At 69.4% G+C, this 115,343-nt stretch carries 98 protein-coding genes, 4 pseudogenes and 1 riboswitch (1 of these 103 cut by a window edge); of the genes and pseudogenes, 51 read left to right on the forward strand and 51 right to left on the reverse strand.

What is annotated here, in order from left to right:
• Nucleotides 1-1,391, reverse strand: the 5' portion of a protein-coding gene (locus OZ403_RS34115; protein WP_268782717.1) for a hypothetical protein. Its footprint begins 883 nt before the window's first position; 1,391 of the gene's 2,274 nt are visible here — the first part of the coding sequence; its start codon is at nt 1,389-1,391; its stop codon lies beyond the left edge, outside the window.
• A 68-nt stretch (nt 1,392-1,459) separates the two neighbouring features.
• On the reverse strand, nt 1,460-2,080 hold the full coding sequence (locus OZ403_RS34120; RefSeq protein WP_140795399.1) for a DedA family protein: 621 nt from the start codon (nt 2,078-2,080) through the stop codon (nt 1,460-1,462).
• A 314-nt stretch (nt 2,081-2,394) separates the two neighbouring features.
• Here OZ403_RS34120 and OZ403_RS34125 point away from each other — a divergent pair, with 314 nt between their 5' ends.
• Nucleotides 2,395-2,781, forward strand: coding sequence for a type II toxin-antitoxin system RelE family toxin (locus OZ403_RS34125; protein WP_268782718.1), 387 nt, complete (start codon nt 2,395-2,397; stop codon nt 2,779-2,781).
• 24 nt (nt 2,782-2,805) lie between these two features.
• Here OZ403_RS34125 and OZ403_RS34130 read toward each other — a convergent pair whose 3' ends face one another.
• The 4 genes from OZ403_RS34130 to OZ403_RS34145 are packed head-to-tail and all read right to left on the reverse strand — an operon-like array spanning nt 2,806 to nt 5,418.
• A complete protein-coding gene (locus OZ403_RS34130) occupies nt 2,806-3,882 on the reverse strand; it encodes a radical SAM protein (protein ID WP_268782719.1) in 1,077 nt (358 codons plus the stop codon).
• Entirely contained in the window at nt 3,879-4,187 is a 309-nt protein-coding gene (locus OZ403_RS34135; RefSeq protein ID WP_020478006.1) for an anti-sigma factor family protein, read from the reverse strand. The genes OZ403_RS34130 and OZ403_RS34135 overlap by 4 nt, the downstream gene beginning before the upstream one ends.
• Nucleotides 4,184-4,798: an RNA polymerase sigma factor gene (locus tag OZ403_RS34140; protein WP_268782720.1), complete on the reverse strand. Its 615-nt coding sequence runs from the start codon at nt 4,796-4,798 to the stop codon at nt 4,184-4,186. Before OZ403_RS34140 ends, OZ403_RS34135 begins: the two co-directional genes overlap by 4 nt.
• A gap of 35 nt (nt 4,799-4,833) precedes the next feature.
• Nucleotides 4,834-5,418 carry a DNA-3-methyladenine glycosylase gene (locus OZ403_RS34145; RefSeq protein ID WP_140800041.1) on the reverse strand — a complete coding sequence of 195 codons (585 nt, stop codon included), beginning with the start codon at nt 5,416-5,418 and terminating at the stop codon, nt 4,834-4,836.
• Between the two features lie 107 nt (nt 5,419-5,525).
• Between OZ403_RS34145 and OZ403_RS34150 the strand changes: the two genes are divergently transcribed.
• Nucleotides 5,526-7,076, forward strand: a complete 1,551-nt coding sequence (locus OZ403_RS34150) for a 4-alpha-glucanotransferase (RefSeq protein ID WP_268782721.1) — start codon at nt 5,526-5,528, stop codon at nt 7,074-7,076.
• Nucleotides 7,077-7,131: 55 nt separating this feature from the next.
• On the opposite strand, the gene OZ403_RS34155 is transcribed toward OZ403_RS34150, so the two are convergent.
• On the reverse strand, nt 7,132-7,443 hold the full coding sequence (locus tag OZ403_RS34155) for a hypothetical protein (protein WP_140795404.1): 312 nt from the start codon (nt 7,441-7,443) through the stop codon (nt 7,132-7,134).
• Nucleotides 7,444-7,599: 156 nt separating this feature from the next.
• On the opposite strand from OZ403_RS34155, the gene OZ403_RS34160 reads away from it, so the two are divergent.
• Nucleotides 7,600-9,747 carry a BamA/TamA family outer membrane protein gene (locus tag OZ403_RS34160; protein WP_140795405.1) on the forward strand — a complete coding sequence of 716 codons (2,148 nt, stop codon included), beginning with the start codon at nt 7,600-7,602 and terminating at the stop codon, nt 9,745-9,747.
• Nucleotides 9,744-14,480 carry a translocation/assembly module TamB domain-containing protein gene (locus OZ403_RS34165; RefSeq protein WP_268782722.1) on the forward strand — a complete coding sequence of 1,579 codons (4,737 nt, stop codon included), beginning with the start codon at nt 9,744-9,746 and terminating at the stop codon, nt 14,478-14,480. The genes OZ403_RS34160 and OZ403_RS34165 overlap by 4 nt, the downstream gene beginning before the upstream one ends.
• A gap of 58 nt (nt 14,481-14,538) precedes the next feature.
• On the opposite strand, the gene OZ403_RS34170 is transcribed toward OZ403_RS34165, so the two are convergent.
• On the reverse strand, nt 14,539-15,585 hold the full coding sequence (locus tag OZ403_RS34170) for a hypothetical protein (protein ID WP_140795407.1): 1,047 nt from the start codon (nt 15,583-15,585) through the stop codon (nt 14,539-14,541).
• A 207-nt stretch (nt 15,586-15,792) separates the two neighbouring features.
• Between OZ403_RS34170 and OZ403_RS34175 the strand changes: the two genes are divergently transcribed.
• The 3 genes from OZ403_RS34175 to trxA all read left to right on the forward strand — a co-directional run bounded on the left by OZ403_RS34175 (nt 15,793) and on the right by trxA (nt 18,539).
• Nucleotides 15,793-17,121, forward strand: coding sequence for a hypothetical protein (locus OZ403_RS34175; RefSeq protein ID WP_237079978.1), 1,329 nt, complete (start codon nt 15,793-15,795; stop codon nt 17,119-17,121).
• Between the two features lie 60 nt (nt 17,122-17,181).
• The gene (locus OZ403_RS34180; RefSeq protein ID WP_268782723.1) at nt 17,182-18,090 is read left to right on the forward strand and encodes a LysR family transcriptional regulator; all 909 of its coding nucleotides are present in this window, start codon (nt 17,182-17,184) and stop codon (nt 18,088-18,090) included.
• A 119-nt stretch (nt 18,091-18,209) separates the two neighbouring features.
• Complete coding sequence (gene trxA, locus OZ403_RS34185; protein WP_268782724.1) at nt 18,210-18,539, forward strand: thioredoxin; 330 nt, start codon at nt 18,210-18,212, stop codon at nt 18,537-18,539.
• 315 nt (nt 18,540-18,854) lie between these two features.
• On the opposite strand, the gene OZ403_RS34190 is transcribed toward trxA, so the two are convergent.
• From OZ403_RS34190 to OZ403_RS34235, 10 genes are all read right to left on the reverse strand, one after another.
• The gene (locus OZ403_RS34190) at nt 18,855-21,599 is read right to left on the reverse strand and encodes a VWA domain-containing protein (protein WP_268782725.1); all 2,745 of its coding nucleotides are present in this window, start codon (nt 21,597-21,599) and stop codon (nt 18,855-18,857) included.
• Between the two features lie 7 nt (nt 21,600-21,606).
• On the reverse strand, nt 21,607-21,912 hold the full coding sequence (locus tag OZ403_RS34195; RefSeq protein WP_225909555.1) for a hypothetical protein: 306 nt from the start codon (nt 21,910-21,912) through the stop codon (nt 21,607-21,609).
• 131 nt (nt 21,913-22,043) lie between these two features.
• Complete coding sequence (locus OZ403_RS34200; protein ID WP_268782726.1) at nt 22,044-22,724, reverse strand: hypothetical protein; 681 nt, start codon at nt 22,722-22,724, stop codon at nt 22,044-22,046.
• 53 nt (nt 22,725-22,777) lie between these two features.
• Nucleotides 22,778-24,562, reverse strand: coding sequence for a BatA domain-containing protein (locus OZ403_RS34205; RefSeq protein WP_268782727.1), 1,785 nt, complete (start codon nt 24,560-24,562; stop codon nt 22,778-22,780).
• A 58-nt stretch (nt 24,563-24,620) separates the two neighbouring features.
• The gene (locus OZ403_RS34210) at nt 24,621-25,469 is read right to left on the reverse strand and encodes a DUF58 domain-containing protein (RefSeq protein WP_268782728.1); all 849 of its coding nucleotides are present in this window, start codon (nt 25,467-25,469) and stop codon (nt 24,621-24,623) included.
• Between the two features lie 8 nt (nt 25,470-25,477).
• Nucleotides 25,478-27,007, reverse strand: a complete 1,530-nt coding sequence (locus tag OZ403_RS34215; protein WP_268782729.1) for an ABC transporter permease — start codon at nt 27,005-27,007, stop codon at nt 25,478-25,480.
• Nucleotides 27,004-27,990: an ABC transporter ATP-binding protein gene (locus tag OZ403_RS34220; RefSeq protein ID WP_140877434.1), complete on the reverse strand. Its 987-nt coding sequence runs from the start codon at nt 27,988-27,990 to the stop codon at nt 27,004-27,006. The genes OZ403_RS34215 and OZ403_RS34220 overlap by 4 nt, the downstream gene beginning before the upstream one ends.
• Nucleotides 27,987-29,741: a hypothetical protein gene (locus tag OZ403_RS34225; RefSeq protein ID WP_268782730.1), complete on the reverse strand. Its 1,755-nt coding sequence runs from the start codon at nt 29,739-29,741 to the stop codon at nt 27,987-27,989. The genes OZ403_RS34220 and OZ403_RS34225 overlap by 4 nt, the downstream gene beginning before the upstream one ends.
• Nucleotides 29,734-30,732 carry an AAA family ATPase gene (locus OZ403_RS34230; protein WP_174260607.1) on the reverse strand — a complete coding sequence of 333 codons (999 nt, stop codon included), beginning with the start codon at nt 30,730-30,732 and terminating at the stop codon, nt 29,734-29,736. Before OZ403_RS34230 ends, OZ403_RS34225 begins: the two co-directional genes overlap by 8 nt.
• Nucleotide 30,733: 1 nt before the next feature.
• Entirely contained in the window at nt 30,734-32,290 is a 1,557-nt protein-coding gene (locus tag OZ403_RS34235) for a hypothetical protein (RefSeq protein WP_268782731.1), read from the reverse strand.
• A gap of 208 nt (nt 32,291-32,498) precedes the next feature.
• Between OZ403_RS34235 and OZ403_RS34240 the strand changes: the two genes are divergently transcribed.
• The 7 genes from OZ403_RS34240 (at nt 32,499) to OZ403_RS34270 (ending at nt 37,409) form a co-directional block, all read left to right on the forward strand.
• Entirely contained in the window at nt 32,499-33,410 is a 912-nt protein-coding gene (locus OZ403_RS34240) for a helix-turn-helix domain-containing protein (RefSeq protein WP_268782732.1), read from the forward strand.
• An 80-nt stretch (nt 33,411-33,490) separates the two neighbouring features.
• Nucleotides 33,491-33,613: a hypothetical protein gene (locus tag OZ403_RS34245; RefSeq protein ID WP_257792127.1), complete on the forward strand. Its 123-nt coding sequence runs from the start codon at nt 33,491-33,493 to the stop codon at nt 33,611-33,613.
• A gap of 154 nt (nt 33,614-33,767) precedes the next feature.
• A complete protein-coding gene (locus tag OZ403_RS34250; RefSeq protein WP_140877443.1) occupies nt 33,768-34,250 on the forward strand; it encodes a DoxX family protein in 483 nt (160 codons plus the stop codon).
• 13 nt (nt 34,251-34,263) lie between these two features.
• Nucleotides 34,264-35,262, forward strand: a complete 999-nt coding sequence (locus OZ403_RS34255; RefSeq protein WP_140857289.1) for an aldo/keto reductase family protein — start codon at nt 34,264-34,266, stop codon at nt 35,260-35,262.
• A gap of 166 nt (nt 35,263-35,428) precedes the next feature.
• Nucleotides 35,429-36,151 (forward strand): MotA/TolQ/ExbB proton channel family protein, encoded by a 723-nt coding sequence (locus OZ403_RS34260; RefSeq protein ID WP_140795422.1) that lies wholly within the window; start codon nt 35,429-35,431, stop codon nt 36,149-36,151.
• A gap of 3 nt (nt 36,152-36,154) precedes the next feature.
• Entirely contained in the window at nt 36,155-36,589 is a 435-nt protein-coding gene (locus tag OZ403_RS34265; protein ID WP_140795423.1) for an ExbD/TolR family protein, read from the forward strand.
• Nucleotides 36,590-36,605: 16 nt separating this feature from the next.
• Nucleotides 36,606-37,409, forward strand: a complete 804-nt coding sequence (locus OZ403_RS34270; RefSeq protein ID WP_268782733.1) for an energy transducer TonB — start codon at nt 36,606-36,608, stop codon at nt 37,407-37,409.
• 10 nt (nt 37,410-37,419) lie between these two features.
• On the opposite strand, the gene OZ403_RS34275 is transcribed toward OZ403_RS34270, so the two are convergent.
• Nucleotides 37,420-37,911, reverse strand: coding sequence for a MarR family winged helix-turn-helix transcriptional regulator (locus tag OZ403_RS34275; RefSeq protein WP_140795425.1), 492 nt, complete (start codon nt 37,909-37,911; stop codon nt 37,420-37,422).
• Between the two features lie 184 nt (nt 37,912-38,095).
• On the opposite strand from OZ403_RS34275, the gene OZ403_RS34280 reads away from it, so the two are divergent.
• Together OZ403_RS34280 and OZ403_RS34285 are read left to right on the forward strand one after the other, a co-directional pair.
• Nucleotides 38,096-39,499 (forward strand): TolC family protein, encoded by a 1,404-nt coding sequence (locus tag OZ403_RS34280; protein WP_268782734.1) that lies wholly within the window; start codon nt 38,096-38,098, stop codon nt 39,497-39,499.
• Nucleotides 39,500-39,644: 145 nt separating this feature from the next.
• Complete coding sequence (locus OZ403_RS34285; protein ID WP_237079980.1) at nt 39,645-39,854, forward strand: hypothetical protein; 210 nt, start codon at nt 39,645-39,647, stop codon at nt 39,852-39,854.
• A gap of 23 nt (nt 39,855-39,877) precedes the next feature.
• Here OZ403_RS34285 and OZ403_RS34290 read toward each other — a convergent pair whose 3' ends face one another.
• Nucleotides 39,878-40,927, reverse strand: coding sequence for a Rieske 2Fe-2S domain-containing protein (locus tag OZ403_RS34290; protein ID WP_140800057.1), 1,050 nt, complete (start codon nt 40,925-40,927; stop codon nt 39,878-39,880).
• Between the two features lie 112 nt (nt 40,928-41,039).
• Between OZ403_RS34290 and OZ403_RS34295 the strand changes: the two genes are divergently transcribed.
• Complete coding sequence (locus OZ403_RS34295) at nt 41,040-41,936, forward strand: DUF547 domain-containing protein (protein WP_237077705.1); 897 nt, start codon at nt 41,040-41,042, stop codon at nt 41,934-41,936.
• Between the two features lie 6 nt (nt 41,937-41,942).
• Here OZ403_RS34295 and OZ403_RS34300 read toward each other — a convergent pair whose 3' ends face one another.
• Both OZ403_RS34300 and OZ403_RS34305 read right to left on the reverse strand, forming a co-directional pair.
• On the reverse strand, nt 41,943-44,768 hold the full coding sequence (locus tag OZ403_RS34300) for a cation-translocating P-type ATPase (protein WP_268782735.1): 2,826 nt from the start codon (nt 44,766-44,768) through the stop codon (nt 41,943-41,945).
• A gap of 324 nt (nt 44,769-45,092) precedes the next feature.
• On the reverse strand, nt 45,093-46,178 hold the full coding sequence (locus OZ403_RS34305) for a Gfo/Idh/MocA family protein (protein WP_268782736.1): 1,086 nt from the start codon (nt 46,176-46,178) through the stop codon (nt 45,093-45,095).
• 123 nt (nt 46,179-46,301) lie between these two features.
• Here OZ403_RS34305 and OZ403_RS34310 point away from each other — a divergent pair, with 123 nt between their 5' ends.
• From OZ403_RS34310 to OZ403_RS34320, 3 genes are read left to right on the forward strand one after another with little or no spacing between them, the layout of a single operon-like run.
• Nucleotides 46,302-47,465, forward strand: coding sequence for a HEAT repeat domain-containing protein (locus tag OZ403_RS34310; RefSeq protein ID WP_268782737.1), 1,164 nt, complete (start codon nt 46,302-46,304; stop codon nt 47,463-47,465).
• Nucleotides 47,465-48,451: a HEAT repeat domain-containing protein gene (locus OZ403_RS34315; protein WP_268782738.1), complete on the forward strand. Its 987-nt coding sequence runs from the start codon at nt 47,465-47,467 to the stop codon at nt 48,449-48,451. The genes OZ403_RS34310 and OZ403_RS34315 overlap by 1 nt, the downstream gene beginning before the upstream one ends.
• A gap of 50 nt (nt 48,452-48,501) precedes the next feature.
• A complete protein-coding gene (locus OZ403_RS34320; protein ID WP_268782739.1) occupies nt 48,502-49,050 on the forward strand; it encodes a peptidase M23 in 549 nt (182 codons plus the stop codon).
• Nucleotides 49,051-49,225: 175 nt separating this feature from the next.
• Here the strand turns inward: OZ403_RS34320 and OZ403_RS34325 are convergent.
• From OZ403_RS34325 to tnpA, 10 genes and pseudogenes are all read right to left on the reverse strand, one after another.
• Nucleotides 49,226-49,486 (reverse strand): annotated as a pseudogene (locus OZ403_RS34325) (integrase core domain-containing protein); the annotation flags it as partial.
• Nucleotides 49,487-49,542: 56 nt separating this feature from the next.
• The gene (locus tag OZ403_RS34330) at nt 49,543-50,061 is read right to left on the reverse strand and encodes an ATP-binding protein (protein ID WP_328285481.1); all 519 of its coding nucleotides are present in this window, start codon (nt 50,059-50,061) and stop codon (nt 49,543-49,545) included.
• A gap of 192 nt (nt 50,062-50,253) precedes the next feature.
• Complete coding sequence (istB, locus tag OZ403_RS34335; protein WP_268782740.1) at nt 50,254-51,015, reverse strand: IS21-like element helper ATPase IstB; 762 nt, start codon at nt 51,013-51,015, stop codon at nt 50,254-50,256.
• Complete coding sequence (istA, locus tag OZ403_RS34340) at nt 51,012-52,514, reverse strand: IS21 family transposase (protein ID WP_268781592.1); 1,503 nt, start codon at nt 52,512-52,514, stop codon at nt 51,012-51,014. Before istA (OZ403_RS34340) ends, istB begins: the two co-directional genes overlap by 4 nt.
• 602 nt (nt 52,515-53,116) lie before the next feature.
• On the reverse strand, nt 53,117-53,503 hold the full coding sequence (locus OZ403_RS34345) for an ATP-binding protein (RefSeq protein WP_268782741.1): 387 nt from the start codon (nt 53,501-53,503) through the stop codon (nt 53,117-53,119).
• A pseudogene (istA, locus tag OZ403_RS34350) lies at nt 53,500-55,117 on the reverse strand (IS21 family transposase). Before istA (OZ403_RS34350) ends, OZ403_RS34345 begins: the two are co-directional and overlap by 4 nt.
• 75 nt (nt 55,118-55,192) lie before the next feature.
• Nucleotides 55,193-55,438 carry a transposase gene (locus OZ403_RS34355; protein WP_268782742.1) on the reverse strand — a complete coding sequence of 82 codons (246 nt, stop codon included), beginning with the start codon at nt 55,436-55,438 and terminating at the stop codon, nt 55,193-55,195.
• Between the two features lie 242 nt (nt 55,439-55,680).
• Nucleotides 55,681-57,201 carry an IS66 family transposase gene (tnpC, locus tag OZ403_RS34360; protein WP_268782743.1) on the reverse strand — a complete coding sequence of 507 codons (1,521 nt, stop codon included), beginning with the start codon at nt 57,199-57,201 and terminating at the stop codon, nt 55,681-55,683.
• A 46-nt stretch (nt 57,202-57,247) separates the two neighbouring features.
• Nucleotides 57,248-57,613: an IS66 family insertion sequence element accessory protein TnpB gene (gene tnpB / locus OZ403_RS34365; RefSeq protein ID WP_140787624.1), complete on the reverse strand. Its 366-nt coding sequence runs from the start codon at nt 57,611-57,613 to the stop codon at nt 57,248-57,250.
• Nucleotides 57,614-57,617: 4 nt separating this feature from the next.
• The gene (gene tnpA / locus OZ403_RS34370; RefSeq protein ID WP_140787622.1) at nt 57,618-57,932 is read right to left on the reverse strand and encodes an IS66 family insertion sequence element accessory protein TnpA; all 315 of its coding nucleotides are present in this window, start codon (nt 57,930-57,932) and stop codon (nt 57,618-57,620) included.
• A gap of 1,059 nt (nt 57,933-58,991) precedes the next feature.
• Between tnpA and OZ403_RS34375 the strand changes: the two genes are divergently transcribed.
• The 3 genes from OZ403_RS34375 to OZ403_RS34385 all read left to right on the forward strand — a co-directional run bounded on the left by OZ403_RS34375 (nt 58,992) and on the right by OZ403_RS34385 (nt 63,183).
• A complete protein-coding gene (locus OZ403_RS34375) occupies nt 58,992-61,124 on the forward strand; it encodes a hypothetical protein (RefSeq protein WP_268782744.1) in 2,133 nt (710 codons plus the stop codon).
• Nucleotides 61,121-62,038 carry a hypothetical protein gene (locus OZ403_RS34380; RefSeq protein WP_268782745.1) on the forward strand — a complete coding sequence of 306 codons (918 nt, stop codon included), beginning with the start codon at nt 61,121-61,123 and terminating at the stop codon, nt 62,036-62,038. Before OZ403_RS34375 ends, OZ403_RS34380 begins: the two co-directional genes overlap by 4 nt.
• 608 nt (nt 62,039-62,646) lie before the next feature.
• Complete coding sequence (locus OZ403_RS34385) at nt 62,647-63,183, forward strand: VOC family protein (RefSeq protein ID WP_268782746.1); 537 nt, start codon at nt 62,647-62,649, stop codon at nt 63,181-63,183.
• Nucleotides 63,184-63,190: 7 nt separating this feature from the next.
• Here OZ403_RS34385 and tpx read toward each other — a convergent pair whose 3' ends face one another.
• The 6 genes from tpx to OZ403_RS34415 form a co-directional block, all read right to left on the reverse strand.
• Nucleotides 63,191-63,706 carry a thiol peroxidase gene (gene tpx / locus OZ403_RS34390; protein ID WP_011556427.1) on the reverse strand — a complete coding sequence of 172 codons (516 nt, stop codon included), beginning with the start codon at nt 63,704-63,706 and terminating at the stop codon, nt 63,191-63,193.
• A gap of 32 nt (nt 63,707-63,738) precedes the next feature.
• Nucleotides 63,739-64,671 (reverse strand): ROK family protein, encoded by a 933-nt coding sequence (locus OZ403_RS34395; protein ID WP_140795436.1) that lies wholly within the window; start codon nt 64,669-64,671, stop codon nt 63,739-63,741.
• 12 nt (nt 64,672-64,683) lie between these two features.
• On the reverse strand, nt 64,684-65,235 hold the full coding sequence (locus OZ403_RS34400) for an NADPH-dependent FMN reductase (protein ID WP_140795437.1): 552 nt from the start codon (nt 65,233-65,235) through the stop codon (nt 64,684-64,686).
• Between the two features lies 1 nt (nt 65,236).
• Nucleotides 65,237-66,607 (reverse strand): phosphomannomutase/phosphoglucomutase, encoded by a 1,371-nt coding sequence (locus tag OZ403_RS34405; protein ID WP_140795438.1) that lies wholly within the window; start codon nt 66,605-66,607, stop codon nt 65,237-65,239.
• Nucleotides 66,608-66,746: 139 nt separating this feature from the next.
• Entirely contained in the window at nt 66,747-68,735 is a 1,989-nt protein-coding gene (locus OZ403_RS34410) for a serine/threonine-protein kinase (RefSeq protein WP_268782747.1), read from the reverse strand.
• A gap of 272 nt (nt 68,736-69,007) precedes the next feature.
• Nucleotides 69,008-70,072 carry a mannose-1-phosphate guanylyltransferase gene (locus OZ403_RS34415; protein WP_268782748.1) on the reverse strand — a complete coding sequence of 355 codons (1,065 nt, stop codon included), beginning with the start codon at nt 70,070-70,072 and terminating at the stop codon, nt 69,008-69,010.
• A gap of 178 nt (nt 70,073-70,250) precedes the next feature.
• Between OZ403_RS34415 and OZ403_RS34420 the strand changes: the two genes are divergently transcribed.
• The 5 genes from OZ403_RS34420 to OZ403_RS34440 all read left to right on the forward strand — a co-directional run bounded on the left by OZ403_RS34420 (nt 70,251) and on the right by OZ403_RS34440 (nt 77,083).
• The gene (locus tag OZ403_RS34420) at nt 70,251-72,998 is read left to right on the forward strand and encodes a GDSL-type esterase/lipase family protein (RefSeq protein ID WP_268782749.1); all 2,748 of its coding nucleotides are present in this window, start codon (nt 70,251-70,253) and stop codon (nt 72,996-72,998) included.
• A 1-nt stretch (nt 72,999) separates the two neighbouring features.
• On the forward strand, nt 73,000-74,415 hold the full coding sequence (locus tag OZ403_RS34425; RefSeq protein WP_140857303.1) for an MBOAT family O-acyltransferase: 1,416 nt from the start codon (nt 73,000-73,002) through the stop codon (nt 74,413-74,415).
• A 193-nt stretch (nt 74,416-74,608) separates the two neighbouring features.
• Complete coding sequence (locus OZ403_RS34430) at nt 74,609-75,043, forward strand: YciI family protein (RefSeq protein WP_140795443.1); 435 nt, start codon at nt 74,609-74,611, stop codon at nt 75,041-75,043.
• A gap of 121 nt (nt 75,044-75,164) precedes the next feature.
• The gene (gene sitA5 / locus OZ403_RS34435) at nt 75,165-76,526 is read left to right on the forward strand and encodes a SitA5 family polymorphic toxin (RefSeq protein WP_174258964.1); all 1,362 of its coding nucleotides are present in this window, start codon (nt 75,165-75,167) and stop codon (nt 76,524-76,526) included.
• 101 nt (nt 76,527-76,627) lie between these two features.
• Complete coding sequence (locus OZ403_RS34440; protein WP_237080760.1) at nt 76,628-77,083, forward strand: hypothetical protein; 456 nt, start codon at nt 76,628-76,630, stop codon at nt 77,081-77,083.
• A 14-nt stretch (nt 77,084-77,097) separates the two neighbouring features.
• Here OZ403_RS34440 and OZ403_RS34445 read toward each other — a convergent pair whose 3' ends face one another.
• Nucleotides 77,098-77,691, reverse strand: a complete 594-nt coding sequence (locus OZ403_RS34445) for a CoA pyrophosphatase (protein ID WP_140795446.1) — start codon at nt 77,689-77,691, stop codon at nt 77,098-77,100.
• A gap of 18 nt (nt 77,692-77,709) precedes the next feature.
• A complete protein-coding gene (locus OZ403_RS34450) occupies nt 77,710-78,603 on the reverse strand; it encodes an undecaprenyl-diphosphate phosphatase (protein WP_140800071.1) in 894 nt (297 codons plus the stop codon).
• 114 nt (nt 78,604-78,717) lie between these two features.
• On the opposite strand from OZ403_RS34450, the pseudogene OZ403_RS34455 reads away from it, so the two are divergent.
• Nucleotides 78,718-79,187: pseudogene (locus OZ403_RS34455) on the forward strand (YchJ family protein).
• Between the two features lie 98 nt (nt 79,188-79,285).
• Nucleotides 79,286-79,359: riboswitch (S-adenosyl-L-homocysteine riboswitch) on the forward strand.
• Between the two features lie 91 nt (nt 79,360-79,450).
• Entirely contained in the window at nt 79,451-80,881 is a 1,431-nt protein-coding gene (gene ahcY, locus OZ403_RS34460; protein ID WP_140800073.1) for an adenosylhomocysteinase, read from the forward strand.
• A 208-nt stretch (nt 80,882-81,089) separates the two neighbouring features.
• Here ahcY and metK read toward each other — a convergent pair whose 3' ends face one another.
• Nucleotides 81,090-82,280, reverse strand: coding sequence for a methionine adenosyltransferase (metK, locus tag OZ403_RS34465; RefSeq protein WP_140795450.1), 1,191 nt, complete (start codon nt 82,278-82,280; stop codon nt 81,090-81,092).
• Between the two features lie 238 nt (nt 82,281-82,518).
• On the opposite strand from metK, the gene OZ403_RS34470 reads away from it, so the two are divergent.
• The 8 genes and pseudogenes from OZ403_RS34470 to rpsN all read left to right on the forward strand — a co-directional run.
• Entirely contained in the window at nt 82,519-83,094 is a 576-nt protein-coding gene (locus OZ403_RS34470) for a Tgt2/MlaC family protein (RefSeq protein ID WP_140795451.1), read from the forward strand.
• A gap of 103 nt (nt 83,095-83,197) precedes the next feature.
• On the forward strand, nt 83,198-85,336 hold the full coding sequence (locus OZ403_RS34475) for a site-specific recombinase (protein WP_268782750.1): 2,139 nt from the start codon (nt 83,198-83,200) through the stop codon (nt 85,334-85,336).
• Between the two features lie 112 nt (nt 85,337-85,448).
• Nucleotides 85,449-88,133, forward strand: coding sequence for an efflux RND transporter permease subunit (locus OZ403_RS34480; RefSeq protein ID WP_140795453.1), 2,685 nt, complete (start codon nt 85,449-85,451; stop codon nt 88,131-88,133).
• 69 nt (nt 88,134-88,202) lie between these two features.
• Nucleotides 88,203-88,799 carry an MXAN_6521/LA_1396 family lipoprotein gene (locus OZ403_RS34485; protein WP_140795454.1) on the forward strand — a complete coding sequence of 199 codons (597 nt, stop codon included), beginning with the start codon at nt 88,203-88,205 and terminating at the stop codon, nt 88,797-88,799.
• Between the two features lie 11 nt (nt 88,800-88,810).
• Nucleotides 88,811-89,305, forward strand: coding sequence for an MgtC/SapB family protein (locus OZ403_RS34490; RefSeq protein WP_140795455.1), 495 nt, complete (start codon nt 88,811-88,813; stop codon nt 89,303-89,305).
• 162 nt (nt 89,306-89,467) lie between these two features.
• Nucleotides 89,468-89,581, forward strand: a complete 114-nt coding sequence (gene rpmG / locus OZ403_RS34495; protein WP_268782751.1) for a 50S ribosomal protein L33 — start codon at nt 89,468-89,470, stop codon at nt 89,579-89,581.
• A complete protein-coding gene (gene zigA, locus OZ403_RS34500) occupies nt 89,578-90,825 on the forward strand; it encodes a zinc metallochaperone GTPase ZigA (protein ID WP_140795457.1) in 1,248 nt (415 codons plus the stop codon). The genes rpmG and zigA overlap by 4 nt, the downstream gene beginning before the upstream one ends.
• 77 nt (nt 90,826-90,902) lie before the next feature.
• A pseudogene (gene rpsN, locus OZ403_RS39540) lies at nt 90,903-91,138 on the forward strand (30S ribosomal protein S14); the annotation flags it as partial.
• A 19-nt stretch (nt 91,139-91,157) separates the two neighbouring features.
• Here rpsN and OZ403_RS34515 read toward each other — a convergent pair.
• The 7 genes from OZ403_RS34515 to OZ403_RS34545 all read right to left on the reverse strand — a co-directional run bounded on the left by OZ403_RS34515 (nt 91,158) and on the right by OZ403_RS34545 (nt 96,363).
• Entirely contained in the window at nt 91,158-91,607 is a 450-nt protein-coding gene (locus tag OZ403_RS34515) for a hypothetical protein (RefSeq protein ID WP_237077712.1), read from the reverse strand.
• A gap of 133 nt (nt 91,608-91,740) precedes the next feature.
• Complete coding sequence (ptsP, locus tag OZ403_RS34520) at nt 91,741-93,594, reverse strand: phosphoenolpyruvate--protein phosphotransferase (protein WP_140795459.1); 1,854 nt, start codon at nt 93,592-93,594, stop codon at nt 91,741-91,743.
• 46 nt (nt 93,595-93,640) lie between these two features.
• Nucleotides 93,641-93,919 carry an HPr family phosphocarrier protein gene (locus tag OZ403_RS34525; RefSeq protein ID WP_002633201.1) on the reverse strand — a complete coding sequence of 93 codons (279 nt, stop codon included), beginning with the start codon at nt 93,917-93,919 and terminating at the stop codon, nt 93,641-93,643.
• A 17-nt stretch (nt 93,920-93,936) separates the two neighbouring features.
• Nucleotides 93,937-94,707, reverse strand: coding sequence for a PTS system mannose/fructose/sorbose family transporter subunit IID (locus OZ403_RS34530; RefSeq protein WP_140795460.1), 771 nt, complete (start codon nt 94,705-94,707; stop codon nt 93,937-93,939).
• Entirely contained in the window at nt 94,704-95,420 is a 717-nt protein-coding gene (locus OZ403_RS34535; protein ID WP_140795461.1) for a PTS sugar transporter subunit IIC, read from the reverse strand. Before OZ403_RS34535 ends, OZ403_RS34530 begins: the two co-directional genes overlap by 4 nt.
• Before the next feature lie 4 nt (nt 95,421-95,424).
• Nucleotides 95,425-95,910 (reverse strand): PTS sugar transporter subunit IIB, encoded by a 486-nt coding sequence (locus tag OZ403_RS34540; protein ID WP_011556464.1) that lies wholly within the window; start codon nt 95,908-95,910, stop codon nt 95,425-95,427.
• A gap of 33 nt (nt 95,911-95,943) precedes the next feature.
• Entirely contained in the window at nt 95,944-96,363 is a 420-nt protein-coding gene (locus tag OZ403_RS34545) for a PTS sugar transporter subunit IIA (protein ID WP_140795462.1), read from the reverse strand.
• 429 nt (nt 96,364-96,792) lie between these two features.
• Here OZ403_RS34545 and OZ403_RS34550 point away from each other — a divergent pair, with 429 nt between their 5' ends.
• A complete protein-coding gene (locus OZ403_RS34550) occupies nt 96,793-97,296 on the forward strand; it encodes a peroxiredoxin (RefSeq protein WP_268782752.1) in 504 nt (167 codons plus the stop codon).
• A gap of 50 nt (nt 97,297-97,346) precedes the next feature.
• On the opposite strand, the gene OZ403_RS34555 is transcribed toward OZ403_RS34550, so the two are convergent.
• Entirely contained in the window at nt 97,347-98,306 is a 960-nt protein-coding gene (locus tag OZ403_RS34555) for a TPR end-of-group domain-containing protein (protein WP_237081580.1), read from the reverse strand.
• 373 nt (nt 98,307-98,679) lie between these two features.
• On the opposite strand from OZ403_RS34555, the gene OZ403_RS34560 reads away from it, so the two are divergent.
• Nucleotides 98,680-99,342, forward strand: coding sequence for a protease (locus OZ403_RS34560; protein WP_268782753.1), 663 nt, complete (start codon nt 98,680-98,682; stop codon nt 99,340-99,342).
• A 54-nt stretch (nt 99,343-99,396) separates the two neighbouring features.
• Here the strand turns inward: OZ403_RS34560 and OZ403_RS34565 are convergent, their stop codons facing one another.
• Both OZ403_RS34565 and OZ403_RS34570 read right to left on the reverse strand, forming a co-directional pair.
• Nucleotides 99,397-100,317, reverse strand: a complete 921-nt coding sequence (locus OZ403_RS34565; RefSeq protein WP_268782754.1) for an NAD+ kinase — start codon at nt 100,315-100,317, stop codon at nt 99,397-99,399.
• Nucleotides 100,318-100,333: 16 nt separating this feature from the next.
• A complete protein-coding gene (locus tag OZ403_RS34570; protein ID WP_268782755.1) occupies nt 100,334-101,299 on the reverse strand; it encodes an SPFH domain-containing protein in 966 nt (321 codons plus the stop codon).
• 344 nt (nt 101,300-101,643) lie between these two features.
• On the opposite strand from OZ403_RS34570, the gene OZ403_RS34575 reads away from it, so the two are divergent.
• The 11 genes from OZ403_RS34575 (at nt 101,644) to OZ403_RS34625 (ending at nt 115,274) form a co-directional block, all read left to right on the forward strand.
• Nucleotides 101,644-102,351: a metallophosphoesterase family protein gene (locus OZ403_RS34575; protein WP_140857325.1), complete on the forward strand. Its 708-nt coding sequence runs from the start codon at nt 101,644-101,646 to the stop codon at nt 102,349-102,351.
• Between the two features lie 184 nt (nt 102,352-102,535).
• Nucleotides 102,536-103,258, forward strand: a complete 723-nt coding sequence (locus OZ403_RS34580; protein WP_140795468.1) for an imm11 family protein — start codon at nt 102,536-102,538, stop codon at nt 103,256-103,258.
• A 117-nt stretch (nt 103,259-103,375) separates the two neighbouring features.
• Nucleotides 103,376-104,554 (forward strand): serine/threonine-protein kinase, encoded by a 1,179-nt coding sequence (locus OZ403_RS34585; protein ID WP_268782756.1) that lies wholly within the window; start codon nt 103,376-103,378, stop codon nt 104,552-104,554.
• A 42-nt stretch (nt 104,555-104,596) separates the two neighbouring features.
• Entirely contained in the window at nt 104,597-105,688 is a 1,092-nt protein-coding gene (locus tag OZ403_RS34590; protein ID WP_268782757.1) for a PEGA domain-containing protein, read from the forward strand.
• A gap of 53 nt (nt 105,689-105,741) precedes the next feature.
• A complete protein-coding gene (locus OZ403_RS34595) occupies nt 105,742-107,751 on the forward strand; it encodes a TonB-dependent receptor plug domain-containing protein (RefSeq protein WP_268782758.1) in 2,010 nt (669 codons plus the stop codon).
• 271 nt (nt 107,752-108,022) lie between these two features.
• Complete coding sequence (locus OZ403_RS34600; RefSeq protein WP_140857331.1) at nt 108,023-108,778, forward strand: hypothetical protein; 756 nt, start codon at nt 108,023-108,025, stop codon at nt 108,776-108,778.
• Nucleotides 108,779-108,818: 40 nt separating this feature from the next.
• Nucleotides 108,819-110,033, forward strand: coding sequence for an ROK family transcriptional regulator (locus tag OZ403_RS34605; RefSeq protein WP_268782759.1), 1,215 nt, complete (start codon nt 108,819-108,821; stop codon nt 110,031-110,033).
• Nucleotides 110,034-110,043: 10 nt separating this feature from the next.
• Nucleotides 110,044-110,898, forward strand: a complete 855-nt coding sequence (locus OZ403_RS34610; protein WP_140800087.1) for a glycoside hydrolase family 16 protein — start codon at nt 110,044-110,046, stop codon at nt 110,896-110,898.
• The gene (locus OZ403_RS34615; RefSeq protein ID WP_268782760.1) at nt 110,895-112,535 is read left to right on the forward strand and encodes an ABC transporter substrate-binding protein; all 1,641 of its coding nucleotides are present in this window, start codon (nt 110,895-110,897) and stop codon (nt 112,533-112,535) included. The genes OZ403_RS34610 and OZ403_RS34615 overlap by 4 nt, the downstream gene beginning before the upstream one ends.
• Nucleotides 112,536-112,540: 5 nt before the next feature.
• On the forward strand, nt 112,541-113,521 hold the full coding sequence (locus tag OZ403_RS34620; protein WP_140795476.1) for an ABC transporter permease: 981 nt from the start codon (nt 112,541-112,543) through the stop codon (nt 113,519-113,521).
• Nucleotides 113,514-115,274 (forward strand): dipeptide/oligopeptide/nickel ABC transporter permease/ATP-binding protein, encoded by a 1,761-nt coding sequence (locus tag OZ403_RS34625; RefSeq protein WP_268782761.1) that lies wholly within the window; start codon nt 113,514-113,516, stop codon nt 115,272-115,274. The genes OZ403_RS34620 and OZ403_RS34625 overlap by 8 nt, the downstream gene beginning before the upstream one ends.
• Nucleotides 115,275-115,343: the final 69 nt, after the last annotated feature.

The raw sequence follows: 115,343 nt of genomic DNA on the forward strand, positions 1-115,343 counted from the left end.
CCTCGCCAGGCTTCGACCTGTGACGCGCCCAGCAACGTGCCCGCGTCCTCGCGACCCGACAGCCAGACGAGCCTCGCGGATTCGGGCGAGGTGCCGCCCTCATCCACACCGCCGGCATCCGGCACGGCCCGCCACGCGACGTACGCGAGAACGTCCTCCTCGTGCGTGAGCGCGATGTGGCTCGCGGCGGCGCCTCCCGGCGGAAGGTCCCCGCCCGCCCCTAGCGACGCCCACGAGGCCTGCCACAGGCGCGCACCGGAGCCGCGCGGCGCATAGGCCTCGAGCCCCTCTGACGCATGGACCACCACGCCCGCGTCCGACACGGCCAGCAGCGTCCGCGCGCCCCCATCCGGATACGAAGACACGTACCGCAGCAGCCCCGAGCGCGTGTACGCGACCAACTGGCAGCCCGCGTCCCCGCCACACACGGAGGTGTAGAGAGAGTCCTCCGAGACGAGCAACACCGTCCCACCGTCCGCCTCCACCGGCACGCCTTCCAGCGCCAGGCTGAGCTCCGGCGCGAGTTCGACAGGGTCCGGCCGCTGGCACACGCCCCCCTGGCACGTCCCTTCTCCCTGGCAGGCGGTAGCGGGCGCGCAGACGAAGCCCTCGGGTGGCGTCACCTCCCGGCATGCGCCGCTGAAGCACAGACGCGCCGTCTGACAGTCCGCCGGGCCGCAAGGACTGAAGTCGTCGGCGTCCACCGCCGTGCAGCCCTCGTCCCGGTCGCACAACCCCACCTTGCAGGGGTTCTCCGGCGTGGGGCACGCCACCCGCGACGTCACACACCCCCGCGAGGGCGAACACGCATCCACCGTGCACGGGTTGTTGTCGTCACACGTCCTCGGGTGGCCCACGCAGACGCTCGCCTGGCAGCGGCCGTCCACCTGACAGCGGCTCTCCGGCGTGCACGCGGCGCCTTCCTCCAGCGGCGTTTCCACGCACGTCCCGGATGCCACGTCGAAGCGGGAGTCGAAGCAGGGGCGCTCCGGACACGGCGTGGGCCGGATGCCCAGGCCCGTGAGGCGGACGGACGCCGTCAGCCCCGCGCCTGACAGCAGCAGCATTCCCTCCGCCAGCCCATGCCCCGCGGTGAAGACGACCTCCACTTCAGTCGCGCCGCCGCCGGGTACGCTCACCTCGGACGTCACCACGGCGAAGGGCGCCGCTACGGATGCCGCCACCGTCAGGCCCGCTCGGCCCGTGGCCAGCACCGTCACCGCGCGGCGCGCCTGTGTCCCCTCCAGCACACGGCCGAAGTCCACCACCGCATCCCGGGGCCGGAACCCCTGACGCGAGCCTCCCGTCCCGGAGTCCCCCGACTGGCACCCACCCACGACGAGCATGAGCGCCACCAACAACGGACTCCAGGAACGCGCCTGCGGATGCATGCCCGCGACTCAAGCGCGGGGCCGCGCGCCCCTGCAATGCAACACCAAGGCGCCGTCCTGAGACGAACTCAAGGCCCCGGCGCGGGGGCACGGCGCCGGGCCAACATCCGGATGCCCACGCCAATGGCGCCAATGACGACCAGCCCCACCACCGCGTACTGGTACCGGGTGACGAGCGCCGTCAGCCGCTCCAGATTGCCGCCCACCGCCGTGCCCAGCCCCAGCACCAGCCCGGTATGTGCCATGGCGGACACCGCGCCCAGCGCCAGCGCGTTGAAGCGCGGCATGCGCGAGGCCCCCGCGGCGACGAAGATGAGGCCCCGGATGCCCGGCAGGAAACGATTCACCAGCAGCAGCCACGGCCCATTCACGCGCATGCGCGCTTGAACCTGTTCCAGCCGCGCATGGGTGATGCCGAAGAAGCTGCGCTCGGGGTGGGCGTCGAAGCGCTTCGCCAGCCAGTGCCCCACCGCGTAGTTGATGGCCGCGCCCGCCACGCTGCCCACCGTCACCACGAGGAAGACGAGCAGCCACGGTTGCGAGCCACGCACCGCGTACACGCCCCCCAGCAGGGTGATGGTGTCCCCGGGAAAGGGCGGCACGACGTACTCCAGCATCGCCGCCAGCCCCAGCACGAGCAGGCCCAGTGGCCCCAGGGCCGAGATGAGCTGGTCGATGAATTCCACCATCCGCGCGTGTGACCTCCAGCGAGCCGAGCACCGTCGGATTTAAGTCGGACGCCGCCGATGCGAAAGCGGCATCCACTCCGCCCCGCCCGGGGTGAACATCACCGGAGCGCGCGCCCGGCGTGAACCGCCGCCCCAGGCGCTGTCGCCTGAAGGAATACCGGCATCCGTGCGGCAGGTCCGCGAGCGGGGGCTCAGCCCGGCCACGGCAGGGCGCGGCCACCATGACTACCCTTCAGTTGCGCCCTTCAAACACGTGGACCTTCCGGGCGGAACGCATCCATGGCGGGCCCATCCCCTCACCGAGGTCTCTCGCCATGTCCTACCGCGTCACCATCACCCCCGAGCTCACGGAGGCCTACCAGCAGCTGCCTCCTTCCGAGCGCCAACCCATCCAGGAGCGGCTGGACATGCTCGCCGCGGCCGCCGAGGACGCCGCCTACTCCCCGTCCAGGATGAGCCGACCCCATGCGAGCGAGCTCGCGGTCGTCTCCCCCGGTGCACACCGAATCTTCCTGGGCGACCAGTGGATTGCGTACCGCGTCCAGGCCGAGGACCGCACCCTCCAGTTGCTGGACTTTGGCAGTTGGAGCAAGAGCCCGCTGACACGACAGGCGCCCCCCGCGGCGGAATGGCACGGCTCGGGTCACAGGGAGGATGGCTGGGACAACGAGGGCGGCGGCAGTCCCCCGTACACGCCCTAGGCCGTCCCCCCTTCCGCGCGCACGTCACGGCGTCGTGGACGTGGGCGCCTCGGCGGGCTGCGGCATCACCGTGCCGCCGTACTGCGTGGCCGCCAGCGTGCCACACGCCGCGCCAATCTCCTTGCCACCAGAGTACCGACGCGCCACCGGTGACTTGAGAATCTGGAGGTGGTCGCGGAACGCGCTCAGCTCCTCGGGCGTGGGCGGCAGGTACTTCCCGGTGGGGTCCGTCACGTCGATGAGGTCCACCTTGATGCGGATGCCCTCGAAGGCGGCCTTCAGCGCCTCGGCGTCCTCGCGGCCCAGGTTGAAGCCGCTGATGGCGACATAGGCGATCATCGCCCGCTCGCGCCGCACCTCGCTGTACTCGCGGATGGCGGCGATGAGCTCCGGCAGCGGGTGCGTCTTCTCAATCGGCAGCACCTTCGCGCGCTTCTCCGCGATGGCGCTCGTCACCGAGAAGGCCAGCCGGTACGGATGCCCTTCACGCACGTAGCGGCGGATGGCCGGCACATGGCCCGCCGTGGAGAAGGTAATCGCCTCCCCTGCGATGGAGAACCCCGCCGGGTGCCGCAGGATGTCCGCGGCTCGCAGCGTCTCCTTGTAGTTGAGGAGCGGCTCCCCCATCCCCATGAAGACGACGCCGCGCACCGGCCGGTCCGCTTCCTCCCGGACCTGGAGCACCTGGTCCAATATCTCCCAGGTCTGCAGATTCCTTTTGAAGCCCAACTTCCCCGTCATGCAGAAGTCGCACGCCAGCGCACAGCCCACCTGGCTGGAGACGCAGATGACGTACTTCTCATCGAAGATGGGGATGCGGACCGCTTCAATACGTCCGCCCAGCGGCGAGTCGAAGAGGTACTTCACGAAGCCGTCGTCCGCGCGGCGGCGCTCGACGATTGCCAGCTTCGGCATCTCCGCGTGGGCACGCAGGTGGTCTCCCACGCGGCGCGGCACCTGGCGGGCCGAAGCGACATCCTCCACGGACTGCGCACCGTGGGCGAAGACGGCCGCGAACACCTTGCGGACGGCGGTGGGCGATGGGGAGAGCGGCGCGAGCGCGGCCTCCAGTTCCTGCAACGACAATGACTTCAGGTTCACGAGGCGGACTTGATTTTGGAGCGAAGGAACTCGGTGAGCTTCTCGGAGACTTCCTTCGGCATCTTCGCCACCAGCGCCTTCTTGCACAGCCCGGGCGTGGCCCGGTAGGTGCGCAGGAAGTCCACACAGGGGCTGCACCCGCGCAGGTGCTCACGCAGGTGCTGTGTGTCCTCGGGAGACATCTCTCCGTCGAGGAATTGCAGCAGGAGGTTGATGGAATCTTTGCAGTTGTACATCCGAACCTCGGCTGGCTGCGGCGCGCCCTCGTTCCTCTCGATGATGCCGAGCGCTTCGTCGCGTTTCACAACTCCCGGCTGTCCCGGTTGTAGAAAGCGTCGATGGCTTCACGGAGCGCGAGCCGTGCCCGGTGCAACCGGCTCTTGATGGCGGGGATGGAGTCCCCCGTTGCCTCTGCAATCTGTTCGTAACTGAGGCCCTCCACGTCTTTCAAGAGGAAGACCTCCCGGTACCCCTCGGGCAGGCGGTCCGAGGCTTGCTGGATGGCGGAGCCCAGCTCGGCGTCCAGGGCCTTCTCCTCGGCGTCCCGGCTCCAATCCGTCTGGGGATAATCCGCCAGGGAGCCCCGCTCGGTGAACTCCGGGCCCTGGAGCTCCTGCTCGGCTGCCTGGGCCACGCGGCGGTGGCGCAGGCGCATGAGCGCATGGTTGGCGGCGATGCGGTGCACCCAGGAGCCGAAGGCCGCATCCCCCCGGAAATCCCTCAGGTGTTGGTAGGCGGACAGGAAGGTATCCTGGGTGATTTCGGCCGCGTCGGCCTCCGAACGGGTCATCCGGAGCGCCAGGCCATACACCTTGTCCCGGTGGGCATCCACCAGGGCCTCGAAGGCGGAAACGTCTCCATCCTGTGCGCGAGAGAGGAGCTGACGGTCCTCTTCCCTGATGGCCTCGTCGGACATGGCGGGGCGCACCCAACCAGCCAGAAAGCCCGCCGTCAAGCGGGCTTGCGGCGCCCCGGTGGCGGCCCCTTGCTGACATGTTGACTGTCCCGGACCCACAAACGGAAGGGTTCGGCGGCCCACGCCCCGGCGTAGTCCACGCCAATCCGAGGCCCCCGGGACACGGCTGACTCGGGAACAGGCGTCCCGGGTCGCAGGTGCAGCGCGGGCGTGCACAGGCCCCGCCGGTTGTGCGCCCGGGTGAGGCCCAGCGCCTTGCACAAGCGGCCCGGCCCGTCTGTGCGCGTCCCCGGGGGCAGGCCCTCCACCGGCTCCACCGCCCGCACCAGCACCGCCGCGCCCACCCCCGTGGCATCCGTCACCACGTTGAAACAGTGGTGCATGCCATAAATCAGATAGACGTACGCCACGCCGGCCGGGCCGAACATGACCTCGGTGCGAGGGGTGAGCCCCTTGGCCGCGTGGCACGCCAGGTCGTGCTCGCCGATATAGGCCTCCGTCTCCACGATGCGGCCCACCCGGCACTGTCCGCCCTCCTCCACCACCAGCAAGGTGCCAAGCAGCTCCCGGGCAACCACCAGCGCGGGACGGGCGTAGAAAGACTCCGGCAACCAGTTCACGCCTGGATGTTAACGGCCCTTCCGTTCGGAAAGCGAAGAACCCAGACACACTCGGAGAGCGTCGGCAGTTCCCACCGGCGCGGGGCTGGGGCAGATTGCATCGCACCATGTCCACACCCGGCCGGCTCTCCGGTCTTTTGCTCCCGCTCTTCTCCCTCCGCTCGCAGACCGACTTTGGCATCGGTGACTTCGGTGCCCTGGAGGGACTGTTCAGCTGGATGAAGGCCGCCCGCCAGCGGATGCTGATGGTGCTGCCGCTGCTGCCCACCGCGCCGGGCGACCCGAGCCCCTACGCGACGCGCTCGGCATTCGGCCTCAATCCCCTCTTCATCGACCTGCAGCGGCTGCCGGAGTTCACCGCGGCCGGCGGCGAGGCGGCCCTGTCCGACGCGCAGCGCGCCCAGCTGGCCGAGGCGCGTTCGGCGCCGCGCGTGCGCTACGATTTGGTCTTCCCCCTCAAGGACGCCGCCTTCGCGCGCGCCTTCGACGTCTTCGAAGCGCAGCACTGGGCGCCCCAGTCCGAGCGGGCGAAGGCCTTCCGCCAGTGGCGCGACGCCCAGGGCGAGTGGCTGGAGAGCTACGCGCTCTTCACCGCCATCAGCGAGCAGGAGGACCGCCGCCCATGGTGGGAGTGGCCGGAGCCGCTGCGCACCCGTCAGCCGGAGGCCCTGGCCCAGAAGTCCCGGGAGCTGGAGCGCCGCGTGCGCTACCACGCCTGGCTCCAGTGGGTGGCCGAGCAGCAGTGGAACGAGGTGCGGACGCAGGCCCGCGCCCAGGACGTCCTCCTGTGCGGCGACGAGCCGTTCATCATCGGTCAGGACAGCGCGGACGTGTGGGCGCACCCGGACATCCTGCGGCGCGACGCCCGCCTGGGCGTGCCTCCGGATGACTTCTCCGCCACGGGCCAGGACTGGGGCCTGCCCTACTTCGACCTGGCGGCCATGGAGAAGGACGACTTCGCGTGGCTGAAGATGCGCGCGAAGAAGGCGGCCAGCTACTACGACTTGCGCCGGGTGGACCACGCGGTGGGGTACTTCCGTCAGTGGATTCGCGACGCGCAGACGCCCACCGGGCGCTTCATCCCGCCGGACGAGGAGAGCCACCGCCGCCTGGGCGAGAAGACCTTCCGCCTGCTGTCCGAGGGCGCCGGCATCGTCGCCGAGGACCTGGGCGTGATTCCGCCCTTCGTGCGCCACATCCTCGCGGAGCTCAAGCTGCCCGGCTACCGGGTGATGCGCTGGGAGCGCGACGACAACCACTACCGCGACCCGCGCCAGTTCCCGGCGGTGTCCCTGGTCACCACCGGCACGCATGACACGGACACGGTGGCCGAGTGGTGGGAGGGCGCGAGCGACCACGAGCGGCAGGCGGCGGCGCGCTCATGGCCGGAGCTCAACGGCGTGGCCATCACCCGCGAGTTCACCCCGGACGTGCACCGGGCCATGCTGGCCTCGGCGCTCAACGCCAACAGCGACCTGTGCGTATTGCCCTGGCAGGACGTGCTCGGCACCCGGGACCGCATCAACCTGCCCGGCTCCATGAGCGATTCGAACTGGGCCTACCGCATCGAGCAGAACGTGAGCGACCTGCTCACCGATTCGCGCACGCGCGAGGCCGCCGAGCGGCTGGCCTGGCTCACCGCGTCCGCGCGGCGCTGAGACACCGTCCGCCCGGGGGGCCCAACGTCCGCGGATACGCGCGGCCGCGACGGCCTCACGGTTTGATGCACTTCACCTGGGCCGGGAAGCCGTCGAACAGGGCGCAGGTGCGGTTGGAGTTGGCGCACTCCAGCCGCTCGCAGATGTCGTCGAAGACGCAGATGGGCGGCGAGCGGCCGAACTCCAGGAAGATTTCCGTGCAGAACTGGTACGGGTCCACGCAGCCGAACGAGCCGCAGTAGGGCGCGTCCGACAAGCTCTCGCCCTCCTTGGGGCGCACCGCCTCGTCCTCGGAGACACCACACGAGGACGCGCATACCGCGAGCACGGAGAACACCAGGCTTCTGATTCGCCGGGACTGGGCCATGGCCCCCCATCTTGGGCCAGGCGGGCGCGGCTTGCACGTCTTCGCGAGGCGTCATTCCGCGACACCGGACACTGGGGTTTGACCCGACGTCCCGGTATGCGACAAAGCACTGTCATCCTGGACGGAAGAAGTGTTGGGGCCGCGAGCCTTCCGGCTATGAAACATCCCGTGGCCGCCGACCTGCTCAGATACCTCCGCCTTGCCACTCCGCTCGCGCTGCTGCTCACCGCGGCCTGCGCCACCACGAATGCGCCGCCCCCCTCCGGACCCAAGGTCACCGACCTGGAAATCCAGGGAACGGACCAGGTGAGCGAGGGCGCCATCAAGGACCACATCCTCACCACCGCCACGCCCTTCTGGGGCTTCTGGCCCTTCGGCGGCCCCAGCTACTTCGACGCCAACGCGTGGCAGGCGGACCTGCGCCGCATCGAGCGGTACTACCAGGCCCAGGGCTACTACCAGGCGAAGGTCACCAACGCCGAGGTGAAGCCGGACGGTGACGACAAGGTCGCCATCGACATCAGCGTGCAGGAGGGCGAACCCACCCGCATCAGCGAAATCCAGGTGACGGGCCTGGACACCCTGCCGGAGGACGTGCGCGAGGAGCACCGCAAGTATGTGCTGGACGGACTGCCCCTGCACGAAGGCGACGTCTTCAAGGAAGAGTCCTGGGAGGAAGCGAAGGTCCGCGTCCAGGAGCGGCTGCGCGAGCTGGCCTACGCCGAGGCCGAAGTCGACGGCGAGGTCCGGGTGGACGTGGACACAAGGCAGGCGGTGGTGGAATTGCGCACCCGGCCCGGCATCCGCTACCGCTTCGGCAACACCTTCGTCGCCACCGACGCCAATCCCCAGGTGCCTCCGCGCCGCATCATCGAACAGGTGACGGGCGCGCTGAAGAAGGGGGACTGGTACAGCGAGACGGCGCTGGCCAACGCGCAGGCGCGCGTGTTCCGCATGGGCGTGTTCGGCGCGGTGAAGGTGAACCGTGGCGCGCCGGACCGCGAGTCCGGCACGGTGCCGGTGGTGGTGGACGTGCGGGAGGCGCCCTTCCGCTCCGTGCGGCTGGGCGGCGGCCTGGGCGTGGACGCGGCCCGGCAGGAGGTCCGCGCGGTGGGCGAGTGGACCCACCGGAACTTCGGCGGCGGCCTGCGCCGCTTCACCGTCCGAGGCCGGCTGGGCTACGCCTTCATCCCCAACGTCCTCAGCTTCAACAAGGACGGTCCTGTCTTCGACGTCACCGCCGAATACGAGCAGCCCCGCTTCCTCTTCCGGGACTTGCGGGCGCAGAACTCGCTCAGCGTGGAGAAGGGCCTGGAGCAGGCCTATGACTTCTGGGGCGGCAGGCTCCAGACGGGTGTCATCTGGCAGCCGCACCCCGACTTCTCCATCTTCCCGTCGTACAACCTCCAGGTGTACCGGCTCAGCGGCCGCGTCAGCGCCGACTCCCGCGTGCCGCCCATCGTCCTGGGCTGCGGCGAGGGCCAGGCGCAGTGCAACGTGGCGCTCAGCTTCCTGGAGCTGGCCTTCACCTGGGACCGACGCGATGACGTCATCGAGCCGCGCGACGGCTACTACATCTCCCTCTCCGTCCAGAAGGGCGGAGGCACGCCCCTCATGGGAGACTTCAACTACGTCCGCCTGCTGCCCGACCTGCGCGTCTACCGTTCGTTCGGCGAGGACAAGCGGTTCATCCTGGCGGCGAAGGTGCGCGCGGGCACGCTGAACCCCGCGGGCGGCGGCCAGAGCTCCATCGTCACCCGCTTCTTCTCGGGCGGTGGCACGTTCATGCGCGGCTTCAACGGCCAGCGCCTGTCTCCCCTGGCCGCCCTGCAGCGCACGGCGGACGTGGACGGCGACGGCAACCCGGATGTCGTCCAGGACGAGGAATGGGACACCGTGCCCGTGGGTGGCAACAGCCTCTTCGAGACCTCGGTGGAGATGCGCTACCAGTTCACGGAGAGCCTGATGGTGGCGGCCTTCTATGACACGGGCCTGGTGGGCATCGAGGACTTCTCCCACGCGAACCGGCCCAAGCTCTTCGGCCCCCAGCACTACCACGCCGTGGGCATGGGCCTGCGGTATCTGACGGTCGTCGGGCCCATCCGGCTGGACATCGCCCGGCGGTTGAACATTGGCGGGGGATTGCCCGTTTCCACCCCGGGATACATCTATCCCGAAGCCGGAGGCTGCTTCGGCATCGGAAGCCGGTGGAGACCCACGGGCCCGACGACGCCCAGCGGCGCGTTCGCGGGCGCTCCGGACGGGCTGTGCGCGCTGCACCTGTCGATTGGAGAGGCGTTTTGACGCAATCCCCCCCGAGCGCCGCGCCTCCCCCACCCCGCCGGCCCGCGCGCTGGGGCCGCCGCGTGCTGTGGGGTCTGCTGGGCCTCGTGGGCCTCATCGTGCTCGTCGTCGCGGGCGTGCTCGTCTTCGCCACGACGTCGCGCGGAGAGGCCTGGCTCGTCCAGAAGGGACTCGCGCTGGCCCATGAGCAGCTCTCCGGCCGGCTGGAGCTGGGGCGCCTGGACCTGTCCCTGGGCGGCGTCATCCTCGAGGACGTGAAGCTGTATGACCCCGAAGGCGAGCTGGTGGCGGAAATCGCCCGGGTGGACGTGCGCGCGCGGCTGGCGGGGCTGGTGCGCCAGCACGTGAACCTCCCCTCCGCGCGCATCGAGCGTCCGCGCCTGTATCTGACCCAGGACGAGCGCGGGCTGAACCTGTCGCGCGCGCTGGAGCCCCGCACGCCCAGCCCCGAGGAGCCCTCCACGGGCCGCGGCTCGCTGGTGCTGGACTTGCGCGAGCTCGTGCTCGAGGACGGCTACGTCGACTTCCGCCAGGCGCTGCCCGAAGGTGGTGAGCGGCAGGTGCGGCTGGAGGACCTGGACGCCCGGGGCTCGGCCCGCTACGCCGCCGCGACGCAAGGCGTGGGCGCGAACCTGGAGGCCACCGCGAGCCTCGCCCGTCCCGTGCCCGGGCCCGTGCGGCTGGCGCTGAAGGCCCGCGGCGAAGAGGGCGCCTTCGAAGGCGATGTCGACCTGGAGGCCGCGGGGCTGGTGCTGGACGCCAGCGGCCGCGCGAAGCTCCCTCCAGAGACGCCGCCGGGCGTGCCGGAGGGCCAACTCCAGGCAGGACTGGAGCTGCGGCGCCTGTCCGCGCCGCCCGACCTGCTGCGGGCCTTCGTGCCCACCTGGCCGTTGCGGGTGCCGGTGTCCGCGGAGGGCTCCGCCGGACTGGACGGCGACGCGGCGCGGGTGGACGTCACCGCGAAGGCCGCCAGCGCCTCCCTGTCCGTGAAGGGCGGCATGGATTTGGAGCGGATGCGCACCGACGGCCTGTCCGTGAAGGCGCGCGACGTGGACCTGTCGGAGCTGATGGCGCAGGGCCCCAAGACGCGTATCGCCGCGGACCTGGACGCGAAGGGCGGAGGCACGAGCCTGGAGTCGATGGAAGGCGAGGTGAAGCTCACCGTGTCCCCGTCCGAATACCTGGGCCAGCCGCTGGGGCCGGTGGAGTTGGAGGCCAGCGCGAAGGAGGGCCGGTATTCGCTGATGCGGCTGCGGATGCTCGCGCCGGGCGTGGCCCTGCAGGCCAAGGGAGACGGCACAGCGGAGTCGGTGCACCTGGAAGGTGGCCTCACCGCCGGCAACCTCGCCCTGCTGTCACAGATGCTGTCCAAGCTGATGCCGGGCGTGGTGGCCCCCATGGCGGGCAACGGCACGTTGGACTTCTCCGTGAAGGGCCCGCTGCGCACGCCCGCCGTGAAGGTCGACGGTGGCTTCGCGGCGCTGCGGTACGGCGACGTGGCGGCGCAGGACGTGTCCCTGAAGCTGGAGATGCCGGACGTCAGCCACCCCCTCACGTCCAACGCCACGCTGGTGGTGTCCCGGCTGAAGGCGGGCGGACGGGACTTGCGCGACGTCGCCGTCACGCTGGCCACGCAGGAGCGTGCGCTGGAGGCCAGCGTGCGCGTGGCGGGAGACGCGGAGCTGGGGCTCACGCTCAGTGGCCAGGTGGACGACAATCGCCAGGGGCTGGCCATCCGGCAGATGGCGCTGTTCTGGCCGGAGGCCACCTGGACGCTCCAGGCGCCCACGCACCTGGGCTTCGGCGGAGGCAACGTCGAGGTGGCGCCTGCGCTGCGGCTCGCGTCGGAGGGGCAGACGCTGTCGCTACAGGGCGCGATGCGCGGCCAGCGCGTCAACGCGCGCGTGGAACTGGGCGCGTTCGATTTGTCGCGGCTGCCCCGGTCCTTCGTCCCGGAGTCGCTGGGCCTGGGCGGCAGGCTGACAGGCCACGCCGCCGTCAGCGGGACGATGGCGCGCCCCGACGCGGAGACCGACCTTCAGCTGGAAGACGGCAGCGCGCGAGGCTACGAGGGGCTCCAGGCGGAGCTGAAGGCGCGCTACGTGAAGGACCGCGCCACCGGGACGCTGGCGGCCAGCCTGCCCGTGGCGCGGCTCGCCGCCGAGTTCGACGTGCCGGTGCAGGGCGTGCTCAAGCGCCGGCGCGATGCGATGTCCGTGCGCCTGAACCTGGAGGACCTGGACATCGCCGGCGCCATGAAGCTCGCGGGCCAGCCCGAGAGCGCCAGCGGCCGGCTGGCCGGCACGCTGACCGTGGAAGGCCCCGCGCGTGAGCCCCTGCTGGACTTCACCCTCCGCGGGCAGGACGTGCGCTACCAGACGCCGCCGCCGGGCTTCTCGCTGCCTGTGCCGCTGGCCTTCCAGTTGCGCGCCGCGTCCGACCGCGAGGACCAGACGCTGGATGCGCGCCTGGACGTGGAGGGCCTGGGCTCGCAGACGTACGTGGCCCTGCGGACGCCCTTCACGGTGGGCGGGCTGATGGCGAAGCCGCCCACGCCCGATGAGCTCTTCGCGACGACGCTGGGCGTGGAGGCCCGCGTGACGCAGCTGCCCCTCACCCTGCTCAAGGGCATGAGCGGCGTGCAGCAGCCGGGCGGCACGGTGACGGCGCAGCTGGACTTCGAGGGCTCGGTGCTGGTGCCCCAGGCGACGCTGCGCGTGCAGGCCAACGCGGTGACGATGAACGGGCTGCCGCCCATGAACGGGCAGCTCAGCGTCGTGGGCGGCGACAAGGACGTGAAGCTCACGCTGAACGCACTGCGCCAGGACGGACCGCTGGCGCAACTGACGGCCACGCTGGCGGCCCCGCTGGGCGCGCTCCAGGACCGCGAGGTCTACGGCTACATCCCCTTCGACATCACCGGCCGCGTGGGCCCGGTGCCGCTGCAAGAGATTCCCGGCCTGGCCACCCCGGCGTCGCCCGTGGCAGAGGGCGCGCCGCCACCGCAGGGCGGCCGGCCCCAGGGCATCCAGGGCGTGCTGGCCATGGAGCTGGGCGCGCGGGGCACGCTCGACACGCCGCAGATGGAGCTCACCGCCGGCGTGCAGAACCTGGGCGTGGGCAACACGGGGCTGGGCCAGGTGCGCCTGAACTACACGTACAGGGACACCCGCTCCCGCTTCGACCTGCTGCTCACCGAGCCGGGCGGCGGCACCATGCTGGTGAACGGAGGCCTGGGCCTGGACGTGTCACTGCCCGCGCTCAACCGGGGACTCCAGACAGACAACGCGCCGGTGGAGGTCGCGCTCAAGGCGCGCAACTTCAACCCGGCCTTCCTGTCCGGCACGGTGGAGATGCTGCGCAGCATCGGCGGCGTGCTCCAGGCGGACGCCAGCGTCGCCGGCACGTTGGGCGCGCCCAGCATCAACGGCAGCCTGGAGTGGAAGGACGGCAAGCTGGGGCTGATGGGCCTGGGCGAGTACCGCGACATCCAGCTCGCCCTGAAGGCCAGCCGCGAATCCATCGCCGTCACGACGCTGTCGGCGAAGGCCGGCAACGGCTCACTCAACCTCAACTCGCCGTTGACCGCGGTGCTCAACGCCCGGAATGAGTACGAGCTGTCCAGCCCCGGAACGTCCGACCCGCCGCTGGTGATGCGCAATTTCCCCATCATCGTCGACGACCAGCTCATGGCGCTGGTGAGCCTGCGCGCGAAGGTGGAGGGCACGCTGTCCCGGCGACTGGTCAACCTGCGCAACGTCACCATCCCCGAGGCCACCATCGAGCTGCCGGAAGCCAAGCGCAAGGACCTACAGGCGCTGGAGCGGCCCGGTGACGTGGTGCTGGTACGCAACGGAGAGCCGCTGGACCGCAAGAAGCGCAAGGAAGCGGCCCAGGCGCGGCCCCCGGCGAATCCCGACGAGACACCCGTGGAAGGCGCGGCCCCGGCGGAGGGCGTGGCGGTGGAAGACGAGGAGGAAACGGCGACGCCACCCATTGTGTTCTGGGTGAATGTGAATGCGCCCCGCAACCTCTGGGTGAAGGGCTCCGACATCAACGCGGAGCTGGGGCTGTCGGATGACTTTCGCGTCGAATACACGGACGTGGCGCGCCTGTTCGGTGAAGTGCGCGTGCTGCGCGGACGCGTGGACGTGCTCGGCCGCCGCTTCGACATCCAGCGCGACAGCCAGGTGCGCTTCACCGGCCCGGCCATGGCGCCGTACATCAACGTCACCGCCGAGCACCGCAACGACAGCGCCAAGGTCACCGTGTTCGTCACCATCCGGGGACAGGGGCGGGAAATCACGCTCAAGCCCACCAGTGACCCGCCGCTGCCGGAGTCGGAAATCTACACGCTGCTGGCGACGGGCCGGCGCACGCTGGAGCGCAGCTCCGGTGCCTCCATGAACGCCAGCGCGCAGGCCGCGTCCGTGGTGGGCTCGCTGGTGGCCAACGAGGCCCGCAAGGCCCTGGCCGCGAAGCTGCCCCTGGACGTGGTCTCCATCGAGGCGGGGGCCTCCGGCATCGCGGGCACCAAGCTGGAAGTCGGCACCTACGTGACGGACAAAATCTACGTCGGCTACACCGGCCGCGTGGGCGCCAACCTCCAGCAGGGAGAGAACGCCAACGCGGTGCGCTTCGAGTACCAGTTGGGCACGCGCTGGAGCCTGGAAGGCCAGTACGGCGACGCGCGCTCGGGCGGGTTGGACCTCATCTGGACCAACCAGTACTGAGGCTCACTGGGACACGGCGGGCTCCTGTCCTTCCGGGCGGGAGCCGCCGCTTCGACGACTAGAGGCCGTACATCGCGAAGCACGAGCCCGCGGGGCCCGCGCCGGAAATGGGCGCGCTCGGCGCGCTCAACCACGCGCTGTTGGCGCCGCACTGGTGCCACTGCTGGTCTCCCGTGGACTGCACGCAGGTGCGCGCCGGCACGGAGCGGCCCAGCGTGGCGGAGGAGCACCAGCCGTAGGACGCGGTGCAGTTCGTGGGCTTGGTGGTGCTGCCCGCGGTGAAGGCGCCCGACTGGCACTGCCGCCACATGGCGTCCGACGAGCTCTGCACACAGCCGAGCTCCGGCACGGTGGCGTCGGCCGTCTCGGAGTAGCAGCCGGAGGCGGAGCCCCACGCATAGGCCGACTCGTAGCGGTGGTAGACGACGGACACCAGCGACGAGCCGCCCACGTTGGTGCGGCCGCACTGGAGGGCATACGCGCCCACCCAGGGCGTGTACGTGTAGAGCGCCGCCGTCGCCTTGTTGACGGGACGCACCGAGCACGGGTCCGACGTGGACTTCGTCACGCCCACGCGCCAGCCGGAGATGGTGGCACGGCCCGCGTCCAGGTCCGTCAGGTAACCGCGCAGCTTCTTGGCGGAGCAGTCAATCTGCTTGCCGAAGCCCACGTATTGCGCGTCACAGCCGCTGGTGTCCGGACAGCCACAGCCGGTGGCCTTGGCCAGGTTGTTGGAGTTGCCGCTCTGGACGAGGCTGGACTCCACCTGGATGCGGGCCAGCATGTACAGCGGGCTGATGCCAAAGGCCTTGGAGCGCTCGACGATGAGCGCGGCGGCCGTCTTGTTGCTGAAGGCCGGGTCCCGGTAGTTCGCCAGGAACGAGTTGTTCTGCTGGAGGAAGGCCTGCACCTGCGCGGTGGTAATCCACTGGCCACCGGTGATGTCGGTGTCCTCCAGCAGCCGGTGCATGTCGTACTTCGTGGTGGCCTCCAGCAGCACCTGGCCGGTCAGCTCATCGATGACGGGCTCATCTGCCGCGTCGATGGGACCACAGCCGGCCGCCACCAACGCGGGCACCAGGAGCAACCACAATCGCGTCTTCATCGCGTCCTCGGGGGGATGGGCCGCGAACCCGGAGAGCGGTGCTCACCGTCCACCGGACACGGCCAGGGGGAGTCCGAGGCTCCAGCCGCGTGAAACATTATTCAAGAATTTCTTATCTTTAATGCCTGACGGATTATTGGTGTCCTGTTGAATCCGTCACCCAGGCCACACAGCCAGAGCGCAGGCGCCGGGAGTAGCGTACCCGCCATGAGCCACTTCCACGCTCCACCGAGGCCGAGGCGACTTCTCTCCCTGACGATGGGACTGCTGCTGGTAGCGGGCTGTTCCAGTTCGGACGGTGACAGTCCCGGGCCCGGGCCCTCGGGTGGAGACGCGGGCACGGGTGCACCGGACGGCGGCGGCCTGGAGCCTTCCGGCTGCCTCAATGAGACCTTCTTGTCGTCGCTGGGGAAGAACCGGCTGCTCGTGGGCGCGCAGATGGCGGACGGCACCGCGGCCAGCGCGCCTTTCGACATCCACTATCTCTACATCGCCGGTGGGCTGTTCGACTCGCCCACCGCCTGCACGTCCTGCACGTCCGGGTGCAGCACTTCGGGCACGTCGTGCCAGGGCGGCGGCTGTGCGTGGTGGGGCTGCTGGCAGGACGTGTCACGGCCGCCCGGCGATTACGTGCGGGGCTTCGTGTCCCGTGCCCGGGCGCGCGGGCAGCTTCCACTCATCACCTACTACCAGCAGTTGCTGGGCAGCGGATTGGGCGAGGGCGAACAGCAGTTGGGCGCGCTCAACAATCTGTCCTTCATGCGGCGCTATCTGGCGGACTGGCGCTTCGTGGTGCAGCAGGTGGGCGACGCGCAGGCGCTCCTCCACATCGAGCCGGACCTGTGGGGCTACGTGCAGTTCTTCCACGGCGACGCACGCCGCGTCCCCGCACAGGTGGCCAGCGCCAACGCCACGGACTGCTCGGCGATGGAGAACAACGCCGCGGGCCTGGGGCGCTGCATGATTGCCATGGCTCGCAAGTACGCGCCCAACGCGAAGGTGGGCCTGCACGCCAGCCCCTGGGCGACGCGGATGGACGTGTACCTGAACACCAACGCGTCCTTCGACGTGGCCGGCGAGGCGCACAAGGTGGCCGACTTCCTCCTGCAGGTGGGCGGGAGCGAAACGGACTTCGTCGTGGTGGAGGCCTCCGACCGCGACGCGGGCTTCTACCAGTCACAGGGCGAGGACGCGTGGTGGGACGCCACCAACGCCACCCGGCCGAACTTCCACCAGGCCTTCGCCTGGGCGAAGGCAATCTCCGAACGGATGAACACACCGAACCTGTGGTGGCAGCTGCCCGTGGGCCACATGAACCTGCCCGACACGAACACGCGCTGGCGAGACAACCGCGTGGACTACTTCTTCACCCACGCGAATGAAGTGGCCGCGGCGCACTCGGTGGGCTTCTCGTTCGGCGCAGGCGAAGGGCGGCAGACGACGCCGGAGACGGACAACGGCCACCTCGTCAGCCGGGTGCGGGCCTACGCGCAGTCGGGTGGACAGGCCCCATGCATCCCCACCCTGGCGCCCTGAGCGCCCTGCCCGTCCTGGTAGGCTGACCGCGTGCCCGCGAGCCCGCCCCTCCTGGATGACATGCTCCTCTTCACCGAGGTGGTGGCGACCGGTGGCATCACCGCCGCCGCGGAGCGGCTGGGGCTGCGCAAGTCCACGGTGAGCCGCCGCCTCGCGGCGTTGGAGGAGCGGCTCGGCGTCCGGCTCATCGAGCGCAACACGCGGGGGCTCCGGCTCACGGAGGTGGGCCGCGACTACCACGCCCACTCCGCGCGGCTGGTGGCGGAGGCTCGCGAGGTGAACCGCGCGCTCGGCGAGTCGCGTGTCACGCCGCAGGGCACCTTGCGCATCGCCACGCTCTCACTGCTGGGCGAGCTGCTGACACCGCTCATCGCCGAGCTGCTGTTGCGCAATCCCCTGCTCCGCGTGGAAGTCTCGCTCGCCGAAGCGCACGTGGACCTCATCTCCGAGGAGTATGACCTGGCGCTGCGGACCGGCCCACTCGCGGACTCCGCCATGGTGGCCCGCAGGCTCGGGCGTCTTCGCACCGGCTACTACGCCAGCCCCGCCTATCTCGCGAGGCAAGGGGCCCCCCGGACCTCGGCGGAGCTGCAAGGCCATGCCTGCGTCGTGCTCGCCGCTCCCGGCACCGACGAGGTCTGGTTCTTCGGCGAGGGCCGGGGCGCGAAGAGCCTACCGGTGACGGGGCGGCTGCGCGTGCCCAGCGTGCGCGCGGGGCAGGCGGCCGCGCGCGCGGGCCTGGGCGTGGTGCGGCTGCCCGCCTCGCTCGTCGCCGAGGACGTGCGCGGCGGGCTGCTCGTTCCGGTGCTGGAAACCGAAACGCCGCCGGGCATCCCTGTCTTCGCCGTCTATCCCAGCAAGCGGCAGCTCCCGCCCAAGGTGCGCGCCTTCCTGGCGCTATTGAATGAACGCGGCGCCGCGCTCCCCTGGGACGACGCCACCGAGCCCGCGTCCTCCCGAAGCCGGTAGGGGACGTCGCGCAACACAGCGTTCCCTCGCGGGCGCTCGTCCGTTCCCGTTGAGGCCACTACACCTGTGTCCACACCCAGGCAGGGCCCACGCGCCCGGCCGAACGAGGAGGACACACAATGACGACGAACGTCATCCCGCTGGACGACGCGCACTTTCAACGGGAGGTGCTGGAGTCGCCCGAGCCCGTGCTGGTGGACTTCACCGCTACCTGGTGCCCGCCGTGCCGTGCGCTCGCCCCCGTGCTCGACGCGATTGCCGCCGACTTCCGGGGCCGGCTGAAGGTGACCAGCCTGGACGTGGACGACAATCCGGAGTCTGCGATGCGCTATGGCGTCCGCTCCGTCCCGGCGCTGCTGCTCTTCAAGGAGGGCAAGGTGGTGCGGCAACTGCTGGGCGCCCAGCCCCGCGCCAAGCTGGAGCAGGAGTTGCGCACCCACCTCGGGTGACGCGGCGCCCCTCTTCCTTCAGGCCGTATTCGGCGTTGTTGCTCGCCCTGCCTGTGCCCAACACCCCGGGCCAGCCAGGGCGTGCGCAACCGCACCACATTCCACCCGCAGATAATTTTAGACCAATGTTGCAAATCATACACTACTCGTGTATCCACTCACTCGCCCTGTGAGTCTCGCAGGGCGCGGGTCGCCCCACATCTCCGATCCCCCCTTCTCGTTCGGGGCGACTCGTACCCACCGCGGACAGTCGCCCTCACCCGTGCCAGCCCCTTCCAGTCCGGGGCGGCCCGCTCCTCTACCAACGCTTTCGTCTCAACGGTCCAGCCGCCGGCGGGCCCGGGCTCGCGCGGCGTCCAGCGCGGAGTCCACGCTGCCCTCGGCCGGCTTCGCAGGCGCCGGAGCCGCGTCGCCCTGATGGGTGGGCGGAGCTGACGTCGGGGTTGTCCGTGTTGCCGGAGTGGACGACGGCGCCGCGGGTGTCGCGGGGACGGACACAGAGCGCTCGCGGGTCCGCGGCGCACGCAGCCGCGGCGCGGAGAGGAAGCGGCGCACGGCCACCTCCGCCAGCAGCAGGGCCAGCGCCAGGGCCACCAGCCACGGCGCCAGCGCCACGCGCCCCAGCGACTCCGGGGCCTCCATGAAGAGGCCCGTCATGGACAAGCGCTCCACGCCGCCTCCCACGGCCGCGATGGCGCGCAGCAACTCCAGTCCCGCCTTCGCGGAGCCGGGCTCGAACTCCGGCGCGTAGGGCAGCGTGACGGGCGGCGCGCGGAGCACCTTCGCGCCCAGCCGGACCACCGGGTGCCACGTTCCACTGCCCTCCAGCGGGTACTCGGCGACGAGCCGGTCTTCATCCTCCCACCGCATCGGACGCTCCACTGGCGCGGCGCGTCCGTCGCCGGGCAGGAGCACCATCGTCGGTGCCGCGCCGGGCAGCGCCTCGCCCGGGGGCAGGTCCAGCGTCACGCGCAGCAGGTGCCCCCTCCGCTCGGTGCGCACCACCGCGTCCCCGACGGGCGCCGCGCCCGCCAGCGTCCAGCGCACCATCCCCTCCAGGGCCGCGCGCAGGGAGGACCACGTTCGCAGCTCGCCGGTGTACCGCCCATCCACCTCCGCGGTGAAGGCCACCGTGCGTCCCGCGCCTCGCGGCCACATCGCCAGGATGGGCGCGCCATTCGTGTCCAGGGTGCGCAGCGCCACGTTGGCGCGGGGCTTGAGGTAGGTGAGGTTGTAGCCGCCCACCTGGGGCAGCCCTTCCGCGGACAGCCGACCGAGCAGCGGTAGGTCCGGCGCGCCTTCCAGCGACGCGGGCTCATCCACGAAGGTGGCACGCGCCACCGTGAGCGTCTCCTGGCTGAAGATGCGCGGCAGGCTCATCGCATCCTCGGCGAAGTAGACGCGTCCACCGCCCCGGTGGGCCACTTCCCGGAGCAGGTCCGCGTCCGGGTCCGAGGGCACGCCCAGCCCGATGACGGACACCGTCACGTCCTGCTCGCGCAAGTGAGCCAGCGTGCGTTGGTAGTCATCGGGCTCCTCGGAGTCCGCGGCGTCGGAGAACAGGAGGATGTGGCGCGTGGGCTTCTCGCTGCGGAGGATTTCCGTGCGGCCGGTGCGGAGCGCCTCGCCCACGTAGATGCCGCCACCACCACTGAAGCCGCGCGCGACGGCATCCAGGGGCAACCCCGCCTCTACCGGGCTGAGCGGGAAGATTTCATGGGCCGCCGTGTCCACCATGTGCACGGAGACCTCGTCCTTGGGGTTGAGCAGCGTCAGGGCGGCCACGACGCCCTCGGCGGCCAGCTCCATCTTCGTCCGCCCATCCGGGACGGTCATCCCCATGGAGCAGGAGGCATCCATCAACACGCTGAGCGCCAGGGACGCGCGGCGCTGCTCCTCGCGCATCTCCAGGGACACCGGGAGCAGCGGCTCCACGGGCGAGCGCCGGAACCCACCCTCGCCGAAGCTGTTGCGTCCGCCGGTCATCACCAGCCCGCCTCCGGCCTGCTCGACGTAGGCCGCCAGCGCGTTGAGCCCCGGCTCGCCGAGCGCATTCGCGTCCACGTTCTCCAGCACCACGGTGCCCACGCCATCCAGGTCATCCAGCGTGAGGCGGAACGGCGTGCGCACATCGAGCTGCAACCCCGAAGCGGCGAGCGACTGCGCGAGCGTGCCCCGGGACTGATTCGTGAGCAGCAACACCCGGGGCGGGCCCTCCACGCGGAGCACGGCGACGCCCCGGTCGTTCTCCACGACGCCGTCGCCGGGAGCAGCCACGGAGAGCTGGTAGCGGACCAGACCGGGTTCCTCGACCAGGTCGCGCAGCGGCAGCACGTTGGGGCCAGGCTGGAAGTCGAAGGGCCCCTGGAGGAGCACGCGGCCATTGCGCTCCAGCCGGACGGTGCCGGTGACGGCGGCGGAGGCATGCACCACGGCGGAGAACTGGAAGGGCTCGCGCTCGGAGACGGCGGCGGGGACGTCCACGGAGACGACGGCCACATCGAGCGGCGGTTCGGGGCGGGCGATGTGGCGCCAGTCCACGGCGAGGCCCCGGGCCGCCAGTCGTCGCGCGGCGCCGCGTGCATCCACGCCCGTGGCGCGGCCATCGGACAGCACCAGCACGCGCCCGGTGCGCTCGTCGGGGATGAGGGCGCTCGCGGCATCCAACGCGGCGGACAGGTCGGAAGCCTCCACGTCCACGGGGCGCGTGAAGCCGCCAAAGCCTCCGAGGGTGGAGAGGGGTTGCTCGACGCGCGCGTCCCGGCCGAAGGTGATGACGCCCACGCGGTCCCCGGGACGGCGCTGCGATTCCAGCAGGGTGATGAGCTCCTGGGCCGTGCGGTCCATGTCGCGAGGCATGGACGCGGAGCGGTCCACCACCACGACGACGTCACTGCCCGCGTCGGCCAGCCGCAGTTCGGGGCCTGAGAGCGCGCCGACGACGAGCACCAGCAGCGCGGCGCGCAGCCACATGGGCGGGCCCGGCCGGCGGCCGTACTTCCAGAGGAAGAGCCCCAGCGGCAGCAGCAGCACCCACGCCTGCGGGAGGGAGAAGGTCATGCGCCCGTCACTCTCCTTCCGCGAGGATGCGGCCCTTCCCATCGATAGCGTAGACGACGCCACCGTCGAGAAGAACAAGACCTGGGCCGCACGCACTCAGGTTGGGAGAGAACGTCACATAGAACAGGTCGTCATTCGCCTGAACCACACGAGCGTCGATGTATCGCCAATCCGCGAGGCACTTCTCCTCCAGGTGCTCCTGCTTCTCCGCCGTAACCCAGGGTGGACGAAAATCATCCATGGCGACCTTGAGGGCCGCCATCATGGGACCGGTCAGCGCCACGCCACCCTCAATCTGGCTCGGAATCGTCACCGACTCATTCGCAGGAGCTCTCTCCGGCTTGTCGAATCGATAGATGCCCAGCGCGGAACATCCGCAGAGGCCCAGGAGTGGGCCCCAGGCCAACGCCCGTCGCAGGGAGGCTCCCCCATCGTGACAGCACCTCATGGCAGCCACCCCATCCCGTCGAGCATCTCGACGTTTCCTTCGTCATCGTAGACTCGGCCAATCGGTACCCACGCTCCGTCGCGGAGCGCGAAGACACCTTTTGACGGAAGCTCATACCGATACACCCGGCACTCGCCTGTCTTCTCCCGGTAGAGGAGCAGGATGGACTTGGGAAAGGCCCTACCCGTGCCTTTCTCCGCCACGCGCGTCGGCAGCCAGCGCAGATGCGTTTTGAGGTCGACTCGCGAGAACTCGCGATTGTGCGGATGCGTGTGCGGCGCCCAGAAGACCACCGCATCACCATGCGCCTCATCGTCGAGCGCCGACGGAATCAGGCAGCTCTTCCTTCCACTGTCCAAGCGTGACCTCAACTCGGACAAGTAGCTCAGGAAGTATCCCTTTCCCTCGCCTGAGTAGTACCCGAGAGCGCAGTACTCCGTACCGTACATCCCCGCGGATGCGCCGGGCTGACGGGTCATGATGGAACATGCGTTCTGCGCAAGCTCCTGCTCGGTCTCGAAAGGCCCTGCCAGGGGGCCCTTCACCGCGATGCCGCCAGAGGGCAACCGACGGGCCCTCACGTTCGGGTTTGGACTGGAGCATGCGGCAACCCAGGCACCACCGATGAGCAGCCATGATGCATTGAAGTGGGAGCGACTGAACGCCCGGATATTCACGGCACCTGCCGTCCTGTTGGCACAACGGCCCGTGCCTTGCGATTCCGACGCGCTCATGAAGCGCCCCCGGTCCTTGGTGCACTCGCTCCGGAAGCGCCCGGCGTCTCTCGCCGCGTGAGGTAGAAATCCGCCACCAGCGCGGCGAGCAGAAGAACCAGGGGCCATCGGGCCCGGCCCGGCGCGCTGCCTCCCGCGTCGTCTTCCCCTGCCTCACGTGCCGGCACCTCCGCGCGTCCGCGCTCACGCAGGTCCGACTCCCGGGCGTCCAGCGCCAACACCTGCGCCGTGTCCACCACGTCGCCGTCACGCTCCAGTGAATAGGTCCCAGGCCCGGTGGGAGGCGACAGCGTCACCTCGCCCGCGCCAAACACCGGCCGGCGGCCCCCCGGCCCCACGAGCGAGTAACGCGCCCCTGCGAGCGTCACCACCGGCAGCGGCTCGCCCAGCATCAGCTGCCGCCGAGGAAAACCCTCCCGCGTGCGGCGGGCCTCGCGCACCAGGTTGCTCAGCAACACCGGCCACGCGGACACACGCTGCACGTTCGAACGCGACAGGTCCACGTTGACGTGAACCCGGCCGTCCACCTCCTCGGACACCAGCACCGCGTCCCCGGCGCTCACCAGCGGCTTTCCAGGCGGATTGTCCCCCGCCGTCCACCGCACGCCCGAAAGCTGCACGTCATCCAGCAGCGGGTGCCCCTTCTCGGAGAAGAACGGCCCCACGAACGTGCGCGGCGCGCCGCCCGCCCCCACCGTCACCCGTGCATCCGTCCCCGGCGGCCCCAGCACCAACACCACGTCCGTCGCCGAGCCCTCCGCTCCGCGCGCCACCTCCGGCGATACCGCGAGGAACCGCTCCAGTGCGGTCTGCTCGGGAGCCCCCAGTCCCTGCGCCAACGCCACCGCGATGGGCCGCGTGGGCGCGGGCGGCAGCCGCACCTGGCCGTCCTCGGGCAACGCGTCGTCCGGAAGCGATACCTCCACATCGCCCGCTTCCTGGAACGTCAGCCGGACCGTCGCGGTGCCCTCCTCCGGAAGCTGCACGCGTTCCAACCGCTCCGTGCCGGCCTTCGCACCGGCCCCTGGCAACGCGCGGACCCGAACGTCCACCTCCTCCGGCGCCTCCCCGAAACGCGCCACCCTCAGCGTCACCGTGGCCGTGGGCCCGTCATCGCGCCGCTGCGCGGAGACCAGCGCCACGTTGCCTCGCGCGGTCCCCAGCGCCGTCCACCGCACGGACTCGGGCACCAGGGCAGCGTTCACCGGAGGAACGTCCGTGAAGAAGGCCACGCGCCGTCCCGCCCCCGCCAGCTCCTGCGCCCAGATGAGCGTGGGCAGCGGGTCATGGTCCGCGCCCTGCGCCTGGAAGGACTCCAGCGCGGCCAACGCCCGAGAAGACTCCGCCTCCGGGCCCGCGAGCATGCGCGGCGTGACGCCACTGGCCAGCAGCGTCACCTGCGTGGCCTCCTCCGACTCCACACGCGCCGCCGCCTCGCGCCGCACCTGCTCCAGCACCGTCACGCCGTCCGGCCCACGAGCTGACATGGACAGGCTCCCATCCACCACCAACACCAGGTGCCGGACCCGCGCCGCATCCCCCCACCGAACGTCCGCCAGGAAGAGCGCGGCCGCCACCACCGCCAGCACCTCCAGCAGCAGTGAGGCCTCCCGCGTGAAGCGCTCCCAGCGAGGCCCCGCCTCGGCACGGGGACTGGGCCTGCGCCAAAGGAAGAGCGCGCTCACCACCACCGGCTTCTGCCGGCGCCGCAGGAAGTACGCCGCCACCAGCGGGGCGAGCGCGCCCAGGGCCAACAACCCCCACGGGAAGCCGAAGCTCACGCGTCACCTCCCACTGCGCGCTCCATGCACGAGGCAACGTCGTCCACCCGGCGCCCCCTCACGACGCACCCGCCGCGAGGAACAAGGGCCGCAGCGGTCCCGCGACCAATGCACCCAGCCCATCCTGAGCCCGTGCGGTGAGCAGCGCTCCACGAGCACGCAAGGCCGCGCCCCTCAAGCCGCGCTGGTGCTCCGCGAAGCGGCGCGTGTATGCGGCCAGCACCTCGTCCGTCAGCAACTCCTCCAGCGCCGCGCCGCTCTCCGAATCCACCAGCCGGGCTCCATCTCCACCCGCGGGGTCCAGGTCCTCGGCATCCAGCACCTGCGCCAGGAAGAGACCGGACGCGCCCCGGGCCAGCCGCGCACAGAGCGCCGGCAGGCCCGCCTCGAAGAGGAAATCACTCACCACCACGCGCAGCCCACACGGCCGCAGCGGCGGAAGGCGCCCCAGCGACTCCGGCAGTCCGTCCCGCGCGTCGAAGTCCGCCACTTCCAAAGCCGCCCGGCACGCCTGTCCCTGAGCACGCTCCGGCCGGGAACCTGCCACCAGCAACGTGGGCGTCAGTCCCTGCCGCGCCGCCACCTCCACCGTCAGCAGCGCCACCTCCCGCGCGCACGCGGCCTTGCGCGGGGACAGCGCCATGGAGCGCGAACCATCCAGTACCACCTCCACGCGCGGCGACACCTCGTCCTGGCGGATGCGCAGCACGAGTTCTCCCGTGCGCGCCACCGCGTTCCAGTCCACCTGCCGCAGGTCATCTCCGGGCTGGTACGCACGGAAGTCATGCAGCTCCAGCGCGCTGCCCGCGGACGTGGCACGGACCTCCCCCACGAGCCCCCGGTGGGGCCCCCTGGGCAGCGCCAGGGCCAACCCCGGAACCAGCCGCGCGACAGCGGATGCGTCCATCCGCTCACTCACGACCTGTGGGCCCGCCGCTCACGCTCCACGAGCATCCGGTCCGTCCCGAAGGCCGCCACCAGCGCCAGGCCCACGACCGCGCCCAGCAAGTCCCAGGACATCTTCGGCCCGGACGCCCCGTAGTCGTACGTGGCGAAGTTCGCGATGCCCACCACGGGGTTGAGGAGGTTGAGGACGGGGTCATCCCCATCGAATCCCATCAACACCGCCACCAACGGAGGCAGCGCCGAGGCCAGCGCCACGGAAGCCACGAACATCAACCGCACCGCCACGGGTGTGGCCAGCCGGTCCGGGCGCACCTTCCGCCCCAGCCACACCGCCAGCGACAGGAAGAGCACGCCGTACGCCGGCAACGCCAGGGTGGCCATCCGCAGGGAGAGGCCCTTCAGCGGCAGGTCCGAGGACCCCACCTGCAAGCCCCAGAACAGCGCGCCCCAGGCACCCAGCAGAAACACCATCCAGCGGAAGCCCCGCAGCGCGCCGGGCCGCAGCACGGACCAGGGCCGGGTGGTCGCGCGCAGCGGGCGCGCCTGGCCATCCACGTCCGCGACCACGAACATGCCCACGCCCATCAGGTGGACGCCGCCCAGGAGCGCGAACATCTCCGGCACACTGTGCTTGCGCCCCGTCAGCCACCAGATGGCACAGCCGACGAGCATGCCCACCAGCACCTGCACCCCCACCGCGCGACGCGGCCCCCGCGTGTAGTCCTCCGTGGGCAGGGACAGCCGGGATGCGGCGGCCTCGAAGAGCAGCCAGCCGTCCATGAGCATCAGCATCAGCGTGATGCCCACCAGATAGAGGAGGTCCACATCATTCAGGAACCGGTCCCCCATCTCCGATATCGCGAAGGCAGCGCCCAGGCCCTGCACCAGCGCCAGGCCCAGTGCGCCCAGCAGGCCGAAGTGGACGAAGGCACGCCCCATGCGGCCGTCGGCCAGCGTCGCCGCGCACACGCTGGCCACCGTGAGGAATACGAGCCACGCGCCGCCCAGCGCCAACACCACCAGAATCGTGGGCAGCGCGATGCCATTGAGGAAGTAGCTGAAGAGGAGGAAGGGCCCCGCCGCGGAGGCATACAGGGCCGCCTGCACCAGGAACGACGCCACCTTGCCCCGGAGGATGCGGCGCGGCCCCAGACCGGTGAGCACCAGCAGCACCCACGTCTCGTCCTCGCGCTCACGCGCCAACGAGCGGTAGGCGCTGTACGGGATGACGAAGAAGTGCGCGACGCTCAGGCAGACGAAGAAGGCGAAGAAGTAGCCTTGGCCACGCCGCGAGTAGGCGCCCTCGCGCGTGTCCACATAGGCCACCAGCGCCACCGCCAGGCACGCCAGCAGCATCAACCCGAAGCACACCCAGAAGACGCGCGTGCGCAGTCCCTGGCGGAGTTCCTTCACCACCAGCGGGTTGAGCCGGTCCCCCCACCGCTGCGACCAGGGCTCCGCGCCCGCGACCTGGCCACCACCCGAAGCCATCGGCTCCGGGGCCGGAGGGCTCATCGCCGTATCCACGGGCGCGCTCACGCCACCCTCCCCTTCGTCACCGTCATGAAGGCATCCTCGAGGTTCCGCTCCCGCGCGCTGAAGGCGCACACGGGAAGCCCCGCGGCCACCAGCGCCGCCAGCAGTACCGCCGCAGCAGCGTCCACCTGCGCGGGACCCGCGCCCGCATCCAGCTCCAGGCGCACGCGCAGCGCCTCGCCCTCCCGCGCCACGCGCTTCACGCGCGGCTGCTCCAGGAGCAACCGCTCCGCGCGCTCCCAGACGGCGTTGCCCGCGTCGCCCACGGCCAATCGCACCGTCAGCTCGGGCATCACCGCCGCGCCCACCTCCTGCTGCTGAAGCAGGTCCGCCACCTTCCCGGTGGCCAGTAGACGCCCCTGCTCGATGATGGCGCAGGTGTCGCAGATCTCCGCCAACTCCGTGAGGATGTGACTGGAGATGATGACCGCCTTGCCCTGGTCCGCCAGGGCGCGCAACAGCTCGCGCAGCTCGATGCGGGCGCGCGGGTCCAACCCGTCCGCGGGCTCGTCCAGCAGCAGCAGCGACGGGTCGTGCAGCAGCGTGCGCCCCAGCGCCACGCGCTGCCGCATGCCCTTGGACAACGCGGTGGTGAGCCGGTCCGCCAGGGGCGTGAGTCCGGTGAACCCCATCACCGACTCCACCCGCTGCCGGCGCGCCGCGCCCTTCAGTCCATAGGCGCGCGCGAAGAAGTCCAGGAACTCGAAGACGGTGACGTCGTCATAGGTGCCGTACCGGTCCGGCATGTAGCCGATGAGCGGACGCGCCCGGTCCGGCGCATCCACCAGCGAGTGTCCGTCCAGCAGCACCTCGCCCGACGTGGGCACATCCAGCGTGGCCAGGATGCGCAGCGTGGTGCTCTTGCCCGCGCCGTTGGGCCCGATGAAGCCCAGGATACTGCCGGCCTCCAGGGAGAACGACACGTCATCCACCGCGCGCAGCGGCCCGTAGTCGCGCCGCAGTCCCTTCACCTCCAGCAGGCTCATGGCCGCCCCCCTTCCGACTGGCCTCGCACCAGGTGGATGCCGGCCTCCAACTGCACGTCAACGGCGGACGAGGGCGCCGGCCCCAAGCCTCCCAGGCGCGCGATGAAGCCACCCTCCGGAAGCGGAGCGCGGAAGTTCTCCTCGCCCCCTGACAGACGTCCCTCGGCGAACGACTGCCCGCCCACGCCGGACACCAACTGGCTCACCGGCGTCGCGCTGGCGGGCAGCGGCTCGCCCAGCGTCCCTTCCGCGCCATCCTCCAGCGCGGGCAACGCGTAGCTTTGGTTCCCCACCCGGACGTAGCCCTGCTCCAGCCGCGCCCCCAGCGCGTTCTGGACGCGGACGGTGCCGCCCTCCCGCCGGACGACGAGCCGCGCGCGAGAAGGCAGCACGGCCACCTCGCCCCACTCACGGTAGGTCCGTGGCGGCAGGAAGCCATGCGTCACCGTCAGGCCATTCGTCCAGTCCAGGTCCGCCAGCATCTCGTCGGTGTTGTCCGGTGCCAGCAGCGCGCTCGTCGCCGGGAAGCGCACCGGCCCCGAAGACACGTTGGCGTACCAGGCGGAGACGCCGAGCGTCACCACGCGCGAGCGCTCCGCGTCCAGCCACGTGAGGCTGTAGCGCGCGGAGTGCACGGCGAAACCATCCACGAGCACCGACCAGGTCACGAGCGCCACACAGGTGAGGACCGACACCAGGGGCACCGCCACGAGCACCGCCACCGGCCCTCGGCGCCGCGCCAGCATCAGCCCGCCCGGCCCCACCGCCAGCACGAAGGCGAAGATGAGCAGCAGGAACCGCCCCACGGGCGTGTTGGCATGGTCCAGCAGCGGCGTGATGCCCCCGGCGAGCAGGTTGCTTCGCTCCCACCGAGGCGCGGCCCCCGCGGGATTCACGGCCCCTGGGATGACCTCCCCCAGCATCGCGTTCAAGACCTGTCCGCATTCGAGCGCGGCGCCACACAGCCGCACCCGCCCAAAGCCATACGGCACGGCATCCCTGGAGCCTTCCGCGGTGAACAGCGGCAGATGCTCCGTCAGGCTGCTCGACACCTGCGGCAGGACGAGCCGTCCGCCCGAGAGGACGTAGGACTCCAGCACGGCCCAGACATCCGCGGGCACGGAAGCCAGGTCTCCCGGCACCATCACCACGGAGTAGCCCACGTAGGAGGACAGCTCCCTGGGCGCATCGCGCGGGTCAACGGTGCGAACGGAGAACAGCGGGCTGCCGGTCGCCTCCACCCGAGGCACCCCCGACGTGTCGTCGAAGGCCTTGAGCGTCCCCAGCACCAACACCGTCCCTCCCGTGGAACGCTCCACATAGATGGGGGTGTGGGCGGGGAGTGTCAGCGGAGACAGGCCGGGCGACTCCACCAGGATGCTCCCCGCCTGAGCTGGCGCTGGCACCGGCAGCCAGGTGACGAGCCGCCGCTGCGGCGGCACCTCCACGGTGCGCTCGGAGGTTCGCGGCCCCGAGTTCGAATGTCCCTGGAAGGTCAGACGGACCTGGAGGGGCACGAGCCCCGTGTTGTGGAGCACGACATCGATCGGGGTGTAGCCGCGCTCCGGCTTCAGCGCGCTGGTCCGGATGGAGACGCTCAGGGGGCCGTGGTTCCGCGTATCAATGGTTCCGGAAGCATCGCGATACCCGTAGCCCGTGGGCGCAGCCTCTCCCACGAACGATGTGGCGAAGGCCCGTGAGCCTCCCAGGACGCAGAGCAGGACACTCGCGGTCAGTACCGCGCTACGCACGCGGCACCTCGGGGATGGCCTGGAGCAGCGCGCGCACCACGTCCGCCGCGCTGACCTTCTCCAGCGAGGCCTCGTAGGCGAGCACCAACCGGTGATTGAGGGCGGAAGGCGCGGCGGCCACCACGTCATCGAAGCCCACGTTGGGCCTGCCTCGCAGCAGCGCCAGCGCGCGCCCGGCGGCAGCGAGCGCGAGCGCCGCGCGAGGACTGGCGCCATAACGGACGAAGCGGCGCACGGCGTCGGGCGCCGACGGTTGGCGTGGGTCTGAGGCCTCCACCAACCGGCCGATGAAGTCCGCCACGGGGCCCGGCAGGTGCACGCGGTCCGCGGCGGCGAAGAGGCGGCCCAGGCCCTCCGCGTCCAGCACCGGCGACAGCTCCGGCGGCGCGCCACGCACGCGCGTGGTGAGCAGCGCGCGCAGCGTCTTCGCGCCCACGGGGGGCACCTGGATGCGGAAGAGGAACCGGTCGAGCTGCGCCTCGGGCAACGGATAGGTGCCCTCCAGCTCGATGGGGTTCTGCGTGGCGAGCACGAAGAAGGGGTCCGGCAACGGACGCGTCTGCCCCAGCACGGTGACGCTGCGCTCCTGCATGGCCTCCAGCAGCGCGGACTGCGTCTTCGGGCTGGAGCGGTTGATTTCGTCCGCCAGCACCAGGCTGGCGAAGAGCGGGCCTTCGCGGAAGACGAAGTCGCGGCGGCCGTCACCTTCCAGCACGTAGGTGCCGGTGATGTCGCCGGGCAGCAGGTCGGGAGTGAACTGGATGCGGCGGAAGGGCAGCGACAGCAGCCGCGCCAGCGCCTTGCACAGCTCCGTCTTGCCCAAGCCAGGCAGGCCCTCCAGCAGGACGTGCCCGCGCGCGAGCACCGCCACCACCACCTGCTCGACGACGGATTCCTGGTCCAGCATGACGGTGTTCAGCCCGTCCTTGAGCCGGGCCGCCACCTCCGCCGCTCCCTGTGCCTCGGCGGGACTGAGAAGCTCCGCTGCCACGTCATTGCCCCCTTCCAGACGACTCGCCACCAAAGTACCGCCTCACCATGTCCCGGTTGCGGGGAAGCAGCGGCGCCGCACCGGGCCCCGCCGTCGCATCGCCCCGCGCCTGGGTGCCCTGCGCTCCGCCCGGCCCCGCCGGCCCCGCGCGACGCCTCGGGTCCGCGGCCCGGAGGCCCCAGAGCTCCTCGCCCTCGTCGCCCCCATGTCCGGGAGGCAACGGCTCGAAGGCGAGCCGCTCCGGGTCCATCTCCGCCTCGTCACCAAAGACGAGCGGTTGGCTTCCGCCGCCGCGTGACACGCCCGCGCCGTTCCGCACGCCCCGGCTCGCATGCCCCTGCTGGCCGGAGTTGGATTGCCCTTCGCCCTCGCCGCCGCGCCCCGACTGCCCCTGCCCTTGCCCTTGCCCTTGCCCCGAGTTCTGGCCGCGAGAACCCTGGCGACGGGCCTGCGAATCGGAACCGTTGCGGCTGTTCGAATCGAAGCGGTTCTCCAGCGACTGACGCCTGCGCTCCAGCGCCTCGCGCAGGCTGGCAATCTGGTCCGGTGAACCGGAGGCCCGCGCGCGGGCAGCGGCCTGCGCCTCACCGGAGCGCTCACTCCGCGAACCTTCCGTGCCCTGCTGTCCCTCGGCGCCCTGCGCTCCTTGTCCGGACGCGCGCGTGGCATCCGCCTGTGCCCCTTCGCCGTTCTCGGATTCACGCGGCGCCCCGCCCTCCTCCGTTCCCTCCGCGACGTCGGACGAGCCGCCCTCTTCGCCGCCTTCCAGCGCCATCAGCGCCTGCTCCAATGCCTCGCGCTCACGCGTGGCGGCCTCGGCGCCTCCCGCGGCGCCCAGCGCATCCTCCAACGCCCGCGCGGCCTCCGCGGCCTGGGCCAGCTGCGCGGCGGCCTCCGCGGCCTGCTCGGCCAACCGCTTCTCCAGCGCGTCGGCGGCCTCCCAGTCTCCGGCGTCGAAGCGGCCCTCGGCGACTTCCTCGGCCAGGCGCCGCAGCTCGTCCTCGACGGCCGCCTCCAGCACCTCTTCCTTGGCGAGCGCCTCCGCCTGCGCCTGGACCGCGGCCACCTTCGCCGCGGCGGCGGCATTCACGGCGCGGCCTCGTGGCGCGGACAGGGGCAACAGGAAGCCCGCCACCGCGAACAGCACCGCGCCCGCGAGCGCCGCGGCCGGGCGCCGCCACTTCACGTCGGGAGGCTTCACCCCACCCGCGAACTGATTGACGGCCAGCTCCCACTCCCCCACCGGGCGCTCCAGCCGGGTGAGGAGCAGCCCGCCCGCGTTCGCCGACCGGTCCGCGAGCACCGCCGCCTGCTCCAACGACACCCGCCGGGAACGCGCACGCCAGAACCACGCGCCCAGCCCCAACGCCAGAAGCGGAGGCAGGGCCCACACGAAGGCGCCGCGCAGAAGGAACCGGGCCAGCACGCAGGCCGTGGCGGTGGCCCACATCGGGACGATACCGGCCTCCGCCCATGCCACCGCGTTGAGGCGCCGCTGCACGCGCCGGATGGGCGCGAGCACCAGGGCCTGGAAGCGGCGTTCTTCACTGGCAGCCATGAAGCGGCGAGTGTCGACTACTCGGCCCACTCCCCACAAGCGACGCGACGCCCAGCCGTCGCGGTCCGGGTGTGAGCGGTCGCATCCCGCCGTGCATTGACGCCCCCTTCCGCCGCCTGGCACGGACCGCCCGAGCCTCGCGGACACCGACGCAGCATCCCCGCGGAGGAAGTGCCCATGGCCGCGCCTGCACGCGAGACTGCCCCAGGTGCCGCCCCGCGCGGCAAAGACGGCCCACGCACTGCCCCCCAGTGCCATCAAGCCCACCGGACTGCTGCTACAACCCCTCTTCCGGATGCTCCTCGCCCGCCCTCCAGAACTGGCGCCCCAGGCGCCGTGGCCGGACATGCCACTGGTGGTGTGGCCCACCGCGCTGGCGATGTGGGGCCCCGGCGACGCAACGACAAAGCACGCCCACCACGCCATGCACCTGGTGCTGTGCCGGCAAGGCGCCCTGTGCGTCCGCGCGCAAGGCATGAAGACCACCGAGCAGGCAGCCGGAGTGCTCGTGGGCCCGGACATTCTCCACGCGCTCGACGCACGAGACAGCGAGGTCATCCTCCTCTTCGTCGAACCCGAGAGCGACGACGGCGCGCGACTCCAGGCCGCGCTCGACGGTCCGATACGCCTGTTCGACACGACGCAGCGCGATGCCCTCCTCGGCGGGCTGCCCACGGCGGGAGCGCTGGCGCACGAAGCGGTCGGCGGATGGATGGAGTCCACGCTGGCCGCCCTCTCCTGGACGCCCGAAGCCCCCCGCCACCTCCACCCGCGCGTGCGCAAGCTGCTGCGCCACCTGCGCGCGGAGGCCGCGCCGGAAGACACCTCGCTCGAAGCCCTGGCCCAGGTCGCGGGCCTCTCGCCCGGAAGGTTGATGCACACGTTCACCGAATCCGTCGGTGTGCCGCTGCGGCCCTACCTCCTGTGGCTCCGGCTCCAGCGGGCCGCGGGCGCCATCGCCGCGGGCCGCACCTTGGGTGAAGCCGCCCACGCGGCCGGCTTCTCGGATGCGGCGCATCTGACGCGCACCTTCCGGCGGATGTTCGGTACCACGCCGTCATCACTTCAGCGCCGTGGACCGCGCGTCCAGGCGCAGGGCCGCGACGCCGCGGCCCGCTGAGTACCCCGCACCTGTGGCGGCAGGCGCTACGGCTTCCGCGACGCTGTAGCGCGGCCCGTCACTCGTCCCGCCAGGCCCGCATGCTGGATGGCGTCGCGGCCCGGAACAAGGTCTGGTGGCCCATCGTCAGGGCCGTGGTCCGGGCCACCGTCAAGGTCATCGTCAAGGTGATGGAAGCCGTCAACCAGCGCGACAAGCGGTAGCGGCAAGGCCGGGGGCGGCAGCACGACGCGCGCCGCCCCCGCCTCTCGGATCGCAGCCAGTTCGTTCAAGCGAACGCCAGCACCGGGACCCCATCCTGAAGTCAACGGCACGGCAGGCCACACCCGCCCGTGCCTCTCTTCAGGAGCACACCCCATGTCCTTCGCCATTCTCCTGCTGTCCTTCTTCCTGCTGCTGCACCTGCCGCCGCTGCGGCGCATCCCCGCGCTGTCCACCCCCACGGCGCGCGCCGCGGTCGCCGCGGGGCTCTTCTTCGTGGGCGCGGGCGTCATGCACTTCGTCATGCCCGCGCGCTACGCGGCCATGATTCCGCCGCGACTGCCGTCACCCGCCTTCTGGGTCTACCTCTCCGGAGCCGCGGAGGTCGCGGGCGGGCTGGGGCTGCTGCTGCCACGCACCCGTCGACTCGCGGCGCTGGGGCTCATCGCGCTGCTGCTGGCCATCCTCCCCGCCAACATCCACGAGGCCCAGGCCAACACCACCGCCCATGTGCTGCCCTTCCCGGACTGGTACTTCTGGCTGCGCATCCCCTTCCAGCTCGTCTACGTCGCCTGGGTGGCATGGGCTGGCGGCTGGTGGCCCGTCAGCGGCCGTGCACGCCTGGCCGCCCACGGTTAGGCTCGCGCGCACCATGCACTTCCGCAAGCTCGGCCGCAGCGGCCTCGTCGTCAGTGAGATTTCCTACGGCAACTGGATCACCCACGGCTCCCAGGTGGAGGAGGAGGCCGCGTTCGCCTGCGTGCGCGCGGCGCTGGACGTGGGCATCACCACCTTCGACACCGCGGACGTGTACGCGGCGACCCGCGCCGAGGAGGTGCTCGGCCGTGCCCTGAAGGGTCAGCGCCGCGCCGGCTACGAGCTCTTCACCAAGGTGTACTGGCCCACCGGCCCTGGAAAGAATGACCGCGGCCTGTCGCGCAAGCACATCATGGAGAGCATCGACGGCTCACTGCGCCGGCTGCAGACGGACTACGTGGACCTGTACCAGGCCCACCGCTTCGACGTGGAGACGCCGCTGGAGGAGACGATGCTCGCGTTCGCCGACATCGTCCGCCAGGGCAAGGCGCTGTACATCGGCGTCTCCGAATGGACGGCCGACCAGATTCGCCAGGGCGCCGCGCTGGCCCGCGAGCTGCGCGTGCCCTTCATCTCCAACCAGCCGCAGTACTCCATGCTCTACCGCGTCATCGAGCCCCAGGTCATCCCGGCCTCCGACGAAGCAGGCCTGGGGCAGATTGTCTGGTCCCCCATCGCCCAGGGCGTCCTCACCGGCAAGTACCTGCCCGGCCAGGCGCCCCCCGTGGGTAGCCGCGCCACGGAGGCCAACGCTGTGCGCTACGGCATCACCCGCTTCATGACGGATGACGTGCTCACCCGCGTGCAGCAGCTCGTCCCGCTGGCGAAGGATGCCGGCCTCTCCATGGCCCAGCTCGCCGTGGCCTGGGTGCTCCAGAATCCCAGCGTCTCCTCCGCCATCGTCGGCGCCTCCCGGCCGGAGCAGGTGCATGACAACGTGAAGGCCGCGGGCGTGAAGCTGGAGCCGGAGCTGCTGCGCCGGATTGACGCGGTGCTGGGCCCCGCCATCGAGCGAAATCCAGCCCTGACCGACGTCCCCGCCCAGCGCCCCTGAGCCCGTCCCACCCGGGCGGGCGCCTGAGCGTCCGCTTCCGGGAGGGCGGCACCCAACCCGAGCCGTTCCATTTGACTTTCCGCGCCAAGGGAACAAGACATGGGCCCGCAAGTTGGCAACCGGGTTGCGAGTACCCCGTGGCCCACCTTTACCCAGGCTTCCCTTCATGACGCCCTTCCTCTCCCTGGCCCAGACGAATCACACCGAGCTTGGCTGGCTCAGCAGCAAACTGCTCGGCGTGACGCTCACCTCCGCCGAGTGGGTGCTCTGGGTGCTCGTCATCCTCTCGGTGCTCTCCATCGCCATCATGCTGGAGCGCACGGTGTACTTCGCCCGCCACCGGCTGCCGGACTCGGAGGCCCTGGCGGTGCGGCTGGCCCGCGGCGAGTACGACGTGGCCCGCAAGGCCATTGAAGGCAAGACGGGCATGGAGGCCGCCATCATCCGCGAGGCCCTGGCCTCCGCCGACCAGGGCGCGGACACGGTGGAGCAGGTGATTGCCTCCACCCTGTCGCGTGAGCGTCCCCAGTACGAGCGCTTCCTGTCGTACCTGGGCACGCTGGGCAACAACGCGCCGTTCATCGGTCTGTTCGGCACGGTGCTGGGCATCATCAAGGCCTTCAATGACCTGGGGAAGATGAACGCCCAGGGCGGCGGCGGGGCCATGCAGCAGACCGTCATGGCCGGCATCTCCGAAGCGCTCGTCGCCACGGCCGTGGGTCTGGCGGTCGCGATTCCGGCGGTGGTGGCCTTCAACGTCTTCAACCGCCAGCTCAAGACGCTCACCAGCCGCGCCAATGCCCTGGGCTACGCCCTGGTGGGCAGCATGCGCGCCCAGCGCCCCGCGTCCAGCACGGCCACTGCGGCTCGCGCCGCGGAGGCCCGCTAGGCCATGGCGGGCGGCGCGCAGGACAACGACGACGAAATCACAGGCATCAACGTCACCCCGCTGGTGGACGTGGTGCTGGTGCTGCTCATCATCTTCATGGTGACGGCCAACTTCATCGTCCGCGAGACGGTGGAGGTGGACCTGCCCCGCGCCGCCAACGGCGGTGAGACGGTGCAGGGCCTGGTCAACGTGGTGCTGGACAAGGAGGGCAAGCTCTTCTTCGACGGCACCGAGATGACCGAGAAGGACCTGGAGAAGCGCGTTCAGGAAGCGGTGGCCAAGGACAAGGAGACGCGCGCCATCATCAGCGCCGACCAGTCGCTGCCCTACGGACGCGTCATGCGGCTCATCGACGTGGTGAAGGGCCAGGGCATCGCCAAGTTCGCGCTCAACATCGAGAAGGACGTGGCCCCCGCGGCCGCGCCCGCGACCCCCTGAGGCAAGGCGTCACTTCATGAGTCAGGCGGTCCTCGACAACGCTCCAACGCCCCGACGCGACCGCTCACTGGCCGTGGTGGGCGTCTTCCTGCTCGTGTCGCTGGGGATTCACGTCGGCGGCTTCTGGGCGCTCGGGGAAGGCGCCTCGCGCACCCTCCCCGCGGCCAAGCGCCCCGTGGAGATGGTGATGGTGGAGGTGGTGAAGCCGCCCCCGCCGCCCCCCGAGGAGCCGAAGCCGGAGGAGCCGCCCAAGCCGCCGCCCCCCAAGCCCAAGGTGGTGAAGCCGCCGCCGGTGAAGGTGGCCGAGGCCCCCAAGCCGCTGCCCCCGCCGCCCGTGGACGCGCCGCCGCCGCCCAACGACACCCCGCCGCCGGAGCCGCAGGCCAAGCCGCCGCCGCTCGTGGTGGGCATGACGATGTCCTCCACCACCAGCGCGGGCTCGTTCGCCGCGCCCGTGGGCAACACCGCGTATGGCACGACGGGCCCCACCGCGAAGGACCCCAAGGACGTGAAGGGGTACAGCGCGCCGAAGTACGCCCCCATCTACCAGGTGGACTCCGAGCCCACGGTGGCCTCCGAGGTGAAGATTCCCTATCCGGAGGAAGCGCGCCGCGCGGGCGTGGAGGGCACCGTCACGCTCTCCATCACCATCGACCACGAGGGCAAGGTGGTGGCGGTGAAGATTCTCAAGGGCCCCGGCTACGGCCTCAACGAGGCGGCGAGGGATGCCATCCGCCGCTTCCGCTTCAAGCCCGCCATCAAGGGCGGCGAGCCCGTCTCCACGGAGATGAAGTACTCGTACACCTTCCTGCTGGACTGACCCGGGGCGCCTACTGCGCGCCCAGCGCGCGGCGCATGATGTCGCGCAACGCGCACAGGTCCTCTTCCGGCAGGCCGCAGATGGCGTTCGGGGGCTCGAAGATGCGCTCCAACAGCCGCTCGCGAAGCGCCGCGCCGTCCTCCGTCAGCACCAGCATCTTCACCCGCCGGTCCTGCTCGGAGCTGCGGCGCGCCACCAGCCCGCGCGCCTCCATCCGGTCCACCAGGCCCGTGACGTTGGACGCGTCGCACGACAGGTAGGCGGCCAGCGTGCTCATGGCCAGCGGCCCTTCTCCCAGCTGCCGCAACACGTGCGCCTGCACCGGCGACAGGTCGAACTCCGCCGCCAGTGCGGGGAAGTTGCGCATGTGCGTGTGCATCAGCTCGAAGAGGAGTGTCCACGCCTGGCGTGGCAAGTCACCCGCGGGTCCGGCCTGCCCGGGCCCACTCCCCGGCTTCGTCTTCCGCTCCAACTGCTCGCCGCTCCCATTCATGCCTCTCATGTTATGTCACCTGAGCCACCTAAACAATTGACTTCATCAACTATTGAGAGCTACTACATTCCGGAGCTTCCAAATTCGGACGTCATGGACTATGGCTGCCGACCCGAGGCTCGAACCCGTAGCAAGTCCATCCTGGACGCAGTGGCCCGCGCCGGCGCGGGCCCTTGAGGAGGTAGAGGCGGTCATGAGTTCATTCCTGGCGCTGTCCCTGGCGGCCACCCTGGCCGCGGCACCGCCGCCTACGCTGACCCTGGAGGACGCGCTCAACCGCGCCCGCAAGGAGAACCTGGACCTCAAGGCCGCGCAGGCCCGCCTCGCTCAGGCGGATACCGCGTCGCGCAAGGCTTGGGCCGGCTACCTCCCCAACGTCACCGTCAACGGCGCCGTCATCCGCAACTCCATCGAAGCGGTGATTCCGGCGGGTCCGCTCGCGCCCGTGGAAATCGTCATCCAGCCACGGGTGCAGATGCAGGCCCAGGGCCAGGTGCGGCAGGCCATCATCGCCCCGCAGCTGTGGGCCGGCATCCAGGCCGCCTACAAGGCGGAGCGCGTGGCGGAGCTCAACGTGGAGCAGGCGCGGCGCGAAATCTTCTTCGGCGTGGCGCAGGCGTACTACGGCACCGTGGCGCAGGCACAGGCCGTGGCGGTGCAGGAGCGGTTGGTGGAGCTCAACGGCGCGCGCGCCAAGGACACGCAGGTCCGCTTCGAGGCGGGTACGGTGACGCGCGTGGCGCTGCTGCGCGCCGAGCAGGACCTGACCCGCGCGGAGCAGGACCTGATCCGCGCGCGCAACGCGGAGGCGTCCGCCAAGCTGGTGCTGGCCACCCTGCTGGCGCTGGACAACCCGAACTTCGACGTGGCGCCGCCGCCGGAGCCCCAGGTGCCGGAGAAGACGGACACCGACGTGCTCGTCGAGCGCTCGCTCGAGCAGCGCGCGGACGTCGCCGCGGCGCGTGAGTCCGTGGAGCTGGCGCAAATCAACAAGCGCGGCGTGTGGCTCAGCTACCTGCCCAACGTGCAGGTCTCCGGCACCTACAACATCAGCAACGCGGCGGGCTTCGTCGGCTCCAACCGCTTCTGGTTCATCACCCTGGGCGCCAGTTGGACGTTGTGGGACGGCGGCCTGCGTGAGGCCAACCTGCAGGAGGCCTCGGCCGTCATCGCGGAGAACCGGGCGCTGCAGCGCAAGGCGGAGCTCACCGCGCGCCAGGAAGTGAATACCGCGCAGCTCGACCTGGAGAGCGCCCTGGCCAACCGCCTCAAGGCCTCGCAGGCCGTGGAGTTGGCGCGCGAGTCCCACCGCCTCACCGAGGTCTCCTTCAAGGAAGGCGTGGCGACGTACCTGGAGGTCGCGGACGCGAACACCGCGCTGACGCAGGCGGAGATTGGCCTGGTGGGTGAGCGGCTGCAGGCCTCGCTCGCCGGCCTGCGCCTGCTGCGCGCGGTGGGCGTGTTCGGCGCCCGTCCCCTGACGACGGACCTGAAGGTGGAGACCTCGGAGGCGCCGTTCCTCCAGCCGCTGCCGGAGCAGACGCAGCCGACGCAGCCCACCCAGGAAGGGCCGGCGGACGCCCCCCGGCAGCAGTAATTCCGCGCGGCATCCCGGCGCCCGCCATTCCCAGGCGCCGGGTTGCCCGCCGTGGAAGGCGGGCGCCGAGCGCCGGTTGTGAGCGGCCTTCGCCAACCCCACCCTCGTGGAGAGAGGCATCACACCCTTTCCCGAGGAGGACGTCATGGCGGAAGGACAGTGGGGCAACTGCAAGGGCTGCCGTTACTTCGCCAACCAGAACCCCCAGAGCGCCGGCGAGACGCACCGCTGCATGCAGCCGGAGCTGGCCGAGTTCGAATTGGAGGTGTCCGGAGAAAGCGGCTGCAACGCCTACGAGGCACGCACCGGGGTGGCCACTCCGGCGTATGAAGAGCCCTCTCCGTCACTGCACTGAGCGCGAGCGCGCCCTGGGGGCCTTCAGCCGCCCGGGGCCTCGCGGGGGAGCGGCACCACGGCCCCCGTCATCTTCGGACCGGCGCCGTAGTAGATGCGCTCCAGGAGCCGCCGCTGGTGCACCAACGGCGTGTCGAAACGGTCCAACCGCATGCCCTTGTGACTGTATGGCGTGTCCGCCACGGTGGTGATGAAGCGCGCGTCGTCGCGCACCTCCCACCAGGTGAGCACCATGGCCGCCCGCGCCGCCACGGGGAGCAACGGGCGCAGCAGCGGCTGCTCGGTGCGCAGGAATGAGAAGACGTGCAGGCGCGTGGTGCGCGCCGTCTCCGGCACGAAGAAGATGTTCGCGCGGGTGATGAAGGGACGCGGCGAGCCGTCCGGCGCCACCCAGCGAATGGTGTACTGGCTGCGCACCGGGTCGAAGCGCGTCACCCAGTCGTTCTGGAAGAAGTCGCCCCTGCGCACCCCCAGCACCGTCATGATGGGCGCGGGCCGCTGCGGCGCGCGGTAGTGCACCTCCGTGCGGTCCTCCAGGTTGCGCGCCTCGAACTCCACCCGGTCCGCGTTCGGGTCGTCCCAGCCCAGCCGGGTGTGGACGTAGGGCGTGTGCTCGTCCTCGCTGAAGTTGTCGAGCGACACGTGCAGCGGCGCCGCGAAGTGCGTGGAGAACGCGCCGCCGAAGACGTAGCCCTCATCGCCCATGTCGGGCATGGCCGAAAGCGGCGTGTCCCGCTCGGCCAGCCAGAGGTAGCCGTAGCGCTCCACCACCTGGAAGCTTCGCGCGTCACAGTTGCGCAGCTCCGGCTGGCTGGGATTGCTGCCGCGCCCCTCCGCGTCGAAGCGCCAGCCGTGGTACGGACACTGGAGTCGGCCGTCCGCGCGCACCGTCCCCTTGGACAGCGGCGCGAAGCGATGGGGGCAGGCATCCGCGAGCGCCGCGGGCTGTCCCGTGCCATCCCGGAAGAGCGCGTAGGCGCGGCCCGCCACCTCCACGCGGACCGGCCTGGTGCCCAGCGCGCGGGCGGAGAGCACCGGATGGAAGTGACGGATGACCTTGGGGGTAGGCTCCATGGGGGCCCAGTATAAGTCGACGACTATCCCTGCTTGAAATGGACTCCGAGTTACGCGGGGTGAACTGGAGGACCGGGCAGCCCCCTTCCCCCTGGGTTATGCTCCCGCCCCCGTGGCCACCCCTTCCGCTCCTCGCCGTCGTCCCCACGTCTTCGCCGTGCTGCTCGCCGTGGCCGCGTTGCTGGGCGCGGGAGGCGCGCTTCATGTCCAGGGCCTCTTGCCCGCGCGCGTGCCCTCCCCCGCCACCCCGTTCAGCTACCACGACTACGAGAAGGTGCTGCGGCACGTGCGCCCGGACGGGGACGTGGACTTCGCCTCGGTGGGGCGCGAGCGCAAGACGCTGGACGGCTTCGTCGACTCTCTGGCGTCGTTCTCCCCCCACAACCGCCCGGACGTCTTTCCCACGCCGGAGGACGCGCTGGCCTACTGGCTCAACGCCTACAACGCGCTCGTGCTCCAGCAGGTGGTCGACGGCTACCCGTACCTCGAAACCGTGCAGCAGCCCATGCTGGGACGCTTCTTCTGGGGCCGCTCCTGGACGGTGGGCGGTGAGCGGCTGACGCTGTGGGCGCTGCACAACCGCGTGCTGCGCCGCGAGTTCGCCGACCCGCGCATCCACCTGGCGCTCTTCCAGGCCGCGCGCGGGGGCCCCCGCCTGGACGGCTCGCACTTCCAGCCGGAGTTCCTGGACTCGCAGCTCAACGAGGCCGGACGCCGCTTCGTGGGCGACCGGCGCAACGTGCGGCTGGAGCGGGACACCGTCTACCTGACGTCGCTCTTCGAGGAGTACCGCGAGGACTTCCTCGCCGCGCTGCCCGAGGGCCGCGGCGGCAACGTGCTCCAGTTCGTCTGGGCCTTCCTGCCGGACACCTGCGAGGAGCGCCCGGGCTGCGACACCCGCAGTGACCTGGACCGCGCCTGCGGCCCCCGGCTGGACCAGTGTCGCATCGCCTTCATGGAGCGGGACTGGACGCTGCCGGACGCCGCCGCCCGGCCCGCACGTCCCTGAGCCGCCTCACGTGGGAACACGCTCGCGCAGCCGCGCGGCGCCGCGTCCTGATGAAGCGTCCGTGTCATCCTTGCGCTGCCGCAGCCACTTCTCCAGCCCCACCACCGGCAGCACGACCGCGCCCACCAGGATGGACAGGCCCACGTCCTCCAAGCCGAGGGGCGCGGTGCCGAACACGCGCTGCATGAAGGGCAGGTACATGAAGGCCACCTGGAGCAGCACCAGCAGGCCCATGCCCACGAACACCGAGCGGTTGCTGAAGAGGCCCACCTTGCGCACCGAGCCCATGAGGCTGCGGCACATGAACAGGTAGAACATCTGGAAGCTGATGACGGTGTTCACCGCCATCGTCTGGGCCTCGGCCAGCGCGTGCGCGTGTCCCGTGCGAGGAATGTCCCGGCGGTACTCCCACAGGAAGAGGCCGATGGCGCCCGCGGCCATCAGCAACGCCACCAGTCCGGTGCGCATCACCACGAAGCGGTTGAGCACCGGCGCCCCGGGGGCCCTGGGGGCCCTGCGCATGACGTCCGGCTCCCGGGCCTCGAAGGCCAGCGGCAGCGCCAGTGACACCGTGGCCACCAGGTTTATCCAGAGCAGCTGCGTGGGCAGCATGGCCATCAGCGGCACCAGCCGTCCGTCCACCTCCTGGATGGGGAAGAGGGACACGCCGAACAGCAGGATGAGCGCCAGCCCCAGGTTGGTGGGCAGCACGAAGGCCAGCGACTTGATGAGGTTGTCGTAGACGCGCCGCCCCTCCTCCACCGCCGCGACAATGGAGGCGAAGTTGTCATCTGTCAGCACGATGTCCGCCGCGTCCTTCGCCACCGCCGTGCCGGTGATGCCCATGGCCACGCCGATGTTGGCCTGCTTGAGCGCGGGCGCGTCGTTGACGCCGTCCCCCGTCATGGCCACCACGTGCTGCCGGCGCTGGAGCGCGCGCACCAGCCGCAGCTTGTGCTCGGGCGCCACCCGCGCGAAGACGTTGGAGCGCAGGGCCACCTCCTCCAGCGCCGCGTCATCCGTGGCGGCCAGCCGCGCGCCGGGGATGCCCTCCTCCCCCGGCTTCAGCAGCCCCAACTGCGCGCCGATGGCCGCCGCCGTGGAGGGGTGGTCACCGGTAATCATCTTCACCGTGATTCCCGCCTCGTGGCAGGCGCGCACCGCGGCCATGGCCTCCTCGCGAGGCGGGTCAATCATCCCCTCCAGGCCGAGCAGCCGCAGGCCGCCCTCGACGTCCTCCATGCGCAACGCGACGTGTGACACCGTCACCTCCCGGTATGCCACCGCGAGCACGCGCATGCCCTGCCGCGCCAGGCCGTCCACCTCCGCCAGCACCGTGCTGGACGAGCAGCCGTCCTCCAGCGCGCAGCGGCGCAGTACGACTTCCGGCGCCCCCTTGAGCAGGATGCGGCGGCCGCCCTTCCCGTCGTCGTGCAGGGTGGCCATGAACTGGTTCTCCGACTCGAAGGGGATGGCGTCCACGCGCGGGTGCGCCTGCCGGACGTCGTCCACGTGCATGCCCGCCTTCTCCGCCGCCACCAGCAGCGCGGCCTCGGTGGGGTCGCCCGTCATGTCCCACTGTCCATCGCGGGGCTGGAGCGCGGCGTCGTTGCACAGCGCGCCCGCCAGCAGCAGCTCACACACGTCCGGCGGCGGCGCCTCCAACGGCTGGCTCCCCCGCGTCAGCGCCCCCTTGGGGGAGTAGCCCACGCCGCTGAGCGCGTAGCGCCCGTGGGTCGTCCACAAGGCCTGCACCGTCATCTCATTGCGGGTGAGCGTGCCCGTCTTGTCCGTACAGATGACGGTGGTGCTGCCCAACGTCTCCACCGCGGGCAGCTTGCGGATGACGGCGCGCCGGGCGGCCATGCGTTGCACGCCAATGGCCAGGGCGATGGTGACGATGGCGGGCAGTCCCTCGGGAATCGCGGCGACGGCCAGCGTAATCGCCACCACGACGGCCTCGCTCACCGCGTAGCCGCGCACCAGCCCCACCGCCAGCAACGCGGCGGAGATCACCAGGATGCCCAGGGTGATGTACTTGCCGATGACGGCCAGCGCCTTGGTGAGCGGTGTCTGGAGGTCGGTGGCCTCGCGGAGCAGCGTGGAGATGCGGCCCAGCTCGGTGGCCTGCCCGGTGGCCACCACCACCGCGGTGGCGGAGCCGGACGTCACCAGGGTGCCACCGAAGAGCAGGCTGGCCCGGTCTCCCAGTTCCGCGTCCTCCGGCACGGGCGCCACGGCCTTCTGCGCGGGCACGGACTCGCCCGTGAGCGCGGCCTCCTCCACCGTGAGGTTGCGCGCGGAGAGCAGCCGCATGTCCGCGGGCACCTTGTCACCCGGCGCCAGCTCCATGACGTCGCCCGGCACGCCCTGCGCCGCGGGGACCCGCAGCTTGCGGCCCGCGCGAATCACCGTGGCGTTCTCCGGCACCATGCGGCTGAGCGACTCAATGGCCTTCCCCGCGCGGTACTCCTGCACGAAGCCGATGAGGGTGTTGAGCACCACCACCGCGGCCACCACCAGCCCGTCCGTCACCTTGCCCATGATGACGGCCAGCACCGCGGAGGCGATGAGCACCCAGATGAAGGGGCTGTTCACCTGCCGCCACAGGAGCTTCAGCGGACCGTCGCCCTGCGCGCGCTCCAGCACGTTGGGCCCATGGCGCGACAGGCGCTCGCGCGCTTCCTCGTCCGTCAGCCCTTCCGCCGTGCTTTCAAGCGACGACAGCACCTGTTCCGGTGGCAGCGAATGCCACGGGGGCTTCGTGCCGGCAGGCGGTCTGGCGAGCGCTGGTGCACCCGGTCGTTCGGGTGCGGCGGGCTGGTCTTTCATCCGGTGGCTCCTTCCGATGCAATCTGGCAACGGTCGCGCGCATCTCCACCTGGGCAGTGGGCGGGTGGACATCGCGCTGCCCTCCAGGGCCATTGTTCCGGTCTCCCAGGGAAAGAAAGGCGCCCGCGGGGCGAGGCACGGCCCAATCCCCCACGGTTTTCCGCACCCCGAGGACGCCTGCCATTCGCACTGCGATTGCAATCACTCTGCAACGAACAATGGGTCCGGGAGGCGCAAGTGATTGTGAAGCAATGGAGGCTTCACCCTCCTCCTGAGGCTGTCGCCCTGAAGCCCGCCGTGTCCTCCGGGATGGGAGGGGAGCACTTACGTCCCAGAGGACAGGCGAATCCACCGGCGCTCGGCATGGGAGCGCCGGGCCGCGTCCAGCACCTGCTGATTGCGCCAGCCGTCCTCCAACGTGGCCTCGTCCTCCAACGTGGCGCGGCCTTCTCGCAGGGCCTGAGTCATCGCGCCCGCCAGCGCCAGGAAGCCACGCGCCCACTCGTTGTCCGGCAACCCGGGTGGCAGCGGCGGTTCCGCGGGAAGCGCCACCCGCTCCCAGGAACGTGTCCCCACCGTGGAGCGCCACAACTCGCGGCCCTCCACGCGCAGGCCCCCGCGCTCGCAGGACACCTCGACGCCGTGCACGGGCTTGCCGGGGGACACCATCGACAGCTCGATAGCGGCTGTCGTCGCGCCGAAGCGGAGCAGCAACCGCGCCTCGTCGTCGCTCGTCACCGGGCGCGACTGTCCCGTGAGCGCATCTGGCCGCTCGGGCGTGTGCGTGGCCAACTCGCCCAGCACCTCGTTGGGCTCGGCGCCCAACATGAAGCGCAGCGTATCTACCGCGTGCGAGCCGATGGCGCCCAGGAGGCCGCCTCCTTGCGACGCGTCCGACCACCAGTCCCACGGCCGCTCCGGCGAGGCGCGGTTGTCGTTGCGGTAGAAGACACGCGCGCCGCGCACCTTGCCCAGCTCACCGGAACGCAGCAGGGCGCGCATCCGCTGCCACGTGGGCAGGAAGCGCAGCTCATGGTCCAGCAGCGCCAGGACACGCCGCTCACGGGCCGCGTGCCACATGGCCTCCGCTTCCCTCGCATCCAACGCGGTGGGCTTTTCACACAGCACCGCCTTGCCCGCTTCCAGCGCGGCCAGGGTGATGTCCCGGTGCAGCGCGGGCGGCGTGGAGATGCACACGCACGTCACCTCCGGCCGTGACACCACCTCACGCCAGTCCGTCGTCACATGCGGCACGCCCAGTTGCCGGCCTGCCTCCTCCACCTTCTCGCGCCGCGCGCTGGCCAGGCTCACCACCTCCACGCCCGGCAGTGCGCGAAGCGCCGGGATTTGCGTGGTGCGCGCGAAGCCCGCGCCAATGACACCCATCCGAACCGTGCGTGCCGTGGACATTTCTGTCTCCCTTGAATCGATGACGCGGCGCGCAGGCTGAGTTCTGGGCGTCCCCATTGCCAAGGCCCTCGAATTCAAAGTATCCAAGAATTCGCAGAATTCACTGATTCGGCCCCTCCCCTGATGACTTCCAGAAACCTTCGTTGGACCGTGGCCGCAGGTGTCTTGCTGGTCGCGGCGGCCGTGGCGTTGCTGTGGCCACGGACTGTCCCCTCTCTTTCCAGCGAGCCCGTATCAGCCGAGCCCTCCGCCTCGGCGGCCTCCGGCCCTCGCGGCACGCCCGGTGCCCCGGGCACCACGCCCACGGAGCCCGAACCCGCTGTGGAGCAGATCCCCATGCCCGGGTGCTGGGACGGCCTGCACGCCTTCGACGCCTCGGTGTCCATGGACTCGTTCCGGCAGGCGCTGACGACGGCCATCGGCAACGGCGACCGGTACCTGGCGGCGTACCTCCAGGAGCGGCTGACGGAGTTGGTGGGCAACGACGCGACCCGCGCGCTCCAGGTGCTGGAATGGGCCAGGAGCGCCAGCGGACCGGAGCTGAGCATCTACATGGACGCGCTGAAGGCCGCGCCCGCGGTGCATGCGCCGCAGGTGGCGCAGAGCCTGCTGAAGATGGGCGAGGACCCAGGCGCGCCCTTGCAGACGCGCTCCGCCGCGCTGGATGCGCTGGAGACGCAGCGGAAGCTGGCGCCCGGAGACATCCAGCGGCTCAAGAAGCTGGCACTGGACGAGACGCTGGACTCCACCGCGTGGGTGGCCACGCGCACGCTGGGCCGGGTGATGAAGGAGGACTTCGAGCGCACCGGCAACTACGCACCCTACTGGAAGGAGCTCCTGGACATCGGCGGCACGTCCGACGACATGGCCGTGCGGCTGCTCGCGCTGGAGATGCCGTCGTATTCGAACCCCATCATCGGCGCGGAGTCCTTTGACTCACTCAAGCGCATCCTCTCCAACGACCGCGAACGGGACGTGCGGGAGATGGCGGCCTTCCGGCTGGGTGTCACCAGCGAGCCGGAGAAGGCGATGGAGATCCTCCGCGCCGCCTTCCTGGCCGAGCATGACCTCTGCGTGCGCTGGGCCATCTTCCGATTCGCCGTGCGCGCGGGCGGCGACAAGGCGCTGCCGATGCTGGAGCAGTTCGCCGCGAAGGACCCGCGCTTCACGCAGGACTACCTGGAGTTCCAAGCCCTCTACGCGTCGGGCACGGTGGACTTCGCCCGCATCTGGCTGGGCAAGCGCGAGCACCACAACTGCCTGGTCGAAGAAGGAGCGCCGCACTGATGTCCCCCCTGTCGATGAAGCGAATGGGGCGCGCGGCGCTCCTGATGGCCCTTTCGTCCCTGACTCCCGTGACGGCGCGCGCCGAGGCAACGCTCCGCCCCGCGCAATGCACGGTGCAGGGCATGCTGGACGACGTGCGCGTGGCGATGAAGAACGGCTCCCTCGCGCTGAAGCGCTACGTGAAGATGCGGCTGAAGGAAGCCGCGCTCGCCATGCCCGCGGAGTCGCTGCTGGCGGCGCTGCAAGGTGAGCGGGACCCGGAGGTGCTGGAGGCCCTGGGCGCGGCCCTGGCCACCAAGGCGAGCAACGCGGAGAACCCGGGCCTCATTCAGCCGCTGCTCGCCCGGGCCACCGGGGATTCGGACCCGGCGCTGCGCGCGGCGGCGGTGCGGGGCCTGCGCGGCGTGCCCTCCGTCGAGTTCATGGAGAAGAACGGCGGAGTGGTGACGTACGAGCAGCTGGTGCGCGACGCGTCCCCCGAGGTGCGCGCGGCGGTGGCGGACAACATCGTCTCCGAGAGCGCGGACGTCTACAGCGGCCATGACCGCCGGGTGTCGGAAGCGGCGGTGTCGGTGGCGGCGGCGTCGGAGGACCCGGAGGTGGCGGCGAAGCTGCTGCGCGAGGTCTCCATGGAGGCCGTGAACCACGAGGCGGTGGAGCAGGTGACGCGCCAGCTGCGCTCGGAGAACCCGGAGCTGCGAGCGGCGGCGGCCACGGCGCTGGGCGGTGTGCCCGGCGGCGAGTCCGCGGGTGCGCGAGGCTCGCTGGTGGACCTGTTCCGCGAAGACAAGGACCCAGCGGTGCGCAAGGCGGCGCTCCAGGGAATTGCCCGGCTGGGGCAGGCCCACGCGGTGCCCGTGCTGGAGTCCTTGCGCGGCGTGGATCGCGCCATGGATGCGGAAATCGACGCCTGGGTGTCCGTCCTGAAGCTCAACCTCCAGGAGTGGGAGCTGGTGCTGCGCGAGAAGCAGCGCCGCCGGAGGTGACCCCTGCTTCACCGCAGTACGCAGCGCTACACCAACGAGGGAGTCTCTTGATGAAGACGATGAAGCTGACCATGGCGGGCCTGGTGCTCGCCGCCGCGGGCTGGGCCACCTCTGTCACGGCCGCCACGGCCGTGGGTCCCATCTGCGACGCTGCCGCGCGCGTGGGTTCCACGACGTACTACTCGTGCTCGGGCAGCAGCCACAACGCGCTCGACATGAGCAACGGCACCTGCAGCGTGTGGAACCACCGCGGGATGATCAACGTCAGCCGCTACTACGCCTACTACGGCGGCTGTGCGAACAACTGCAGCGGCGGCACGAGCTGCAACGGCGGCGCGGGTAACTACTACGTCGTCACGGGCGGCAGCGGCTGGGACTTCCGCCAGCTCCACTTGAACTCCAACGTGTCGTCGGGCTCCAAGACGTGCGACCGCTGCGCGCTGGGCCTCGTGGGCTCCACGGGTAACTCCACGGGCGCGCACGTCCACGCAGACAACCGTCAGTACGGCACGCGCAAGACGGCCTGGTACGCCAACGTCGGCACCACCTGCGGATCCAGCGCGTACTGCGAAAACCGCGTCGGCACGCCCACGCTGTAGTCACTCCGCAGCCTGCTTCACCCACACCCCGCCCCGTCCCGGTGCCGCAATGCACCTGGACGGGGTTTCTCGTGTCACTCCAGGTGACTGAGCTCTGCTTCCGCGTGCTGGCGGTAGAGGGGAACGACTTCTACAGCGAGCACGTCTGATCTGCCCCCGTTCTTCGGACCACGCGTTATGAGAGTCCTGCGGCGCTGCTGATGCCGTGCTCGGGGGATGATGCGACGGGGCCGGCATGGGCGCGGCGAGCTCCGACCTCCGCAGGTGTCTTGTAGCCCAAACTGCTGTGCGGACGCTTCTCGTTGTAGTCGCGCCGCCACGCCTCGATGAGGACGACGGCCTCCCTCCTGGTGGAAAACCACTCCGCTGACAGACACTCGTCCCGGAAGCCGCCGTTGAAGCTCTCGTTGGTGCCGTTTTGCCAGGGCTTGCCTGGACCTCAATGGTCCCTTCAAAACCGGCCAATGGGAGCGGACCGAGACAGGAGGACTCCTACCCCGCGGACTCGGAGGTCCGCAACTCCATGGCCCCCTTGGTGCGCCAGCTGCGGGGACCGAATTGGACGACGTGGGCATGGTGCAGCAGACGGTCGAGCATGGCGGCCACGGCGGCGTTGTCCCCCAAGAGCTTCCCCCAGTCCTCCACTGGCCGGTTGGAGGTGATGAGCGTGGAGGCCTTCTCGTAGCGGCGCATGATGAGCTCGAGCAGGTCCTCGGCGGCGGTGGCCGGCAGCTTGCGCATGCCGAGGTCATCGATGATGAGCAGTGGAGCGCCGGTGAGCGCATCGAGCTTCTGGCGTCGGGTGCCTTCGAGGCTTGCTTCGGCGAGCTCCTCGAGCAGGTGGTGCGCCTCGCGGTAGAGGACGCGATGGCCCTGGGACTGGATGACGGCTCGGCCGAGGGCCTGGGCGATGTGACTCTTGCCGGTGCCTGGAGGGCCGAGGAAGAGCGCGTCCTCGCGCCGCTCCACGAAGCCGCCGGTGGCCAGCTCGAAGACGAGGCGGCGATTCATCTTCTTGTTGAATGTTGGCGGTCATCAAAGAGCGCGGGATTCTGGTCATCGACGCGGTCATCGCGGAGCGCGGAAATCGGGTCATCGGCGAGCGCAGGTATCGAGTCGAGGCAACGCAAGACGGCCCCGCGCTGCGCTCCGATTGCGGGGCGCAGAGCGAGGCCGGTGGGCATCGGTGAGTCGCGGGGACGCTCAGCTCTTCCTTGCCTTGCGCTCCGCGCGTGATTCCTCGGCCATACGCCTGCGGTAGCTGTCGCCCTCGATGCTGATGATGCTCGCGTGGTGGATGACGCGGTCAATGAGGGCGATGGCGCATGCGGCGTTGGGGAAGATGGTGGTCCACTCGGAGAATGGGAGGTTGGTCGTCAGGACAATCGGCTTCTTCTCATACCTGCGCGACACCACCTGGAAGAGGAGGTCGGCGTTCCTGGCGTCGTAGGAGAGGTAGCCAATCTCGTCGATGACGAGCAACCCCGCCTGAGTGCAGTAGTGCTTCAGGCGCCTGTCGAGAGCGCGAGCGGAGTCCTGGCTTCCCAAGTCGAGCAGCAACTGGGAGGCGGTGGTGAAGAGGACGGAGTGCCCAGCCTGCACGGCGTTGTAGGCGATATTCTGAGCAATCATCGTCTTGCCCAGTCCCTGGGGCGCGACGAGGACGACGTTGGCGGGGCGGGCCATGAAGTCCAGCGCCAGGGCGCCCTCGACGGCCGTCCTGTCGATGCGCTTGGGCCAGCCCCAGTCGAAGTCGGCCATCGTCCTGAGCGCGCCGAGCTTGCTGCGCGACAGGCACCGCTCCACGCTGCGCCGGGCTCTGTCCTTCGTCTCTTCCTCGGTGATGGCTTCCAGCAACTCGGTGGGGCCCCACCTGCGTTTGGTGGCCAGGGCAATGAGGTCATCGAGCGCGGCACTGGTGTGATGCAGGCCCAGGGTGTTGAGGCGTTCCTTCAAGGGGCTCATGACACTTGCTCCGTGTCGCGCCCGAGGAGGGCGTCGTAGGGGTTGAGGGAGTGCTGGGGGACGCGTTGCTCGCGCACGCGCGGGTCATCCGGCAGCACCAGGGGCAGCGGCGGAGGGGCGCCCCTTTTGCGGCTGCGTTGGTCGAGGACGTGGGCAACGGCGGCGGGGCCGAGTGCGCCGCGAGCGAGCGTCTCGGCGATGGCGGCGTCGGTTTCGGCGGAGCCGTACCTGTCGGCCAGCGCCAGCAGCTTCACGGTGTGGTTGCCGAGGTTGTCGCCGCGGCTGGTGAGCGCCTGGAGGAGTTGCTCGGCGTGCGGGCAGCGTGCGCGCAGCAAGTCCCTGCCACGCAGCTCGTGGGCGTGGGCCTTGCGCCTGGCCAGGGCAGCCAGGTGGCTGGCATCCTCGACGACGGCGCCCTTGTCCCAGCTGCGCACGTGCGAGGCGACTTCCACGGCGCCGTCGAGGAGGCGCACCGTGGTGGACGAGGCCACCAGCGTGAGGGGCCGGCGCACCAGGCCCTCGGGAATGGAGTAGTCGTTGCCGTCGAAGCGCACGTAGGGCGTCTTGCCGGAGGCGGCGGGGCGCACCACGTCGGTGGGCAGCGGGTGCGCGGGCAGCGGCAGCAGCAGGGGGCGCTCGGCTTCCAAGGCCTGCGCCACCGTGCGGCCCGAGGCGTCGCCGGGCACCCGGCGCTGGTGGGCCACCTCCTCCACCCAGCGCTGCAGTTGGCGGTTGACGTCGTCGAGGCCGTGGAAGGTGCGCGCAGAGAAGAAGGAGTCGCGCAGGTAGCGGATGGTGCGCTCCACCTTTCCCTTCTCATTGCCGCGGTAGGGGGCGCAGGGCTTGGGGACGAAGTGGTAGTGGCCGGCGGCTTCCAATATGCGCGGGTGGAAGTGAATGATGTCTCCGGCCCTCTGCAGCACGACGGACTTCAGGTTGTCGTAGAGGAGGTTGCGAGGCACGCCGCCCAGCGCTTCGAAGGCTTGGACGTGGCCCTGGAGGAAGCACTCCATGGTTTGGCCCAGGAAGAAGCGCGCGTACATGGCGCGCGAGTGGCCCAGCACCAGGACGAAGCAGGAGAGCGTCCGGGTGGCCCGCCCCACCCGCACCTTGCCGAAGCTGCCCCAGTCCACCTGGGCCTCTTCGCCCAGCAGGGTATTGCGGCGCAAGAAGGCCTCGGCCTGGGGCCCCGGACGCACCCGCCGCACGTAGCGCTTCACCTGCTCATAGCCGCCCAGGTAGCCACGGGCCTTCACCATGTGGAAGAGGCGCGTGGCCCTCAGGCGCGGGTGGGCCTTGAGGGTGACGTCAATGAAGTCCGTGTACGGGCCCAGCACCGTGGGCTTCGCCGTTCTGTCAGCACTGGCTACCGGCACGTCCTCCAGGGCCGCCTCCACGGTGTCGTGGTGCAGCCCCAACTGCGTGGCGATGGTGCCCACCGGCCAGCCTTCCGCGTAGTGCAACTGGCGAATCCGGGCGCGTACCTCGAGGCCAATCATCCTCCCACCTCCTCAGGGTGGGCAGCGCCGCCAGCGCGGGCCCATTCGGGTGCGCGCCAGGGTGGTGTGACGGAGGAATGGATTGGCGCGTCCGCAGGACGTGCAAGCCGGAATGGACGGTGGTGCATACGCAGGTGGCCTCGCTGCGCTCGGCTCCGCGGACACCTGCGTGGTGGCCTGGGCCGGCGCGGGCGGCACCGTCACCTCCAAGGCCCCTGGCGGGGGAGACTGATGCGTCACTTTCCGCCGCCGTCCTCGGTACGCGGCCTGGCGCTCGGCGTGCGCATGCCGTCCGTCTCGGGTGCGCTGGTATCGCCGCCCGGCCGCGCGCACCGACTCCGCACGCGCCAGCACCCCGCACCTGCGCTCGCAGTAGCGCTGCCCCCTGTCGCACCGGCTGCACAGCTGAAACAGCCTCCGGCACTCCGGCCGCCCGCACACCACCAGACGCAATGACTCCACGCACACCTTCCCGTGCGCGCCGACTTCTGGCGCCGCGCCGCGGAGTGCGCTACCCCTCCCTCACCGGCTCGCCCCTCTCGCACACCAGGGCGCGCCCCCAGGAAGGCCCTCCAGGTGTCGCTGGTGGGCCTTCTGACTTTTCAGGACGCGCGCAGCCCCGGACTCCACCGGCTCGCGCTCCTCTCCTCAACTTTTCGGCGGCACCCAGCGCTGCCCCTGGCAGCAGAGCTCTCGAACTTCTCGCCGTCCATGACCAGAAATCCGCGCTTCCTGGTGACCATCAACATGTTGAAGTCGAAGTCGAAGCCGTCGAGCGTCTTGCCCGCGTCGCGGAAGGCACCCTGCTTGAGGCGGCGTTGGATGAAGCCGTCGCTTCTGCGAGTCAACTCGTCGTTGACGAGGGCGGAGAGGAAGTCGAGTGGAGCGAGCTTCTCGGCTTGCGCCTGGAGGATGCGGCCCTCGACGGCCTGGGCTATTCCGGACAGGCGCAGGGTGGTGAGGGCGCGGGTGATTTCGACGAGATTCATGTCTCGGTGTCTCCTGGGTGAGGGGTGGGCTGAGTCAGACGGGCGATGACGTCGCGGTAGTGGGTGAGCTCGCGGATGAGCGGGTCGACCTGGCGCAGGGTGACGGGAGTGGGCGTGCGTCTTTCGAGGTAGCGGCGCACGAAGCGGTAGGTGGGGACGCCCACCTCGAGAGCCACCTCGCAGGCGTCGTCCAGGGCAGCGGCGCCGTGCTTCTTCACCAGGGACAGCACGCCCAGGATGCGGCGGATGCCCACCTCTCCTTCTCGGCGGTGCACCTCGGCGCAAAGGGCGGCGACGCCGCGTCCGGCCCTGGCGGCGCGCTCGAGAAGTTGCACGGTGGTGCGCGGCGCGTGGGAAGGCCTGTCCTCCTCGCGTGTGCGGTGGTGGCCGCGAGGGGCCCGGGTGTGCTCCCGGAGCAGTTGCCCCGTAGCGGGCAGCAGCAGGCGGACGTGGAGGCTGTCCCACTGCACGTGCAGCTTGCGGCCGATGTGTCCCGGGGGCACCGAGTAGTACGCGCCGTCCACCTCGACGTGCCCGTCCAGGTGCACCACTCGCTCACCGTAGGCGTAGTAGCGGAAGGGCTCCACGGGCAGGGCCAGCAGCCATGGGCGCTCCTCGCCGAGCATGGCGGCCACCTGGCGCTTGGTGGTGCCGTGGATTCGGGTGTTCCGCCCACTTCGCCTCCCACGCGTCGAGGTAGGCCTGGGCGGCCTCCAGCGACTCGAAGCGCAGGCCCTTCAGCGGCGTGCGCTGCGCGTGGCCCACCGCAGACTCCACCTTCCCCTTCCTGTCCGGGTGGCGGACTCGGGCCGGCAGGGCCGTGGCCCCGTAGTGGGCCAGCACGTCCCGGAAGAGCGGATTGAGGGCCGGCTCGTAGACGTCGGGCGAAAGCACCCCCTCACGCAGGCTGTCCAGCACCACCGTGCGCGTCACGCCTCCCAGCCGCCGGAAGGCCTCCTCGTGCAACTGCGCCCACGCGCGGCTGGAGGACTTCCAGCACAACAGCCGCACTGACTTGCGGCTGTAGCCCAGCGTCATGACGAACATGCGCGTGCGCCGGTATTTCCCCGTCTCCGGGTGGCGCACCATGGGCCCCTCCCCATAGTCCACCTGCGCTTCCTCGCCCGGCGCTGTGTGGATGACGGCCTTGGCCTCCGGGCCCTGGCTGTCGCGCAACGCCCGGACGAAGCGGCGCACGCTAATGTAGCTGCCCGTGTAGCCCTGCGTGTCGACGAGCTCCTCGTAGATGGCGCGCCCGTTGCGGCCCACCTCCAGCCGCTGCCGCACCAGCTCGACGTAGGGCGCGACGATGCTCGCCGATACGTGCCGGACTCCGGCTCGGCTGCGCGGCATGGAGTCGGTGGTCCCCTCATTGGCCGGTTTTGCTCCGGCGGCCTCGGCCTCCGGCTCACTCGCCTCGGTGGTCCCCTCATTGGCCGGTTTTGACTTGCCCCACCGGCGCGGTGGACGGATGCCCACGCCCGCGGCCTTCAGGTAGCCGCTGGCCGTCTCTCGGCGCACCCCCGTCGCGTCCTCGATACGTCTCAGACTCCAACCCAACCGCCCCAGGGCGATGACCTGCTGCTTCTTCTCGTCGCTCAAGACGTTGCCCATCCCCCGGGCGGACTCCACGTCCTACCCGGGCGTCAACGTCTCGGCCCTCCCCATTGGCCGGTTTTCAGGCGACCTTCATTGGCCGGTTTTGGGTGACCACTGAGGCACGGCCCCCGCCGTCGTCACCAGCGTGCGCAGGTAGCTGCCATTGCGTACGTCCATCCGGCCCACCATCCGCTGCCACCGGCCAGCCCCCACCAACTCCCTCACCTCTTCCTCCAGCAGCGCCTCCAGCGTCATCCGGATGGCTCCGCGGAACAGCGCACGCAGGTCGGCCTGCACCTCTTCGTGCGCCGGGGCTTCAAACTCGCTAACGTCCACGTCGGGGAACTCCTCGGCTCCTCTGCCAGGAGGAGACCGGCTCGGTTGGTTTCACCGAGGAGCTTCCCTCTTTCCCGCTCGTCCCTCCTCGCCATCTACACATTTATAGGGACACGACCCTGCCCCCGTCCGCTTGCTTCAGCTTCAGCCCTCGATTCGTAACCGTCCGGCCAGTGATGTGGCGCGAGAGGTTGCAGGCGGACGAGGAGCGTGTTCGGCGGGCGCCGCGACGAGCGAGCTGTTCAGATGCAGAGCTGGAGAGGTGAGTTGGGCGGGTCGGCGATACGCCGTCGCTTCCACTCGTGGGGCAGCAGTTCGTCGATGCGGGAGTTGGGGTGCGTCTGAACGCGCAGCAGGACGTCCGCGAGGTATGCCTCGGGATTGACTTGGTTGGCCTCACAGGTGGCCACCAGCGCGTAGAGACCGGCCAGGTTCTCCCCCGCGGCCTCGTGGCCGACGAAGAGAAAATTCTTCCTCCCCAGGGCGGCCTTTCTCAGCGCCGCCTCCGCGCGGTTGTTGTCCAGGGGTAGGCGCTCATTCTCGACGAAGCGCGTGAGGGCCGCCCACTGCTTGAGGGCGTAGGAAATAGCCTGGCCCAGCGGACTCTTGGGTGGGTGCCGCGGCGTCTGTTCTTCAAGCCAGACGTGCAGTCGCGCGAGGACGGGGGCGCTGTGCAATTGGCGCAGAGCGCGGTGGGCGGCGGTGCGCACCACGTCCGCGCCTCTCGCCTGGGCCTCCACTCGGTAGAGTTCGAGGATGAGGTCCATGGCATGGCGCGCTTCGGGCGCGGTGGCCAGCGCGTCGAAGAATCGGCGGCGGCAATGCGCCCAGCAGCCGACGCGCACCCGGCCCTGGGGCAGCGTCACCGCGTTGTAGCCGGTGTATGCGTCCACCACGAGCGCACCCGAGGTACCTCCCAGGACTTCCTTGGGCGTCCTGCTCGCCCGGCCCATGCTGAAGCGGTAACCAATGAGCCACTCACCGGCTTCGTTCTGGGTGAGGAAAGTCCAGAGGTAACCCAGCCGCGTCTTCTTCACGTCCAGCACGCGCAGAGGCGTCTCGTCCGCCCACACCACGTCCGCGGCTGCAATGCATTGCAGCAGGTGCTGCGACAGCGGCAGCAGCACCGAGGCGGCTTGGTGGAAGAGGTCCGTCAGCGTGCTGCGACTCATGGGGACGCCACTGCGCTCAACACGTTGGGCCAGCCGGTGCAGCGGCATGGCGTCGGCACACTTCGACGTCACCACATGCGCGATGAAGCCCGGGCCGTACTCGCCCCTGTCCACTACTCTGGCCGGAGGCGGGGCGGTGACGACGCCCCGGCCGCACGCGCACGCCAGCACTTCCTGCACGTGCACTTGCTTCTCGAAGCGCGCCGGCACGTACTCGTACAGCACCGAAGCGCGGCCCTTGCCCAGTGGCTTCATGTCCTCGCCGCCACACGCAGGGCAGCGGCGCTCCTCGGTTGGCACCGCGTGGCGAATCTCCCGTGCGGGTGCCTCCTCCGCCTTCCGGGAGGCTCTCTCCCGGCGCTTCTGCTTCGCGGCCTCGGCCCGGGCCGCCGTCGAGTCCGCGTCCCCTCGCAGCTCGGCAGCCACTGTCGGCAACTTCTCCGCCCTGCGGCCGAAGACGTGACGCTGCAGGGCCGCCAACTGCCCCTTGAGTGCGTCCACCTCCCCGCCGATACGGCTCACCTCGGCCTTGAGTTCCTCCGCCTCCTCGCGCCAGGGGCAGAAGTGGTCTTGAGGGAGCTCTCGAGGCACCCAGCTTCAACATGCCTCCGCCACGCTGCGTCCCGGGCCCGGCGCGTCAGGTGCCCGTGCGCCCGGGAGGCGTCCAGGCAGGCTGGCGCCTCACCTGCGCCACGTCAATGCCGTCCAGCAGCATCGCCAACTGCGTGGCGTCCAGGTGCACCACCTGCGCGCCCGCGTCCACCGGTGGTAGGCGGAAGCGGCCCGTCTCCAGCCGCTTGTACAGCAGCACGAAGCCGCCTCGACTCCACGTCAGCACCTTGACTCTGTCGCCCCTGCGCGAGACGAAGGCGAAGAGGTGCCCCGAGTAGACGTCCTCGCCCCATGCGCTGCGCACCAGTGCCATCAGGCCGTCAATCGACTTACGCATGTCCACCGGCTCTGTCGCCAGCACCACGCGCACCGAGGCTGGAAGGGCAAACACTGCCTCACCGCCCCAGCGCGGCGACGAGCCGGGCCACGTAGTCGACGTCGGTGCCCTCCTCGAAGCGCACCCGCGCTCCGCTCGCCGTTACCACCTCCAGCATCGACTCCGTCGCCGTGGGCCTCGTCGCGACCTCCACCGGCAGCAGGCGCACTACCTCTGCCTGACTGCCGTGCTGGCGTCGGCGCCGGTACACCCACGACTGCAACGTGCTGAGCCGCACGCCTCGCTGCGAGGAGAACGCTTTTTGCGTCAGTCCGCTCGCCTCGAAGGCTTCGGCGACCCGGAACCACTCCTGCTTCTCCACCGGCTTTGACATTCCCACCAGGGTCCTCGGCGCCGACTCCTCACTCAACGCCTCTCAGCACGTCCTTGGCCGGACGGATACCTCGATTCCGAGCGTGTGGCCTCATGCTTGGGGAACACGTGCGCACTGCCCGTTAATCTCCTCCCGGTCAGAGGACTAAACCCGGGAATGCGTCTAGGCACAGCGGACAATTTCAGGAGGCACAGCAACCTGCGGCCATGATGATTTCATGATTTGTGCAGGGCCATAGCAGACGGCAGACTCTTTCATCACATGGCTCCGCTCGCACATCATGCGGCTCGCCGCCGCTTTCCTCCTGCCGGCATATTCGCATCGCACCGCATTGCCATATCAAAGACAAAGGCAGCCTGGGCCCCACACAAAGCAGAAACGTACAACGGCTGCTCGGTGCGACTGTGCATTAAGCCCTACTCCGCATCGGGGGGGGGACGAAAGAGCTATATCGTACTTGCAATGCAAGGTTCGCACGCCTTCGAATTCCCGTGTCTAGGCAGTCCCGAGGATGTCCCGATGGGCAGCACCACGACCATGGCCAGCAAGAAGAGCCTGACGGTACGCACTGCGCGGGACAAGCGCACCAATCGTCTGGGCATCACCGCTAGTCTGCTCCCCAATTTTCGCACCACCTTCGCGTCAAGACTCGACGAAGCCCCATAATCAGCAGCCGGAGTCCACCAAAGGCCCACAACAACAGCCCAGCCCCATGCAACCAGCACAAGCACTTAATTCCCGCCTGAAGACGGCAATCAAATCAACGCAAGTCCATTCCCCCAAAGGACACCAGAAGCCCCCGACAAGGTTGCTCTGTACGCGCACGCCTGTTAGTGATGCAGCACTGCACGGTGCGCACCGCCCTCTTTTTTTGGAGAATACGCACATGCATCAGAATCAGTACGGAGGATTCACTTGACATCCAACCGCGCATTAGCCCGAACTCCTGTATTCCCGAATTGGAGACTGCTGCCATCCTTGCTTGTTGTACTTAGTTTCGGATGCGGCCAAGTTAGTGCACCTACTTCGGAGATCGCCCCCCGACAAGTCGTCCACCCCATGGATGATGAAGTCTGGTACGGCAACTTCACCTACGTTCGTGAAGAGTGGGAGGAAAGCGACTCAACCTCCTCTGAGGGGTGCGTCACCGAGCGCATAGCCAACTCAAGCAAAGGCGTCACCATCATTGATGTCACATCTGGAGAAACAGGCGCCACTCTCAGACTCACACGCGATGACACCAGCCGAAGCACACACGACTACAAGTATTGCAGCCAATGCGCGGAAAAAACAGTTACCACATCGAAATACTACGTGGACGAATCTGTACCCGCCTATGCTTATGCCGACATTATTCTCGACGAGAATAAGGAGGCGTTCATCAGTGTAGTTCCCGACGAACTCATCCCCTATGCCTACAATAGGAAGACAGTCCAAACTGGCTGTAACGGAACGACCGAGACCTCTCAAGAGATTAGCGATGATATTTATGCCGAGCAGTGGGAGGCCGGCAGTTGGACGAATGGCCCCACCCCAGGTAGCTATGTCGTTTATGGGTCTCGCACTGGTACCGGAGAATTGGGCCCCGGCCACTACTATCGTGAGTCGGTAACGTGGCGTTTCTCAAACAGACCAACAGTGCAGTTGGTTATTGATGCCATTGATGGCGCCACTGGAACTCCTTTCGACTCCTGGCGACCTAAAGCCATGCTTTGGGACGGAATAGGCACAGAACCCACTCAAGCTGGCGCCACTCTCAGGCTTGAGGCATCTATCGTCCCCTTTCCTGGAACTTCTACGCAACCACTTCCCAAAGCCACGAAGATCACATTCAAGCTACTTAACTCCTCTACGGTGCCGGGGACGACCATGAACTCGCCCCTTGAAGGTGCCCAGAACAGCCCTCGAGATCTTCAGTTTGAACAGGCTCGCAATGCACTACCGGAGCGTGTGTTCGTCAACATGGACACTGTACACACTCCGCCAGGAGTGCATGAAAGCGCCACCGCCATTCTTTCATCCTTTGACTGGGGCGCATATGGCGAAGTCACGGCGGAAGCGCTTCTTGAGGACGGTTCAACGCTGACTGCTCGCTTCCGCAACAGCGGAGAGCCCATGCGCATTCCCAAGAGGAATGCTCTGTCGTACGTCGCCGATTCATGGAAAGCTTCTCGTGGAGTGTTCGACTTAGAGGACTCCGCAGATGACGAGGCCTTCACAAGCGGTGGCGATGGGCACACAGGAGACGGACTTACGCTCTATGAGGAGTATCGAGGATTTACTGCCAACGGCACAAGGGTAGAGGCAGATCCTCTAGAAGTCGACTTTCACGTCTACAATGGCTTTACTTCGGGAGCCCCCACTCTCAGGGAAAAGGTTAATGAAGGGATCGCACTATTCGGCAATATCACTGGAATGAATATCCACAGCTACGGCTCAACCGACTTCTTATTTTCCGACAACAATGAAGACAATGACCCCAGCAAGCGAATTATTAACTTCAATGCACTCACAGCAGGGAATCGACATGTCACAAACCAGCACTTGGTACCAATCTACAGGTCGGACACCATAAGCAGCGTAACATCCAATACTCATTTTGGGCCAAGCAGTCCTGTTAATATTTCCCGCATTGAAATGGCATGGGGCTTAGAGGGCGACGAACTGAGGTGGTCAGTTGCACATGAACTCGCCCACTCTGCCAACATCCCACATCATGGCGACCATGGAGCACGGCTGGTCTACTGGGAGCTCAGCGTGAGTGGTACAGTCCGTGAAAAACCGACAGCGACCTCCAGCGATGAAACTCTCATCGAAGTCCGTTCTGAAGCAACAGGCACAATCCAAACCGTCGCCCCAATGGGGTATAAGTTTGTATCCAACCCGATAACAGACTCGCAGCAAGGCAGTCTCTTCGGCGGAGACGAGACATGCTTAATGCGCCAACCCTTCGCAAGGGCCGTCCACTGGGCAAGCTGGCCTGACCGACGCTACATCTTCGACTCTGAGCCCAGGGGGACATCTCTTTGCGTTGACGGAGTCGGCAAGAATTTCAACACATATCGAGGCTTCTATTCCAATGGAGATCAACGACAGTCGCGTCACGGGAATGCAGCCCCGGCCCGAGGGGGCTGCAGTCATCGCATCTGCATCAATGATCTCCATGCGCACCCCATACGGAATTCGCCATGACTATACTACGAGCGTTTCTTGTTGTGACCTTGCTTCTGGGAGCTTCCGGCAATGCGCAGACTCCATCCACTCTCCCTGCATTAAATGGGGAGAAGAGCGAGGCCCGCCCCGCCATCCTTATCGAAGTATCTCCTGCCAGGCTTTATCGAGGCTGGCCGCTTGTCGTCACCGTCGGACTTCGTCATGCCAATCGGAGAAAAGATCCTGCGGCAGGAAGCGCCAAAGCTCTCGTTATCCGCTCGCAAGGCGGTGATCTGGGACGACTGTTCCGTTTCGAAAAGGTTCGCTTTAACAAGGACTCCGGTCGACAGGAGACGATCACGCTGCCACTGAATCAACTTGGTGCCGCCCCAAAAGAAGTCTCGCTCCATCCAGGCGATGACGCCGTACCCATCGCTCGTTTTGGGCTACCGGCGGAAGAGACCGCAACGCTCACTCCGGCGACCTACATCATTCGCGTTCACCTCAACTCAAGCATCGGAACCTCTGCCGAAAGCTGGCACGGAACCGCGTGGGATGGCACCGAGCTTCAGATTCATGATGAGCCATCACAACTCACTGAGAGTCTCGCTTGCGCAAAGGTCTTAGCCCAAGATGAGTACCTCCAGGGAATAGGCGCAAAGCAAAAGGCCCATGATGTCTTGAATGACTTCCTTTCCAGGACTCCTGACACCCTCGCAAAAGCCTGCTGGGTAGCGCGCGCGAAGAAACACGAAAGAGAGGGCAACCTACAAGCCGCAGGCGACGACTATTGCAGGGCTGCAAAGGCCGAAAATGAAGCGCTAGCCTCGATATCCCTGAAGGCCGAGAACGGCGCATCTGGACCGACCGTCAGTTCACCTCGCTATGCTTTGATTTGCCAAGAGTTCAAGCGTAGGTTTGCCGCCCCTGCGGCTCCACCCTCGAATCCGTAGGCACCAAGGCGCATCGAATACAATTTTCACTCAAAGCAGTGACTACACTGCATAAGCTCCCTCTGCCAGGGCCGCGAGCGGCACCGGCACCGTGGGTTCGTCTGCCTTGGCTCTAAACTGTAATTCGGAAGGAGCCTTTCTCCCCCTCTTGTTGAATGAACAAGAGGGGGAGAAACGAGACTCTTCATGCAGGAGCCATCAGATATTGAAGCACGGGAGCCGGACGTGCTGCAGGTGGGCCGCCCGGCTGCCAAGCTGGAGCCAGGAGGGGGACGTACTGACGGTCGCTGCTAATACGTGCAACTGACTCGACTTCCGGCCAGTAGCACCATGGGACGTAGTTGGTGTAGCCCCCTGGAGAGTCGGACAGGCTCGTTCGGCTAGAAAGCGAGTCTGACAATGGAGAAGAAGACCCAAAGGGAGTTACGGAAGGAGCTGCGGGGAGCAAGCGTCACCGCCGGTCCCCTGGGCAACGCGCGTCACCGCGCCGTTAACGAGGAAACACCCGCCCGTCCCACAAGGCAGTCGGATTGACGGGACACTGCACCTGACCGCACCGTGGAGAACCCCAGCAGTCCGACGTTCCTCCTTTGTCAGGGGCGTGCGCCATGCCATCTGCCTCGTCCGTGCGCGGCATCGACCATGTCGGCATCACCGTGCCGGACCTCCAAGCAGCAACGGCCTTCTTCATCGAGGCCCTTGGCGCCGAAGTCCTCTACGACAGCCTGGCGAAAGACCAGCCGCCCCAGGAAGGCCCGGACCTGCAACGGCGCCTGCGCTTCCTCCCCGGCTCCAGCATCCGCGCGATGCGGCTACTCCGGCTCGGCAACGGCCCAAGCCTCGAGCTGTTCGAATACGCAGCCCCCGAGCAGCGCCCACCAGCCCGCCCCAACGACCTGGGCATCCAGCACCTGGCCGTCTACGTGGATGACATGGACGCGGCGCTCGCGCGCTTCCAGGCGGCGGGAGGCGAGGTCTTCTCGAGCCCCTACGAACTGCCAGCACTGGAGAAAGGCCCGGGCAACGCCTTCTGCTACGCCCGGGCCCCCTGGGGCACCATCATCGAGTTCATCACCTACCCGTCGCCCCAGCCCTACGAGCAGCAGACCGCGCTGCGGCGCTGGAAACCGCCGGAGCGCGGCTGAACCTCCATCACAGCGCCGCGCGGACCGCCTTCATCGCGCCGTCGTAGTCCGGCTCGTGCGTCATCTCCGGGACAATCTCCCGGAACACGACCTTGCCCTCACGGTCCACCACGAAGGTGCTGCGCGCGAGCAGCCCCAGCTCCTTCATGTACACGCCGTACTTCTCACCGAACTCGCGGTCCTTGTAGTCCGACAGCGTGGTGACGTTCTGGATGCCCTCGGCGCCGATGAAGCGGCCCAGCGCGAAGGGCAAGTCCAGCGTGACGAACCACACCTTCACGTCCGGCCCCAGCGCCGTGGCTTCCTTGTTGAACGCGCGAAGCTGCGCCGCGCACACCCGCGTGTCCACGCTAGGCGCCACGCTCACCACCACCACGCTGCCCTTCACGTCCGACAGCCGCACGGCGTCGTTGAGCCCCTTGAAGACGGTGAAGTCCGGAGCCGCGTCCCCCACCTTCACCTCGTCCCCCACCAGCGTCACCGGCTGCCCCTTGAACGTGACGATGCCCTTGTGCTCGGCCATGGAATGCCTCCTTCTCCGGAAAGGGGCGCGGACTACTTCACCAGCAACGCCGCGCCAATCAGACCGCTGTCGTCTCCCAGCTCCGCGTCCGCGATGAGCAGGCCCTCGCGCGACGTCGTGGAGGACCAGGCGCGCACGCCCTCCTCCACGCGGCGCCGCAGCCCCGGGCAGTGGCTCAGCACGCCGCCCCCCAACACCAGCCGCGCCGGGTTGAGCATCGTCACCTGGTTGGCCACGGCCAACGCCAGGAACTGCGCCGCCCGCTCATAGACTTCACCGGCCGCCACGTCGCCCGCCTCCGCCGCCTTCTCCAGCGTCACCGGCGTGATGCGCGCCGGGTCTCCGCCCGTCAGCCGAGCCACCTCCGGCGCATTGCCGCTCGCGAGCAGCTCCCGCGTCTGCGCGATGAGGTTGTGGCCACCGACGTAGGCCTCCAGGCACCCCAGCTCACCACAGCCGCAGCGGCGCCCTCCGGGAACCACCTTGATGTGGCCCAGCTCGCCCGCCACGCCGCCACCACCGTCCACGAGCCGTCCGCCCGCGATGATGGCGCTGCCAACACCCGAGCCCACGAACACCACCAGCATGTCCTGCGCGCCCCGACCCGCGCCCGCGTGCAGCTCACCCCACGCCGCCGCGGCCAGGTCGTTTACTACACGCACCGGCTGGCCCAGCCGGTGCGTGAGCAGCGCGCCCAGCGGTACGTTGCGCCAGCCCAGGTTGGGAGCCACCGACAGCACGCCCGAGTCCTTGTGAATCTGCCCGGCGGCCGCCACGCCGCACGCGCCCAGAGGCACACCGGCGGCCTTCACCGCGTCCGAAGCCGCCTGGGCAATGGTCTCCACGACAGCGGAGGGACTGCGCTCCACCAGGGCCACCTTCGAGGCGGCGATCAACTTGCCTACCTCGTCCACCACGGCGGCGCGGGCAAAGGTTCCCCCCAGGTCGATTCCGAGCGTTGGCATGAGCGCGTCCTCTCAGGGCTTCAGCTTGGAAACCAACGCGGCCGCCAGCCCTTCCACTTCCTTCTGGCGCGCCTCGTCCTTGAGCTTCCCGTCCGGGGTGAAGGCATCCGACACGCGGGCCATGTGCACCTGCGTGGGCAGCACGTGCGCCCCCACGGAGGCCATCACCTGCCGCAGGTGCGGCTGCATGCGCGCGGTGCCGAAGACGCCGGGCGTGGCGCCCATCATCGCCACCCACTTCTCCTGGAAGAGCCTGCCGGGCGGGCGGGACACCCAGTCGATGGCGTTCTTCAGGCCTCCAGGAATGGAAGAGTTGTACTCCGGGCTGGCGATGAGCAGGCCCTGGGCCTTGCCCAGCCGCTCGCGCAGTTCCTCCACGGGAGCAGGCAGGGCCTTGGCCTCCACGTCGCCGTCGTAGACGGGCAACTCCAGCGTCTTCAGGTCCACCACATCCACCTCCGCGCCCAGCGCGCGGGCGTGGGCAACGGCGATGGCCAGGAGCTGGCGGTTGAAGCTCCCCGTCCGGAGGCTGCCACTGATGGCGAGGATGCGCGGCGTCGTCATGTCAGCCCCCGACCTCGACCTTGACCTTCTCCACGGTGCCCTCGATGAGGGCCTGGATTTCCTTGAGGCGCTCGGGCGTGTTGGCCTCGAAGCGCAGCACCAGGATGGGCTGCGTGTTGGAGGCACGGATGAGGCCCCAGCCGTCGGGGAACGTCACGCGCACGCCGTCCACGTCGATGATGTCGTGGCCCGCGTCGCGCAGCGTCTCCGTGGCGCGCTTCACCATCTCGAACTTCTTCTCTTCCTTCGTGTCGAAGCGCAGCTCCGGGCTGGCGTACGTCTTCGGCACGTCGGACAGGAGCTCCGACATGGTCGCCTTCTCGTGCGTGAGAATCTCCAGCAGGCGCGCGGTGGAGTAGATGGCGTCGTCGAAGCCAAAGTAGCGGTTCTTGAAGAAGATGTGGCCGCTCATCTCTCCAGCCAGCTCCGCCTGCGTCTCCTTCATCTTCGACTTGATGAGCGAGTGCCCGGCCTTCCACATGACGGGCTTGCCGCCGCGCTTCGCGATGTCGTCGTACAGCGTGTAGCTGCACTTCACCTCGCCGACGATGGCCGCGCCCGGGCTCTCCTTCAGCACGTAGCGGCTGAAGAGCACCATCAGCTGGTCGCCCCAGAGGATGTTGCCCTGGTCGTCGATGACGCCGATGCGGTCGCTGTCGCCGTCGTAGGCGATGCCCACCTCGGCCTTCTCGCGCTTCACCGCCGCGATGAGGTCCTGCAGGTTCTCCACCACCGTCGGGTCCGGGTGGTGGTTGGGGAACGTCGCGTCCATCTCACAGAACAGGGGCACCACGTCGAAGCCCATGCTCTCGAACAGCGGCACTGCGATGGCGCCGCCCGTGCCGTTGCCGGCGTCGATGACGATGCGCATCCCCTTGCGGCCCACCTTCACCGTCTGGCGGACGAAGTGGTTGTAGGGCGTGATGATGTCGTACGGCGTCACCGTGCCCGGCTTGGGCGACACCTCGAAGTCCCGCGCCTCGATGAGCTTGCGCAGGGCTTGAATCTCGTGGCTGTGGAAGGTCGTCTTCCCCGCGCCAATCTTGAAGCCGTTGTACTCGGGCGGGTTGTGGCTGCCGGTAATCATCGCCAGGCCGTCCACCGGCAGGGTGTTGGCGGCGAAGTACGTCAGCGGCGTGGGGACCACGCCCACGTCGAACACGTTGAGGCCCGTGGAGGTGAGGCCCGCGCAGAGCGAGTCCCGGAAGCGGGTGGAGGACTCGCGACAGTCGCGGCCCACCGCGATGGAGCGCCCGCCCAGGCGACGGATGATGGTGCCCAGGCCCTTGCCCAGCAGCTCCACCACCTCGGTGGTGAGGTCCTTATCGACCAGGCCTCGGATATCGTATTCGCGGAAGATGTGCGCGTTCATGAAAGTGTCCCCGCCCTCGTGACTTCCGAGGGCATGGCAGAGGGCGGCGGACTCTACACGAGCGCGGGCCAGGGGGGCACCCGGCCAGAGGGCGCCCCTGGCCCGTTGGAGGGCCAAGGGGCCGGAGAAGGCCCCCGCGCTACGGAAGCAGGACCGCAGGGGCCACGGCCCCCTCGTGGAGCACGGGGGGCAGGGAAGGCGTCAGCCCCTGCGCCCGCTGGCGCAGCTCCTGGTAATGCCTCAGCCACGACACGTTGAGCGGGTCCAACGCCAGCGCGTTCGCATAGCGAGAGAGGGCGGCGCGCAGGGCCCGCTGCACCTCCAGCGCGTGACCCTGGGTGAAGAGCGCACGGGCCCGGGCCTCCGAGCCCGGCCGGGCCGACAGGAAGGCGTGGCGCAGGGGCTCCACCTCCTCGTCCGGCAGCCCTGCTTCCACGCAGCGGGCCAGCCCGGGCAGGTTGCCTCGAACGGCGTCGAAGCCGGCGCGGCTCAGCGGCTCGCCCAGGGTGCAGCGGGCGGACTCCACCCGACCCCGCAGGGCCTCCAGCGCGCGGCGCTGCCCGGACGGCAGCGGACGGACGCGGAAGCCCTCCAGCCGGCGCAGGGCGGCGCTGGCCCGGCGGCGAATCTCCTCGAAGTCGGCGTCGGGCCGCGCCCCCAGCAGGACATACGGGTCCTTCGCGGCCTCCGCGGCCCGGGCGAGCAGCCGCGCCAGCTCCCCATCGGGACGCGGCTCCGGCCGGCGGCCCTCCTCCAACATCCACGCCACCCACTGGCGCAGCGCCGGCGCGGGCTCGGCGAAGTGGATGAACGCGCCCGCGGCCACGCCCCAGGTCCGGGCCTCGTCTCCCGTGACATGGCGGACGACGTCGCCCTCGCACGTCACGGTGCGCCCCGCGAAGGACAGCTCCACGCCCAGGCGCGCGGCCAGCGGCGGCAGCGCGCCATCCCACGCGGCGAAGAAGCCATCCACCGACACGTCGTTGGCCACCACCAGCGTCCAGCCCTCCGCGAGACTCACGCGAACGTCCAACCCCGCGGGCGCGGCGACTCGAGGGGCCGGCGCCTCCAGCACCGGCTCCGCATGGGCCGCCGCCCGCAGCGCCAGGTGCAGCGGCGTGGCACCGTCCTCCGGAATGGCCTGGCCGAAGATGGTGACGTTGCCTTCTGGCACGCGCATCTCCGGCAGCAGCAGGATGGGCGCCTGGGACACGGGCTCTGCGTCCTCGTCGAACGTGATGTCGATGTCCACCAGCAGCTCTACGTCGTCGACCAGCGCCGCCTCGCGCTCCGCCGCGCGGGCACGCGGGTCCATGCAGCGCGCCAGTTCCTCGCGGAACACGCGGGCATCCGGGAAGCGCTCGGCGGGCCGCGGCGCCAGGGCCCGCAGCAGCACCGCGGACAGCGCGGGTGGCACGCTGGGATTGAGGACATGCGGCTCCGGAGGCGCCAGCTCCCCCGCGCGGCCGATGCCGAAGGGCAGCCGCCCGGTGAGCAGCAGGTAGCCCACCACGCCCAGCGCGTACACGTCCGCGCGGCCGTCCACGACCTCACCGGACCACTGCTCGGGCGCGATGAAGGCCGGCGAGCCCACCACCATGCCGCGAGCCCGCTCCGCGGGAGACAGGCTCGAGCTGAGGATGGCGCTGGCCCCGAAGTCGAGCACCTTCACCCGGCGCTCCCCCCGCGCATCCCGCGTGAGGACGAGGTTGTCCGCGGACAAATCCCAGTGCATGAGCCCGCGCGCGTGCGCGGCCTCCACGGCCTCCAGCGTCTGCCCCAGCAGCTCCACCGCCTCCACGGGCGCCAGCGGCATGGGAAGCCGGGAGAAGGACTCACCGTCGGCGTACTCCATCAGCAGGCACGGCAGACCGCCGGGCCCCGGGCGCGCGTCCAACACGCGGGCCACGTGCGGGTGGACCAGCTCGCGCAAAGCATGCGCCTCCGCGTAGAAGCGGCGCTGCATGGCCGGCTGCGCCGCCAGGTGCGGGTGCAAAACCTTCACCGCGAAGCGGTGCCCCGTGGGGAGATACTCCGCCAGGTACACCGTGCCCAGCGCCCCCGCCCCCAACCAGCGCCGGAAGACGAGCGGCCCGTGCCGCTGTCCCTCCAGGCAGCTCGCTGACACTGCGACGCCGTCATGCACCTCCGGGCAAGACGCCCCGGCCGGATGGTCCACGTCACACCGCATGCAGGCCATACCCCACCACCCTCTGTCGCCCCGGAGCGGGGCAGGCCGTGGGGGCCTTGCAACGAGCGTGCAGAGGACCCTTGTCCACTCATCGACAGAGCAAGCCCCCAACTGACCGAGGTCACCAGTGAATCAGGGGTTCACGGCCGGTAATTCTTCCAGGGTGGGAACCGGGCGTTTCTCCAGCGCACCCGGCCCCACCTGGACGCCTACAGGTACTTCGTCAGCTTGCGAGCCTTGAGCGCCTCCACCACCTTGCGCACGTCCTGGCTCTTGTCCTTCGGCACCACGAGCACCGCGTCGCCGGAGTCCACCACCACCATGTCGGTGAGGCCCACCACGGACAGCGGACGCTTGTCGGCCAGCACCACGCAGTTGTGGCAGTCCACCACCACTGCGAGGTTGCCGGACACCACGTTGCCGTTGGCGTCGGCGGGGCGCACCTCTGGAATCGCCGCGAACGAGCCGACATCCGACCAGCCGAAGTCACCCGGCAGCACCGCGATGTTGGAGGCCTTCTCCATGACGCCGTAGTCGATGGAGGTGGAGGGCAGCTTGGGGAACACCTTCTTCAACACCGCGCCGAAGGTCCGCTTGCCCGCGGCCTTGCGCAGGGCGTCCAGGCCCTTCTGCATCTCCGGCATGTGCTTCGCGAAGGCCTCCAGGATGACGTCCACGCGGAAGACGAAGATGCCGCCGTTCCACAGGTAGTCACCGGAGGACATGTAGCCGCGCGCCGTCTCCAGGTCGGGCTTCTCCTTGAAGGCCTGCACCTTGCGGCCACTGCCCTCCAGCGCCGCACCGACCTGGATGTAGCCGTAGCCCGTCTCCGGGCGCGAGGGCTTGATGCCCAGCGTGACGATGTGCCCCGCCTCCGCCAGGTCCGCCGCGTCCGCGAGCGTGCGCTTGAAGCCGGGCACGTCCGCCACGTGGTGGTCGGAAGGCAGCACCACCATGACACCCTTGGGGTTGCGCGCGGCCACCTGCACCGCCGCCAGGGCGATGGCGGGCGCGGTGTTGCGAGCCACCGGCTCCACCAGCAGGTTCGACTTGGGCAGCCCCTTCACCAGCTTCGCCGCGGCCTTCGCGTGCAGGGGGCCGCAGACGATGAAGGTGTCCTTCACCGAGGCGAGCCCCTTGAGGCGCGCGGACGTGTCGGTGATGAGCGGCAGCTTGGAAGCCAGCGGCAGGAACTGCTTGGGCCGCGCCTGACGGGACAGCGGCCAGAAACGGGTGCCGGAGCCTCCGGCCATGATGACGGGGTAGAGGGCCATTGCGGGTGTTGTACTCCTGAGGGCCCCAGACCAAGCCGGCGGCCATGGCGGCGCACCATACCGTTTCAGCCTTGCCGGGAAAGAGGGACTGTCGCCTGCCCGCCCTCCAGACGACGAGGCCAAGAAGGGTGGTGAGAGTTTTGACCCGCCACCAAAAAGCCAGTCTCATGCCGCGCTGTTGGACTTCCTCAAGGCCAGATCCACCGGGCTGACGCTCATCCTCACCGTCGCACTGGCGTTGGGGCTGTCGCTTGCCCCGGTCCCAGACGCCCTCCGGCCCCTCCCGAGTCTCCAGCGGGGTCCCCTGCCCGAGAAGCTGGTGGCGCTCGTCCTGCCGACCTCGCTGTCGGGCGGTCGCGCCACACGTCCGCCCGGAGAAGTGATGACGGCGGGTGCGGGCGCGGCCAAACGCCCGCCGGAAGAGACGGGAGAGGTGGAGGAGCCAGCCGACGCCGGTGCCCTGGTGGCGGAGCCTCTGCCCGCGGTGCCCACGACGCCGGGCATCGGCCTGGAGGAACTGAGCGCCCCCACCCTGGCCCGCGCGAAGGACCTGGAGGCCCTGCGCGAGCGCATGGGCTCCCAGCACGTGGACATCGAGCTGAACTGCCGCAGGGCGGGGCCAGACGGGAGCTGCCTGGAGGACGGACTGGCGCCCTACACCCGGGCCCTGGCCGAGCTGCGCGAGGACGCACGGCGCACGCCGGTGCGCGTGGTGCACCTGGGCGACTCGCTGGTGGCCTCCGACCACATCACCGATTTGGTGCGCGACCGGCTCCAGGAGCGCTTCGGCGCGGGCGGCAAGGGCTTCCTCTTCATCACCCGCCCCGCCAGCGCGGGCCGCTGGACGCGCTCGGGCCGAGGCTCGGACGGCTGGGAAATCGAGCGGCTGGTGGACTCCAAGTGGCCCCGCGACCGGGTGGGCTGGACGGGCGTGGCCTTCAGCTCGGAGAAGGGCTCCCAGAGCACTCGCTATGACGTAGAGGGCTCGCGCGTGGCGGAGCTCTTCTTCCTGGCGCAGCCCGCCAGTGGCACCGTGCAGTTCTCCGTGGACGGCAAGCCGCTCCAGCGCATCCACACGCGAGGCTTCTCCAAGAACAAGTCGGAGGCGGCCTTCGCCCGTGTGACACTGCCGCAGGGCGCGAAGTCGCTGACGCTCACCACGTCCGGCAAGGTGGAACTGCACGGCATGACGCTGGAGTCGGGCACGCCGGGCGTCGTCTATGACACGGTCGGCCTGCTGGGCGGCATGGCGGAGGTGTACCTGCGCGCCCAGCCCGCCGCCTTCCGCGCGCAGCTGCGTCAGCGCAAGCCGTCCCTGGTGGTGATGATGGTGGGCGGCAACGAGGCCTTCTTCTACTCGCGCGACCGCACCACGCTGGACGAGGTGCGCGCGCAGATAAAGGAGCTGATGTCTCGCGTGCGCACCAACGTGCCGAACGCCGCGTGCCTGCTGATGGCGCCCATCGACGCGGGCGTGCGCACCATGAGCGGCGAGGTGGTTTCACGCCGGGGCACCCGGGAGATTGGCGACATCTACCGCGAGGAGGCCCGCGAGGCCGGCTGCGCCTTCTGGGACGCCTATGCCGCCATGGGCGGCGAGGGCTCCGCGATGCGCTGGCTCGAGGAAGGGCTGATGCTGGATGACCTCGTCCACCCGCGCGCCCGGGGCTCGGACTTGTTGGGCCACCTCTTCGACCTGTCCCTCCAACGCGCGTTCGCGAAGAGCCGGGCGCCGCTGGTGGCCGTGGCGGACCCGACCGGCCTGCAGAACGCGGACACCGCGCTGGCGCGCACGTTCGACAAGCTGAAGCGCCGCGAATCCGGAGAGGCCCTTCGCGTGGGCGTCGCGCAGCTCGGCGGCTCGCACACCGCTTCGCACTACTTCACGGACGTGGTGCGCGAGGTGCTGACGAAGCGCTTCGGCGACGCGGGCCGAGGCTTCATCGCCGCCGGCAAGGCGTCCCCCCGCCTGGAGCCCGCGGGCGTGACGCGCGCGCTGGAGGGCGACTGGACCATCGAGGACGCCGCCAAGGACGCGCCTCCTCCCGGAGGCCTGTGGGGACTGACGGGCATCCGCGCCGTGGGCGGGCCGGGCGCGAAGCTGCGCATCCAGTTCTGCAAGGACTGCCCGGAGGCGAAGGAGACCTCGGGCCGGTTGGATTTGTACGCGCTGGACGTGCCGGACGTGCTCGCGCCGGACATCGCGGTGGACGGCGAGCTGCTGCCGCCGGACGCGCCTCCGCCGGAGCCGTTGACCGAGCCCACCGTGCGCATCCGCTCCTTCCCTGTCACGGGGTCCTCGCACACCGTGGAGGTGACGGCGCCGAAGGACGGCAACGTCACGGTGCTGGGGGCGTCCCTGGAATACGACACGCCGGGCGTCGTGTACGACGCGCTGGGCCTTCCCGGTGCCACGGCCTCGACATTGGGGGCCATGGACGCGGCGGCGGTGGACGCGCAGTTGGCGTCGCGGCGGCCGGACCTGCTCGTGTTCTGGTACGGAACCAACGAGGCGGGCCGGTCAGGCCTGGACGCCTCGGCGCTGCGCCGGGACTACGCCGCGATGCTGACGCGGCTGCGCAAGGCCACCAACGCGGAGTGCCTGGTGATGGGCCCCACGGACCGGCTCACGCAGGACGCCAACGGCCGGTGGAGCGAGGCGCCCTCGCTGGCGTCGGTGCTGAACACGCTGCCGCAGGTGGCGAAGGACGCGGGGTGCGCGTACTGGTCGACGCGCGCGGCCATGGGCGGAGAGCGCTCCATGCTGCGCTGGCAGCGCGCGCAGCCCGCGCTGGGCCACGCGGACGGCGTCCACCTGACACCGGAAGGCTACGCGCGGCTGGCGGGGGCCTTCTCCCGAGAGCTGCTCACCGCGTACGAGGCCCACAAGAAGGCGGGCCCCACCTCGCGCGTGGAGGACAACTGACGTGCTGTCGCACAGCGTCCAGTACCTCGTCTTCGTCATCGCGGTGTTCGCCCTGTACTGGGCGGTGCACCGGCACTACTGGCCGCGCATCGGCGTGCTGCTGGTGGCCAGCCTCTTCTTCTACGCGGCCTTCACGCCCTTCCCCATCCTCATCTTCCTGGTGGGCGTCACGGTGGACCACCTGTGCGTGAAGGGCATGGGCCGCGCGCGGTCGCAGGGGGTCCGCAAGGCGCTCGTCACGGTGTCGGTCGTCTCCAACCTGGGCCTGCTCGCGGGATTCAAGTACCTGGAGATGCTGCGACAGACGCTGCTGTCGCTGCTGGCGCCGTGGGGCATCGAAGTCCGCGCCGAGCCCTTCAACCTGTTGATGCCGGTGGGCCTGTCCTTCTTCGTCTTCCAGGCCATCAGCTACACGGTGGACGTGTACCGGCAGAAGGCGAGCGCGGAGCACTCGTTCATCGAGCACCTGCTGTACCTGCTCTTCTTCCCGCGCGTGGTGAGTGGCCCCATCGTGCGGGCGTCGGAGCTGATGGTGCACTTCCGCCAGACGCCGAGCCTCACGCCCGAGGCTGGTGGCCACGCCCTCTTCCGCATCGCGGTGGGCCTGGTGAAGAAGCTGGTCATCGCGGACGTGCTGGGCGCGGGACTGGTGGACCCCGTCTTCGCCGCGCCAGAGAAGTACGCCTCCGCGGAGTGCATCGTCGCGGCGGTGGCCTACACCTTCGAGCTCTACTACGACTTCTCGGGGTACTCGGACATCGCGATTGGCGTGGCGGCGCTGTTCGGCTTCAAGTTCCCGGAGAACTTCAACCGGCCGTACCTGGCGAAGAACATCGGCGAGTTCTGGAACCGGTGGCACCTGAGCCTGTCCACGTGGTTGCGGGACTACCTGTACCGGCCGCTGGGCGGCAACCGCGTGTCGAAGCCGCGCGTGCTGTTCAACCTGATGACGGTGATGGTGCTGGGCGGCCTGTGGCATGGCGCGGACTGGCGCTTCGCCGTCTGGGGCGCGGTGCACGGCGTGGCGCTGTGCGTGTCACGTTGCTGGGAGTGGTCGGTTGGCAAGCCCGAGTCCCCGGGCATCCCCCGCGTGGCGATGGGCATGCTGACGACATTCACCATCGTCGTGCTGACGCGCGTGGTGTTCCGGGCAGCGGACATGGCGCACGCGGGTGAGTTCTACGAACGGATGATGGCGGGCGTGCCCGGCATCGCCAACGTGAGCCCGCTGGTGTGGGGCATGCTGGCCGCGGCGGTCTTCTTCCATGCCGTGCCGATGAAGCTCTACACGGTGTCGTCGGACCTCTTCGTCCGCATGCCCGTGCCGGTGCGCGCCGCGGTGCTGGTGGTGCTCGGCCTGGGCATCCGCCACCTGTCCGCGGTGGAGACGCGCCCGTACGTGTACCTGCAGTTCTAGGCGGGTAGACGTACCGTCGGCCCCTTGGCCTCTGCGCTTGGGGGTCGCGCGACAAGTCCCTGAAAACATTGGGCCTTCACGACATTCGCAGGGGTCGTGACGGTTTTTTCAGCCGCGTGTCGATCCGCGCCGGGCTTATTCGTCGCCATTTTGAACGAGGACGCAGCGCCTCCCGAACCGAAAGGAAGAACCGATGCGCGTCATGGTCATTGTGAAGGCGACGAAGGACTCCGAAGCCAATGTGATGCCCGACGAGAAGCTGATGACCGAGATGGGCAAGTACAACGAGGAGCTGATGAAGGCGGGCGTGCTCCTGGCCGGTGACGGGCTCCACCCGAGCAACAAGGGCAAGCGCATCCGGTTCGCGGACGGGAAGAAGAGCGTCATCGACGGTCCGTTCGCGGAGACGAAGGAGCTCATCGCCGGCTATTGGCTCTGGCAGGTGAAGTCGATGGACGAGGCCGTGGAGTGGGCGCGCCGCTGCCCGCCCCCTATGCCCGGAGAGGAGTCGGAGCTCGAGATTCGCCCGGTCTTCGAGGCCGAGGACTTCGGCGCCGAGTTCACCCCGGAGCTGCGCGCGCAGGAAGAGAAGCTGCGCGCCGAGCTGGAGCAGAAGCAGAAGGCGTAACTCGCGGCGGTGTGAGCTGAGTGAGGTCCGGTGCCTCCGGACCTCCTCGGGTCGTCAGAGCCGGGTGCTAATTCCTGACGAGTGCTCCCACGGGTTCGGAGCACACGCCAGGGGGGATGACATGACGTTGCGTGGAGCAGTGGCTCTGCTCTTGAGCATACTTCTCGTGGGCTGCGCGACACCGCGAGTCGTGCGCCTGGATACGGGACAGGGCGACCCCATCGTCTACATCCCGCCGAAGAACGCGAAGCCGGTTGAAGTGGACGAAGCCGCGTTCCAGAAGGTGATGACCCGGCTCGTGCTGGACATGCGCTTCTCCCTTCGCGAGGAGGCGGAGCGTCCACGGGTCCGGCTCGCCTCGTGGGACTCGGAGCCCCGGGGTGCCAGACACGACTACGGCGCCTGGTGCTCCCGCCAGGACAGTCCTGGCGAGTGCCTCACGCTCCTGGAGGGTGGCTTCTCCTTCCTGGATGCCAAGGCCCGCCGGCAGATGGCGCTCGCCTTCGCCTGGGATGGCGTGTGGGAGGGCGTGCAGGACGCGGTGAAGGAGGTCGTCAACCCGCTCGCGCTCAAGGCAATGCTGACGTCGGCGATGGCCGCGTACATGTTCCTCGTCGTCGCCCCGGAGCCCATTACCAAGGTCGTCGCTGTCGCACTGACGACTTTCGTCCTCGCCTACATCGGTGTCGACGCCTTCATGAGCCTCGTGGAGGGCTGGCACCGGCTGTCCGCGGACTCTGAACGAGCAGTGTCGTTCAAGGAGTTGGAGGACGCGGGGCACCGCTTCGGCCGAGTCATGGGAGAGAACGGAGCGCGCGTGCTCATCCTCGCGCTGACGGCGGCGCTGAGTGGTGGGGCCGCGAGCATGGCCTCCAAGGGGCCGACGCTCCCTGGCTTCGCCAGCGCGGCCCTGGCCGCGGAGACACAGGCGGGGTTCCGGCTGTCCGCGGCGATGGCAGGAGGCGTGCGCTCCATCTCCGTGGCTGAAGGGGTCATGACCGTGGGCCTTGCGCCTCACGCGGTCGCCATGACGGCTCGCGGTCCTGGAAGCGGAGATGCCCCCCGAACTGACGGCACAGCGCCCGCGCAAGTACTCAGCAACCAGCTTCCAGAGCGCCTTCCGAGAGAGCTGGAACTCGCGCGGAAGCTTGGGGTCCGACCCGTCAGTGTAGATTCACCCCAGTTTGCACGCTATGCCAACGAGGAACGAGTGAAGTGGGTCATTACTGAAGAGGGCCACCTGAGAATCGTTCCTCAAACATGGGACACACTCGAAATTGCGCATTCGGTCGCGAGTGGCGGGCGCCCTGTATTAGCTGCTGGTGAGGCGGAACTGGCCGTCCATGGGACCAGATACTTCGGTGTTCGAATCACGCCTCATAGTGGGCATTACATGAACGGCGCCGCCAAGGCCGTGAGCGACAGGGTACTGGAGCTCGGACGGCAAGCATTCGCTCGCTATGGCATCACGTTCCCGCCCTGACCAAGGCTATGAAAACGACTCCATCCCTGGTTGAAACCGTCTTGAGGTGGCCGCTACCGCGATTGAGAGCGTGGCTAGACGGACTCGTTATTGGGGAGCCTGTGGATGGCGAGCACTTCAACTGGGATGTCTTCGCCTTCACCATCGCCGCGCAGGCCCGTGAAGAACGAAGCCTGGGATGGGCCCACATCGCGCTGCTGGTCTACGGAGCCCTCGCGCAACGTCATTCTGACGAGACCGAATACTCCATCAGGCTCTCGGAAATGAACCTGCGGTCAGGGATGATTGCCGATTTTGGCGAGCGCGAAGGCGACTTCGTCCTCGACTCCGCCCCCATCGTCGCGTGGGTCCAGCGCCTGACGACGATGCCTCTGGAAGAGGCCGCCCGATGGATGGCCCTTGAAGACCTCCGCGCCATCCCTATCGAGAAACTCCGAGCCATGCGCAGGCTCAAGCACGCCCTCAAAATCCTGGCCCATGCCCTGCCCAAAACACAGGTGGAGCAGAAGCACCCCGAACTCGTCCCCTGGCTCCAGTTCAGGACCCGACTGGTCTGACGCGGCGGTGCCCGCTACCCCACCCCGCCGGGCACCTGCGTCACGTGGTTCAGGAAGTCGCGCAGGATGCGCGCCGTCGCGCCCCAGATGACATGCGTCCCGTACGTATAGAAGTACAGGTCCCGCTCCGCCCCCAGGATTTCCTTCTGCTCCACGCGGAGGATGGACGGGTCCAACAGGCCCGACAGTGGCACCTCCAGGATGAAGGCCACCTCCTCAGCGCTCGGCTGGTACTTTCCGTCCCCGGGAATCACCCCCACGAAGGGCCGCACCCGGTACTGCGAAATCGTGGGCACTTCATCCAGCATGCCCAGCACCCGCACGCCGCGCCGGTCGATGCCCAGCTCCTCTTCCGTCTCGCGCAGCGCCGTGTGCAGGGGCGTGGCGTCCTCCGGGTCTCTGCCCCCGCCCGGGAAGCTGTACTGGTCCGCGTGCGTCCGCAGCGTCGCGGGCCTGCGCGTGAAGAGCACGTGAGGTACGCCGTCCCGCTCGAACACCGGCACCAGCACCGAGGCCTCCCGCAAGGCCCACCCCGGCAGGTGCACCTCACGCGCCGGCCGCGAGGACAACCGTGACTCCAGTGCCTGGAACAGCGACTCCACACTCACGGCCCACGTCCTCTCACGCTAGTCGGTAATCTGCTTCTCCACCGGCGGCGTCCCCGGCTCACCCGGAACCTCCACGTTCTCCGCGCCCGACATCGGGCTCAGCTTCCCCGTCTGGAGCAGCACCAGCAGCAGCACGCCCAGCGCCACGCGGTACACCACGAACACCAGCGTCGTCCGCGTGCGCAGGAACTTGAGCAGCCACGCGATGGCCGCCATGCCCGAGGCGAACGCCACCAGCGTCCCCACCCACAGCGCCATGGCCGACGGCCGAGTCTCCGCCTCCAGCAGGTGCTTGAGTTCGAAGACGCCCGCCAGCGTGGTGGCCGGAATGGACAACAGGAACGAGTAGCGCGCCGCGTCCTCGCGCTTGAGTCCCAGCGACAGGCCGCCCGTCAGCGTGGTGCCGGAGCGGGACGCGCCCGGAATCAGTGCCAGCGCCTGCCACATGCCGATGAGGATGCCATCCTTCCACCGCATGTCCGCCAGCGTCCGCTGGTGCGAGGCCCGCTTCTCCACAAAGAGGAGGATGAGGGCCAGCACGATGAGGCTTCCCGAAATCACGTAGAGCGAGCGGAACTCGTTCTCGATGAACTTCTTCAACGTCAGCCCGGCGATGCCGACAGGCAGCGTGCCCACCAGGACGAACCACGCCAGCCGCGCCTCCAGCGTGCCGAAGGGCTCGCGCCGCGCCAGCCCCCGGAAGAATGCCGCCACCAGAGAGACGATGTCCTTGCGGAAGTAGATGAGCACGGCCGCCACCGTGCCCAGCTGGATGACCGCCGAGTACGCCGCGCCCGGGTCCTTCCAGCCGAACAACTCCGGCGCGATGCGCAGGTGCGCCGTGGAGCTGATGGGAAGGAACTCCGTGAGACCCTGGACCAGACCCAGGACGATGGCTTCGAGGAGGCTCATAGGGTGCGGCCCCCGGATGTATGCCTGCTCTCCCCGCCCAGCAAGGGTGTTCCGCCGCCTCTGTACGCACGAACACCCACGGCCCGCACGGGACGGGTAGGCTCGGACCGCACCATGCCCCCTGCCCCCCTCTGCCCCTGCTCCTCCGGCCTGCGCTACCGCGAGTGCTGCGCGCCCTTCCACCGAGGCGAGGCCGAGCCGCCCGACGCCGAGCGCCTCATGCGCAGCCGCTATAGCGCCTTCGCACTGCGCGAGGTGGCCTGGCTGTGGAAGACGCTGCACCCCAGCCACCCCGACCGCGCGCGGCCCCAGGACGAGGTGCTGCGCGAGCTGCGCGCCTTCGCCCAGGGCACCAGTACCCGAAGCTGGTCGTCATGGACCGCCGGGCGCCGGACGCGGACGGGCTGGCGCAGGTGCTCTTCTTCGCCAAGGTGTTCGAGAAGGGAAAGGACCGATCCTTCGTGGAGCGCTCCGACTTCCGCCATGACGGCACCGGCTGGCGCTATCTGTCCGGCACGGCGCTGGCACCCAAGGAGCTGTCCGTCCCACCAGAGTCCCTCACGCTCGCCACGTTCCCTCGCTAGGTGGGCGTCTGGAAGTGGATGAAGCAGGCTGTCCGCCTGCCCTCGGAGGCGGCAGTCTCTCGTTGAAATGAAGGGGCCCTTTTCGTAGGTTCCCCGCTGACTTCGAGGAGCGCTGCGAGGCCGGACACGGCCCCAGGCTCGAAGCGGAATCACCCAACGGCGCTCACCTGTACGCGTCTCTTGCGAGGGTGAGTCGTCGCAGCATCCACACCGAACTTCCCCGAACCCGGGACGCCGCGCCCGCTGGACCAGGAGCCATTGCCATGACCGCTGCAACCAAGTCCCTGAAGCAGGATTACGCCATCGCCGACCTGTCGCTCGCCGACTGGGGCCGCAAGGAAATCCGCATCGCCGAGAGCGAAATGCCCGCGCTCATGGCCATCCGCGAGGAGTACGCCAAGACGCAGCCGCTCAAGGGCGCGCGCGTGACGGGCTCGCTGCACATGACCATCCAGACGGCCGTGCTGGTGGAGACGCTCCAGGCGCTGGGCGCCGAGGTCCGCTGGGCGTCGTGCAACATCTTCTCCACGCAGGACCACGCCGCCGCCGCGCTGGTGCAGGCCGGCACGCCGGTGTTCGCGCACAAGGGCGAGTCCCTCAAGGAGTACTGGGACTTCACCCACCGCATCTTCGACTTCGGCCCCGCGGGCAGCGACCACGAGGGTCCGAACATGATTCTGGACGACGGTGGTGACGCCACGCTGCTCATGCACCTGGGCAAGCGCGCGGAGAAGGACGCCAGCATCCTCGCCAACCCCCAGAGCGAGGAGGAGCGCGAGCTGTACGCCGCCATCAAGGCGAAGCTGGCCGAGGACGCCACCTGGTACACGCGCAAGAGCGCGAAGATTCTCGGCGTCACCGAGGAGACGACCACGGGCGTGCACCGCCTCCAGGAGATGTCCGCCAAGGGCACGCTCCTGTTCCGCGCCATCAACGTCAACGACAGCGTGACGAAGAGCAAGTTCGACAACCTGTACGGCTGCCGTGAGTCGCTGGTGGACGGCATCAAGCGCGCCACCGACGTGATGGTCGCCGGCAAGATTGCCGTCGTCGCGGGCTACGGCGACGTGGGCAAGGGCTCCGCGCAGGCGCTGCGCGCGCTGTCCGCCCAGGTGTGGGTGACGGAAATCGACCCCATCTGCGCGCTCCAGGCGGCCATGGAAGGCTACCGCGTCGTCACCATGGAGTACGCCGCGGACAAGGCGGACATCTTCGTGACGGCCACCGGTAACAAGGGCGTCATCACGCACGACCACATGGCGAAGATGAAGGACCAGGCCATCGTCTGCAACATCGGCCACTTCGACAACGAGATTGAGGTCGCCTCCCTGGAGAAGTACCAGTGGGAGGAGATCAAGCCGCAGGTCGACCACGTCATCTTCCCGGACAACAAGCGCATCATCCTGCTGGCCAAGGGCCGGCTGGTGAACCTGGGCTGCGGCACCGGCCACCCCAGCTACGTGATGTCCAGCTCGTTCGCGAACCAGACCATCGCGCAGATTGAGCTGTACTCGCACAGCGCCAACTACGAGGTCGGCAAGGTGTACGTGCTGCCCAAGCACCTGGACGAGAAGGTCGCCCGCCTCCAGCTCAAGAAGCTCAACGCGCAGCTCACCGAGCTGAGCCAGGAGCAGGCCGACTACATCGGCGTGAAGACCTCCGGCCCGTACAAGCCGGACACCTACCGCTACTAAGCGGTCCGCCGGCGCCCTCGCCCACCCGCACCGGGGCGAGGGCCTCGCCGCGCCGAAGCCTCGAGCATCACGGGCTCTCGCGAGAAGGCGAGCCGCCTCCGCAGCTGAAACACAACGGGCCGCCTCCCTCCCTGGGAAGCGGCCCGTATGCTTGCGGGCCCTCACGCGCCGGTGGGGCAGCGTGAGGCCCGAATCGAAGCGCCCTGTCTCAGACGGCCTTCAAGCGGCGGCCACCCGACGGCGTGGCGCTCTTGGCGGCATCCCGCAGCGCGTCCTTCTTCTCCTCGACGCGCTCCCAGGTGAACTCCTTCTCCGTACGGCCGAAGTGACCGTAGGCGGCGGTCTTCTGGTAGATGGGCCGCAGCAGGTTCAGGTACTCGGTGATTTCGCGCGGACGCAGGCCGAACGTCTTGCGGACGGCCAGGGCGATGCGCTCTTCCGGAACCGTGGCGGTGCCGAAGGTCTCCACCATGACGCTGACGGGCTCGGCCACGCCGATGGCGTAGGACACCTGCACCTCGCAGCGCCGGGCCAGGCCCGCGGCCACCACCGTCTTGGCGATGTGACGGCCCATGTACGCGGCCGAGCGGTCCACCTTGGACGGGTCCTTGCCGCTGAACGCGCCGCCACCGTGACGGCCCATGCCGCCGTAGGTGTCCACGATGATCTTCCGGCCCGTCAGGCCGGAGTCACCCATGGGGCCACCCACCACGAAGCGGCCGGTGGGGTTGATGAAGAACTTCGTCTTGTTGTCGATGAGCTTCTTGGGCAGCGCCTTCGCGATGACGTCCTCGCGGATGGCCTCCTGGATCTTCTTGTTGGAGACCTCTTCGGAGTGCTGCGTGGACACCACCACCGCGTCGATGCGGACGGGCCGGCCGTCGCGGTACTCCACCGTCACCTGGCTCTTGCCGTCCGGGCGGATCCACGGGTGCTGCTTGCGACGCACATCCGCCAGGCGGCGGGTGATGGCGTGCGCGTAGTGGATGGGGGCCGGCATCAGCTCCGGCGTCTCGTCGCAGGCGAAGCCGAACATCATGCCCTGGTCGCCGGCGCCCTGGTCCTTCTTGTTGTCGACACCCCGGGCGATGTCCTGGCTCTGGCCTTCGATGGCCACCATGACGCCGCAGGTGTTGCCGTCGTAGCCCATGGAGCTGTCGGTGTACCCGATGCGGCAGATGGTGCTGCGGACGAGCTTCGGGATGTCCACGTAACAGTTCGTCGTCACCTCACCCGCGACGATGGCGAGGCCCGTCTTGACGAGCGTCTCCACGGCGACGCGCGCCTGAGGGTCCTTGGCGATGATGGCATCCAGCACACCGTCGGAGATCTGGTCGGCGATCTTGTCCGGGTGGCCTTCAGTGACGGATTCAGACGTGAACAGGAAGTCGGTAGGCATGTCGTCTCAGAGGCTGCGCTGACAGTGCGCGAAGGCCGGACACTAAACGTGGCGTCCTAGAGGAGTCAAACGCGCAAGAGGGCTGCATCATTCAACTTTTCGGAATCCGCCAGGGCACAGCGACCAGGCTGCTACGGCCGGATGGCCGCCTCCCGCCCCAGCATGAATTTCGCGAGGCGCCGGACGTTCCCTTGGGCTAACAGACGTCCGCGCATCCGCTCTGGAGGAACAGCCCGACATGAACGCCCGCTTCCGTACCCTCGCCTTCCTGGCCACCTTCGCCTTCGCCCTCCCCGCGCTCGCCGCGAAGGAAGACCCCGTCGCCAAGCCGGTGAAGACCGTGGTGCAGTCCGTGCGCTACGAGCGCGACGCCCTGGCCCTCAAGCACTTCGGCAGCGCGGAGCAGGGCAAGTTCCTGCTCGGCGATAACTGGGACAAGGGCACCGAGGCGCAGCGCAAGGAGTTCGTCGCGCTGTTCCAGGACCTCTTCGCGAACATCGCCTTCCCCCGCGTGCGGGAGAACTTCAAGAACCTGGACACCATCACCTACGAGCCCTCGCAGGTGCAGGGCGCCGAGGCCACGGTGGCCTCCACCGTCTTCATCAAGCACCCGCTGAAGACGCAGGAGATGAAGCTCAAGTACCGGCTGGTGAAGGAGGCCGCCGCATGGAAGGTCGTGGACGTGACGGTGCTGGGCTCGTCCATGCTCCAGGACATCCGGGACACGCAGGTGAAGCCGCTGATGGAGAAGGGCGGCTGGGACCTCCTGCTGGAGCGCATGCGCACGGAGCTGGCGAAGGTGAAGAAGAAGTAGCCCGCCCCCGCCCGGCGGCCGGGCCACCAGGCTCCCCGGCCGCCCCACTGTTTTCGTGGGGTCTGCGCATCGCGTAGAGTCGCCCCTCCCCCATGCCTGGCCGATGACCGACCCCGCCCCCGTGCAGTCCCCCGCCCCCAGGCAGCAGCCCTCCGCCCGCGAGGTGGACGCGTTCTGCATGCAGTACGCACCCCGGGCGCCGGGCCACTCCGCCGTGCGGGATTTGTACCGGCTGCTGTGCGACGTGCCCGAGGGCGGCCTGGAGGACCGGCTCCAGTGGGTGGAGCGCTGGATGCAGTGGCTGCGCGAGCGCATCCCCGCCCACGCGCTGGTGGACGCCTCCGAACCCGAGGTCTCCGCCGCCGACAGCCGGCTGGCCCTGATGGTGCGCGTGCTCGAAGGCGAGCCCGCCATGCGCGCCACCCTCACGCGGCTGGTGGCCGCCGTGTTCGAGGGCAGCCGGGGCCTCAAGCTCTTCGCCCAGGTGGGTCTGCCCGCCGGACAGGGCTTCTTCGCGGAGGCGTCGGACCGGCTCGCCCGTTCGCTGCTGCCCGCCCCTCCGGAGCCCGGCAAGCTGTCGGAGCTGCTGCTGCGCCTGTGCCCGGACCCGGACGACGCGGACTGGCTGGCACGGCTGTCCCCCGCGCGGCTCGCGCAGCTCGCGGCGCTGGTCGGTGAACCCGCGTCGCCAGAGCCCATGCCCGGCGCCCGCGTGCGCGCGGATTTGATGGACGCGCTGCTGCTGCTGGCGGTGCAGGTGGCGGCCCTGGGCATGGCCGAGGACGTGCGCGACCGCAGCCCGGAGACGTCCTTCCGCGCATCGCCCTTCCTGCGGATGCGGCTGGTCTGTGACGCGGTCCTGGCGCGCGACGCGGCGGCGGACACGCTGCGGGACTTGTCGCAATGCGTGGCCGACTGCCGCCAGGTGGTGGGCAGCGTGTCACGCCACCTGGAGGACGCGGGCGTCAGCGTGGACCTGGTGTACCGGCTGGAGCGCATCCGCCGGGGCCTGGAGCGCATGGAGGCCATTGCCCGCGTGCTGGGGGCCCCTCGGGGCGAAGCGCGCTGGCGCGAGGCCATGACGCTGGTGTCGGACCTGCTGCGGCGCGCGCACGCGGACCGCTCCGTGGTGGAGCTGGTGAAGCGCAACATGCGGATGCTGGCGCGCAAGATCATCGAGCGCGCGGGCCACTCCGGCGAGCACTACATCACCAGCACCCGCGAGGGCTTCCACGCCATGGTGCACTCCGCGGCGGGCGGCGGCCTGGTGACGGCGGCGGCGGTGGCCATCAAGGTGTTCCTGTCGGGCCTGGTGCTGGCGCCCTTCTTCTCCTTCATGGCCGTGGGCCTCAACTACGCCCTGTCCTTCCTCCTCATCCAGGCCCTGGGCTTCACCCTGGCCACCAAGCAGCCGTCCGTGACGGCGGCCACGCTGGCGGGCGCGGTGGGGGAAGGCGCCCGGGGCGAGCGGCTGGCCAATCTGGTGGAGCTCATCCCCCGCATAACCCGCTCCCAACTGGCGGCCTTCGCGGGCAACCTGGGCGTGGTGGCCCCGGTGGCCATCGTGTTCGCGCTGGGGTACCAGTTCATCACCGGCCACGCCTTCATGAGCCAGGCCAAGGCCCAGGCCATGGTGGCCTCGCTGCACCCGTGGAAGAGCGGCACGCTGCTCTTCGCCGCCATGACGGGCGTCCTGCTGTGGATGAGCAGCGTGGCGGGTGGGTGGTTGGAGAACTTCGTGGTGTACCGCAGGCTCCCCGAGGCGCTGGCCCACCACCGCCTGCCGCGGCGGCTCCTGGGCGAGGCGCGCGCCCGCCGGCTGGCGGCGGGCTTTCAGCACGCGGCCTCTGGCCTGGGGGCCAACGTGACGCTGGGCTTCATGCTGGCCCTGGCGCCGGTGGTGGGCCGCTTCTTCGGCCTGACGCTGGACGTGCGCCACGTCACCTTCGTGCTCGGCTCGCTCTCCCTGGCGGGCACGGCGTTGGGGCCCGGGGCGGTGCTCCAGCCGGAGTTCATGGCGGCGCTGGCGGGCATGGCCCTCACCGGCCTCATCAACTTCTGGGTGTCCTTCTCGCTGGCGCTGGGGGTGGCCGTTCGCGCCCGTGACGTCCCGACCCGCGAAGCCCTGCCCTTCCTGCGCGCCGTGCTCGCGCACCTGGTGAAGCACCCGCGCTCGTTCCTTTTGCCTCCCAAGGAACCGGAAAACGACGTGCTGCGGGTCTCCGCGCCGCCCGCCCCCTGAAAGTGGGCCCTGGGGCGCCCCGCCATGACGCGGGCGTCCGTGGCAGGGCAGCGGCCTGCCGGCCGGGCTTTGCCTTTCGGGCCAGGGCGTTTGCCGGTAGGGTCGCCGCCGTATGAGCGGCGATAGAAATCCGAACTCCCACTCCCGTTTCGCCCACGCCTTCGCCGGACTGCTCGTCCGCAGGCCTGGGGCCGTCCTCCTGGTGATGCTGGCCCTGCTGGCCGTGTCGCTGTGGGGGACGTCGAAGCTCCACATCAACTCCAACCAGCTCGACCTCATCTCCCAGGACCTGGAAGAGGTGAAGGACGTCAAGCAGGTCATCGACATGGTGGGAGGCAGCGGCTTCCTCATGGTCGCCCTGCGCTCGTCAGACGAGGCCGCGCTCAAGCGCACCGCCGACGACCTCGCGAAAATCATGCAGGACGACAAGGAGAACGTCCGCAACGTCTCCTACAAGCTGCCCGTCGAGTTCATCCAGCAGAACATGGTCCTCTTCGTGAAGACGGAGGACCTGGTCGAGGGCAAGCGCCGCATCATGGCGTTCCTGCGCGACAAGCTGAAGCGCAGCAACCCGTTCTTCATCGACCTAGGCGGCTCCAAGCCTGTCGAGCTCGACATGCAGGACCTGGTCGACAAGTACTCCTCCATTGGCAAGAAGAGCATCCGCGACGACTACAACATCTCCAACGACAAGAAGATGTTGATGATGCTCGTCAAGCCGCTGTGGGACAACACGGAGATCGGCAAGACGAAGGACTACCTCGAGCGGCTCAAGGGTCAGCTCGAGGCGTACTCCACCCAGCCCGGCAGCGTGAAGCTGGTGGAGGACTACAAGCTGATGGGCGATGACAAGACCATCGCCTACGGCTTCACCGGCTCCTACAAGACGACGGTGGATGACTCCTACGCCATCGAGGAGTCGCTGGAGCCGGTGACGCTCATCGCCCTGGGCTCCATCTTCATCATCACCATCATCTTCTTCCGTAAGCTGGCGCCCACCTTCCTCGTGGTGATTGGCACGGTGGTGGGCACGATCTATACGCTCGGCTTCACCTACGCGACGGTGGGTGAGCTGAACATGATTACGTCCATCCTGGGCGGCATCCTGCTCGGCTTCGGCATCGACTACGGCATCCACTTCGTCTTCCGCACGCGGCTGGAGCTGGGCGCGGGCAAGCCGTACGACGTGGCCATCCGGGACGCGGTGATGAACGCGGGCCGTCCGGCCGCGGTGGCCGCGGTGGTGACGGCCGGCTCCTTCTTCGTGCTGATGGTCAGCGAGTTCCGCGGCTTCAGCCAGTTCGGCTTCCTGGCCGGCGCGGGCACGCTCATCCTGGGCCTGACGCTGTTCTGCTGGAGCGCCTCCATCCTGGCGCTGGCCGGCCGCATCAACCCGGAGCTGCCCCAGAAGCTCATCGGCGTGATGAAGCCGCCGCCCACCAACTCCGCCACCACCGGCAAGGAGCTGCGCATCCCCAAGCCGAAGCTGGTGCTGGGCATCAGCACGGCCATCGTCGCGCTCATCTGCGCCGCCGCGGTGCCCTGGGCCGGTTCGGAGGAGCCGCCCAAGGGCGTGGAGCTGGGCTTCTTCGAGCGCCTCAAGTACGGCGTGAGCTTCAACTACAACACCCGCGCGCTCATCCCCGACGGCATGTCGTCCGTGCTGCTCCAGGACGAAATCAACGAGCGCTTCAACATCTCCAGCGACCCGATGGCCATCTACACCAAGGACCTGGACGAGGCCGAAGGTGTGTACCGGGAGCTGACGCAGAACGCGCACAAGTACCCCTCCATCGACCAGGTGGTGAGCATCTTCACCTTCGTGCCCCCGGCGGAGACGGCCGCGGCAAACGCCAAGGTGCTGGAGGAGTGGAAGGCGGAGATGAAGCAGTTGGAGGACGAGGGCTTCTCCGTCGCCGCGCTGCCTCCGGAGATGCAGGCCAACGCGGGCTTCTTCCAGAAGGTGCTGGACGCCAAGCCCTTCGACGTCCACGGCGTCCCGCCCAACTACACCGCCCAGTTCCGCAACCTGCCTTCCGCCAAGCCGGAGAACCACGGCTACCTCACGTTCATCTACGCGAGCGTGGACCTGATGGACGGCCAGAAGATGCTGAAGTTCTCCGATGAGACGAAGGTCATCAAGGCCGCGTACACGCCGGGCAAGTTCGACCAGGACGCGTGGGACCCCAAGACCCCCACGGTGGAGAAGGAGTTCCGCGCCGCGGGTGCCACGCAGCTCTACGCGCGGCTGGCGCGCATCGTCCTCTGGGACGGCAAGGTCACCGTGGTGCTCACCGCGCTTTGGATCCTGGCCATGCACTTCCTGGACTTCCGCAACGTGAAGCTGGCGCTGGCGTCCGTGATTCCGCTCGGCGTGGGCGTGGCGATGATGCTGGGCATCATGGCGCTGACGGGGCTGCGCCTGAACTTCATGAACATCATCATCCTGCCCATCCTCCTGGGCTTCGGGGTGAGTCACGGCCTCTACCTGCTCCACCGCTTCCTGGAAGGCACCTCACCCCTGGTGGCCTTGCGCAGCGTGGGCGCGGCCGTCGCGTCCTCCACGCTCACGGCGGTGGTGGCCTTCGCGGCGCTGCTGGCCGCGGCCCACAACGGCCTGCGCTCCATGGGTCTGGTAGCGTGCATTGGTCTCATCACCACCCTGGTGGTGTCCTTCACGGTGCTGGCCGCGGTGATGCAGCTCATGTACGACCGGCGTCAGCGCGAGTCGGGCGCGTCCTCCGGTGAGGGCGGCTCGACTGGCGGTGGCAAGGACTCCGAGCCGAAGGCGGCCTGAGCCGTCTGGCTCGGGCGTGTACCTGAAGGAGGCCCCCTTCCCGCGGAAGGGGGCCGGGAGAGGGACATCATGATGAAGCGACTGTTGCCCGTGCTCGGGCTGGGCCTGCTGTCCGGATGCTCCGCGGTGAAGAATCAGCGGCTGCGCAGTGACTACGACACGGTGGACAAGCACCAGGTGAAGCGCCTGGTGGTGGTGACGCAGCCGCTGCCCGATGGCAAGGTCGCCGTGGGCGAGCTGTGGAGCCTCATCGCCCGCCAGTGGGTGAACCAGAACCGCGACTTCCTGGTGAAGGAGAGCGCGGCGCTGCCAGACGTGCCCACGGACGCAACGTTCAAGGCCCTGTGCGTGGAGGGGCTGGAGGGCGTGCTCTGGCTGTCCCCCCAGATTCAGCTCCGGGGCAGCGGCGCGGAGGCCGCGGTGCACGCGAAGCTGGTGCGCTGCCGCGACGGCGAAGAGGTCTGGTCCGCCGAAGCCGCCGGGAGCTGGAACTCCAAGGACGAGGACTACGAGCAGCGCGTGGGCCAGTACGTCCAGGAGCTGGGTGAAGAAGTGGCGCCCTACGTGGTGCCGTCCAGCAAGCTGCTGACGGCCACGCTGGACACCTTGCCCAATCCCGAACTGAGCGAAGCGGACAAGGACGAGAAAATCGAGCTGGGTGAGTAGGCTCCCTGCTCGTGGATGAGCAGACCGTCGCGCTGAGACTGGCCCTGGCCGCCCTGCTCGGGGGCGTGCTGGGCCTGGAACGTGAGGTGCGCGGCCAGGCGGCCGGGCTGCGCACCCACATCCTCGTCTCCCTGGGCGCGTGCTGCTTCACGCTGGCCAGCGTCTTCATCGAAGTGGCGTTGGGCCCTGACACCCCCGAGGGTACCCGGGGCGACATCAGCCGCATCGCCAGCCAGGTGGTGGTGGGCATCGGCTTCCTGGGCGCGGGCGTCATCCTGCGCCACAACGGACAGGTGAAGGGCCTGACGACGGCGGCCAACCTCTGGCTCACCGCGTCCGTGGGCCTGGCCGCCGGCCTGGGCTTCTACTTCGCCGCCGTCACCACCATGGCCATTGCCCTGCTGTGCCTGGCGGGCCTGCGTCCCCTGGAGCGCGCCATCAGGCGCTACCGCAAGCGGCACCGCGCGACGCGCACCCCGGACGTGGACGAAGACGCCGAGGCCTAGCGACGCCCGCGCCCCGGACGTCCGGCCCGCGCTGTTGCTTGCGCCACATTCGCAATCAAGTTACAACAGAACCCAGGAAACCACAAACACCGTCCCGACGTGACTCCGCGGCGGCGCATCGCCGCGGCATGCCCTGTCATGTCCGCGCGGCCGGAGCCCACCATGCCCAAGGGAAACCGCACCATCATCCAGCTCGTGTCGTCGGCGAAGCGCCAGCTGAAGAAGTACGACCCGCGCGTGCGCAAGCATGTGCTGTTCGTGGAGGGCAAGCCATGACGGCCCCCGCGGCCGCGGCCCGGCTGCCGGTGACGGTGCTCTCCGGCTTCCTGGGAGCGGGCAAGACGACGCTGCTCAACCACGTCCTCCAGAACCGGGAGGGCCTGCGGGTGGCGGTCATCGTCAACGACATGAGCGAGGTGAACATCGACGGCCGGCTGGTGAAGACGGGCGGCGGCGCGCTGAGCCGGGTGGACGAGAAGCTGGTGGAGCTGTCCAACGGCTGCATCTGCTGCACGCTGCGCGAGGACCTGCTGTTGGAGGTCTCCCGGCTCGCCCGGGAGGGCCGCTTCGACTACCTGCTCATCGAATCCACCGGCATCTCCGAGCCGCTGCCCGTCGCTGAGACGTTCACCTTCACGGACGAGCAGGGCCAGGGCCTGTCGGACGTGGCGCGGCTGGACACGCTCGTCACCGTGGTGGACGCCCTCAACTTCCCGCGGGACTGGAACGCCGCGGATGACCTCGCCGCGCGCGGACTGGCCGCGGCGGACGAGGACGAGCGCACCGTGGTGGACCTGCTGGTGGAGCAGGTGGAGTTCGCGGACGTGCTCGTCCTCAACAAGACGGACCTCGTCCCGGCGGAGGAGCTGGCCCGGCTGAAGGACATCCTGCGCAAGCTCAACCCGGACGCGCACCTCGTCACCTCCGAGCGGGGCCGCGTGCCCCCCTCCGCCGTGCTCAACACCGGCCGCTTCGACTTCGAACGCGCGCGGCGCGCACCGGGCTGGCTCAAGGAGCTGCGGGGCGAACACACGCCGGAGACGGAGACCTACGGCATCCGCAGCTTCGTCTTCCGCGGCCGCGTGCCCTTCCACCCCGCGCGGCTGTGGGACTTCATCCACGAGAGCTGGCGGGGCGTGCTGCGCTCCAAGGGCTTCTTCTGGCTCGCCACGCGGATGGACATCGCCGGCGTCTGGGCCCAGGCGGGCGGCGCCTGCAGCTTCGAGCCCGGCGGCGTGTGGTGGGACGCGATACCCCGCGCCGAGTGGCCAGAGGATGCCCAGGCGCGCGCCGACATCGAGCGCGAGTGCGTGGGCCCACACGGAGACCGGCGGCAGGAAATCGTCTTCATCACGCAGGACGCGGACCATGAGGAGATGGCCCGGCTGCTCGAGGCCTGTCTGCTCACGCCGGCGGAACTGGCGCGCGGCCCCCAGGGCTGGGCGCGCCTGGAAGACCCGTTCCCCGAATGGCAGGTGCAGCGGACGGACGCGCCCGCCGAGGACGAGGAGCATGCCTGATGCAGCCCGCCCTCCGCCCCCTCGCGCCGCCCACTCATGCCTTCGTGTGGACGCCCGAGGAGCTCGCGGACATCTACCGCGAGGCGCTGAAGGCGCGCATCCGCGACCGCACCCTGTCCCATGAAGAAAGGCGCGGCGCAGGACGCTGTGGCGTCACTGCCCCGCGACTCGAACCCCAACCGCGTGACGAACCGCTGCGCGCTGACGGGAAGGCCTCGGGGCAACCTGAGGCGCTTCGCGCCTGTCGCGCATCGCGTTCCGTGAGAAGGCGCTCCGGGGAGTGATTCCCGGCGTCATCAAGTCGAGCTGGTGAGCAACGCCTCGGCGGCCGCTCAGTGGCGCGTGTACCGCCGCGCATCCGAGGGAGGCGCCTCGCGACGAGGCGCCGCATCGCCTTCCTCGCTGGCCCACTGCCGCGCCATGCCGGAGGACTCTCGGGCCGATGCCGGCACCGGGGACTCCTCGTCGGTGTCGTCGTGCGCCCAGCCCAGTCCGCCCGTCAAATCGTGCTGGAGCGGCAGGCCCGCCGTGGTGGAGGTCCGCCGCGCGGGCGCCAGGGCCTCCGGCTTGAGGTCCGGGAGGTGCGACAACTCCTCACGCAGATAGACATCCTCCCCGTCGATGTCCGCCACATCCGAAAAGGCCATCCGGCAGTCGCGCGTGAAGAGACGCCCTCTCCCAATGAAGAAGCCCGCCGCGTCCGCGGCGATGATGGTGCCCACCTTCTCACCGTCCCGGTCTCTCGCGGTCATGCCCATCTGGATGTTGGCGGGATTGAACATGCTTGCTCCTGGGGCGAGCCCCTGTGCTCGTCCCAGCAAGTTGCACACGACGGCTCGCGTCCGGAATCCCCTTCGGGTCCGGTAGCCATGTTGGCAAGCCACCGCCGTCCGCCCCGCCCTCACGGGCGGGGGGTCAGGCCGTGTTCCGTCCCGAGGGCGGAGTCCCATGCTCGGAGGGCTCGTGGTCCGTGGGCTCCACGTTCCCTACCCCCGGCGCGCCCGGCTCCATCGTCTCACTGAAGCGGCGGTCCATCTCCGTGCGCACATAGCGCTCGATTTCCTCCGCCGTGGTCAGCTCCATGGCGTTCTGCAACAGCTCCATGGCGGCCGCGCGGCTCACCCGGCGAAGGAAGCGCTTCACCACCGGAATCTGCCCCGACGTCATGGACAGCTCGTCGAAGCCCAACGCCAGCAGCACCAGGGTGTAGAGCGGATCTCCCGCCATTTCCCCACACATGGACACGGGGATGTTGGCCGCCCGGCCCGCGTCGATGATGCCGCGCAGCTGCCGGAGCACGGACAGGTGCAGGGGCCGGTAGAGGTAGGCGACCTCGCGATTCTGGCGGTCGATGGCCAGCGAATACTGGATGAGGTCGTTGGTCCCCACCGAGAAGAAGTCCGCCTCCTGGGCCAGCCGGTCGGCGATGGTGGCCGCGCTGGGCGTCTCCACCATGATGCCCACGGGGAAGCGCTTGCCCACGGGGACACCCGCGCGGCCCAGCTCCGTGCGGCAGGCCTCCAGCTCGCTCCGGGCCTCGCGCAGCTCGCTCACCCCGCAGATGAGGGGGAACATCAGCCGCAGGTTGCCGTGCACGCTGGCGCGCAGCAGGGCGCGCAGCTGGGTGCGGAACAGCTCCCGGTTGGACAGACAGTAGCGGATGGCCCGCAGGCCCATGGCCGGGTTGGGTTCCTTCTCGTGCTTCGTCTTGCCCGGCACCTTGTCGCCGCCCAGGTCCAACGTGCGGATGGTCACGGGGCGCCCGCCCATGGCCTCCAGCACCTGGCGGTAGGCGCGGTAGTGCTCCTCCTCGGTGGGCGCCGTCTTCCGGTCCAGGAACATGAACTCGGTGCGATACAGGCCAATGCCTTCCGCGCCGTGCGCCAGCAGCGAGGGGATTTCCTCCAGGAACTCGATGTTGCCGTTGAGGCGAATCTGGAAGCCGTCGGTGCTGACGGCGGGCAGGTCCTTGGTCGCCAGGGCCAGCCGCTCGCTCTCCTGGTAGCGGCGCTGCTCCTCGCGGAAGACGGCGAGCTGCTCGTCCGAGGGGTTCACCAGCACCACGCCCCGGATGCCATCCATGGCCACCAGGTCACCCGGCGAAATCTGTTCGCTGGCCCGGCCGGCGCCCACCACCGCGGGCGTCTCCCGCGCGCGGGCGACGATGGCGGTGTGGCTCGTCTGGCCGCCCAGGTCCGTCACGAAGCCCCCCACCCGGCCGCTGCGCGCCATCAGCGCCGCGTCCGCGGGGGACAAGTCATGTGCGACGACGATGGCCTCCGCGGGGACTTCCACTTCCTCATCCACCACCTGCCCCATCAGGTTGCGGATGATTCGGTCGGCGACGTAGTCCACGTCCGAGCGGCGCTCGCGGAAGTACTCGTCGGGGATGTTGTCGAACAGGTGCTTGATTTTGCGCGCCACGCGCCGGACGGCCCACTCGGCGTTGATGCGGTCCTCGATGATGAGCCGGTTCACCTCGTCCACGAGCATGGGGTCGTGGAGCATCAACCGGTGCGCCTCGAGGATGAGGGCGTGGTCGCTGCCCTCGGTGCGCGTAATCTGCTCCTTCAGCTCGGCGAGCTGGCGGTCGGACAGGTCAATGGCTGTCTTCATCCGCATCCGCTCGGGCTCGACCTCCGCCTCCGCCAGCCGCAGCTTGGGCGTGCGGATGCGTTTGCGGTCCAGGATGAAGGCGTGCCCCACCGCCACGCCGGGAGAGGCACCGATGCCCAACAACCTCAGAGTGGGGGTGGCCTGGCTGCTCACGGTTCCTTCCGTTCCTGTCCGTCTACCGCGTTTTCCGACCAACCCCTCACTGCGCCTCGCCGAAACGGTCACCAATGAGCTTCGCCAGCTCCTGGAGACAGGCATCCGCGTCGTCGCCCTTGCAGGTGAGCTTCACCTGGGTGCCCTGGGCGGCGGCGAGCATCAGCACGCCCATGATGGATTTGGCATTGGCCCGCTGTCCCTGGGCTTCGATGGTGACCTCGCTCTTGAACCGGTTGGCCACCTTGACCATCTGCGCCGCGGCCCGGGCGTGCAGCCCCAGCGCGTTGATGATCTCGTATGTCCCTTCGACCACGCTTGCCATCGCGACTCCCACTCTCCTTAGAGGAATGCTCCCGCCACGCAGGCCAGGCCCGCCGCGACATAGAGCACCACGTAGTTCGGCACCCGACGGCTGACCAGCACGTAGGACGCCACCCCCAGGGCCAGACATCCGGCCGCCAGCAGGGGCGCATACAGCCCACCCGCGTTGGCCCCGAATGACACCGCGAGCCAGGCGGCCACGCCGCCCGCGCTCGCCGCCGCCACCGCCCGCAACCGGGCCCCCCGCGCGGGGAGGTTGGCGCGAGCCACTGCTTCCACCAGCCTGTCGCCCAGCGTCAGGCCCAGCCAATACAAGCGCACCCGCAGCAGCAGGTGCACCAGGTTGTAGAGCACCAGGAACAGCGGCACCGCCCACACGCCCAGCAGCGGCACCAGCGCGGCGCTCACCGCCCCCGTCGCGGGCTTGAGGGACAGCCAGAAGAAGCCGTCCCCCAGCGCGGCCAGGGGCCCCATGAGCGCGGCCTTGAAGGCCACCACCTTGTCCGGCGTCTCCTCGCCCCGGGCAATGCGCTCTTCGTGGTTGATGACGCCGCCGACAATCGCCGCAGCGACGTAGGGGTGCGTGTTGAAGAAGACGAGATGCCGGCGCACCGCCTCCTCGCGCGCGGGCCCCTGGGGGTACAGCGCCGCCAGCGCGGGATAGACGGCGTAGGCCAGCCCCAGGTTCTGCATGCCCTTGGGGTTCCACGACGCCTGGAGGAAGAGCGAGCGCAGGAAGACGCGCAGCAGCACGCCGAAGGGCAACGTGGCCTGAGGCGTGGTGCTCATCGGTCCTCCAGGAGGAGGACGCATACGACGGACGCCGTCACCACCGCCGCGCCCAGCCCCGCGTAGAGCGGCGCGCGCCGCGCGTGGCTGCCCTGCGCCGCGATGGCCGCCGCCACGGACGCCATGGCCGGCCAGGCCCACGCCAGCCCGCGCACCACCACGGGGGGCAGCGCCTGGAGCAGCGGCTCGATGAAGAAGCCCAGCAGCGCGCAGAGCGCGGTGAGCGTGCCGTACACGGCGAAGTGGGGCCACATGCCCCACAGGTTCTGCCGCATGGCGCGGGTGATGTTCCCGGCCTCCGCGGAGGCCAGCGCCACCCGGGCCAGCCGCGCGGTGTAGCCCTCCAGCAGCCGGTCACCCTTGCGGCCCACGCGTCCCAGGCCGATGAAGAGCAGCACGGCGAGCGACCAGATGGCCGGCGTGGAGCCCGCGCCCGTGGCCGCGGACAACGTGGCCGCGGCGGCGCTGGTGCCAGTGGCCGCCAGGGTGTCGTTCTCCGGCAGCGCGGCGCCCAGGTTGGCGGTGCCCAGGAAGAACAGCTCCAGCAGCATGCCGATGGCCAGACCCGACGCCACGTCATCGAGCAGTGCGCCCATGACGGTGGCGGCGACCAGGGGCCGGGACATCATGGCCTGGAGGAACGCCTTGCGCTCCAGTGCCACCAGTCCGCCCCACAGTCCCGCAAGCGCCACCTGGGTCCAGACGACGCTCACGCGCTCACCCGGCCTTCGCCCACCGCTCGCGGAGGTCCGGCAGGTCCACGGGCTTCTCGGCGGGCACCGCGCGGGCCGCCACCCGGACGCCCTGGTCAGCCAGCTGCTGGAGCGTCGTCAGCTCGGCCTCCGCCAGGAAGACGGACGGGGAGACCTGCCGGCGGCCAGTGCCGAAGTGCACGTTGCCCAGATTCAGCTCATCCATGGCCAGCCCGTGCGCATGCGCGAAGGGCACCGAGGCGACATCCCTCAGCAACACCAGGGTGCGCACACCATCCTTGGACAGGGCGGCGAAGTCCACCTGGGACAGGGGCAGAATCTGCACCTCGATGGCGCTCTGGACGGCCAGGGCCATGGCGGCTCGGATGAGAGGACTGGAAGCCGCCTCGTCATCCGCCACGACCACCCGGGAGACTTTGAGGAACGGGAGCCAGGCCTCGACGACCTGACCATGGATGAGGCGGTTGTCGACGCGGACCAGGGTGATCACGGCAGTCTCGAATCGCCGACCCGCGCGGGTCCGTCAAGTTCGCGGCTGCTGTGCCTCGCGAAGCAGGGCGGATGCGCAGGTGATGTTGCGCTGGCCATGGGAAGCCAGCTGGTTGGCCATCTCCGGGAGCGACAACTCTTCCGAACGGAGCGAGTTCGCCTTCAGCAGCATGGGCAGGTTGACGCCAGCAAGGACCTCCACATTCATTCGCTGACACATCATCAGCGACTCCTTACAGGGCGTACCTCCGAAGAGGTCGGCCAGGATGATGACACCCGCACCCTCATCCACGCGGGCAATCGCCTGCTTCATCTTCGCCCGGATATCCTCGACAGGAGTCCCAGGCTCGATGTTGCAGGTTGCCACCGCGGGAAGCTCTCCCACGATCTGCTCCGCGGTGGAGACCAGCTCCTCCGCCAGACGTCCGTGCGCTGCGACGACGAGGCCGACCATGTCCGCTCCTGACCAACCCCCCGAAGCTGCGTCCTACGCCTGAACGGTGCGGCGCGCAACTCCGGCGAAAGTTTCCGCCCTGACCTCTGACCTAAGCTGCCTCTTCCTGCCTCGAAAGCTAAGACGAGCACAGCGGTGGTGCCCGAAATTTCGGGTCCGGCCGCGCACAGGGCTGTCGCCTGCCGGACGGGGGAGCGACACCGCTTCCCCCACACTCTATGAGATGCGCTGGCGACTTCCAGGGTGCGTCGAGAAGGACGCCAATCATTAGGCGCCGTATCAACCGCTCGGGGGGCAAGCAGGCGTCCAGAGGTCGTCTTTGACGCCCGTTTTCGGCACGGCGGATTACTTGTGGGGATGCGGCGGGCCGGATGGGATGTGCCCGGCGTTGAACGCACCGGCCTGACTCCGGGGCGACGCGAGGACGTCATGGCCAAGACGAAGCTGCTGAAGCAAGGCGATGCGGTACCGGACATCACCCTCACCGGCGCGGGCGGGCAGTCGGTGCGGCTGCGAGACCTGGTGGGTCAGAAGGTATTGGTCGTCTACTTCTATCCGAAGGACGACTCGCCCGGCTGCACGGCGCAGGCCTGTGGACTGAGGGACCAGTACGAGGACTTCGTCGCCGCGGGCGCGGAGGTGGTGGGCATCAGCGGTGACTCGGTGGGCTCGCATGAGGGCTTCGCGGCGAAGCACCGGCTGCCCTTCAAGCTGCTCAGCGACGCGCACGGCGAGGCGCGCGAGGCCTTCGGCGTGTCCACGTCGTTCCTGGGCCTGCTGCCCGGGCGCGTCACCTTCGTGGTGGACCGCTCAGGCATCGTCCGCGACAGCTTCGAGTCGCAGGTTCGCGTCGGCGAGCACGTGCGGCGCGCGCTCGAACTGGTGCGCGCGCTGGCGCAGGAAGGTGGCGCGCCGGCCTCCGCCGCGAAGTAGCGGGCGGAGGGGCACGCGCGGTGGCTCCGGGCCCCAGCGCCCCGCTGCGGCTAGCGCCGCAGGACGGTTGGAATCTCCGCGAGCGGCGGGAAGCCCCAGCGCGCGCGCTCCTCGTCCGTGACGTTGGGGTCCACCGGGTGGAGCGTCATCTCCTTCGATTCCGGGTTGAAGCGGTACTGGGTGCCGAAGCGCTGCGGAAGGTTGGCGTTCATCAGCCAGCGGTCCCAGGCCGCCGCGGCCAGCCACAGGCCGCGCGGGTGGCCCCGCTTCGCGGCCTCCGCCCCCATCTGCCGGGCCATGGCGTAGTCCTCCGGCGTGTTGCCGTGCTGGAAGATGAACCCCGCGGACATGAAGTCCGCGCCTTCCTTCAACGCGCCTTCGGCCAGCAGGGCCTTCACGCGCTCGCGCCGCTGCGCATCCCGCTCGGCGACCCGCTTCCACGCGTCCGCCCCATCGAGCGGCCCCTGGCGGTCACTCTGGTCCTCCACGAAGAGCGTCTTCAGCTCTGAACTCGAGGTGGGATGGGGGTCCGGGAGAGTGGTGATGCGCTCCACCTGCGCGAGGTACACCGGCTCCTCGCGCAGCGGCTCCAGGTCCGCGTCCTGCAACAACCACCCCACGTCGCGGAAGCCCAGTTCCACGGACTGGGCCAACCTGCGCAGCGCGACGTCCTTCCGGCCGAGCCGGGCCGCCGAACACGCCGCGGAGTACGCGGCGTTCGGGTCCCGATTCCCCGCCTCCAGGGCCTCTTCATAGAAGGCCAGCGCTTCCGCGAACTTCTCTTCTCGCGACAACGCGTCCGCCTTGCGCACCTGCATCCAGCCGGGCATCGGCGCGGCGGGCGGCTCCATGTGGGGCAGTCCGGCGGCGTCCGTGGAGGTCGCGGAGGCTTCAACCGGCTGCGTGGCCACGGGGGCCTCGGCGGGCGGCGCGGATTCGGGAGCGGAGGCCGGCGCATGGGCACACGCTGACATCAGCAAGCAGACAAGGGAGGAGATGAGCGTTCGCATGGCCAGCATCCTAAAGGACCCGCACCGCGCTCCGGTACGCCTTGCACGGGTGCCAGCACCGCACGCGCGAATCCCATGCGCGGACGGACGGGGCTGACCGCGTGCGTCACCGCGCCATTTCACTTGGGCGAAAGCGCCGGCGTCCCCAGAGGGATGGACACAGGACGCGCGTTGGCCCAGGCCTTGCTCAATGCCTTTCTGTCTCGCGATGCACGCGAGGCGGAAGGAGCGCCGTCATGATGTTCCCCGATGAGAACTGGTTCGACGAAGTGGTGTTCAACCTGGGCCCGTTGATGGCTCTGAAGGTCGTGGGCGTGGTGATGCTGCTCGTCACCTATGCCCACCCATCGTGACGTGGCGGCACACCGCTTCCGTGCGCAGGGATTGCGCCGCGGTGGACGGCCACGGCTTCGTCACGCAGAACACCGGGCTGCGCGCGTTCCAGGCGCGTTATCGTGGGCCCATGTTCAACTCTTCCGGTAGGCGGTGGGGCGTCGCGGTGCTGTCCCTGGGAATGCTGGGCAGTGCGTGCGCGGCGCGGCAGGACGCGACTCCATCCGCTGAAGCGGCGCAGCTGACGCAGGAGACCCCGGCCATGGCAACGACCTTGACGTGCACGCTGAGCGGCCCGGCGCAGGTGCGCGCGGGCGAACCCGTGGAGCTGGTGTTCGAGCTCAGCAATCCCACGGCGCAATCCCTGCGCGTGCTCGGCTGGCACACGCCGCTGGAGGGCGTACGTAACAAAATCTTCGACGTGTCCCGTGACGGTGGCGCGCTCGAATACCAGGGGCCCATGGCGAAGCGCGGGCCGCCCACGGCCGGCAGCTACGTCACCCTCTCCCCCGGTACGTCGGTGGAAGGCAAGGTGGACATCGCTCGCTTCTATGACTTGCAGGCGCCGGGAACGTACCGCATCGCGTTCCGAGGCCCGCTGATGGACGTCGCCCGGGAAGGCGAACCGGTGCCCGCTCCGAATGGCGGGTTCCGCCCTGCGGAAGTGCCATGCCCCGTGGTGGAGGTCACCGTCACGCCCTGACGGCAAGGACGCGAGCCTCGCGCGGACCGCTCTTCCGCGCGGGGTGGCGCGCCGTCAGCCCGCCACCAACATGGCACGCTGCCGCGCGGGGCGGATGCGAGCGGTGGCACCCGCGCCGAAGCGGAGGAAGTCCTCCTCCACGCCGTCGCTGAAGATGACGCCCTCCGACGCCATCCGCGACTCCAGCACCAGCTCGCGCTCCTCCGTCACGTCGCCCATCACCAGGCTGGCGCCCGAGTGACGGCTGGCGAAGGGCTCGCGCACCACGAAAATCAGCTGCGGGTCCTCCCAGCCCAGGCGCACGGGCGCGCACGGCACCCCACCCGCATGGGCCGTCACGCCTCGCGCCAGGTTGAAGATGGACGACAGCCACCCGGTGGCGCCCGCGCCCGTGGACACCACCACGCCGCTGGAGGACTGGGACTCCTCCTGGTCCCCGGTGCGCAGCCGGTAGCGCGCGGACACGTGGGAGCGCGCCCCGATGAACAAGTCATTGAAGGCCAGCAGCCGCTGCCCGTCATCCAAACGCGCCTCCGCCAACGTCACGCGCTTGAAGGCCGCCTTGCCCTCCAACACGCGCCGCACCGCCCCGCGCGCCCCCGAAACCGAATGGGGCAACAGCACGCCGTCGAAGCGCTCCGGGTCCGGATTCACGCCCACCAGCGGCTGCTCCCCCACGTACTTCGCCACGTTCGCCACCAGCCCGTCCTGCCCCGCGACGACCATCACCTCCTTGCCGGTGAAGAGGAAGGTGGGCACCAGGCTCCGGTCCACCTGCTGCACCGGCAGCCCGAAGGACAGCGACTCCCGCAGCGAGTCCACGTTGCACCGATAGGTTTCGTCCTCGCGGGTGAACTCATCGAAGTCCTGCCCCGCGTGCTCCACGTAGAACTTCGCCTGCTTCTTGGTGTTGAAGCGCTCCACCAGGCCCGCCATGCGCGTGCGGCGGGTGACGAGCACGATTTTCTCGTACATGGTCCCCTCCCCGGCCTCAGCGCTCGCGGCCCGTCGCGCCCACCAGCGAGCGCAGGAGGTCCGGCGACACGTTCAGCTCGCCGATGCGCTGCGCGTTCTCCGCCATCTCCCGGAAGGCCAGGGCGATGTTGAGCGCCGGGTCCCCACCACCCGCGGACGTGGCCATCAGCGTCTTCCAGTCCACCCCACGCACGGGCGCCAGCGTCTTCTCCAGCGCGTACGCGCGGGCATCCGCGGCCTGCCGCTCGTTGTCGCTCCAGCGCGTCATCAGCGCGGCGCGCTGCTCCTCCACCGCGATGTCCGCGGCCATCTTCGCCTCGCGAATCTGCCGCTGCCGCGCCTCCACCGCCAGCTCCGTGGCCAGCTCGCTCTCCTTGATGCGCCGCTCCTGCTCCACCGCGGCGTTGCGGCGCGCGTAGATGGCCTCATCCGCGTTGCGTTGCAGCGCCTCGCGCGCCTCGGCCTCCAGCGCCCGCGCCATCTCCGGCGCCGGCTTCACCGACAGCAGCGAGAAGGCCATGACCTCAACGCCCAGCGCCTTCACCGGCTCCGCCACGGCCAGGGCCGCGAGCACCTGCTGCTCAATGGCGTCCGAGCGCACCAGCACCTCGCGCAGCGTCAGCCCCTGCACCACCGAGCGCGCCCGCACCTGCGCCACCTGCACCAGCCGCTCCTCGAGCTTCTCCGGGTCGTCCGAGTGGTAGCGCCCCGTGGGGCCCAATGAGTAGTCCAGCAACGATGCAAGCCGGCGCGGGTCCGTCACCCGCCACGTGAGCTGCCCTTGCAGCGTCACCGCCTGGAAGTCCCGCGTCACCTCGTTGAACACGAAGGGCACGTCCGCGCTGGACAGCGGCACCGACACCAACGTCGCCGACGGCTTCCAGTAGAAGAACGAGAGCCCCGCCCCCTCCCGGACCACCTTTCCCGCCTCGAACTGCATCACGTACGTCGTCGGTGCCGCCTTCATGTAGCCGATGACCATGGGCCCTCCGTCCCGCTTCGTGTCTTTAGAACACCTAGTTAGTGTCAAATGGACACGATTTCAAGTCAATGTGCGGAAGCGCGAGGTGCGGGCCCACGGATGTCCGGTGCCGAAACGCGGTTCATCCGCGTTGCGACACAAAGCACACAGGTCTCATGGACGAATGCGCCGGTCGTGCGCAGGGTGGCGAGAGCCCCGGATCTGGCTTCAGTGATGCCGGGCCAAGAGGAAAGGTGCATCGTGGCGACACACGAATGGCATCCGGTTGCAGCGAGATTTTCGCGCACCGACCATTCCGCCGCCGCACGCAGCCCCTACCTTTCCAGGGCACTTTGGGAGAGCGCATGCGGATCGCGGTGATTTCGGACCTACATCTCGGGCGGCGTGATGCCGCCGACCACTTCGGGCACGACGACTCCGGCTTCCTGCGGTTCCTCCGTTTCTTGGAAGGCAACTTCGAGCACATCGTGCTGTTGGGGGACATCTTCGAAACGCTCACCCCGCGCATGCCGGGACGGAAGGTGGCCGAGCTGCTGGCGGCCCGCGCGGCGCACCCGGAAATCGTCCGGCGCTTCGAGCTGCCGCGCTACCACTACATCCACGGCAACCACGACCTGGTGGCGGGCACCGTGCTGGGGGCGCCCGACCAGATGATTCTGGAGGCGGACGGCGTGCGGATGCTGTTCACCCACGGACACCATCACGACTGGATGATTCGCAAGGCGCGCCTGCTGTCGGAGGCGGCGGTGTGGGCCGGGGCGTGGCTGCGGCGGATGCGGATGCGGGCGATGTTCCGCTGGTTCCAGGCGCTGGACTTGAAAATCACCAACGCGCTGCCGGACCCGGCGCGGTGCACCTTCCAGCGCTGGGCCATGGCGCGGGCCAACGCGCATCACGCGGACGTCGTCGTCACCGGCCACACCCACCTGGGCCTGCGGGTGGAGCACGGCAGCAAGCTGTTCCTCAACAGCGGCACGTGCTCGGAGGGGCAGTTCTCCTTCCTCAGCCTGGACACCCGCGCCGCGAGCTACTCGCTGCACACCACCTGGTAGCCGCCGGGCCGCGGGCGGGCAGGAAGGCGGCAGGGAGCCCGGTCCACCGCTTCTTCCTCCCCCATACCGCGGGCGGGGGAAGTAACATTGGCGAATGTTCAGGCGGCTCACCGAGGCGCTCCGCGTCCTGACGCGACGCTCCCCGATAAGAGGCCCCGGCCCCACGCCGGGTGCCCCCCGGCAGATGCTCCTTTCAGACGTGCCCGCTGACGGCCGGCCCCGGACGAAGAAGCCGGCCGCGCGCCGGTCACCATCACGCACCACCCGGCTGGCGCGCTACTTCGACCTCCACGACGACTTCCGCATCCCCGGCCGGCCCGAGCTGAGCGACCCGGTGGCGGTGGATGTCCGCCGGAAGCTGGACTCCGTCTGGCTCTTCACCTCCGGCACCCGGGTGCGGAGCGTGGGCAAGCTGCGCCTGGCGGTGACGCCGCCCGGACTGCCGCTGGACTTCTCGCTCGCGGGCGCGGGGCTCACCCCCGTCGTCTCCGCGCGGGTGGCCTCCGTCTTCCGGGAGCTGGCCCCCGATGACGTGCAACTACTGCCAGTGGAGGTGGAGGACCGCGACGAGCCCCACTTCATCCTCGTCGCCACCCGGCTGGTGCGCTGCATCGACGACCGGGCCTGCGAGGAGGTCATCCACTACACCGCCGAGGACGGACTCCCCGAGCGCGTGGGGCACTACCGCAACGTCCGTGGACTCCGGGTCGATGCCACGAAGACGAACGGCGCCCGGGTGTTCCGCACCTGGGGCTGGCCGGTGAGCCTCATCGTGTCCGAGGGCATCAAGGAGGCCCTGGAGCATGCCGGCATCGCCGGCGCGCGCTTCGCAGAGGTGACGAAGCCGCCGCGCAAGCCCCGCCGGAAGAAGACAGCTTCCAAGAAGTCCCGGCCCAAGCGCCGCTGAGCCCACGCCGCCTCCAGCCCTTGCGGTTGCAACAGAGTTGCCACCTGGCTGGAAACTTGTGAGGTAGGAGCACTAACAATATCTTCCTCGTTTTCCAGCAAATACCTGGGGACGGCGTTGGATAACGAGGACAGCTCTTTCGGCAAGTACCGGCTTGTCCAGCAGCTGGCGACCGGCGGGATGGCCCAGCTCTATCTAGCCTCCATCGACGGACCCGACGGGTTCTCCAAGTCCTGCGTCATCAAGCGCGTCCTGCCGGAGTACGCCAGCCTGGAGTCGTTCAGCCGCATGTTCGCGGACGAGGCGAAGGTCGCCGCGCTGCTGACGCACCCGAACATCGTGCAGGTCTTCGACTTCGGGCGGGTGGACGGCCAGTACTACCTGGCCATGGAGTGGATTCAGGGACACTCGTTGGACCGGCTGCTGCGGCAGGCGATCCGAAGCGGCCGGGTGGTGGGGACTCGGGTGGCGGTGGACGTGGGGCTCGCGGTGGCGGACGCGCTCGCGTACGCGCACGCGAAGACGCTGCCGGACGGAACGCCCCTCAAGCTGGTGCACCGCGACGTCACGCCGGGCAACGTGCTGGTGTCGCGCGACGGCATCATCAAGCTGGCGGACTTCGGCATCGTGAAGAGCGCCGTCAACGCGGAGCGCACCGTCGCCGGGGTGGTGAAGGGCAAGTACCCGTACATGTCCCCGGAGCAGATCACCAGCAAGGAGCTGGACCACCGCTCCGACCTGTATTCGCTGGGCATCGTCCTCTACGAGGCCGCCACCGGGCGCCGCCTGTTCAAGCGCGACACGCTGGAGGCCACCATCATGGCCGCGTCCCAGGCGAACGTGCCGCCGCCGTCAGAGGGGACGCCCGACTTCCCCGCGGAGCTGGAGCGCGTCCTCCTCCGGCTGCTGCAGAAGGACCCCGCCGCGCGCTACCAGAGCGCTCGGGAGCTGCGCGATGACCTGGAGCGCTTCCGCGCCGCCCAGCAGTGGGCGTCGGGAACGCATGAGATGGCGGCGCTCGTCGCCGAGCTGTTTCCCCCCGGCATCACGGGCCAGCCGCCCACCGCGCTGCCCGCCTCCAGCACCTCCCATGGCAGCAACTCCGCCACGGGCCGGACGCCCGCCCCCAGCGCCGAGCCCAAGCGAGAGCTGAGCAGCACCTCCGCCGCCACGCGGGCGCATGGCGCCGTGGAGGCGCCGCTCGACACGGGCACCCAAGGCTTTCCGTGGGGAATCGCCCTGGCCGCGGGCTGCGCGGCCGTGGGCACAGCGCTGTTCTGGTTACTGGCCCCCTGAGCGGTTGCCGCCCGGCGCTGACGGCGCGGCAACGAGACCCTGATGAAACAGAAGACGTGGATTGCCGTCATCATCCTAGGCACGCTCGCCGCCAACGCGGTGGCCTACCGCGTGGTGCGCAGCCGGCGCGACAGCGCCCCCGAGGCCACGCCGGACGCCATCACCCGCACGCCCACCACCCCGCCGCTCACCACCCCGCCGCTCACCACCCCGCCGCCCACCGCGCCCGCGGAACCACCGGGAGAGGACCCGAACGAGGGCCTGGCCCGGGCCCGCCGCGCCGCGGGCCTGGCCGCGCTGGAGGACCGCGACTACGACGCGGCCGTCTCCGACTTCACGGAGGCGCTGCGGCTGCGCAAGGGCGACCAGGGCGACCTCGTGGAGCTGCTGCGCATCGCGGCCGAATTGCGAACGCGAGAGCAGGCGCGTCAGCAAGGCGAGCAGGCCCGTGCCCAACGCGAGCCCACGCCGGCGCCCACCCGCTCCGTCCAGCGCACGCGTCCGGCGCGCGGTACGGCCCGGGCTCAGCCTCGCCAGGAGTCCACTTCCGCGGACGAGACACGCGGCGGATTGCTGCTGGTGACGTCCACGCCCCCCGGGCTGATGGTGCGGGTGGACGGCAAGCCCATGGACCTCACGCCGGCGCGGCTGCCGCTGCGCGCGGGGACGTACCGCGTGGCGCTCGCGCAGGGTGAGCGCACGCTGGCCGAGGAGACGGTGGAGTTGGGCGAGGATGACGTGCGCTCCCTCAACCGCGACCTCACCGCCGAGCTCGCTCTCGCACCAAGACCCTCGGCGACCGCACCGGCTCCCGTGGAGTCGCCGCCTCCCGCAGCGCCCGCGGCCACCAGCCCTGCTGCCACCGCGGCGCGCGCCGAATCGCCTCCCACCGCCGAGCCGTCCGTGGCCACCGCCGCCCCCACGGCGACGGGCAAGGGCCGCCTGGATGTGACGTCTCCCGGCCTCTACGGCGAGGTGTGGATCAACAACCGGCCGTATGGCTTCCCGCCGCTCGTCGCCCAGGGACTTCCCGCGGGGCCCGCGCGTCTGGAGGTCCGCGTCAATGGCGTGGTGAAGCGGAAGCTCACCGTCGACGTCGTGGCGGACCAGAGCACCGCCGTCCGCATCCGCTGACCTGAAGGCCGTTCGCGCGGCGAGCCGCGCTCCCTTTCCGCATCGAGGTCGATATGCGCCGCTGCCGTAGGTGGTCCGAACCTTCAATCGGAGCCCTGCTCCTCCTGTGCGCCAGTCCCGCGCTCGCCCAGGACACCGACGCGGGGAACCTGGGTGACGAGGAGCCGGAGGTTCACAGCCAGGTGGCCTCCTTCGCCGTCACCCGGCTCCAGGAGTCCCCCGCCGTCGTCACGGCGATGAACGCGGAGGAGATTCGCAACTCCGGCGCCCGCGACTTGATGGACCTGCTGCTGCAGATTCCGGGCTTCTTCTTCGGCGTGGACACCCAGGGCGCGGTCGGCCCCGGCTTCCGCGGCCTGTGGGGCTACGAGGGCAAGGTGCTGCTCGTCGTGGACGGCAAGGAGATGAACGAGCAGCTCTACTCCACGATGCAGTTGGGCAACGAGTTCCCCATCGAGCTCATCGAACGCATCGAAGTGGTGCGCGGCCCCGGCTCCGTCATCTACGGCGGCAACGCGGAGCTCGCCGTCATCAACGTCGTCACGCGCGGCGTCCAGGGCAGCACGGACCTGATGGTGTCCGGCATGTACGGGCAGATGGGCAGCGTGAACGGCCGGCGGGGGCTCACCGTCTCCGGCCGCAAGGTGTTCGAGTCCGCGCCGGGCCTGAGCATCTTCGCGTCCGCCGGACTGTCGCAGGCCCAGCGCAGCAGCGGCGTCTTCCAGGACTTCTTCGGCAACTCCGCGCAGCTGGGTGGCAACTCGCGGCTGGACCCGACGATGGTGCAGGCGGGCGTGGGCTACAAGGACCTGCAGCTCAGCGTGCTGTACCAGCGCTATGGCACCTCCGCCATCGTCGCCTTCGACGAGGTGTTGGAAGCGCCCGCGCCCACCCACTTCGAGTCCCTGCACGCGGAGCTGAGCGACAGGTTCCGCCCGGACGAGCGGGTGGAAATCATCCCCCGCCTCAACCTCACCTTCTCCAAGCCCTTCAGTGACTCGGACCAGGGGTCGCCCTTCTTCTACGACAAGCAGGTGCTGCGCCTGCGAGGGCGGACGCTGGCGCGCTGGGCGGCGCTGGACTGGCTGCAGCTCACCGGCGGTGTGGACGTGACGTCCGACCAGGGGCGGGTCAACGGCCCGGTGGGCGTGGGCCTCCAGACGGGCTTCGGCCCCGAGGAGGCCGACAGCGTCTCCTACGTGAATCTGGCGGGCTTCGTGGAGGCCTTCTCCGTCAATCCGTTCGTCAACGTGGTGGCGGGCGCGCGCGTGGAGAACCACAGCGCCTTCGGTGAGTCCTTCGTGCCGCGGCTGGTGCTGCTGCGCAGCTTCGGTCCCTTCAGCGGCAAGGCCCTGTTCAGCCGCGCCTTCCGCGCGCCGAGCATCGAGAACATCAGCCTGGGCGCCGACGTCCGGCCCGAGCGCACCACCGTGCTCGAGCTGGAGGGCACGCTGCGCATGGGAGAAGGCCACGCGCTGAGCGCCAACGCCTTCGACATGGGCGTGGCGGACCCCATCATCTATTCATACGACGCGGTGACGAACACGGAGGCCTACCGGAACCTCGGGCGCCTGGGCAGCCGCGGCGTCGAGCTGGACTACCACGTGCGTGGAAGCTGGGGCCGCGCCGCCCTCAACTATTCATTCTACACGCCGTCAGGCCGCAATGACGTGGAGGACTACCAGGTCCCCGGACAGCCCAACGCCTTCACGGGCATGCCCACGCACAAGGCCGCGCTCACCGGCAGCATCAAGGTGCTGCCCTGGCTCACCGTCAGCCCCACCGCCGTCCTCGTGGGCAAGCGCTACGCCGTGGACGCGCCGGATGACGAGGGCAACGCGGCGGTGGAGGAGTTGCCCACGCAGCTGCTGCTCAACCTCTTCGTGCGCGCGCAGGACGTAGGCACGCGCGGGCTGGAGATTGGCGCGGGCGTCTACAACCTGACCGGCACGAACTTTCGCATCGCCCAGCCCTACAACGGCGGCCACGCGCCCATGCCTGTCTTCTCTCGCGAGTTCATGGTGCGCGTCAGCTACCTGCTGGACCCTGTCAGCGACGAATAGCAGCACGTCCAAACCTGACGTCCGCCACGGCCCACCTTCCCTCCGGAGGGTGGGCCGTCTGGCTTTGAAGCAATGCGTCACGGGGAATGGACTGTCACAGACTTGCAATCACCGGATTCTCGCTGGTACTTTCTTCGCCACTCGAAAGAACTCGCGTTCGTTCGCGCTGCTCCACGCATTTCCGACGCGCCGCAACAGTGAACGGCGACTCCCGAAGCACCCTGGTTTCTTCGCAGTGAGAACGAAGTCTTCCAGCCGTGGAGGGCAGCGCATGCATCCGAACAAGCGTTTCGCGTGGGCGTGGGTGGCGGCGGGCGTTTTCGCGGTGTCTGGTCTGGTGGCGGGATGTGACCCTGAAGAGGACCCCACGCCAACGCCTGACGCAGGACAGCAAACCCCGGATTCAGGTACGCAGCCTGACTCAGGCACCCCGCCGGACTCTGGTACGCCGCCGGACTCGGGCACGCAGACTGACGCCGGCACGGAGCCGGACGCGGGCACCGAGCCCGACGCCGGTACCGAGGAAGACGCCGGTACCGTCCCCACGCTGCCGCTGGCCGTGGACGGCACCTGGATTCCCAGCGGCTACATGGGCGACGGCGCGCGGGGCGGCGTCACCTACGACGGCACCGAGTGTCTGCCTGGGCGGGCGGGTTCGCAGCGGGGAGCCTGCCACAAGTTCACCTGGACGCCTGGCAACGACGGTTGGGCGGGCGTGTACTGGCAGTACCCGGAAGGCAACTGGGGAGACCAGCCCGGCTTCCGCGTCCCGGACGGCGCCAACACCGTGTCCTTCTACGCCTGGGGCACGGAGGGCGGCGAAATCGTCTCCTTCATGGTGGGGATGAACGCCGCCGACGGTTTCGAGGTGAAAGAAGCGAACGTGGCGCTCACCACCACCCCGACCCAGTACACAATCGACATCAGCCGCGTCCGGTATGGACAGGTGGTGGGTGGCTTCGGATGGACCGCCGATGGAAGGACGACTCCGCTCGTCTTCTTCATCGACGACATCCACTGGCACTGACACCCACCCCATCCTCGCGGCGGAACGGAGCGAGAGGACGATGCGAGTGGGAACGGCGGTGACGACGGTCGATGCGGCGGGCATGCGCGCGCAGAACAGCAGCCTGCTGCTCAACATGATCTGGCGCGAGCGCCAGATTTCCCGGGCGGAAATCGCCCGACGGACGGAGCTGAGTCCGTCGACCGTCTCCGCCATCGTGGCGGACTTGGAGCGCTCCGGCCTGGTGCGCAGCATTGGCGCCGGCGTGTCCCGGGGCGGCCGTCGCCCCACCCTCATCGGCTTCTGCGATGACGCGTTCAGCCTCATCGGCGTGGAGATGGGCGCCACCCACGTGACGGCCGCGCTCACCGACCTCCGAGGACGGGTGCGCGCGTACCGGCACGCCAGCCATGCCGTCCGCGAGGACCCCAAGGGCACGCTCCAGAAGGTGCGCGAGCTGGTCCAGGAGGTCCTGGACGCCGAACGCGTACCGCGCCGCTCGGTGGCGGGCATGGGCATCGCCGTGCCCAGTCCCGTCCACCCGGCCGCGCCCGGAAAGCTGTCCCCGCTGCTGGTGCCGGCCTGGCGCGACTACGACGTGCAGGAGTCCCTGCGGAGCGCGTTCGGCCTGCCGGTGTTCGTGGACAACGACGCGAACCTGGGCGCGCTGTCGGAGTGCTACTGGGGCGCGGGCGTCAACGGCGAGGACCTGGCGTACATCAAGCTGGCCACGGGCATCGGCTCCGGCCACATCATCCACGGCGACGTCTACCGTGGCGCTGGCGGCACCGCGGGCGAAATCAGCCACATGGCGGTGGACTCCTCCGGGCCGCAGTGCGTGTGCGGCCTGCGCGGCTGCCTCGTCACGCTCATCGGGTCCGCGGCCCTGCTGGAACGGGCGCGGGAGCTGATGGGCCGCAAGGACAAGCGCGCCCTCACGGTGCGCGAGCTGGTGGAAGGCGCGCGGGCGGGTGAGCCGGCCGCGCGTCAGGTCATCGACGGGCTCGGGCACTACCTGGGCATCGCCGTGGCCGGTCTGCTGAACCTGCTCAACCCCGCCATCGTCGTGCTCGGCGGTGAAATCTCGTCGGTGGGAGACCTGCTGCTGGACCCGCTTCGCGCGTCGGTGCGCAAGCGGGCGCTGTCCACCTCTCCATGGCGGAGACGCGCATCGTCACCTCCGCGCTGGGAGACCGCGCCATTGCCGTGGGCGCGGCCACCCTGGTGCTCCAGGCGGCGCTGCGTGACCGAACCCTCTTCCCCCTCCAACACATAGGCAAACCTGCATGACGCTCCAGCGCCTCCTCCCCGTGGCCCTGGCCCTGACGGGCCTCGCCTGTGACCCGGCCGCCAACCGGGTGAACCGCCCTGGCACCCCGCCGCCCCTCACCAACCCGCAGCCCAGCACGGACTGGGAGTTGGTGTGGCAGGACGAGTTCGATGGACCGGAGGGGACGCCGCCCTCACCCGAACGGTGGGTGCACGACGTAGGGGGACACGGCTGGGGGAACGAGCAGCAGGAGTTCAACACCGACCGGACCGAGAACACCGCGCATGACGGCGCCGGCAACCTGGTCATCACCGCGCGCCGCGAGCGCTACAACGGCCGGGACTACACCTCCGGGCGCATCCGGACGCAGGGCCGCTACGAAACCACGTATGGCCGCATCGAGGCGCGCATCCAGCTGCCCGTGGGCCGCGGCATCTGGCCCGCCTTCTGGATGCTGGGCGCGAACATCAACAGCGTCGATTGGCCGGAGTGCGGCGAAATCGACATCATGGAGTACCGGGGCCAGCTGCCGTCCATCCTCCGGGGCTCGCTGCACGGGCCGGGGTACTCCGCCGGCAACAACCTCGGCCAGGACTACGTCGTCAGCGGCGTCCGGCTGAACGAGGACTTCCACGTCTACGCGGTGGAGTGGGAGCCGAACCGCATCCGCTGGTTCCTGGACGGCACCACCTTCTTCGAGGCGACGCCCGCCCAGCTCCCCGAGGGCGCCCGCTGGGTGTTCGACCAGCCCCAATTCATCATCCTCAACGTCGCGGTGGGTGGAAACTTCGTGGGCCCGGTGGGCCGGGACACGGTGTTCCCGCAGCAGATGAAGGTGGACTACGTCCGCGTCTACGCGAGGCCCACGTGAGGGTCGCGCTCTGGGCGCTGACACTCCTGCTGGTGGCCTGCAAGGTGGAACCCCGCCCGCGGCCGCCCGGAGTGCTGTTCGTCTCCGTGGAGCAACAGAGCGCCTGGGTGCGCAACTTCAACCCGCTGTTCGCGGGCGCGGGCTCTCGTTGGCCCACGCGTGCGGGCGTCTACGAGTGCCTTGAAATCTTCAGCCCCGCGGTGGGCCAGTGGACGCCCTGGCTGGCCACCGGCCACGCGTGGTCCGAGGACCGCCGCACGCTGCGCTTCACCCTCCGCCCCGGCGTGCGCTGGTCCGACGGAAGGCCCTTCACCGCGGACGACGTGGCCTTCACCTTCCAGTTGCTCAAACAGCACGCGGCGCTGGACGCGGGCGGCGTGTGGCGCTTCGTGGAGGACGTGCGCGCGGAGGACGCGCACACGGTGGCCTTCCAGTTCTCCCGCATCTACATCCCCGGCTTCGCGGAGCTGGCGCAGCAGCCCATCGTCCCCCGGCACGTCTGGGAGAAGGTGGCGGACCCGGTGACGTTCACCAACCCGCGGCCGGTAGCCACCGGGCCCTTCACCGAGGTCACCGTCTTCCGCAACCAGGTCTACGAGCTGGGCCGCAATCCGCACTACTGGCAGCCCGGCAAGCCCGCCGTCTCCGCGCTGCGCTTCCTGGCCTTCCCCACCAATGACCAGGCCAACCTGGCGCTGGTGGAGGGGGAAGTGGACTGGGCGGGCAACTTCGTCCCCGCCGTGGACCGCACCTTCGTCGCCAGGGACCCGGCGCACCATGGCCGCTGGTTCCCACTCTACGGCAGCACCGTCTTCCTCTACCCCAACACCACCCTGCCGCCGCTGGACGACGTGCGCGTGCGCAAGGCGCTGAGCATGGCGCTGGACCGCGAGCGGCTGGTGGAGATCGCCATGTACGGCTACACGCGGCCGGCGGACGCCACCGCGCTCAACGACGCGTACGCCGCGTGGCGCGACGCGGACGCGGCCCAGGGTGCTTGGGTGAAGCACGACCTGGAGGCGGCGAAGCGGCTGCTGGACGAGGTGGGCTTGAAGGAAGGCCCGGACGGGCTGAGGCGCAAGGCGGATGGCCAGCCGCTCGCGCTGGACATCGAGGTGGTGGGCGGCTGGTCCGACTGGGTGCGCGCCGGGCAGGTGGTCGCGAGGGACTTGCGGAAGCTGGGCGTGCAGGCGCAATTGCGCACCTACGAGTTCGGCGCGTGGTACGCGCGGCTCCAGAAGGGCGAGTTCCAGCTGGCCATCTCCTGGTCCCTGGACGGCCCCACGCCGTACACCTTCTACAAGTGGCAGCTGTCCCCGCGCACCGTGCGCCCGGTGGGCGAGGTGGCCGCGTCCAACTGGCACCGCTTCGGCGATGAGGAAGCAGACGAGCTGCTGACGCGCTTCGAGCGCACAGACGCCGAGGACGAGCAGCGCGCGCTGATGGCGGCGGTGCAGCGGCGCTACTCCGAGCTGGCGCCGTCCATCCCGCTCTTCCCCAACCCGTCCTGGGGCGAGTCCAACTCGCGGCGCTTCACCGGCTTTCCCACCGAGCAGAACCCCTACGCGCGCCTGTCCCCCCATGCCGAGCCCGACAGCCTGCTGGTGCTGACGTCGCTCGCCCCGCGGGAGCCCTGAGAGCCATGGCCTACGTCCTGCGGAGGTTGGGCTTCTACCTGCTGGCGGCCTGGGCGTCGCTGACGCTCAACTTCGTCATCCCCCGGCTGGCGCCCGGTGACCCGGCGTCCGCCATGTTCGCGCGCTTCGAGGGCCGCGTGCAGCCCGAGGCCATGGTGGCGCTGCGTGCCGCCTTCGGCTTCACGGAGGCCCCCTGGTACGTGCAGTACGCCACGTACCTGAAGCACCTGCTGCGCGGCGATTTGGGCTTGTCCTACGCGTACTACCCGGCGCGCGTGTCCGAGGTGATTGGCACCGGCCTGCTGTGGACGCTGGGGCTGGCCGGGTGCGCGGTCATCATCAGCTTCACGGTGGGCTCCATGCTGGGCGTGCTGGCCGCGTGGAACCGCGGCGGGTGGCTGGACGCGACGGTGGCCCCGGCGCTCGCCTTCCTGGGGGCCTTCCCCTACTTCTGGCTGGCCATGCTGGCCCTGTACCTCTTCGGGTTCGGGCTCGGCTGGTTCCCGCTGCGGCACGCGTACTCGCACGACCTGGAGCCGGCGCTGTCCTTCACCTTCGCGGCGGACGTGGCGCGGCACGCCTTCCTGCCCGCGGCCTCCATCGTCGTGGCCACGCTGGGCGGGTGGATGCTGAGCATGCGCAACACCATGGTGGCCACGCTGGGCACGGACACACTCCGGCTGGCGCACGCGAAGGGACTGCCGCCCCGGCAGGTGATGCTGCGCTACGCCGCGCGCAACGCGCTGCTGCCCAACGTCACGGGCTTCGGCATGGCGCTGGGCTTCGTGCTGAGCGGCTCGCTGCTGACGGAGATTGTCTTCTCGTACCCGGGCACCGGCTACCTGCTCATCCTGGCCGTGCGCAACCAGGACTACCCCCTGATGCAGGGGCTCTTCCTGACCATCACCTTCGCCGTGCTCGCCGCGAACTTCGCCGTGGACCTGCTGTGTCTGTGGCTGGACCCGAGGACCCGCGCCCATGCGTGACCTTCTTCGACGGCTGCTGCGTCAACGCAAGGCGGCGGTGGGCGGGAGCATCCTGCTGGGCTTCATCGTGCTCGCGCTCCTCGGGCCCTGGCTGGTGATGGACCCCACGGAGCTGGTGGGCCGTCCCCACCAGCCACCCTCCTCCGCGCACTGGTTCGGCACCACGGGCCAGGGGCAGGACGTGCTGGCGCAGACGGTGGTGGGCGCGCGTGAGACGCTGGCCATCGGCTTCGCGGTGGGCGCGCTCGTCACGCTCATGGGCGCGCTCATCGGCGTGACGTCCGGGTACCTGGGCCGCCGCGTGGATGACGTGCTGACGCTCACCACCAACGTCTTCCTCGTCATCCCCGGCCTGCCGCTGGCCATCGTCCTGGGCGCCTACCTGCCCTCCGGCCCCTTCCGCATGGTGGTGGTGCTGTCGCTGGCCGGCTGGGCCTGGAACGCGCGCGTCTTCCGCGCCGAGGCCATGGCCCTGCGCAACCGGGACTTCGTCTCCGCCGCGTTCGTCGCGGGGGAGAGCCGCTCGCGCATCGTCGTCCGGGAGCTGCTGCCCAACATGGCGTCGCTGCTGGGCTCGTCGTTCATCGGCAACACGCTCTACGCGGTGGGCGCGCAGGTGGGCCTGGAGTTCCTCGGCCTGGGCGACGTGGGCGCGGTGACGTGGGGCACCAACCTCTACTGGGCCGGCAACGACGCGGCGCTGCTGACGCGCTCCTGGTGGGTCTTCGTGCCCACCGGTCTGTGCATCGCGGTGGTCGGCTTCTCGCTGACGCTGCTCAGCTCCGCCATCGACGAGGTAACCAACCCGGCACTGAAGGCGCCTCCGGTGGCGACCACCTCCGTGCGCACGACGCAGTCCTCCTCGGCGGACGCGGCGCCGCCGTCCGGCGCCCTGCTGAGCATCCGGGACGTGTGCATCGAGTACGCCACGGAGCGTGGGCCCGCGCGGGTGGTGGACGCGGTGTCCTTCGACATCGCGCCCGGTGAGGTGTTCGGACTTGCGGGTGAGTCCGGCAGCGGCAAGTCGACGCTGGGCTACGCGCTGCTGCGCCTGCTGCCTCCGGCCGCCAGCATCACGCAGGGCCGCATCATCCTGGATGGCACGGACGTCACCGCGCTGGATGAAACCGCGCTGCGCGCGTACCGCTGGAGCCAGGTGTCCATGGTCTTCCAGAGCGCGATGAGCGCGCTCAACCCGGTGCTCACGCTGGGGGACCAGTTCCACGACACCCTCGCCGCCCATGGGCGGACCACCCGCGCCGCGGCCCATGCCCGTGCACGGGAGCTGCTGTCCATGGTGGGACTGGCGCCACAACTGGTGGACGCGTGGCCGCACCAGCTCTCCGGTGGAATGCGGCAGCGCGTGGGCATCGCCCTGGCGCTGGCCCTGGAGCCGAAGCTGGTGGTGATGGACGAGCCCACCACGGCGCTGGACGTCGTGGTGCAGAAGGAGCTGCTCCAGCGTGTGCTGGAGCTGAAGCAGCGGCTGGGCTTCGCGGTGCTCTTCATCACCCATGACCTGCCACTGCTGCTCGCGCTGTCGGACCGCGTCGGCGTCCTCCAGGGCGGCAAGCTGGTGGAGGTGGACACCGCCGAGCGCCTGCGCACGGAGGCACGCCACCCGTACACGCGCCTGCTGCTGTCCTCCTTCCCTCACCTGAGCGCGGCGGACGCGCTGGTGCCGGCGGACGTGACGCTGGCGGGCTCGGAGCGCACGGCGGCCCAGGCCTCCGTGCAGGGGGGTGGACGATGAAACGGCTCGCCATGCCAGCCAACCTGCCGCTGAGCGCGACCGGTGCCCAACGGGCAACGCGCCTGGTGC

It is taken from the genome of Myxococcus sp. NMCA1 (assembly GCF_026810205.1).
In the GTDB taxonomy this organism is placed as follows: Bacteria; Myxococcota; Myxococcia; order Myxococcales; family Myxococcaceae; genus Myxococcus; species Myxococcus xanthus_A.

Bases quoted from the DNA above. Each gene is read 5' to 3' on its own strand.
- OZ403_RS34475 (WP_268782750.1), top strand. From the start codon at position 83,198: ATGACCGACCCCGCCCCCGTGCAGTCCCCCGCCCCCAGGCAGCAGCCC.
- OZ403_RS34470 (WP_140795451.1), top strand. From the start codon at position 82,519: ATGAACGCCCGCTTCCGTACCCTCGCCTTCCTGGCCACCTTCGCCTTC.
- OZ403_RS34375 (WP_268782744.1), top strand. From the start codon at position 58,992: ATGGATGATGAAGTCTGGTACGGCAACTTCACCTACGTTCGTGAAGAG.
- OZ403_RS34285 (WP_237079980.1), top strand. From the start codon at position 39,645: ATGGCGGAAGGACAGTGGGGCAACTGCAAGGGCTGCCGTTACTTCGCC.
- OZ403_RS34275 (WP_140795425.1), bottom strand. From the start codon at position 37,911: ATGAGAGGCATGAATGGGAGCGGCGAGCAGTTGGAGCGGAAGACGAAG.
- OZ403_RS34210 (WP_268782728.1), bottom strand. From the start codon at position 25,469: ATGGACGCATCCGCTGTCGCGCGGCTGGTTCCGGGGTTGGCCCTGGCG.
- OZ403_RS34430 (WP_140795443.1), top strand. From the start codon at position 74,609: ATGCGCGTCATGGTCATTGTGAAGGCGACGAAGGACTCCGAAGCCAAT.
- OZ403_RS34395 (WP_140795436.1), bottom strand. From the start codon at position 64,671: ATGCCAACGCTCGGAATCGACCTGGGGGGAACCTTTGCCCGCGCCGCC.
- OZ403_RS34625 (WP_268782761.1), top strand. From the start codon at position 113,514: ATGCGTGACCTTCTTCGACGGCTGCTGCGTCAACGCAAGGCGGCGGTG.
- OZ403_RS34600 (WP_140857331.1), top strand. From the start codon at position 108,023: ATGCATCCGAACAAGCGTTTCGCGTGGGCGTGGGTGGCGGCGGGCGTT.
- metK (WP_140795450.1), bottom strand. From the start codon at position 82,280: ATGCCTACCGACTTCCTGTTCACGTCTGAATCCGTCACTGAAGGCCAC.
- OZ403_RS34580 (WP_140795468.1), top strand. From the start codon at position 102,536: ATGCTCCTTTCAGACGTGCCCGCTGACGGCCGGCCCCGGACGAAGAAG.
- OZ403_RS34305 (WP_268782736.1), bottom strand. From the start codon at position 46,178: ATGTCCACGGCACGCACGGTTCGGATGGGTGTCATTGGCGCGGGCTTC.
- rpmG (WP_268782751.1), top strand. From the start codon at position 89,468: ATGCCCAAGGGAAACCGCACCATCATCCAGCTCGTGTCGTCGGCGAAG.
- OZ403_RS34310 (WP_268782737.1), top strand. From the start codon at position 46,302: ATGACTTCCAGAAACCTTCGTTGGACCGTGGCCGCAGGTGTCTTGCTG.
- OZ403_RS34190 (WP_268782725.1), bottom strand. From the start codon at position 21,599: ATGACCTTCTCCCTCCCGCAGGCGTGGGTGCTGCTGCTGCCGCTGGGG.
- OZ403_RS34330 (WP_328285481.1), bottom strand. From the start codon at position 50,061: ATGAATCGCCGCCTCGTCTTCGAGCTGGCCACCGGCGGCTTCGTGGAG.
- OZ403_RS34270 (WP_268782733.1), top strand. From the start codon at position 36,606: ATGAGTCAGGCGGTCCTCGACAACGCTCCAACGCCCCGACGCGACCGC.
- OZ403_RS34595 (WP_268782758.1), top strand. From the start codon at position 105,742: ATGCGCCGCTGCCGTAGGTGGTCCGAACCTTCAATCGGAGCCCTGCTC.
- OZ403_RS34260 (WP_140795422.1), top strand. From the start codon at position 35,429: ATGACGCCCTTCCTCTCCCTGGCCCAGACGAATCACACCGAGCTTGGC.
- OZ403_RS34155 (WP_140795404.1), bottom strand. From the start codon at position 7,443: ATGGCCCAGTCCCGGCGAATCAGAAGCCTGGTGTTCTCCGTGCTCGCG.
- OZ403_RS34320 (WP_268782739.1), top strand. From the start codon at position 48,502: ATGAAGACGATGAAGCTGACCATGGCGGGCCTGGTGCTCGCCGCCGCG.
- OZ403_RS34120 (WP_140795399.1), bottom strand. From the start codon at position 2,080: ATGGTGGAATTCATCGACCAGCTCATCTCGGCCCTGGGGCCACTGGGC.
- OZ403_RS34125 (WP_268782718.1), top strand. From the start codon at position 2,395: ATGTCCTACCGCGTCACCATCACCCCCGAGCTCACGGAGGCCTACCAG.
- OZ403_RS34345 (WP_268782741.1), bottom strand. From the start codon at position 53,503: ATGAATCTCGTCGAAATCACCCGCGCCCTCACCACCCTGCGCCTGTCC.
- OZ403_RS34550 (WP_268782752.1), top strand. From the start codon at position 96,793: ATGGCCAAGACGAAGCTGCTGAAGCAAGGCGATGCGGTACCGGACATC.
- OZ403_RS34530 (WP_140795460.1), bottom strand. From the start codon at position 94,707: ATGAGCACCACGCCTCAGGCCACGTTGCCCTTCGGCGTGCTGCTGCGC.
- OZ403_RS34175 (WP_237079978.1), top strand. From the start codon at position 15,793: ATGAGCCACTTCCACGCTCCACCGAGGCCGAGGCGACTTCTCTCCCTG.
- sitA5 (WP_174258964.1), top strand. From the start codon at position 75,165: ATGACGTTGCGTGGAGCAGTGGCTCTGCTCTTGAGCATACTTCTCGTG.
- OZ403_RS34300 (WP_268782735.1), bottom strand. From the start codon at position 44,768: ATGAAAGACCAGCCCGCCGCACCCGAACGACCGGGTGCACCAGCGCTC.
- OZ403_RS34480 (WP_140795453.1), top strand. From the start codon at position 85,449: ATGAGCGGCGATAGAAATCCGAACTCCCACTCCCGTTTCGCCCACGCC.
- OZ403_RS34170 (WP_140795407.1), bottom strand. From the start codon at position 15,585: ATGAAGACGCGATTGTGGTTGCTCCTGGTGCCCGCGTTGGTGGCGGCC.
- istB (WP_268782740.1), bottom strand. From the start codon at position 51,015: ATGAGCCCCTTGAAGGAACGCCTCAACACCCTGGGCCTGCATCACACC.
- OZ403_RS34565 (WP_268782754.1), bottom strand. From the start codon at position 100,317: ATGTACGAGAAAATCGTGCTCGTCACCCGCCGCACGCGCATGGCGGGC.
- tnpA (WP_140787622.1), bottom strand. From the start codon at position 57,932: ATGTCAAAGCCGGTGGAGAAGCAGGAGTGGTTCCGGGTCGCCGAAGCC.
- OZ403_RS34245 (WP_257792127.1), top strand. From the start codon at position 33,491: ATGCTGGATGGCGTCGCGGCCCGGAACAAGGTCTGGTGGCCCATCGTC.
- OZ403_RS34280 (WP_268782734.1), top strand. From the start codon at position 38,096: ATGAGTTCATTCCTGGCGCTGTCCCTGGCGGCCACCCTGGCCGCGGCA.
- OZ403_RS34450 (WP_140800071.1), bottom strand. From the start codon at position 78,603: ATGAGCCTCCTCGAAGCCATCGTCCTGGGTCTGGTCCAGGGTCTCACG.
- OZ403_RS34220 (WP_140877434.1), bottom strand. From the start codon at position 27,990: ATGAGCCTGCTGGAGGTGAAGGGACTGCGGCGCGACTACGGGCCGCTG.
- OZ403_RS34140 (WP_268782720.1), bottom strand. From the start codon at position 4,798: ATGTCCGACGAGGCCATCAGGGAAGAGGACCGTCAGCTCCTCTCTCGC.
- istA (WP_268781592.1), bottom strand. From the start codon at position 52,514: ATGATTGGCCTCGAGGTACGCGCCCGGATTCGCCAGTTGCACTACGCG.
- OZ403_RS34570 (WP_268782755.1), bottom strand. From the start codon at position 101,299: ATGGTCATCGGCTACATGAAGGCGGCACCGACGACGTACGTGATGCAG.
- zigA (WP_140795457.1), top strand. From the start codon at position 89,578: ATGACGGCCCCCGCGGCCGCGGCCCGGCTGCCGGTGACGGTGCTCTCC.
- OZ403_RS34610 (WP_140800087.1), top strand. From the start codon at position 110,044: ATGACGCTCCAGCGCCTCCTCCCCGTGGCCCTGGCCCTGACGGGCCTC.
- OZ403_RS34620 (WP_140795476.1), top strand. From the start codon at position 112,541: ATGGCCTACGTCCTGCGGAGGTTGGGCTTCTACCTGCTGGCGGCCTGG.
- ahcY (WP_140800073.1), top strand. From the start codon at position 79,451: ATGACCGCTGCAACCAAGTCCCTGAAGCAGGATTACGCCATCGCCGAC.
- OZ403_RS34160 (WP_140795405.1), top strand. From the start codon at position 7,600: ATGAAACATCCCGTGGCCGCCGACCTGCTCAGATACCTCCGCCTTGCC.
- tpx (WP_011556427.1), bottom strand. From the start codon at position 63,706: ATGGCCGAGCACAAGGGCATCGTCACGTTCAAGGGGCAGCCGGTGACG.
- OZ403_RS34545 (WP_140795462.1), bottom strand. From the start codon at position 96,363: ATGGTCGGCCTCGTCGTCGCAGCGCACGGACGTCTGGCGGAGGAGCTG.
- OZ403_RS34250 (WP_140877443.1), top strand. From the start codon at position 33,768: ATGTCCTTCGCCATTCTCCTGCTGTCCTTCTTCCTGCTGCTGCACCTG.
- OZ403_RS34180 (WP_268782723.1), top strand. From the start codon at position 17,182: ATGCTCCTCTTCACCGAGGTGGTGGCGACCGGTGGCATCACCGCCGCC.
- OZ403_RS34590 (WP_268782757.1), top strand. From the start codon at position 104,597: ATGAAACAGAAGACGTGGATTGCCGTCATCATCCTAGGCACGCTCGCC.
- OZ403_RS34380 (WP_268782745.1), top strand. From the start codon at position 61,121: ATGACTATACTACGAGCGTTTCTTGTTGTGACCTTGCTTCTGGGAGCT.
- trxA (WP_268782724.1), top strand. From the start codon at position 18,210: ATGACGACGAACGTCATCCCGCTGGACGACGCGCACTTTCAACGGGAG.
- OZ403_RS34290 (WP_140800057.1), bottom strand. From the start codon at position 40,927: ATGGAGCCTACCCCCAAGGTCATCCGTCACTTCCATCCGGTGCTCTCC.
- OZ403_RS34515 (WP_237077712.1), bottom strand. From the start codon at position 91,607: ATGTTCAATCCCGCCAACATCCAGATGGGCATGACCGCGAGAGACCGG.
- OZ403_RS34405 (WP_140795438.1), bottom strand. From the start codon at position 66,607: ATGAACGCGCACATCTTCCGCGAATACGATATCCGAGGCCTGGTCGAT.
- OZ403_RS34265 (WP_140795423.1), top strand. From the start codon at position 36,155: ATGGCGGGCGGCGCGCAGGACAACGACGACGAAATCACAGGCATCAAC.
- OZ403_RS34315 (WP_268782738.1), top strand. From the start codon at position 47,465: ATGTCCCCCCTGTCGATGAAGCGAATGGGGCGCGCGGCGCTCCTGATG.
- OZ403_RS34150 (WP_268782721.1), top strand. From the start codon at position 5,526: ATGTCCACACCCGGCCGGCTCTCCGGTCTTTTGCTCCCGCTCTTCTCC.
- OZ403_RS34255 (WP_140857289.1), top strand. From the start codon at position 34,264: ATGCACTTCCGCAAGCTCGGCCGCAGCGGCCTCGTCGTCAGTGAGATT.
- OZ403_RS34385 (WP_268782746.1), top strand. From the start codon at position 62,647: ATGCCATCTGCCTCGTCCGTGCGCGGCATCGACCATGTCGGCATCACC.
- OZ403_RS34575 (WP_140857325.1), top strand. From the start codon at position 101,644: ATGCGGATCGCGGTGATTTCGGACCTACATCTCGGGCGGCGTGATGCC.
- OZ403_RS34525 (WP_002633201.1), bottom strand. From the start codon at position 93,919: ATGGCAAGCGTGGTCGAAGGGACATACGAGATCATCAACGCGCTGGGG.
- OZ403_RS34235 (WP_268782731.1), bottom strand. From the start codon at position 32,290: ATGGCTGCCAGTGAAGAACGCCGCTTCCAGGCCCTGGTGCTCGCGCCC.
- OZ403_RS34605 (WP_268782759.1), top strand. From the start codon at position 108,819: ATGCGAGTGGGAACGGCGGTGACGACGGTCGATGCGGCGGGCATGCGC.
- OZ403_RS34400 (WP_140795437.1), bottom strand. From the start codon at position 65,235: ATGACGACGCCGCGCATCCTCGCCATCAGTGGCAGCCTCCGGACGGGG.
- OZ403_RS34555 (WP_237081580.1), bottom strand. From the start codon at position 98,306: ATGCGAACGCTCATCTCCTCCCTTGTCTGCTTGCTGATGTCAGCGTGT.
- OZ403_RS34485 (WP_140795454.1), top strand. From the start codon at position 88,203: ATGATGAAGCGACTGTTGCCCGTGCTCGGGCTGGGCCTGCTGTCCGGA.
- OZ403_RS34415 (WP_268782748.1), bottom strand. From the start codon at position 70,072: ATGGCCCTCTACCCCGTCATCATGGCCGGAGGCTCCGGCACCCGTTTC.